This is a genomic window from Streptomyces ortus (assembly GCF_026341275.1).
In the GTDB taxonomy this organism is placed as follows: domain Bacteria; phylum Actinomycetota; class Actinomycetes; order Streptomycetales; family Streptomycetaceae; genus Streptomyces; species Streptomyces ortus.
This window is the reverse complement of the sequence record NZ_JAIFZO010000002.1, coordinates 194,032-306,859: the sequence shown is the minus strand read 5'-3', so window position 1 is coordinate 306,859 and position 112,828 is coordinate 194,032. Positions and strand designations below refer to the sequence as shown.

General features: G+C 71.3%; 112 protein-coding genes and 1 riboswitch (1 of these 113 cut by a window edge). Of the genes, 73 read left to right on the top strand and 39 right to left on the bottom strand.

Features of this window, described 5'->3' with window-relative positions; translation table 11 throughout:
• The first annotated feature begins 163 nt into the window (after positions 1–163).
• The 11 genes from K3769_RS41065 (at position 164) to K3769_RS04210 (ending at position 9,981) form a co-directional block, all read left to right on the top strand.
• Positions 164–1,108 carry an HNH endonuclease gene (locus K3769_RS41065; protein ID WP_372515137.1) on the top strand — a complete coding sequence of 315 codons (945 nt, stop codon included), beginning with the start codon at positions 164–166 and terminating at the stop codon, positions 1,106–1,108.
• A 222-nt stretch (positions 1,109–1,330) separates the two neighbouring features.
• Entirely contained in the window at positions 1,331–1,969 is a 639-nt protein-coding gene (locus K3769_RS04255; RefSeq protein WP_267025106.1) for a bifunctional DNA primase/polymerase, read from the top strand.
• 82 nt (positions 1,970–2,051) lie between these two features.
• On the top strand, positions 2,052–2,495 hold the full coding sequence (locus K3769_RS04250) for a phage terminase small subunit (protein ID WP_267025105.1): 444 nt from the start codon (positions 2,052–2,054) through the stop codon (positions 2,493–2,495).
• Between the two features lie 241 nt (positions 2,496–2,736).
• Positions 2,737–4,230 carry a terminase large subunit domain-containing protein gene (locus tag K3769_RS04245; protein WP_267025104.1) on the top strand — a complete coding sequence of 498 codons (1,494 nt, stop codon included), beginning with the start codon at positions 2,737–2,739 and terminating at the stop codon, positions 4,228–4,230.
• Complete coding sequence (locus tag K3769_RS04240) at positions 4,227–5,693, top strand: phage portal protein (protein ID WP_267025103.1); 1,467 nt, start codon at positions 4,227–4,229, stop codon at positions 5,691–5,693. Before K3769_RS04245 ends, K3769_RS04240 begins: the two co-directional genes overlap by 4 nt.
• Complete coding sequence (locus tag K3769_RS04235; protein ID WP_493660836.1) at positions 5,671–6,462, top strand: VG15 protein; 792 nt, start codon at positions 5,671–5,673, stop codon at positions 6,460–6,462. The genes K3769_RS04240 and K3769_RS04235 overlap by 23 nt, the downstream gene beginning before the upstream one ends.
• Before the next feature lie 75 nt (positions 6,463–6,537).
• On the top strand, positions 6,538–7,194 hold the full coding sequence (locus K3769_RS04230; protein ID WP_267025101.1) for an FKBP-type peptidyl-prolyl cis-trans isomerase: 657 nt from the start codon (positions 6,538–6,540) through the stop codon (positions 7,192–7,194).
• Between the two features lie 12 nt (positions 7,195–7,206).
• Positions 7,207–8,163, top strand: a complete 957-nt coding sequence (locus K3769_RS04225; protein ID WP_267025100.1) for a phage major capsid protein — start codon at positions 7,207–7,209, stop codon at positions 8,161–8,163.
• Between the two features lie 65 nt (positions 8,164–8,228).
• Entirely contained in the window at positions 8,229–9,197 is a 969-nt protein-coding gene (locus K3769_RS04220; protein WP_267025099.1) for a glycosyltransferase family 4 protein, read from the top strand.
• Between the two features lie 8 nt (positions 9,198–9,205).
• Positions 9,206–9,619: a hypothetical protein gene (locus K3769_RS04215; RefSeq protein ID WP_267025098.1), complete on the top strand. Its 414-nt coding sequence runs from the start codon at positions 9,206–9,208 to the stop codon at positions 9,617–9,619.
• Positions 9,619–9,981 carry a hypothetical protein gene (locus K3769_RS04210; protein ID WP_267025097.1) on the top strand — a complete coding sequence of 121 codons (363 nt, stop codon included), beginning with the start codon at positions 9,619–9,621 and terminating at the stop codon, positions 9,979–9,981. The genes K3769_RS04215 and K3769_RS04210 overlap by 1 nt, the downstream gene beginning before the upstream one ends.
• Here K3769_RS04210 and K3769_RS04205 read toward each other — a convergent pair.
• Positions 9,978–10,298, bottom strand: a complete 321-nt coding sequence (locus K3769_RS04205) for a DUF4429 domain-containing protein (protein WP_267025096.1) — start codon at positions 10,296–10,298, stop codon at positions 9,978–9,980. The two genes, K3769_RS04210 and K3769_RS04205, sit on opposite strands and share 4 nt — an antisense overlap.
• 35 nt (positions 10,299–10,333) lie before the next feature.
• Between K3769_RS04205 and K3769_RS04200 the strand changes: the two genes are divergently transcribed.
• From K3769_RS04200 to K3769_RS04120, 17 genes are all read left to right on the top strand, one after another.
• Positions 10,334–10,669: an HK97 gp10 family phage protein gene (locus K3769_RS04200; RefSeq protein ID WP_267025095.1), complete on the top strand. Its 336-nt coding sequence runs from the start codon at positions 10,334–10,336 to the stop codon at positions 10,667–10,669.
• On the top strand, positions 10,666–11,058 hold the full coding sequence (locus K3769_RS04195; protein ID WP_267025094.1) for a hypothetical protein: 393 nt from the start codon (positions 10,666–10,668) through the stop codon (positions 11,056–11,058). Before K3769_RS04200 ends, K3769_RS04195 begins: the two co-directional genes overlap by 4 nt.
• A gap of 55 nt (positions 11,059–11,113) precedes the next feature.
• Positions 11,114–11,716 carry a phage tail tube protein gene (locus tag K3769_RS04190; RefSeq protein ID WP_267025093.1) on the top strand — a complete coding sequence of 201 codons (603 nt, stop codon included), beginning with the start codon at positions 11,114–11,116 and terminating at the stop codon, positions 11,714–11,716.
• A gap of 90 nt (positions 11,717–11,806) precedes the next feature.
• The gene (locus tag K3769_RS04185) at positions 11,807–12,238 is read left to right on the top strand and encodes a hypothetical protein (protein ID WP_267025092.1); all 432 of its coding nucleotides are present in this window, start codon (positions 11,807–11,809) and stop codon (positions 12,236–12,238) included.
• Between the two features lie 65 nt (positions 12,239–12,303).
• Positions 12,304–12,654 (top strand): hypothetical protein, encoded by a 351-nt coding sequence (locus tag K3769_RS04180; RefSeq protein WP_267025091.1) that lies wholly within the window; start codon positions 12,304–12,306, stop codon positions 12,652–12,654.
• A gap of 21 nt (positions 12,655–12,675) precedes the next feature.
• The gene (locus K3769_RS04175; RefSeq protein ID WP_267025090.1) at positions 12,676–17,613 is read left to right on the top strand and encodes a hypothetical protein; all 4,938 of its coding nucleotides are present in this window, start codon (positions 12,676–12,678) and stop codon (positions 17,611–17,613) included.
• A 10-nt stretch (positions 17,614–17,623) separates the two neighbouring features.
• Complete coding sequence (locus K3769_RS04170) at positions 17,624–19,858, top strand: hypothetical protein (RefSeq protein ID WP_267025089.1); 2,235 nt, start codon at positions 17,624–17,626, stop codon at positions 19,856–19,858.
• Between the two features lie 4 nt (positions 19,859–19,862).
• Complete coding sequence (locus tag K3769_RS04165) at positions 19,863–20,954, top strand: DUF5047 domain-containing protein (RefSeq protein ID WP_267025088.1); 1,092 nt, start codon at positions 19,863–19,865, stop codon at positions 20,952–20,954.
• Positions 20,951–21,622 (top strand): hypothetical protein, encoded by a 672-nt coding sequence (locus tag K3769_RS04160; protein WP_267025087.1) that lies wholly within the window; start codon positions 20,951–20,953, stop codon positions 21,620–21,622. Before K3769_RS04165 ends, K3769_RS04160 begins: the two co-directional genes overlap by 4 nt.
• 10 nt (positions 21,623–21,632) lie before the next feature.
• Complete coding sequence (locus tag K3769_RS04155) at positions 21,633–21,839, top strand: hypothetical protein (RefSeq protein ID WP_267025086.1); 207 nt, start codon at positions 21,633–21,635, stop codon at positions 21,837–21,839.
• A gap of 44 nt (positions 21,840–21,883) precedes the next feature.
• Entirely contained in the window at positions 21,884–22,459 is a 576-nt protein-coding gene (locus K3769_RS04150; protein WP_267025085.1) for a hypothetical protein, read from the top strand.
• A gap of 9 nt (positions 22,460–22,468) precedes the next feature.
• Positions 22,469–22,900 (top strand): hypothetical protein, encoded by a 432-nt coding sequence (locus K3769_RS04145; RefSeq protein WP_267025084.1) that lies wholly within the window; start codon positions 22,469–22,471, stop codon positions 22,898–22,900.
• Positions 22,901–22,913: 13 nt separating this feature from the next.
• On the top strand, positions 22,914–23,852 hold the full coding sequence (locus K3769_RS04140) for a hypothetical protein (protein WP_267025083.1): 939 nt from the start codon (positions 22,914–22,916) through the stop codon (positions 23,850–23,852).
• Positions 23,853–23,854: 2 nt separating this feature from the next.
• Positions 23,855–24,061 (top strand): hypothetical protein, encoded by a 207-nt coding sequence (locus K3769_RS04135; RefSeq protein ID WP_267025082.1) that lies wholly within the window; start codon positions 23,855–23,857, stop codon positions 24,059–24,061.
• Complete coding sequence (locus K3769_RS04130; protein WP_267025081.1) at positions 24,061–24,510, top strand: hypothetical protein; 450 nt, start codon at positions 24,061–24,063, stop codon at positions 24,508–24,510. The genes K3769_RS04135 and K3769_RS04130 overlap by 1 nt, the downstream gene beginning before the upstream one ends.
• A complete protein-coding gene (locus tag K3769_RS04125) occupies positions 24,507–24,836 on the top strand; it encodes a hypothetical protein (RefSeq protein ID WP_267025080.1) in 330 nt (109 codons plus the stop codon). The genes K3769_RS04130 and K3769_RS04125 overlap by 4 nt, the downstream gene beginning before the upstream one ends.
• A 3-nt stretch (positions 24,837–24,839) precedes the next feature.
• Entirely contained in the window at positions 24,840–25,004 is a 165-nt protein-coding gene (locus K3769_RS04120) for a hypothetical protein (RefSeq protein WP_267025079.1), read from the top strand.
• Between the two features lie 59 nt (positions 25,005–25,063).
• On the opposite strand, the gene K3769_RS04115 is transcribed toward K3769_RS04120, so the two are convergent.
• On the bottom strand, positions 25,064–25,690 hold the full coding sequence (locus K3769_RS04115) for a hypothetical protein (RefSeq protein ID WP_267025078.1): 627 nt from the start codon (positions 25,688–25,690) through the stop codon (positions 25,064–25,066).
• Positions 25,691–25,942: 252 nt separating this feature from the next.
• Positions 25,943–26,428 (bottom strand): hypothetical protein, encoded by a 486-nt coding sequence (locus tag K3769_RS04110; RefSeq protein ID WP_267025077.1) that lies wholly within the window; start codon positions 26,426–26,428, stop codon positions 25,943–25,945.
• 117 nt (positions 26,429–26,545) lie between these two features.
• On the opposite strand from K3769_RS04110, the gene K3769_RS04105 reads away from it, so the two are divergent.
• From K3769_RS04105 to K3769_RS04085, 5 genes are all read left to right on the top strand, one after another.
• Positions 26,546–27,226 carry a hypothetical protein gene (locus K3769_RS04105; protein WP_267025076.1) on the top strand — a complete coding sequence of 227 codons (681 nt, stop codon included), beginning with the start codon at positions 26,546–26,548 and terminating at the stop codon, positions 27,224–27,226.
• On the top strand, positions 27,219–28,394 hold the full coding sequence (locus tag K3769_RS04100) for a tyrosine-type recombinase/integrase (RefSeq protein ID WP_267025075.1): 1,176 nt from the start codon (positions 27,219–27,221) through the stop codon (positions 28,392–28,394). The genes K3769_RS04105 and K3769_RS04100 overlap by 8 nt, the downstream gene beginning before the upstream one ends.
• On the top strand, positions 28,387–28,605 hold the full coding sequence (locus tag K3769_RS04095; RefSeq protein WP_267025074.1) for a hypothetical protein: 219 nt from the start codon (positions 28,387–28,389) through the stop codon (positions 28,603–28,605). The genes K3769_RS04100 and K3769_RS04095 overlap by 8 nt, the downstream gene beginning before the upstream one ends.
• 493 nt (positions 28,606–29,098) lie before the next feature.
• The gene (locus tag K3769_RS04090) at positions 29,099–29,536 is read left to right on the top strand and encodes a DUF6221 family protein (RefSeq protein ID WP_267025073.1); all 438 of its coding nucleotides are present in this window, start codon (positions 29,099–29,101) and stop codon (positions 29,534–29,536) included.
• Positions 29,533–29,805 (top strand): hypothetical protein, encoded by a 273-nt coding sequence (locus K3769_RS04085; protein ID WP_267025072.1) that lies wholly within the window; start codon positions 29,533–29,535, stop codon positions 29,803–29,805. The genes K3769_RS04090 and K3769_RS04085 overlap by 4 nt, the downstream gene beginning before the upstream one ends.
• Position 29,806: 1 nt before the next feature.
• Here K3769_RS04085 and K3769_RS04080 read toward each other — a convergent pair whose 3' ends face one another.
• Genes K3769_RS04080 through K3769_RS40860 form a run of 3 tightly spaced genes read right to left on the bottom strand, consistent with a single transcriptional unit; the run spans position 29,807 to position 30,535 of the window.
• Positions 29,807–30,043, bottom strand: a complete 237-nt coding sequence (locus K3769_RS04080) for a hypothetical protein (RefSeq protein ID WP_267025071.1) — start codon at positions 30,041–30,043, stop codon at positions 29,807–29,809.
• 18 nt (positions 30,044–30,061) lie between these two features.
• Positions 30,062–30,253, bottom strand: a complete 192-nt coding sequence (locus K3769_RS04075; RefSeq protein ID WP_267025070.1) for a hypothetical protein — start codon at positions 30,251–30,253, stop codon at positions 30,062–30,064.
• Positions 30,254–30,286: 33 nt separating this feature from the next.
• A complete protein-coding gene (locus K3769_RS40860; protein ID WP_267025069.1) occupies positions 30,287–30,535 on the bottom strand; it encodes a GntR family transcriptional regulator in 249 nt (82 codons plus the stop codon).
• 139 nt (positions 30,536–30,674) lie between these two features.
• Between K3769_RS40860 and K3769_RS04065 the strand changes: the two genes are divergently transcribed.
• The gene (locus tag K3769_RS04065) at positions 30,675–31,007 is read left to right on the top strand and encodes a DUF6415 family natural product biosynthesis protein (RefSeq protein ID WP_267025068.1); all 333 of its coding nucleotides are present in this window, start codon (positions 30,675–30,677) and stop codon (positions 31,005–31,007) included.
• A gap of 171 nt (positions 31,008–31,178) precedes the next feature.
• Here the strand turns inward: K3769_RS04065 and K3769_RS04060 are convergent, their stop codons facing one another.
• Together K3769_RS04060 and K3769_RS04055 are read right to left on the bottom strand one after the other, a co-directional pair.
• Positions 31,179–31,847: a GntR family transcriptional regulator gene (locus K3769_RS04060; protein ID WP_267025067.1), complete on the bottom strand. Its 669-nt coding sequence runs from the start codon at positions 31,845–31,847 to the stop codon at positions 31,179–31,181.
• A 424-nt stretch (positions 31,848–32,271) separates the two neighbouring features.
• Positions 32,272–33,147, bottom strand: coding sequence for an undecaprenyl-diphosphate phosphatase (locus K3769_RS04055; RefSeq protein WP_267025066.1), 876 nt, complete (start codon positions 33,145–33,147; stop codon positions 32,272–32,274).
• A gap of 307 nt (positions 33,148–33,454) precedes the next feature.
• Between K3769_RS04055 and K3769_RS04050 the strand changes: the two genes are divergently transcribed.
• The 3 genes from K3769_RS04050 to K3769_RS04040 are packed head-to-tail and all read left to right on the top strand — an operon-like array spanning position 33,455 to position 36,413.
• The gene (locus K3769_RS04050) at positions 33,455–34,723 is read left to right on the top strand and encodes a Gfo/Idh/MocA family protein (RefSeq protein WP_267025065.1); all 1,269 of its coding nucleotides are present in this window, start codon (positions 33,455–33,457) and stop codon (positions 34,721–34,723) included.
• On the top strand, positions 34,720–35,664 hold the full coding sequence (locus K3769_RS04045; protein WP_267025064.1) for a DUF6807 domain-containing protein: 945 nt from the start codon (positions 34,720–34,722) through the stop codon (positions 35,662–35,664). Before K3769_RS04050 ends, K3769_RS04045 begins: the two co-directional genes overlap by 4 nt.
• Positions 35,661–36,413, top strand: coding sequence for a cupin domain-containing protein (locus tag K3769_RS04040; protein ID WP_372514861.1), 753 nt, complete (start codon positions 35,661–35,663; stop codon positions 36,411–36,413). The genes K3769_RS04045 and K3769_RS04040 overlap by 4 nt, the downstream gene beginning before the upstream one ends.
• Before the next feature lie 90 nt (positions 36,414–36,503).
• Here the strand turns inward: K3769_RS04040 and K3769_RS04035 are convergent, their stop codons facing one another.
• Positions 36,504–37,277 carry a TVP38/TMEM64 family protein gene (locus K3769_RS04035; protein ID WP_267025063.1) on the bottom strand — a complete coding sequence of 258 codons (774 nt, stop codon included), beginning with the start codon at positions 37,275–37,277 and terminating at the stop codon, positions 36,504–36,506.
• A 37-nt stretch (positions 37,278–37,314) separates the two neighbouring features.
• Between K3769_RS04035 and K3769_RS04030 the strand changes: the two genes are divergently transcribed.
• The 3 genes from K3769_RS04030 to K3769_RS04020 all read left to right on the top strand — a co-directional run bounded on the left by K3769_RS04030 (position 37,315) and on the right by K3769_RS04020 (position 40,237).
• Entirely contained in the window at positions 37,315–37,788 is a 474-nt protein-coding gene (locus K3769_RS04030) for a DNA alkylation repair protein (protein WP_267025062.1), read from the top strand.
• 275 nt (positions 37,789–38,063) lie between these two features.
• Positions 38,064–39,233, top strand: a complete 1,170-nt coding sequence (gene tuf, locus K3769_RS04025) for an elongation factor Tu (RefSeq protein ID WP_267025061.1) — start codon at positions 38,064–38,066, stop codon at positions 39,231–39,233.
• Positions 39,234–39,391: 158 nt separating this feature from the next.
• The gene (locus tag K3769_RS04020; protein WP_267025060.1) at positions 39,392–40,237 is read left to right on the top strand and encodes a spermidine synthase; all 846 of its coding nucleotides are present in this window, start codon (positions 39,392–39,394) and stop codon (positions 40,235–40,237) included.
• 50 nt (positions 40,238–40,287) lie between these two features.
• Here the strand turns inward: K3769_RS04020 and K3769_RS04015 are convergent, their stop codons facing one another.
• Both K3769_RS04015 and K3769_RS04010 read right to left on the bottom strand, forming a co-directional pair.
• Positions 40,288–41,592, bottom strand: a complete 1,305-nt coding sequence (locus K3769_RS04015; RefSeq protein WP_267025059.1) for an MFS transporter — start codon at positions 41,590–41,592, stop codon at positions 40,288–40,290.
• A 154-nt stretch (positions 41,593–41,746) separates the two neighbouring features.
• Positions 41,747–42,787, bottom strand: a complete 1,041-nt coding sequence (locus K3769_RS04010) for a DUF8017 domain-containing protein (protein ID WP_267025058.1) — start codon at positions 42,785–42,787, stop codon at positions 41,747–41,749.
• Between the two features lie 143 nt (positions 42,788–42,930).
• On the opposite strand from K3769_RS04010, the gene K3769_RS04005 reads away from it, so the two are divergent.
• Together K3769_RS04005 and K3769_RS04000 are read left to right on the top strand one after the other, a co-directional pair.
• Positions 42,931–43,404: a DUF4442 domain-containing protein gene (locus K3769_RS04005; RefSeq protein WP_267031241.1), complete on the top strand. Its 474-nt coding sequence runs from the start codon at positions 42,931–42,933 to the stop codon at positions 43,402–43,404.
• Between the two features lie 147 nt (positions 43,405–43,551).
• The gene (locus K3769_RS04000) at positions 43,552–44,730 is read left to right on the top strand and encodes a phytanoyl-CoA dioxygenase family protein (protein ID WP_267025057.1); all 1,179 of its coding nucleotides are present in this window, start codon (positions 43,552–43,554) and stop codon (positions 44,728–44,730) included.
• 388 nt (positions 44,731–45,118) lie between these two features.
• Here K3769_RS04000 and K3769_RS03995 read toward each other — a convergent pair whose 3' ends face one another.
• From K3769_RS03995 to K3769_RS03980, 4 genes are read right to left on the bottom strand one after another with little or no spacing between them, the layout of a single operon-like run.
• On the bottom strand, positions 45,119–46,132 hold the full coding sequence (locus K3769_RS03995; protein WP_267025056.1) for a Gfo/Idh/MocA family protein: 1,014 nt from the start codon (positions 46,130–46,132) through the stop codon (positions 45,119–45,121).
• Positions 46,132–47,082 carry an ATP-binding cassette domain-containing protein gene (locus K3769_RS03990; RefSeq protein ID WP_267025055.1) on the bottom strand — a complete coding sequence of 317 codons (951 nt, stop codon included), beginning with the start codon at positions 47,080–47,082 and terminating at the stop codon, positions 46,132–46,134. The genes K3769_RS03995 and K3769_RS03990 overlap by 1 nt, the downstream gene beginning before the upstream one ends.
• Before the next feature lie 3 nt (positions 47,083–47,085).
• Positions 47,086–48,159 carry an ABC transporter permease gene (locus K3769_RS03985; protein WP_267025054.1) on the bottom strand — a complete coding sequence of 358 codons (1,074 nt, stop codon included), beginning with the start codon at positions 48,157–48,159 and terminating at the stop codon, positions 47,086–47,088.
• Positions 48,160–48,164: 5 nt separating this feature from the next.
• Positions 48,165–49,181, bottom strand: a complete 1,017-nt coding sequence (locus tag K3769_RS03980) for a sugar ABC transporter substrate-binding protein (protein WP_210891531.1) — start codon at positions 49,179–49,181, stop codon at positions 48,165–48,167.
• A gap of 246 nt (positions 49,182–49,427) precedes the next feature.
• On the opposite strand from K3769_RS03980, the gene iolC reads away from it, so the two are divergent.
• The 9 genes from iolC to K3769_RS03935 all read left to right on the top strand — a co-directional run bounded on the left by iolC (position 49,428) and on the right by K3769_RS03935 (position 62,686).
• The gene (iolC, locus tag K3769_RS03975) at positions 49,428–50,378 is read left to right on the top strand and encodes a 5-dehydro-2-deoxygluconokinase (RefSeq protein ID WP_267025053.1); all 951 of its coding nucleotides are present in this window, start codon (positions 49,428–49,430) and stop codon (positions 50,376–50,378) included.
• Between the two features lie 102 nt (positions 50,379–50,480).
• Complete coding sequence (locus K3769_RS03970; protein WP_267025052.1) at positions 50,481–51,359, top strand: Cgl0159 family (beta/alpha)8-fold protein; 879 nt, start codon at positions 50,481–50,483, stop codon at positions 51,357–51,359.
• 46 nt (positions 51,360–51,405) lie between these two features.
• Positions 51,406–52,281 (top strand): 5-deoxy-glucuronate isomerase, encoded by an 876-nt coding sequence (gene iolB / locus K3769_RS03965; RefSeq protein WP_267025051.1) that lies wholly within the window; start codon positions 51,406–51,408, stop codon positions 52,279–52,281.
• Between the two features lie 75 nt (positions 52,282–52,356).
• Positions 52,357–54,231, top strand: a complete 1,875-nt coding sequence (gene iolD, locus K3769_RS03960; RefSeq protein ID WP_267025050.1) for a 3D-(3,5/4)-trihydroxycyclohexane-1,2-dione acylhydrolase (decyclizing) — start codon at positions 52,357–52,359, stop codon at positions 54,229–54,231.
• A gap of 53 nt (positions 54,232–54,284) precedes the next feature.
• On the top strand, positions 54,285–55,781 hold the full coding sequence (locus tag K3769_RS03955; RefSeq protein ID WP_267025049.1) for a CoA-acylating methylmalonate-semialdehyde dehydrogenase: 1,497 nt from the start codon (positions 54,285–54,287) through the stop codon (positions 55,779–55,781).
• A 71-nt stretch (positions 55,782–55,852) separates the two neighbouring features.
• The gene (locus tag K3769_RS03950) at positions 55,853–56,635 is read left to right on the top strand and encodes a GntR family transcriptional regulator (RefSeq protein ID WP_267025048.1); all 783 of its coding nucleotides are present in this window, start codon (positions 55,853–55,855) and stop codon (positions 56,633–56,635) included.
• A gap of 114 nt (positions 56,636–56,749) precedes the next feature.
• Positions 56,750–59,230, top strand: a complete 2,481-nt coding sequence (locus K3769_RS03945; RefSeq protein WP_267025047.1) for a SpoIIE family protein phosphatase — start codon at positions 56,750–56,752, stop codon at positions 59,228–59,230.
• Between the two features lie 209 nt (positions 59,231–59,439).
• Positions 59,440–61,917 (top strand): beta-glucosidase family protein, encoded by a 2,478-nt coding sequence (locus K3769_RS03940; RefSeq protein WP_267025046.1) that lies wholly within the window; start codon positions 59,440–59,442, stop codon positions 61,915–61,917.
• Between the two features lie 112 nt (positions 61,918–62,029).
• The gene (locus K3769_RS03935; protein ID WP_267025045.1) at positions 62,030–62,686 is read left to right on the top strand and encodes a DedA family protein; all 657 of its coding nucleotides are present in this window, start codon (positions 62,030–62,032) and stop codon (positions 62,684–62,686) included.
• 294 nt (positions 62,687–62,980) lie between these two features.
• On the opposite strand, the gene K3769_RS03930 is transcribed toward K3769_RS03935, so the two are convergent.
• Positions 62,981–63,511, bottom strand: coding sequence for a gamma carbonic anhydrase family protein (locus K3769_RS03930; protein WP_267025044.1), 531 nt, complete (start codon positions 63,509–63,511; stop codon positions 62,981–62,983).
• Between the two features lie 1,026 nt (positions 63,512–64,537).
• Between K3769_RS03930 and K3769_RS03920 the strand changes: the two genes are divergently transcribed.
• On the top strand, positions 64,538–65,851 hold the full coding sequence (locus K3769_RS03920) for a diacylglycerol/lipid kinase family protein (RefSeq protein WP_267031240.1): 1,314 nt from the start codon (positions 64,538–64,540) through the stop codon (positions 65,849–65,851).
• Between the two features lie 25 nt (positions 65,852–65,876).
• Here K3769_RS03920 and K3769_RS03915 read toward each other — a convergent pair whose 3' ends face one another.
• Positions 65,877–66,335, bottom strand: coding sequence for a DUF7144 family membrane protein (locus K3769_RS03915; RefSeq protein ID WP_267025043.1), 459 nt, complete (start codon positions 66,333–66,335; stop codon positions 65,877–65,879).
• 196 nt (positions 66,336–66,531) lie between these two features.
• Here K3769_RS03915 and K3769_RS03910 point away from each other — a divergent pair, with 196 nt between their 5' ends.
• Together K3769_RS03910 and K3769_RS03905 are read left to right on the top strand one after the other, a co-directional pair.
• Positions 66,532–66,828: a DUF8691 family protein gene (locus tag K3769_RS03910; protein WP_267025042.1), complete on the top strand. Its 297-nt coding sequence runs from the start codon at positions 66,532–66,534 to the stop codon at positions 66,826–66,828.
• A gap of 111 nt (positions 66,829–66,939) precedes the next feature.
• Positions 66,940–67,422 (top strand): helix-turn-helix transcriptional regulator, encoded by a 483-nt coding sequence (locus K3769_RS03905; RefSeq protein ID WP_267025041.1) that lies wholly within the window; start codon positions 66,940–66,942, stop codon positions 67,420–67,422.
• 104 nt (positions 67,423–67,526) lie between these two features.
• Here K3769_RS03905 and K3769_RS03900 read toward each other — a convergent pair whose 3' ends face one another.
• From K3769_RS03900 to K3769_RS03890, 3 genes are all read right to left on the bottom strand, one after another.
• The gene (locus tag K3769_RS03900; RefSeq protein WP_267025040.1) at positions 67,527–70,316 is read right to left on the bottom strand and encodes a winged helix-turn-helix domain-containing protein; all 2,790 of its coding nucleotides are present in this window, start codon (positions 70,314–70,316) and stop codon (positions 67,527–67,529) included.
• A gap of 130 nt (positions 70,317–70,446) precedes the next feature.
• Entirely contained in the window at positions 70,447–70,926 is a 480-nt protein-coding gene (locus K3769_RS03895; protein ID WP_267025039.1) for a DUF1269 domain-containing protein, read from the bottom strand.
• The gene (locus K3769_RS03890) at positions 70,926–71,480 is read right to left on the bottom strand and encodes a DUF1269 domain-containing protein (protein ID WP_267025038.1); all 555 of its coding nucleotides are present in this window, start codon (positions 71,478–71,480) and stop codon (positions 70,926–70,928) included. The genes K3769_RS03895 and K3769_RS03890 overlap by 1 nt, the downstream gene beginning before the upstream one ends.
• A 176-nt stretch (positions 71,481–71,656) precedes the next feature.
• Here K3769_RS03890 and K3769_RS03885 point away from each other — a divergent pair, with 176 nt between their 5' ends.
• Both K3769_RS03885 and K3769_RS03880 read left to right on the top strand, forming a co-directional pair.
• Entirely contained in the window at positions 71,657–74,428 is a 2,772-nt protein-coding gene (locus K3769_RS03885) for an MGH1-like glycoside hydrolase domain-containing protein (protein ID WP_267025037.1), read from the top strand.
• Complete coding sequence (locus tag K3769_RS03880) at positions 74,425–75,924, top strand: alpha-amylase family protein (RefSeq protein WP_267025036.1); 1,500 nt, start codon at positions 74,425–74,427, stop codon at positions 75,922–75,924. The genes K3769_RS03885 and K3769_RS03880 overlap by 4 nt, the downstream gene beginning before the upstream one ends.
• Here the strand turns inward: K3769_RS03880 and K3769_RS03875 are convergent.
• Positions 75,915–77,657 carry a SulP family inorganic anion transporter gene (locus K3769_RS03875; protein ID WP_267025035.1) on the bottom strand — a complete coding sequence of 581 codons (1,743 nt, stop codon included), beginning with the start codon at positions 77,655–77,657 and terminating at the stop codon, positions 75,915–75,917. The two genes, K3769_RS03880 and K3769_RS03875, sit on opposite strands and share 10 nt — an antisense overlap.
• A gap of 143 nt (positions 77,658–77,800) precedes the next feature.
• Here K3769_RS03875 and K3769_RS03870 point away from each other — a divergent pair, with 143 nt between their 5' ends.
• Positions 77,801–79,198, top strand: a complete 1,398-nt coding sequence (locus tag K3769_RS03870; RefSeq protein WP_267031239.1) for an MFS transporter — start codon at positions 77,801–77,803, stop codon at positions 79,196–79,198.
• Between the two features lie 163 nt (positions 79,199–79,361).
• On the opposite strand, the gene K3769_RS03865 is transcribed toward K3769_RS03870, so the two are convergent.
• Together K3769_RS03865 and K3769_RS03860 are read right to left on the bottom strand one after the other, a co-directional pair.
• A complete protein-coding gene (locus K3769_RS03865) occupies positions 79,362–79,760 on the bottom strand; it encodes an RDD family protein (RefSeq protein WP_267025034.1) in 399 nt (132 codons plus the stop codon).
• 60 nt (positions 79,761–79,820) lie between these two features.
• On the bottom strand, positions 79,821–80,318 hold the full coding sequence (locus K3769_RS03860) for a hypothetical protein (RefSeq protein ID WP_267025033.1): 498 nt from the start codon (positions 80,316–80,318) through the stop codon (positions 79,821–79,823).
• Positions 80,319–80,449: 131 nt separating this feature from the next.
• Between K3769_RS03860 and K3769_RS03855 the strand changes: the two genes are divergently transcribed.
• From K3769_RS03855 to K3769_RS03845, 3 genes are all read left to right on the top strand, one after another.
• Positions 80,450–81,217, top strand: a complete 768-nt coding sequence (locus tag K3769_RS03855; protein ID WP_267025032.1) for an acyltransferase — start codon at positions 80,450–80,452, stop codon at positions 81,215–81,217.
• A gap of 274 nt (positions 81,218–81,491) precedes the next feature.
• Complete coding sequence (locus K3769_RS03850; RefSeq protein WP_267025031.1) at positions 81,492–82,064, top strand: helix-turn-helix domain-containing protein; 573 nt, start codon at positions 81,492–81,494, stop codon at positions 82,062–82,064.
• A gap of 90 nt (positions 82,065–82,154) precedes the next feature.
• Entirely contained in the window at positions 82,155–82,712 is a 558-nt protein-coding gene (locus tag K3769_RS03845; protein WP_267025030.1) for a YbaK/EbsC family protein, read from the top strand.
• Positions 82,713–82,716: 4 nt separating this feature from the next.
• Here the strand turns inward: K3769_RS03845 and K3769_RS03840 are convergent, their stop codons facing one another.
• The gene (locus tag K3769_RS03840) at positions 82,717–83,823 is read right to left on the bottom strand and encodes a cation diffusion facilitator family transporter (RefSeq protein WP_267025029.1); all 1,107 of its coding nucleotides are present in this window, start codon (positions 83,821–83,823) and stop codon (positions 82,717–82,719) included.
• 104 nt (positions 83,824–83,927) lie between these two features.
• Between K3769_RS03840 and K3769_RS03835 the strand changes: the two genes are divergently transcribed.
• The 3 genes from K3769_RS03835 (at position 83,928) to K3769_RS03825 (ending at position 86,353) form a co-directional block, all read left to right on the top strand.
• Positions 83,928–84,287: an ArsR/SmtB family transcription factor gene (locus K3769_RS03835; protein ID WP_267025028.1), complete on the top strand. Its 360-nt coding sequence runs from the start codon at positions 83,928–83,930 to the stop codon at positions 84,285–84,287.
• A gap of 191 nt (positions 84,288–84,478) precedes the next feature.
• Positions 84,479–85,276 (top strand): VOC family protein, encoded by a 798-nt coding sequence (locus K3769_RS03830; protein ID WP_267025027.1) that lies wholly within the window; start codon positions 84,479–84,481, stop codon positions 85,274–85,276.
• A 195-nt stretch (positions 85,277–85,471) separates the two neighbouring features.
• Positions 85,472–86,353 carry an MHYT domain-containing protein gene (locus tag K3769_RS03825; protein ID WP_267025026.1) on the top strand — a complete coding sequence of 294 codons (882 nt, stop codon included), beginning with the start codon at positions 85,472–85,474 and terminating at the stop codon, positions 86,351–86,353.
• Between the two features lie 71 nt (positions 86,354–86,424).
• On the opposite strand, the gene K3769_RS03820 is transcribed toward K3769_RS03825, so the two are convergent.
• Positions 86,425–86,832 carry a CoA-binding protein gene (locus K3769_RS03820; protein WP_267025025.1) on the bottom strand — a complete coding sequence of 136 codons (408 nt, stop codon included), beginning with the start codon at positions 86,830–86,832 and terminating at the stop codon, positions 86,425–86,427.
• 110 nt (positions 86,833–86,942) lie between these two features.
• A riboswitch (cobalamin riboswitch) is annotated at positions 86,943–87,129 on the top strand.
• 67 nt (positions 87,130–87,196) lie between these two features.
• Between K3769_RS03820 and K3769_RS03815 the strand changes: the two genes are divergently transcribed.
• From K3769_RS03815 to K3769_RS03790, 6 genes are all read left to right on the top strand, one after another.
• Positions 87,197–88,225 (top strand): ABC transporter substrate-binding protein, encoded by a 1,029-nt coding sequence (locus K3769_RS03815; protein ID WP_267025024.1) that lies wholly within the window; start codon positions 87,197–87,199, stop codon positions 88,223–88,225.
• Entirely contained in the window at positions 88,222–89,250 is a 1,029-nt protein-coding gene (locus tag K3769_RS03810) for a FecCD family ABC transporter permease (protein ID WP_267025023.1), read from the top strand. Before K3769_RS03815 ends, K3769_RS03810 begins: the two co-directional genes overlap by 4 nt.
• Positions 89,247–90,095 (top strand): ABC transporter ATP-binding protein, encoded by an 849-nt coding sequence (locus K3769_RS03805; protein WP_267025022.1) that lies wholly within the window; start codon positions 89,247–89,249, stop codon positions 90,093–90,095. The genes K3769_RS03810 and K3769_RS03805 overlap by 4 nt, the downstream gene beginning before the upstream one ends.
• Positions 90,096–90,141: 46 nt before the next feature.
• Positions 90,142–90,879 (top strand): hypothetical protein, encoded by a 738-nt coding sequence (locus K3769_RS03800; RefSeq protein ID WP_267025021.1) that lies wholly within the window; start codon positions 90,142–90,144, stop codon positions 90,877–90,879.
• Entirely contained in the window at positions 90,876–91,451 is a 576-nt protein-coding gene (locus tag K3769_RS03795) for a SixA phosphatase family protein (protein WP_267025020.1), read from the top strand. Before K3769_RS03800 ends, K3769_RS03795 begins: the two co-directional genes overlap by 4 nt.
• Before the next feature lie 72 nt (positions 91,452–91,523).
• Entirely contained in the window at positions 91,524–92,150 is a 627-nt protein-coding gene (locus K3769_RS03790; protein ID WP_267025019.1) for a YigZ family protein, read from the top strand.
• 45 nt (positions 92,151–92,195) lie between these two features.
• Here K3769_RS03790 and K3769_RS03785 read toward each other — a convergent pair whose 3' ends face one another.
• Together K3769_RS03785 and K3769_RS03780 are read right to left on the bottom strand one after the other, a co-directional pair.
• Positions 92,196–92,624 (bottom strand): FMN-binding protein, encoded by a 429-nt coding sequence (locus K3769_RS03785; RefSeq protein WP_267025018.1) that lies wholly within the window; start codon positions 92,622–92,624, stop codon positions 92,196–92,198.
• A gap of 11 nt (positions 92,625–92,635) precedes the next feature.
• On the bottom strand, positions 92,636–94,012 hold the full coding sequence (locus K3769_RS03780; RefSeq protein WP_267025017.1) for a ferredoxin reductase family protein: 1,377 nt from the start codon (positions 94,010–94,012) through the stop codon (positions 92,636–92,638).
• Positions 94,013–94,219: 207 nt separating this feature from the next.
• On the opposite strand from K3769_RS03780, the gene K3769_RS03775 reads away from it, so the two are divergent.
• From K3769_RS03775 to K3769_RS03765, 3 genes are all read left to right on the top strand, one after another.
• Positions 94,220–94,954, top strand: coding sequence for a response regulator transcription factor (locus K3769_RS03775; protein WP_267025016.1), 735 nt, complete (start codon positions 94,220–94,222; stop codon positions 94,952–94,954).
• On the top strand, positions 94,951–96,381 hold the full coding sequence (locus K3769_RS03770; RefSeq protein ID WP_267025015.1) for a sensor histidine kinase: 1,431 nt from the start codon (positions 94,951–94,953) through the stop codon (positions 96,379–96,381). Before K3769_RS03775 ends, K3769_RS03770 begins: the two co-directional genes overlap by 4 nt.
• Positions 96,382–96,515: 134 nt before the next feature.
• The gene (locus K3769_RS03765) at positions 96,516–96,938 is read left to right on the top strand and encodes an Hsp20/alpha crystallin family protein (protein WP_267025014.1); all 423 of its coding nucleotides are present in this window, start codon (positions 96,516–96,518) and stop codon (positions 96,936–96,938) included.
• Positions 96,939–97,061: 123 nt separating this feature from the next.
• Here the strand turns inward: K3769_RS03765 and hypE are convergent, their stop codons facing one another.
• The 12 genes from hypE to gap all read right to left on the bottom strand — a co-directional run bounded on the left by hypE (position 97,062) and on the right by gap (position 110,740).
• A complete protein-coding gene (gene hypE, locus K3769_RS03760) occupies positions 97,062–98,096 on the bottom strand; it encodes a hydrogenase expression/formation protein HypE (RefSeq protein WP_267025013.1) in 1,035 nt (344 codons plus the stop codon).
• Entirely contained in the window at positions 98,093–99,199 is a 1,107-nt protein-coding gene (hypD, locus tag K3769_RS03755; protein ID WP_267031238.1) for a hydrogenase formation protein HypD, read from the bottom strand. Before hypD ends, hypE begins: the two co-directional genes overlap by 4 nt.
• A gap of 98 nt (positions 99,200–99,297) precedes the next feature.
• The gene (locus K3769_RS03750; RefSeq protein WP_267025012.1) at positions 99,298–100,629 is read right to left on the bottom strand and encodes a Ni/Fe hydrogenase subunit alpha; all 1,332 of its coding nucleotides are present in this window, start codon (positions 100,627–100,629) and stop codon (positions 99,298–99,300) included.
• Positions 100,626–101,408: an NADH-quinone oxidoreductase subunit B family protein gene (locus K3769_RS03745; RefSeq protein WP_267025011.1), complete on the bottom strand. Its 783-nt coding sequence runs from the start codon at positions 101,406–101,408 to the stop codon at positions 100,626–100,628. Before K3769_RS03745 ends, K3769_RS03750 begins: the two co-directional genes overlap by 4 nt.
• 2 nt (positions 101,409–101,410) lie before the next feature.
• The gene (locus tag K3769_RS03740; RefSeq protein WP_267025010.1) at positions 101,411–102,229 is read right to left on the bottom strand and encodes an FAD/NAD(P)-binding protein; all 819 of its coding nucleotides are present in this window, start codon (positions 102,227–102,229) and stop codon (positions 101,411–101,413) included.
• A complete protein-coding gene (locus K3769_RS03735; protein ID WP_267025009.1) occupies positions 102,226–102,681 on the bottom strand; it encodes a Crp/Fnr family transcriptional regulator in 456 nt (151 codons plus the stop codon). The genes K3769_RS03740 and K3769_RS03735 overlap by 4 nt, the downstream gene beginning before the upstream one ends.
• Positions 102,678–103,862, bottom strand: a complete 1,185-nt coding sequence (locus K3769_RS03730) for a 4Fe-4S dicluster domain-containing protein (RefSeq protein ID WP_267025008.1) — start codon at positions 103,860–103,862, stop codon at positions 102,678–102,680. The genes K3769_RS03735 and K3769_RS03730 overlap by 4 nt, the downstream gene beginning before the upstream one ends.
• A gap of 152 nt (positions 103,863–104,014) precedes the next feature.
• The gene (locus K3769_RS03725) at positions 104,015–104,293 is read right to left on the bottom strand and encodes a HypC/HybG/HupF family hydrogenase formation chaperone (RefSeq protein ID WP_267031237.1); all 279 of its coding nucleotides are present in this window, start codon (positions 104,291–104,293) and stop codon (positions 104,015–104,017) included.
• 5 nt (positions 104,294–104,298) lie between these two features.
• Complete coding sequence (locus K3769_RS03720) at positions 104,299–106,671, bottom strand: carbamoyltransferase HypF (protein WP_267025007.1); 2,373 nt, start codon at positions 106,669–106,671, stop codon at positions 104,299–104,301.
• A complete protein-coding gene (locus tag K3769_RS03715) occupies positions 106,668–107,186 on the bottom strand; it encodes a hydrogenase maturation protease (protein ID WP_267025006.1) in 519 nt (172 codons plus the stop codon). The genes K3769_RS03720 and K3769_RS03715 overlap by 4 nt, the downstream gene beginning before the upstream one ends.
• A gap of 159 nt (positions 107,187–107,345) precedes the next feature.
• Complete coding sequence (locus K3769_RS03710) at positions 107,346–109,691, bottom strand: heavy metal translocating P-type ATPase (protein WP_267025005.1); 2,346 nt, start codon at positions 109,689–109,691, stop codon at positions 107,346–107,348.
• A 20-nt stretch (positions 109,692–109,711) separates the two neighbouring features.
• Positions 109,712–110,740: a type I glyceraldehyde-3-phosphate dehydrogenase gene (gene gap, locus K3769_RS03705; protein ID WP_267025004.1), complete on the bottom strand. Its 1,029-nt coding sequence runs from the start codon at positions 110,738–110,740 to the stop codon at positions 109,712–109,714.
• A 307-nt stretch (positions 110,741–111,047) separates the two neighbouring features.
• On the opposite strand from gap, the gene pflB reads away from it, so the two are divergent.
• Positions 111,048–112,828, top strand: partial view of a formate C-acetyltransferase gene (gene pflB / locus K3769_RS03700; RefSeq protein WP_267025003.1) — the 5' portion only. 499 nt of this gene lie beyond the right edge of the window; the window shows 1,781 of its 2,280 coding nt (coding positions 1–1,781); it begins with the start codon at positions 111,048–111,050; its stop codon lies beyond the right edge, outside the window.

Genomic DNA, 112,828 nt, shown 5'->3' with positions numbered 1-112,828 from the left:
GTGCATGGCCCGGATCCAAGGCCAACCGAGGCACCAAGGGTCGCCGTCGATGACCAACAAAGCCCCACGAAACGTCAGTTGAATTGCGACAATGGGATGAAGAAACCCCGGCGAGCGTTGGAGCGCTCCCGGGGCCGTGGCCAGCCTGAGCGAACAGGTCGACATGACACAGGCTATACGCCCCACCTTCATCAACTGCGCCCGCTGCGGCACCGAGAAGAAAGTCGGGCGAGGCGGACCCATTCCCGCGTACTGCTCGGCAGCATGCAGGAATGCGCTGAGCAACGAGCGGGCCCGCAAGGACGGCCGCTACGAACAGCGGCTCGTGAAGATGCGAGCAAGGGCAGCTGCCCAACGCGAGGCCGAAGCCCGCCCCTGCCCGTACTGCGGCAGCCCTATGACGAACCCGCGCCGCGTTCAATGCGGCGCCCCAGAGTGCAAGCGGCAATTCCGCAACGCACGCCAAGCCGAGTTCCAGAGGAAACACAAGGCTGAGCATGGCGTGTACTACAGCAGGCAGTACGACGGGGACCGGGTCAAGGCGTATCGGATCACCTGCATTCAGTGCGGGACAGAGGCAGTCGTGACCAAGCCGACGTCTCGATACTGCTCGCACTCATGCTGGTACAAGGCGAGCCATGCTCGGCACGCACAGGTAGAGCTGGCCTGGAAGCCGCTACTGCGAGCGCCACGCCTGGCAACCGTGATCCTCTTGCGTCCACTGCGACGACGCTGGTTCAGCGCGTGCTGTCCGATGTGCTCGACATGGTTCATCACAGACAACCCGCGAGACCGGAACTGCTCACGTCGATGCAGCAGGCGAGCAGCCAAGGACAGGCGTCGCGCCATGGAACGTGACGCCTTCGTTCAGCACGTCAGTCGACCAGACGTGTACGAGCGGGACCAGTGGACATGCCAGCTGTGCGGTGAGGCAGTACTGCGGGACGAGGTCGTTCCTCACCCTCAAGCGCCGACACTGGATCACATCATCGCGTTGTCGCGAGGTGGAACTCACGAACCCGCGAACGTCCAACTGGCTCACTTCTACTGCAATCTGATCAAGAACGACGGCGAGTGGGCAGACGTCGGTCGCCGGCCGGCCGCGTAGAGGTAGCTGCGCATGGGAGGGGTGGCACGGTACCCCCCTCCCCCCTTGATCCACTCCTCGGGCTGGTATAGCTCTCGACATCGCCCCCGGGTTTCCAAGGCTGCTGACCTGCGGTGATGGCGCACCGGTCTAGTCCACTCGGCTTGGCGGACCGTGTCGCAGGATGGTAACGATGCAGGTCAGGCCCCGATAGCCGTGACATTCGCTGGCTAGACTGGACGCATGACGTCGACCGCCGTGACCCGCCGCACCGAGTGCGAGCAGTGCGCTGGCCCGCTGCCGTTGATGGCGCGGGCCGATGCGCAGTACTGCGGTGCGACCTGCAGGAAGCGGGCGAGTCGATCACGGATCGCTGCCCGTCAGGCGCGGGTTTCTGCCGAGCGGCAGGCCCGTATCCCGGCCGAGTTGACGTCGCGTCCTCGCTGGGTGCGGCATAAGGACAAGGTGCCGCTCCGCGTCGATGGCCGTTTCGCCTCGGTGAAGGACCCGTCGTCCTGGTCGGACTACGCCGCGGCCACTGCGTCCCGCGCTGGCGACGGCGTCGGCTTCGTCCTCACGGCTGGCGACGGCATCGTGGTCATCGACCTGGACCATGCGGTCGAGGACGGCCAGATCCTGCCGTGGGCGCAGACGATCGCCGACCAGTTGCCGCCGACGTATATGGAGCGCGGCCGGTCCGGTACTGGCCTGCACCTGTGGTTCCGCGGTGCGGTCGAGCACGGCCGGCGTATCCGCCGCGGCGAGTTGGCGGTCGAGGTGTACTCGGACCGCCGCTACATGATCGTGGGTGACCGGGTTCCGGGTACGCCTCTCAGTCTTGCCGAGCTGCCTGACGCAGCCGGTTTGATCGCTTCGCTCTGACGCCCCGGCGGCGTCCTGCGGGGCGTCGTTGTTTCCTGCCCTACGCGCGCCCTGGTGGCGCGCTCTGACCCTGGAGGTCGTCATGGGCGTTCGTGGACCTATCGGTAAGCGCTCCGAGGAGCGCATGGGCCATCGCTCGAAGGAAGAGAAGGACGCGGTCACGAAGGCCCCTTCGGGGGCCCCGGACGGTCTGCCGGACCTGCCGGATCCGAGTCCGCTGTGGGATCCGATCGCAACGGACTGGTATCTGTCGCTGCGGGAGTCGGGGCAGGCGGCGTTCTATCAGCCGTCGGACTGGGCGGTTGCCCGGTACGCCGCGGAGCTGATGTCGCGGGTGCTGGACTGTTCGGAGCGCGGCCCGAACGGTCAGCTGGTGGCGGCCCTGAACTCGGTAATGTCGTCGCTCCTTACGACTGAGGGCGATCGTCGGCGGGCCCGCATGGAACTAGAACGGAAGCCTGCCAGCAAGCAGGCGCCGGCTTCGGTGACGGCGATCGCCGACTACCGCTCCTCGATCGGTGGCTGACGAGGAAGTCCCCGACGTCATCGCGCCCTTCACGCTCGGGCCGACGTGGAAGCGTGGCCCGGACGGCAAGTTCGTGCTGCCTGAGTACACGCTGGGCTGGCATGCTCTGGCATGGACGGCGACGTACCTGCAGCACTACGTCGGCAAGCCCTGGCGGTACACGGCCGAGCAAGCTCGCTTGACCCTGTGGTGGTACGCCATGGACCCGGTGACGAACCGGTTCCTGTGGCGGGACGGGGTCGTGCAGCGGCTGAAGGGCTGGGGAAAGGACCCGGTCGTCGGATCGTGGGGCGCCTTCGAGTTCGTGGGGCCGTGTCGGTTCGCCGAGGTCGCCGACGAGGGCAACGAGTGGGATGTCCCGCCTGGCCAGCCGCTGGGGCAGCAGCATCCTGCGGCGTGGGTGCAGATGGCGGCGGTGTCGCAGGACCAGACCCGCAACACGATGACGTTGTTCCCGGGGCTCTTCACGAAGCGTGCTCTGCAGGAATACCGGATCGACCTCGGCAAGGAGATCATCTACGCGGACAAGGGGCGGGCGCGGATCGAGGCGGTGACGTCGTCGCCGCGCGCTCTGGAGGGTGGCCGGCCGACGGCTACGTACCCGAACGAGACGCATCACTGGCTGGAGTCGAACTCGGGCCACGAGATGGCGGCCGTGATCGAGCGCAACGCAACAAAGTCGGCGGATGGCGCCAGCCGCACCCTGGCGATCACGAACGCGTTCGAGCCGGGCGAAGACTCGGTGGCCGAGCGGACCCGGGACGCCTATGAGGCAGCCGAGGCGGGCCGCGCCGCGGACACGGGACTCTTCTACGACTCGCTGGAGGCCCCGCCCGAGGCGAAGCTGACCGAGGCGTGGATCCGTCCAACGCTGGAAGTGGTCCGCGGGGATTCGACATGGCTGGACATTGAACGGTTGAAGGCGTCGATCCTGGACGTCCGCAACCCGGCGTCCCGGTCGCGCCGCTTCTGGTTCAACCAGATCACCGCTGCCGAGGACGCGTGGTTGGCCCGTTATGAGTGGGAGGCCTGCAAGCGCGAGGATCTGGCCCTGGCCGATGGCGACGAGGTCGTGCTGTTCTTCGACGGCTCCAAGTCGGATGACGCGACCGGGCTGTGCGCCTGCCGCATGTCGGACGGTCTGGTGTCGGCACTGGGCGTGTGGCAGAAGCCGGCGAACTGGCCGGCCCCGAGCACCCCGGGCTTCGTGCCCTACCGGGTTCCGCGGGATGACGTGCACGGCGTGATGAAGAACGCGTTCGCCCGCTTCAAGGTTCAGGCGTTCTTCGCGGACCCGGGCTCCGGCCAGGATGACGACGACGGCGAAATGTACTGGGACACGTACATCGATCTGTGGGGTCAGACGTGGGGCTCGAAGCTGGTCCTGCGTTCGGTGGCGTCGGGCGCGAAGGCGCACGCGGTGCGCTGGGACATGCGCGATCCGCGCAATCAGGAGACGTTCACGGAGGCCGTGAAGCGCACCCACGCGGACGTGCTGGAGCGGACCCTGATCCACGACGGGCACAAGGTGCTGCGCACGCACGTCATCAACGCCCGGCGGCGGACGAACCGGTGGGGGATCACGATCGGCAAGGAGCACCGTGAGTCTGCACGCAAGATCGACCTCGCGGTGTGCGCGATCGGCGCCCGAATGCTGCGCCGCATGATCCTCAACTCGCCGAAGCAGGCCAAGAAGAAGACTCCGGGCCGCGGGAGGGTGGTGGTGCTCCGATGACCGCCTACGCTCCTGAACTGCCGTTGACGTTCCTGTCGGACGACGAGCTCGCACTGATCAATCTGTTGCGGGCGGACATGCTGCGGGACCGGTGGGCGCTGCAGTTGCGGGACGCCTACTTCAACGGCGAGCAGCTGGTGCGCGACCTCGGCATTTCGATCCCGCCGCAGCTCAAGGGTCTGCATACGGTGATCGGCTGGCCGCGGGTCGGCGTCGAGTCCCTGGAGGAGCGCCTCGATCTGGAGGCGTTCCGGTGGGCCGACGGCTCTGACTCGACCGAGTTGAAGGAGATCGCCAACAGCAACGACCTGTTCGACGAGTCGAGCCTCGCCCATCTGGATGCGCTGGTGTACGGCCGCGAGTATCTGGCGGTCGGGTCCGGTGATCTCGACGGGGATGGCCCGCCGCTGATCTCGGCTGAGTCGCCGCTGGACATGACGCTGATGTGGGATGCCCGCCTGCGCATGGGTACGGCGGCGTTGCGGGAGTGCGCGGCGGACACGTACATCGAGTCCGGCCCCGACGAGCGGATGCTGGTCCTGTATCTGCCGGACCAGACGGTGATGTGCCTGCCGAACGCTTCCGGCGGCTGGGAGGTCGTCGACCGCGACATTCACCAGCTGGGCGTGGTGCCGGTGGTGCGGATGGCGAACCGGCAGCGCACCGCGGATCGGGTCGGCAAGTCGGAGATCACCCCCGAGGTCATGTCGATCACGGATGCGGCGTGCCGCCGGCTGATGGGCATGGAGGTGGCCGCCGAGTTCTTCGGCGCCCCGCAGCGCTACATCCTCGGCGCCTCCGAGTCCGCGTTCCAGGACGCGGAGGGCAATGCGCTGGACGCCTGGCAGACGTACATCGGCCGGATGCTCGGCCTGGAGCGCGACGAGAACGGTGACATCCCGACGGTCGGGCAGTTCCCTGCTCACGATCCGTCCGGCATGACGAAGATCATCGACTTGTACGCGCGGATCATGTCCAGCCAGTTCGGGCTTCCGCCGCACATGCTCGGCTACACCACCGACAACCCCGCTTCTGCTGATGCCATCCGGTCGACCGAAGCGAAGCTGGTGAAGCGCTCCGAGCGTCGCATCCGCCGCTTCGGCGCCGCCTGGCAGGACGCAATGCGCCTCGCCCTGTGGGTGCGCGACGGTGAGCCGCCGGACAAGGCGCGCCGCATCGAAACGGTGTGGCGCAACCCGGCAACCCCGACGGTGGCCGCCCAGGTGGATGCCACGGTCAAGCTGGTGCAGGCCGGGGTGCTGCCTGCCGACTCCGACGTCACGCTGGAGATGGCAGGGTTCACCGAAACCCAGCGGCAGCGCATCGCCGCGGACCGACGCCGCAGTGCCGGTCGGGCTGGCAGCAGCGCGCTGATGGACCGGCTCGCAGCACTGGACAGCGGAGACGCGGGCCGCAGCCCGGAGCCGTCGGAGGCCGACGTTGGCATCGACAACCTCCGATAGCTCGGCATCTTCCGGCCGCTGGCGGGCTGCACAACGCGGCCTCACCCGGCTCCTGCTGCGGGATTTACTCGTGCTGCGCCGACTGCTCGATCCAGGCCGTTTGCAGGCAACTGTGCCGCCGTGGATCGACGCGGTCACGGAGACGGTGGCCCGCTACTCGGAGACTTCGGCGACTCTGGCCGCGGACTTCTACGACGGGGAACGGGAGGCGGCAGGGGTGCCGGGCACATTCACGGTGCCGCTCGCGGACCCGCCGCCGGACGAGCAGGTGGACGCGTCGCTGCGCTGGGCCACGAAGGATCTGTGGCCACGCGAAGAGGCTGACGCCACCGTGGCGCAGCTGGAGCCGCTCGATGTTCGGCTCGAAGCAGCGATGGTCAAGGCGGACGCTGTGGCGCAGAAGCTGACTGCGGACGGCGGCCGGGAGACGCTTCGGCAGGCCGTGAAACAGGACAGGCAGGCGGTCGGCTACGCACGGGCTGCAGCGCTCGGCGCATGCGCCTTCTGTCGCCTCATGGCGTCCCGCGGGATGGTCTACAAGACTGCAGGAACTGCTGGCCAGGACGCTAATGAGCGTTTCAGTGGCGATGCGAGTGTGGCGAAATTCCACAACGATTGCCACTGTGCGATTGTCCCGGTTTTCAGGGGGCAGCGCTTCGAGTTGTCTCCGCACGCCGCCGAGTGGGACCGCCTGTACCGCGAGCTCGCGCAGGGCCACCCCGGCGATCAACTCCGCCTGTTCAGGCGGGCCATAGCTGAGCACGGCTAGTCCGCGCTCCGTTCGACGAGGTCGCCCTGGTGGCGGCCTTTCTCATTTCCACAGCCCCTGGAGGGCCGATTCGTCATGCCCGAAGAGACCGAGCAGGCCAGCGAGCAGCAGGAGTCCGGCACCGAGGAGACCGTCGAGGAGACGGGAACCGAGGAGGGCGGCACCGAGCGGCAGGGCGACGCCCAGGGGGCGGAGACCGGCAGCGAAGAGAAGCCGCTCGACCGGAAGAAGTTCGAGGCTGAGCTGCGCAAGAAGAACAGCGAGGCCGCGAACCTCCGCAAGCGCCTGAAGGAACTCGAACCGCTGGCGCAGAAGGCCAAGGAGTTCGAGGACGCGCAGAAGTCGGAGTCCGAACGCCTCAACGACCAACTGACCCGGGCGAACGAACAGATCGCCGCAACCCGCAAGAGCCTCGTTGAGGCTCGCGTGCAGGCCCTGGCCGGCACGCAGGCGGGGGAGCGTGCGGCGTTCACCGACCCGGAGGACGCGGTCGGCTCGCTGGACCTGACCTCGTACATCGACGAGTCGGGCTCGATCGACGAGACCGCCATTGAGGCGGATCTTCAGGCGCTGTTGGAGCGCAAGCCGCACTGGGCGCGAGTCCAGCCCCCGGAGGGCCCGCGGCGCCCGGCACCGGACCGCACTCAGGCGTCCGGCGCCAACAAGCAACGGACCCTCGACCCCGCGGATGAGTTCGCGGGGTTCGTCAATACGCGGCTCACGCGCCGCTGAAAGAGGTAAATCATGGCGGCCACGCCTCCCCTCAAGCTGTCCGACGTCAACGAGGCACTACTGCCCCGCACCCTCGCCGGGCCCATCTTCGAGAAGTCGGTCGAGGCGAGCGCGGTCATGGCGCTGGCACGCCCGGCGCCGCTCGCCCTCGATGCGACCACGTCGGTGCCGATCCCGATGGATGTGCCGACCGCCGACTGGGTCGGCCAGGCCGCGCGTAAGCCGCTGTCCAGCGGTGGCGTCGCCGTGAAGCAGATGCAGGCGAAGAAGGTCGCCGTGCTGATCCCGGTCTCCGAAGAGGTCGTCATGACCAACGCGGGCGGCCTGTGGACGCAGCTCCAGCGCGACCTGCCCACCGCGTTCGCGCGGGCCTTCGACCATGCGGCGATCCACGGCAAGACGATGAAGGGCGCGACCGGCCCGTTCGCCGACTACCTGGCGGCCACGGACAACGCGGTCGCTCTCGGTACGGCGCCGCGCAACGAGGGCGGCATCTGGGCCGACTTCGTCGACGGCATGGAGATGGTCGTCGATGGCGACTGGGACTACACCGGAACCGTCGCGGACCACCGGCTGAAGCCGAAGCTGCTGCGGGCGACGGACACGAACGGTCAGCCGATCCTCGTCGACACGCAGACACCGGGCACGGACATGGCGTCGGCGGGCACGCTGATCGGCGAGCCGCTCGCGTACTCGCGGTCGGTGTCGGGCAAGCAGCGCCGGCAGTCCGCGTCGGTGGACTCGGGTCTGCGCGCGATCGGCGGCGACTGGTCGCAGGCGGCCTACGGGATCGGCATGGACATCACCGTGCGGATCTCGAAGGAGGCCACATACATCGACGAGGACGGCGGCGTCCACTCGGCATTCCAGGAGAACCTGGTGCTGCTGCTGGCGGAGGCGTTCTACGGCTTCGTCATGGGCGACGAGGACGCGTTCGTCCGGTACACCGGCACGCCGAGCGGTTCCTGATGGCGAGGGCTGTCCCGGCTTCCGCGCCGGGCGGGGCAGCCAAGCCCCTGAAGATCGTGGCCCGCGTGCATGCCGCACCTCCCGAGCACAACGCGGGGGCGGAGCACATGCTCGTCTCCATGCTGCGCCCTTTGGTGGAGCGCGGGCACGACGTGTCGATGTGGCTGTCCCGGTACGGGAAGGCCAGCCGGGAGTACGAGTACCGGGGCATCAAGGTCGTGCCGTTGGCGTCGCGGCTGGACTTCCCGACCGCGGTCCGCAAGGCGGATGTGCTGCTTGCGCATCTGGAGACGGTGCCGTCGGCTTCGTCTCTGGCCCGCGGGTACGGAAAGCCGCTGGTGGTGGTCTGCCACAACACGCACCGGGCGACGTTCCGGGATGCGGCGGCGGGTGGGACTGCGCTGGCGGTCTACAACAGCCTGTGGATGGAGCGGGAGGCGGAACTCTTCTTCGCTGAGTACCCGAAGTCCGTTCGGCCCGAGTCGTCGCTGGTCGTGCGTCCGCCGGTGTTCGCCGGCGAGTACGCGACGAAGCCCGGCAGGGCGATCACGCTGGTCAACTGCAACCCGGAGAAGGGCGGCAAGGTCTTGAAGGTCTTGGCCGAGCGGATGCCGGATCAGCAGTTCCTGGCAGTGAAGGGCGCTTACGGCGAGCAGATCCTCCCGGACCTGCCGAACGTCGAGATCGTGGACCATGTGCGGGGCGAGGACATGCGGGAGCAGGTGTATGCCCGCACCCGCGTGCTGCTGATGCCGTCGTCCTACGAGTCGTGGGGCCGTGCCGGTTGCGAGGCGCTTGCGAGCGGTATCCCCGTGGTCGCGCACCCCACTCCGGGGCTGTGTGAGTCGCTGGGCGAGGCCGGGGTTTTCGTGGACCGGGCGGATGTCGCCGGCTACGAGGCGGTCCTGCGGAAGTTGATGACGGCTGCCGAGTACCGGCTGGCGTCGAAGCGGGCGAAGGCTCGAAGCGCCGAATTGGATCCGTCCGCTGATCTGGCGGCCTGGTGCAGTGCCGTGGAGTCCCTGACCCAGTAGGAGGCGTCGTGGCATTCACCCCGCCGACTGTCGAGCAGCTTGGCCTGTATCTCGGGCTGGGCGAGATCGACGGGAACCGGGCGGATCTGCTGATCGCGTCGGCGATCTCGCTGTGCCAGACGGTCGTGAAGCCGCTCCCTGAGGGCGCGGACGCGGTTGTTCTGTCGGTGGCGGGCCGCGCTTACGTGAATCCGCAGCAGGTGTCTTACGAGACGATCGGCCCGATGTCGGTGCAGCGGCCGTCAGGGTCGGGCGGCCTGTACCTGACCAAGAGCGACAAGTCGGCGCTGAAGTCCTTGGCGGGCCGCGGTGGCGCGTTCACGGTCGATCCGACGCCGACAACCGCGGATCCGTCTCCGACGTGGCCGATCGACGACGCCGGTTTCGCCGACGAGTTCGAACCGGGCTGGGGGTACGGCTGATGCCGGCCCCATACCCGTTCGGGGAGACGGTGCGGATCCTGCGCACCGGCAAGTCCCCGGGCCGCGGTCCTCGCGGTCAGCCGCTTCCGGGCCCGGACGAGTCATTCGACTTGCACGGCTGTGTGGTGACGCCGCGTGCGGAGACTCCGCAGGTGGGTGGGAGTCAGCAGCAGGAGCGGGACACGGTCATCGTCGGCTGGACCGTCTATGCGCCCGCGGGGCGCCCGATCCGGACGACAGACCGGGCGCGTATCCGCGGCGTGGATTGCGACATCACGGGCGAGCCCGGCGACTGGGGCCGCTCACCGTTCACCGGCACCCGCGGCGTCATCCAGTTTGCTGCGGACCGGGTGACCGGCTAGCTGCGGGCCTGCTCGACCGCGGCGACGAGATTCTCCGCAAGGTCGTTCGACTTCCGTGGGATCGACAGGCTGTGCGGGTCCTCGTATGGGGGCCTGCCCGCATGGAGGATGCCGCCTTTTTCGCCTGCGGCTTCGCTGCCGGGGAGCACGAACTGCACGTAGCCGTGCGTGAGCCGGGTGGCTGGCTTGTAGCGGGTGCCGGTGATGTCGGTGGCCCGGATCCGCACGGGTGCGGGTTTCGGTCCGACGGGCGTTTTCGCGATGGTGATCCATTCCCCGTCGAAGCTGATCGTGCCGAGTACGCCTTTGACGTCCACGCCGCCCCCTAGTTGCTCTTGGTTCTGGAGGGGATATGGCAGCACGTTTCAAGATGTCCCGCAAAGGTGTGGGGCAGATGCTGCGGATGCCGTCCATGCAGGCGGAGATGCTGCGCCGCGCCGAGGTCATCAAGGGCGTCGCCATCGGACTCTCCCCGGTGGATGCCGGGGGTCCGCACCCGGGCCACTACAAGGGGTCCTGGGAGGCCAGCAGTACAGCCCGGGGCGGCCGGAACCGCGACCGGGCAGTCGGCTACGTCCGCAACGGCGCCTACTACGCCCGCTGGGTGGAGTACAGCAACGGGCACCCGTCCGGGTCGGCGCACCACGTCCTGCTGCGGGCGGCCCTGATGGGCGGGCGCAACCAGTGACCGCGCTCGTCGACATCGAGCAGGAACTCATCACCCGCGCCACGGTCCGCTTCCCGGACGCGGTCGTCCGCGACGAGCTCGACAATAAGCTGCTCAGCGAGCTGCCGACGATCCAGATCACGCAGATCCCCGGCGGTGGCGACGACGGTCTGAAGTTGTCCCGGCCGATCGTCGACATCGACGTGTACGACGTCGACCGGGCCGCCGCCATCGCCTTGGCCAAGGACGTGCACGCCTGGGTGACCGGCGAGCTGCGCGGCACCAGCTCCGACACGGTCGTCATCGGCCGGACGGGCTGCCTGTCGCTGCCCGCGATCCGCCCCTACGAGAACACGTCGCTGCGTCGCGCTGGCGGTACCTACGAGTTCTTCTGCCATCCGGTCTCCTGACCGCTTCTGAGGCCCGCGCCGGTCCTTCATCACCCGCCCGTGCGCGGGCTCTTCCATGTCTGGAGACATCATGGTCAACATCACCCGCGCCGCGGATCTCGCTCTGGTGGGTGCGAACGGCGGCGGTTTCGTGGCTCCGGTGGGCACGGTCCGTCCCGCGTCGCCGCTGGCTCAGCCGGTCGCTCCTTGGGAGCCGCTGGGCGCCATCTCCGACGACGGCCTGACCTACGGTTTCGACGAGGACTCACAGGAGTTCACCCCGTGGGGGCTGACCTCTCCGTTCCGCACGCAAATCACCAAGTCGGTGCGGACGTTCGGGCTGACGGTGTGGGAGACGTCGCGGGTCGCCGTGCAGTCGCTGCAGTACCGGCTGGGTGCGGCGGACCTGGAGCCGAACGGCGACGGCCTGACCGAGTACGCGGAGACCGCGAGCCCGGTGCCGGACCGGCGCGCGTTCTGGTTCATCGTCATCGACGGCGACGCCTACAAGGGCTTCTACGTCCCCCAGGGCGAGATCAACGACCGCTCGGACGTCACGTTCAAGCAGGACGAGATGTCGGGCTACGAGTGGACGATCACGACCTACCCGGACGCCAACGGCAACACCGTGTACCACTGCGACAAGCTGCCGGTCACGCCCGCTTACACGGGCTCCTGAGCTGGTGGGCGGGCCGACTACCGTCGGCGCGGGCCCGGCCCGTCCACCTCTGCATTCTGCCCGCGCCGTTGAGAGAAGGAGGCCCGCGCCGTGGCCAGCACACCCCGCAAGACGACAGCCAGCAGCCGCAAGCCCCGCACCGCCGCCCGATCGGCTTCCCGGCCGCCGACGCGCGTCGGCGAGCCGGTCGAGGACTTCGACGAGCCCGAGGTCACCGAGGCCGACGCCCAGGAGGTCGAGGCTGTCGAGAACTTCGTGACCGGCGACCTGTGCGGCGAGGAAGTCCGCATGATCCCGCCCGGGGCGTGGCGGCAGTCGTGGCAGAACCTCCTGAACAACGGGCAGGTCGGTGCATTCATGGAGATCGTGCTGCACCCCGACGACCTTGAGGTGTTCACGGACGTCGACCCGACGAACGACGAGGTCGGCGACCTCATCAACGACGTGGCGCAGCGATCGGGTGAGAGCCTGGGGAAATCGCGTGGACCCGCTCCGTCGTCGAAGCGCACGCGGAGGCGGTAGAGGGCGACCTCGCCTACTACTACCCGCGGTCCGAGGACCAGATCGACGCCTTCCACCGCGGGGAGATGACGGCCCGACGGCTGCGGGTGCTGATCCAGCGCCTGCCGCCCGAGAGCGCGACGATGACCGCCATCCGCAATGCCATGACGGATGAGGAACTGGCGGAGCAGGCCGACAAGGGGCAGCCGGAGAAGGCGCCCTGGTCGCAGGCGGAGCAGCTGCTGGCTGTGATCGCTGACCGGGTTGCCGGGCTCACCTACGCCTATACGGCGGCGAACACGGAGAAGGGAAAGAAGAAGCCCACCGTGCCGGAGCCGATCCGCAGGCCGGGCGGCAAGCAGGCCAAACCGAAGCAGAAGCTCACCGCCGAGCAGGCCAACGTGCTGTTCGAAATGCTCAGGGAACGCCCGCTGTAGGGCGCCGGGAGGAGGCTCCCGGTGCCCGCTATCTCCGTCGGCTCGGTCGAAGTCGATGTCATCCCCAACGCTTCGGGGATTCTGGGGCGTCTGCAGTCTGCCCTGGTGCCGCCTGCGACGCAGGTCGGGGACGAGATTGGCCGGATCATCGGTCAGCGTCTCGCTGCGCACATCGCTCCGGCAGTGCGTGACGGCATCAACGACGGGGCGAAGGCAGCGAAGCCGGCGGCGACCCGGCAGGGCGCTGACACGGGTGGCGCTTTCGCCCGGTCGCTGCGGGCGAAGCTGCAAGAGGCGTTCCGCTCGATGCCGAAGCTGAACGTCAGCTTGTCGGATACGGGTGTCGATGCGGACCTCGCCCGGCTGCGGGCCCGCATGGAGGCCCTGTCGAACAAGACCGTCGGCATCGACATCGACGCTGCGACAGCCCGCGCACAGGCTGCGGACATCGAGGAGCGGCTGCGCCGTATCGGCGCCGCCCACCCGAACGTCGCAGTCCGCGCGGACACGGCCCGTGCGATCGCCTCACTGCAGGCGCTGCAGGCACAGATCGACGAGGTCACCGCCGACCCCGCACGCATCCGCGTGGAGACGGACGGCACATTCGGCCAGCGCCTGCGCGCCCAGGTGCAGGCCGCCGAAGCGTCCCTCCCGAACATCAACATCACAGCCGACTCGACGGACGTCGACGTCGAGATCGCCCGGCTGCGCGCCCAGCTGACGTCCCTGCGGGATGTCCGCATCGGCGTCGACATGGACGCGGCGACGGCGACCGCCCGTATCGATGCGATTCAGGCCCGCCTGCAGCGGCTCGCAGCCTCGGACGCCGACGTTGCGGTACGCGTTGATGCGAGCGCTGCTGCCGCCCAGTTGGCGACGATGCAGGCGCTCGTGAACCGGCTGGACGGCCAGACCGCGACGGTCAACGTGCGCGTGTCCGGCATGCAGCTGCTGGTGACGGCAGGTCTTGCACTTGGTCCGGCACTGATCCCAGTTCTGCCGGTGATCGCCGCCGGTCTGGGCGCGATCGCCGCGGCGGGTGTTGCCGCGGCGGCCGGTGTCGGTGCGGTCGGCCTGGTGGCCCTGCCTGCTCTGAAGGGCATCGGTACCGCACTGCAGGCACAGAAGGCTGCGCAGGATGCGGCGACGAACGCCACCTACCAGGGCGGCGCCGCATCAGGGCAGGGCGCGAAGCAGGCCTCGGCGGCGGCGGGCGCCCAGCAGTCGCTGGCGTCGGCGCACCGCAATGCGGCCCGGCAGATCGGCCAGGCCGAGCAGGCGGTCGGGGACGCGGTCCGCAACAGTGCGGAGGCGAACCGGCGCGCGACCGAGCAGGTCGTGCAGGCCAAGCGCGGCCTTGCGGACGCGGTGCAGCAGGCCGCCGATCAGCAGCGGGAGGCCGCAGAGCGCGTCATTGACGCGGAGGACTCCCTCGCGGACGCGCAGCGCACCGCCCGCCAAGCCCAGCAGGATTTGACGCAGGCCCGCCGCGACGCGAAAGCGGAACTGGCGGAGCTCGGCGACCGCCTCACGTCGGCACAGCTCTCCGAGCGGGACGCCACCCTGTCCGTGCAGGAGGCCCAGAACAGGCTGAACGCGGTCCGCGCCAAGGGCGCCGCCGCGGGCAGCCTGGAGCTTCAGCGCGCCCAGCTGGCCTACGAGCAGTCCGTTCAGCGGCTCAAGGAGCAGAAGGCCGAGACGAAGGGCCTCGCCGCGGAGAAGAAGGCCGCGGACAAGTCCGGCGTGGAGGGTTCGGCGACGGTCCGGGATGCGCAGGAGCGTCTCGCGGACGCCGACCGTGCGGTCACCGACCAGCAGAAGGAGCTGACGAAGGCCCGCGGTGAGCAGCAGCGGGCCGCCGTCAAGGGCGCCCAGGACATTGCCGATGCGCAGGCCCGGGTGGCGGAGTCGCAGCGCAATGTGACCCGCACGCAGGAAGACGGGGCCCGGTCGGTTGCCCGCGCGCAGGAGAGTCTGTCGGCTGCCCGGCAGTCGGCGGCGGAGTCGATCGCGTCGGCGCAGCGGCAGGTCGCGGCGTCGTCGATGTCGGCGGCCGGCGGTATGGATCAGGCTGCGATCGCGCAGGCCAAGTACCAGGCCGAGCTGGCGAAGCTCACCCCGTCGGCTCGGGACACGTTCAACGCGTTCATCGATCTGCGGAAGGTGTTCGGCGAGTGGTCGAAGTCGCTGCAGCCTGCAGTGATGCCGCTGTTCACGCGGGCCTTGGTCGGCTTGAAGAACGCCCTGCCGGGGTTGACGCCGCTGGTGAAGGGCGCGGCGGACGCCATCGGCGGTCTTCAGGACCGGGCGTCGCGCGGCTTCAAGAAGCCGTGGTGGAAGGAATTCAAGGCCGACCTCGACACATCGGTTGGTCCGGCGATCACCGGGCTGGGTGGCGCGTTCGGGAACGTGTTCAAGGGCATGGCCGGTGTGATCGGCGCTTTCCTGCCTCGGATGGACGACATCTCCGGGTCTATGCAGCGCATCACCGGCCGGTTCGCCGACTGGGGTCAGGGCCTGAAGGGGTCGCCGGAGTTCGAGCGGTTCCTGTCGTACAGCTCGGAGATGGCGCCCCGGCTCGGAGAGTTCCTGGGGAACATCGGCGGCGCACTGCTGTCGATCGGGCAGGCGCTGTCGCCGGTGTCCGGTCCGCTGCTGGCTCTGCTAGGCGGGGTCGCTGAGGCGATCGGCATCATCGCCGAGCATGCTCCGTGGCTGGTGCAGGGGATTTGGCTGGCGATCGTTGCGTGGCGGATCTGGACGATCGCGTTGTGGGCGTGGAACGCGGCGATGCTGGCGAACCCGATCACTCTGATCATCATCGGGATCGTCGCTCTGATCGCGGGCATCGTCTACGCCTATAACCGCTTCGGCTGGTTCCGGGCGGGCGTGCAGGCGGTGTGGAACTGGTTGAAGACGGCGACGCTGTGGCTGTGGAACGTCGTGCTGAAGCCGACGTTCACGGCGATCGGCAACGTCGTGATGTGGCTCTGGCAGACGATTATCAAGCCGTACATCGGCTTTATGATCACCTATTGGAAGCTCGTCGGCAGCGTGGTCATGTGGCTGTGGAACAACGCGATCAAGCCCGCGTTCAACTTCATCGCCGCAGCGGCAAAGATCCTGTTCACCGCTGTCGTTGTCATCGCCCTGCTGCCGCTCATCGCCATCTTCAAAATCGTGGCAGCGGTCGCAATGTGGCTGTGGAATGTGGCGATCAAGCCCGCCTTCGAGGGCATCGCCGCCCTCGCGATGTGGCTGTGGAACTCGGTGATCAAGCCCTACGTGGGCTTCATCATCAGCTACTGGAAGCTCGTCGCCAAGGTCGCGATGTGGCTGTGGAAGAACGCCATCGCTCCCGTCTTCGCAGGCATCGGCAACATCATCTCCTGGTGGTGGACGAACGTCGTCAAGCGGTACTTCGGCTACGTCCGGACCGCTCTCGGGGTGCTCGGTGACGTCTTCAAGTGGCTGTGGCAGAAGGCCGTCAAGCCGGTCTGGAACGGCATCTCCGCGGCCATCAGCAGCGTTTGGCGCAACGGCATCAAGCCGGTCTTCGACAGTCTGAAGGCGGCGGTCGGCAGGGTCGGGGACGCTTTCGAGTCGGCCCGCAAGGCAATCAAAACCGCGTGGGATCGACTGAAGAAGATCGCTCGCGAACCCGTTCAGTACATCGTGGACGTCGTCTACAACAACGGCATCCGCGGCGTCTGGAACAAGGTCGCGGGTGCCTTCGGGGCGAAGAAGCTCGACCGGTTCTCCTTCGCGTCGGGCGGCATCATGCCTGGCTACACGCCGGGCCGTGACGTCCACAAGTTCGTGTCTCCGACCGGCGGTGCACTCGAACTGTCGGGCGGCGAGGCCATCATGCGGCCCGAGTTCACCAAGGGTGTGGGCAGCGGTGCCGTCAACTGGCTCAACTCGGTTGCCTCTTCCCGGGGCGCGCAGGGCATCAAGGCGGCCTTGGCTCCGGTGCTCGGTGGCAACCCGGTCGGGTCGACGGACACGTCGCTGCGCTACGCGAAGGGCGGCATCACGCAGTCGTTCGCGGACGGCGGGATATTCGGCTGGATCGGCGGCGCCGCCAACAAGGTCGCCGGTGCGGGCTCCGCAGCCTGGAACAAGATCAAGGAGGGTGCGGACTGGCTCAAGGACACCCTCGCAGGATCCGTACAGGCGGGCCTGAAGAGTGTGGTCAACCCGCTGCTGAAGTCGTTCCCCGGCATGGATACCGGCTTCGGGAAGATGCTCCGCCGCATCCCGACAGCGATGATCTCCAAGTTGACCGGCTACTCGAAGGACGCCGACAAGAAGGGCGGCGGAGGCGGCCTCGGCGGCCCCCGCATTCAGGCGGCACTGAAGTGGGTGAAGACCCAGGCCGGACTCCCGTACCAGTGGGCGGGCAACGGCAACCCGTCGTGGGACTGCTCAGGTCTCACCTCTGCCGCAGAGTCCGTCCTCCGAGGCCAGAAGCCGCATCGCCGCTGGGCAACGATGGCATTCTCAGGAAAGACCGCCCCGCCCGGATGGGTCTATCACGGCAACTCGCCCTACAAGATCGGCATCACGAATGCTGGCGTCGGTCACACGGCAGGCACCCTCGGCAAGACGAACATCGAGTCCCGAGGTGGCGACGGTGTAGTCGTCGGCAGTCGCGCCCGCGGCTACAACGACCGCCTGTTCAACTCCTGGTACGGGTTCAAGCCGGGCACTTACGACTCCGGCGGCTACATCCCTCCCGGCCTCAACCTCGTCCACAACGGCACCGGGCGACCGGAGCCGGTGTTCACGACGGCGCAGGCCAACGCGCTGATGTCGATGGCAGGCAGGGACACGGCGCCCAGCCTCGGGGACCTGAAGGTGCTGGTACAGGTCGGCGACGAGCCGATCCACAGCATCGCCCGCGCGGAGATCCGCGACAGCCAGAACCGGCTCATCCAAATCCTCGACGCGAGCTGAGGAGGCCACCTTGGCGATCCCAGGAAACCTCCTCAGCCTCACCACCGAGTCCGTCGACCCCAACACCTCGGGGTGGACGGCCAAACTCAACTGCACGATCAATAAGGGGATCGGAGGACGCAACGGAGACGGATGCCTCTCCGTCAAATCCCTGGCCGCAGGGGAGATGCAGGCCCGCACCGTCTCCTCCTACCCCGTCACCGCAGGCACCGTCTACCAGACGTTCGCCGACGCGGCAGGTGTGGTCCCGGAGCGCATCGGCATCCGCTGGCTGAACATCAGCGGCACCGAGATCAGCATCACGTGGTCCCTGGCGACAATGGCGGCGGCGTCCGGCTGGCACCGTGTCGGCGTCGCCGGGGCTGCACCGGCTGGGGCCACACAGGCGCAGGTGCTGCTCGGCTCGACCGAGGTCGGCGTGAACGTCTCCCACTACTGGGAGAACGTCTACCTCGGGCTGCCGGTCCGCACGACCGGCAACCTGTTCGGCTTCGGCACCGAGTCCGCCGAAATCGACACCTCGTCGTGGGCGCCCGTCGTCAACGCATCGATCACCCGCCAGGTCCCGGTGGTCAGCTGGGCCGTCGACAACTACCTGGCCGGCGGGCACACGCTGGCATTGACGGCTATCGCGGCAGGCAACGCGTCGATCGTGTCCGTGGACCGGCCAGCTGTGACACCCGGCGTCGAATACCTGGCCTATGCCTACCTGCAGCCGCCGGTCCTGACGGCGACAGCATGGATTGAGCTGCGGTTCTACGATGCGGCCAGTAACCAGGTGGGTGCCATCCGGTCGACCCTGGCTGCACCGGGGACGGGCATGTACCGGCAGCGTGCGGCCATGGTCGCACCGTCGAATGCGGCGACATGCGGTGTCGCGTTCGGCCTGGATACGGCATCTGCGTCGCAGGTGCTGCGCCTGGAATCCGTCGTCGTCACGCAGGCTCCGCGATTCACCGCCGGGTCGATCATCACCTATGCGGCGTCGGCATTCGAGCAGTCCGGATCGGTCGGATGGACGACGGGTTCGGGTGTGGCGACGCTCGCCCGTACTACACCGTGGGGGGTCTCGTTTTTCGAGGGCGCCTACTCGCTGGCCATCACCTCGGCGACGGCGACTTCGTCGACGATCCGCTCCGGCCGCTTCGCAGCTCCCGACGCTGCAGGCCAGAACTTCCGTGCACAGGTGGTGGCCCACCCGGCGGCTGGATCCTGGACGAACACGACGGTCAAGATTCGCTGGTACGACGCCGCCAACACCGACCTGGGCGCGTCGACGGGCACGGCCTACAACCTCCCCGGCTCGTCCTGGTATGGGCTCAGCTCTGACGGCGTAGCCCCCGCGGGCACGACCCAGGCGGCCGTCGAAATGGTGGTTACGGCGACCGCCATCAACAGCGTCCTGCACATCGACCAGGTCTCGCTGTGGCAGGTGCTGCCGCTGACGTCGGTGGAGGCGGTCGACTCTGGCGGCTATGTGCAGCTCACGCTGCGGGAGCTGCCGCTCGACTATCTGGTGACGGTGTACCGGGAAGCGGCCGACGGGTCCCGCACACTGGTCCGCGGCCCGTCCGGGTTGATCGACAACCTGCCGGTCACCTCCGACCTGATGATCGTCGAGGACCATGAGGCGCCGCTCGGGGTGCCGGTCAGCTACCGCATCGAACTCCGCAGCAGCCCCGGCGCATCCGCGTCGAGCCGCTCATCGGCCCAGGTGACGGTGACGCTCGCCGATATCAACGAGGTCTGGATCAAGGATCCGGGAAACCCTCAGCGGAACCTGCGGGCCGTTGTACAGCGGGCCCCGGAGTGGCAGCGCCCCATCGAACAGGCCGTCCACCGGGTGCGGGGCCGCCGTAACGCCGTCGTCTTTTCCGGGGTGCGCGGCGGACTCGAAGGCGAACTCGCGATCTGGACCCGTTCCGACGAGGAACGCCGCGCACTTCATCTGCTGCTCGACTCCGGAAACACGCTGCTGTGGCAGGCCGTGCCGGGCATGGGCGTCGACGACATGTACGTCAACGTCGCAGGCGTTACGGAAACCCGCACCGGTGCTGCGGCACAGGACGCATGGCGGGCCTGGCAACTCCCGATGACGCAGGCGGACATGCCTGTCACGACCGGCATCAACGGTCCGGCGGGCCGCACCTGGCAGGATGTGGTCGCCGAGTTCGACACGTGCGCCGACCTGCTTGCCGTGTACGCAACCTGCGAAGACCTGCTCCTGGACCGCCGGACGGGGTGATGCGTTGTACCCCGTCTCGGGCCGGTTCCTGAAGCGCCTCGCCGAATCGCAGAACCCGATCACGCGAGTGCAGCTGTTCCTCAACGACGGCAGGGTCGTCGGCCTTGAGCACATTGGGGGCAGCGTCCCGGTGGACCGGGCGCAGGCGATTCGCCGCACCTGCACTGTCACGATCGCCGACCCGGCGCTCATCCCGCGCACCCCGCTCGACCAGCTCGCCACCTACGGAGCGCGGTTGCGGATCGAGCGCGGAGTCGACTACGGCGACGGCAGCACAGAGCTGGTGCCGCTCGGCGTGTTCCGCCTCGACAGTGTGGACGGCGACCTCTCCGAAGGGCCCGTCACCCTGCAGGGCAAAGACCTGTCCGCGATCGTCGCCGACGACAAACTCACCGAGCCGTACACGGCCACCGGCACCGTTGTCGGCGCGATCACCGCCCTCATCCAGCGCTCCATGCCGACCGCCGACGTCATCAGCCTCATCGTCGACGCGCCGATCGGATCCCGCACCTTCGACGTGGAGGCCGACCCGTGGGCCGGCTGCCAGGAGATCGCCGCCGCCGCAGGTGCGGAGGTGTACGCCAACGCCGACGGCGTGTTCGTCATCGCGACACTGCCGGAACTGCTGTCGGCCGACCCGGTGTGGGCGGTCGAGGCCACCGAGGGCGGCGTCTACCTGGCTGCGAAGCGCGCCATGAGCCTGGACGGCGTCCACAACGGAGTCCTCGCCCGCGGCGAGAACACGACCGACTCTGTCGCACCGGTGAGCTACCTCGCCACCGACAACGACCCGGGCAGCCCCACCTACTGGGGCGGCCCGTTCGGACGCCGCCCCGCGTTCTACAGCTCATCGACACTGATCTCCCTCGCCGCATGCACGCAGGCCGCGAACCTGCAACTCCTCAAGGAGAAAGCCCCGAACGCGTCCGGTGACATCACCGCCCTGCCCAACCCGGCACTGGAACCAGGTGACGTTTTCCGGGTCACGCACGAGGACGGCACCCGCGAACTCCACCAGGCCGCCGCGTTCACCGTCCCCCTCGACATCGGCGGCGACTTCCCGATCTCCACCGTCTCCGCCAAGGAGGACGCATGACCGACGCGTTCGAGCAGGCCTCGATGCGCAGGCTTGCCGCCTCACATAAACGCAAGACAGTCAGAGACGGCACCAGTGCGCCGGCGGTGCGGGGCGGAGACTGGCGACTCGCCACCGTCACGGCCGTCGGCACCGGCACGGTCACTGCGGACGGCATCCTCGCCCGCTGCATGGAGACCTACGCCAACCCGGCTGTCGGCGACCTGATCCGCATCGACCAGTCGAGCTCAGGCAACTGGGTCGCCATGGGCCGCCTCGCCGCTGCGAACGGGGTGGCGTGGACGACGCCGACACTCGGCACCGGCTACACGCAGGGCAACACGACGAGCACCGGCAACAACAACGGCGCGGTCCGCTACCGGCGCATCAACGTGCAGGGCACCTGGTTCATGGAGTGGGACGGCGGCGCCGACCGCGCCAACGGCGCGCAGACTGCCAACCTCCTGTCGGCGGTTCTCGCAGTCGGCCTGCGGCCTGTACGCAAGGCGAGTTTCGTGATCGCCCGCAACGCCACCTCGATCACCGGGGTTGCCGCCTCTACCAGCGTCGTCCACAGCCTGAAGCTCGACTTCAACCAGGACGGCACCGTCACCCTCATCTCCGCTACCGCAGGTGACGCCGAAACCAACTGGCTCTCCCTCAAGGGGATCCGCTACCCCCTCGACTGAAAGGCGCCGCATGGCCGCCACCTACGCGATCGTCGTCAACAACGGCGAATCGCGCCTCGAAGTGACCCTCATCGAAGGGGATTACTCGCCGGTGACAGACGCCGCAATGCCCACGCTGGTGTGGGCTCTGGCCCACGCGGTGGATGAGGTCGACCGCGCGGACACGATCACCGTCACCCGCACTTCCCCCGTTACCGCGGATGTGCCGGAGGTCTGATGCCCACTCCAGACGACTACGGGCAGGGCATCAGCCTCTGGTCCATGACCGACGCCCCCGACATTCCCTCCGCGATCCGATCCCTCGCAGCCGGCGTGATCCCCCGCGGAGTGCTGCGGTTCTCCTCGGCCACAACCCGCGGCGCCACGCTCATCAACGACCTCGCCCCCGTCGACGGCATGATGACGCTGCTGCAGGACGTGAAGCGGTTGGACGTGCGCCTCGACGGGGCGTGGGTTGCCGTGTCGGTGGGCGCCTCATCGTGGACCACCATCAGTCTCGCGTCGCCGTTCACGCAGAACGGCAACAGCAACGGCACGTTGCAGTACCGGCTGCTGAACATCTCCGGCGAGGAGTCCCTGCAACTGCGTGGCGCGATCGGCCGATCGTCGTGGCCGACCACACCGAACGGCTCCTACGTCATCAATTCGACGGCACTGCCAGCCGCGGTCCGGCCGCAGACTCTGCGCACCGTGCTGGTGCCGTGCTCGGACGTGGCATCGGACCGCATCGCGTTGAAGCTGGACGTGCAGACGGACGGCTACCTGCAAGTTTTCGGCACCGGGTCGACGGTGAAGCCGCCGTGGATTGGTTTCAACGGCGTCACCGTCAGCCTGTAAGGGGGAGTCGTGGCCACCGAATGCAAGCTGTACCGCGGGGAGAAGTCGCAGCTCATCCCACCGGAGACGTGGACGCTCGTCACCTACGAGAAGGTCATCGTCAACGACAGGACGATGGCGAAGTCGCTGTCGCTGATCGTCCCGAAAGTCGACGGCACGTTCTGGTGGGCCCGCAACCTGCGCTGGGCTGCCATCACGCTGCCCGACGGTGATCTGCGGCCCCGCCAGTTCATGTCTCGGTTCGTCCGGGACCCGCACGGCATCCGCGACGACACCGGAGCCGACGACCGCGCAGCCACGCCGGGCCGGTCGTGGCAGACCGTCGGCTGGCCGTTCGCCGGACAGGCCGGCATGCCGGTCGGCGTCGAGGTCTGGCACGACCACGATCAGCCCTGGCCGCTCGAACACGCCCAGTTCGCGGCCCTCACCTGGGACTACTAGAAAGGTCCGCGCCATGGCCAAGACGGGCCCGCAGCGCTACCCCGGAGCCTCCACCACCTACTGGTACGGCAGTGCATACCCGGGGTCGGCGATGGAAGCCAACGTCATCGTCTGGCATTCCACCGAAGGAACGTCCCTGCCCAGCTACGGCGGCGGCGCCTCGGCCCCGAACTTCACCGCCAAGCCGGACTTCGCCGCGAAGCGCCTCGTCTGGTACCAGCACTACGACTTCGACGTGTCCTCCCGCGCCCTCGTCAACAAGGCGGGCGGCGTGCAGACGAACACCCTCAACGCCTGCCAGGTCGAGATCGTCGGCACCTGCGACCCGGCCACCCACGCCAAGTGGACGAAGGCCGGCTACCAGCACCTCTACACCCCGGAGCTGCCCACCTGGGCGATCCGGGACCTGGCCGCCTTCGCGAAGTGGGCCAGCGCCAACCACGGCGTCCCCTTGTCGTCCGGGGTCACCTTCAAGGCATACCCGGGCAGCTACGGCGCCAACGGCGTCCGCATGACCGGCACCCAGTGGACCGCCTTCAAGGGGCACTGCGGACACCAGCACGTCCCCGAAAACGACCACGGCGATCCCGGCTCCATGCCCATCGCCGCCATCCTCGCCGCCGCCAAGAACGGCACCACCGCGCCCCAGGAGGACGACATGCCCACCGCCGCCGAGCTCGCGAAAGCCGTGCTCACCCTGGACGGGGTCATCTCCGTCCCCGGCGCCCCCGCCACCAACCCGACCTGGACGCTCTCCTCGGTCCAGACGGAAATCCTCAAGCGGCTCGACAAGGCCAACGCCGTCCTCGCCGCCCAGTCCGCCGCCATCGCGAAGCTCGCCACCCTCGCCGGCGAGGACGTCGACACTGCGGCCGTCGTTGCCGCGGTCCAGCAGGCCATCGCCGACGCCGTCATCAAGGTCGACGTCGACGTGAACACCAAGGAGTCCTGACCATGAGAATCGCCAGCATCGCCAAGTCACTCATCGCCGGTATCGCCGCCGGCAGCGCAGCCGCCGTGACCGCCGCACAGGACAACGTCATCACGACCGGGGAAGGTGTCACGATGGCGCTCGCAGTCCTCGGAGCGTGGGGCATCACCTACGCGGTACCCAACAAGCCGTCGAGCCCGTCGGCGCCGGCCGGGCCGCAGGGAGTCTGATGCGCCGCCGGGCGCCCGGCTGGTTCAGCGGGCACCTCGGCAACCGCGGCCCGTTCCTCATCTTCATGGGTGCCGGGAAAGTCTGCTTCGGCGCGAGCTTCATCTTCGACCCGCCACTGTCCACCGGCGGACTCGAACTGCTGCTGCGGTTCGCGCCGCTGCACTGCTGGGCATGGCTGTGGATCATCTGCGGTACGGCTGCGTTCTGCTCCGCCTGGCTGACGTTCGGGAGGGACGGATGGGGCTTCGTCGCCGCATCCGCGCCACCCACGTTTTGGGCGTTCGCCTACGGCTGGGCCGGTCTGGCGGACGGCTACACGCGCGGCCTGTGGTTGTTCGGCTGGTACATCACATCGCACTGTGGGGTGATTTGGTGCGCATCACGAGTCCCGCCTGATGCCGGATCACCCCGGAACCTCGGCCAGGCGGCTGAGGGGAGACCCGGGTGAACGGCGTCTGGGGAGTAGTCGGGGCGGCCATCAGCGTCGTCGGTGTGATCACGATGGGTTTCTTCACCTACCGGGGGACACGCACGGCGGCGCGCATCAACTCTGCGCCGAACGCCAAGCAGGTCGACCTGTCGGTGTTGCAGGCGTCAGTCGAACGGCTGAAGGAGGAGTGCAGCGATCTCCGCGCCGAGCAGACGCGCACCCGCGGCGTCCTGTGGTCGCTCAGCCGGTGGGCGCTCGTCCTACGCGACCAGGTCGTGGGGGCGAATGAGACGCCGCAGCCGCCGCCGCAGGACGTCGCAGACTTTTACCGAACTGGAGTGTGACCGATGCCTGAGGCGACCCCGCGCGCCCCGCGCCGTGACGACACCGCGGCGGACGCCGCCTCCCTGGAACGCATGGGCCGGATGGAACCGCAGCCGATCCCGGCGCCCAGCATTCAGCCGTTCCTCGAACCTGACCTGCCGCCCCCACCCGCCGACCCCGGCGAGTGAACGAGAACCGCCCCCGCCGCCGCCCTTCACGGGGTGGTGGCGGGGGCGGTTCTTCGTGTTCAGAACTCCAACTGCTTCTTCACCTCGGCGACGTTCGGCCCGGCGTCGGCGGCTGGCATCTTCCAGCGGAAGGCTTTTTCTTCGCCGTCGATGTAGATGAGGGTGCCGCCCTTTGCTTGCGCCGGTGTGAGGTCGAAGGCCTGCGACCGCCACTGGTAGCCGCCGGGCTGCACCGGGTCGGCGTTGTTATACTTGTCCATGACGACGTTGGCCGAGTTGCCGCTGTCGAATTCGATCATCTCTCCGTCGGGGGCCATCCACTTCCACCCGCCGCCGCTGATCGGCGCCGGCTCGTCGGCGGCGACCGCGGTCATGGCCTTGTCCTTCATGGTGACGACGGCGAACAGCCCGTTCGCCGCGGTCTCGCCGGCGGCTTCCTTCGCGTACACGACCGTGTCCGGGGTGATCTCCAGGACGCCGGTGCCGCCGTCGCCTGTCGTTTTCGCTGGTTCGCCGAGGTCGAGGGTCTGGGAGTCGTCGATGGTGCCGGGCTTTTCGCTGGCGGTGGGAACCGGCTCTGGTTTCGTGTCTCCGCTGTCGACCCCATCTCCGTCGCCGCCGCCCCCGCACCCAGTGAGTGCGGCCAGGAGCAGGGCGGCGGTGGCCGCGGTTGCGCGAACGCGCATATGTCCCCCCAGGGTTGATCTCGTCGGGACACCGTAGAACACAGCGGGCCCGGCCGTACCCGGCTGTCACCGAGCCGTGACGCGAACCGCCCCCGCCCTCTGCTTCGGCAGGGGAGCGGGGGCGGCTTCGTCGTACTCCGGGCTGAGCCGTCGGCCTGAGAAGCCCGCGCGCCGGACGGGTCCACGGTTCGGCGGGCGACACGGCGAGTGGATAGGAGGGCCGGAGCCGACGGGCACCGGCCCTCCGCCGCGCTAGCCGTGCCGCAGCGTGTACTTGGTGCCGTTGTCGTCGGCCAGCGCGGTCGCGGTGAAGATCCGCACCGCGCGCTCGCCACGCTCTTCGACCGCGTGCGGCTCGCCGGGCCTGAGGGCGAGCTGCGGCACAGACATCCGGTTGTACGGCAGACCCTCCCCGCCGAGAGCCGCCTCCAGGGAGAAGTTCCGCAGTGCGGCCGTGGGCGACAGGAGCGCTCCGAGCGCTTCCGCCACCCGCCGGGCTTCAGCCTCGCAACGCTGCGCCACCAGCCAAGCGCCGGGTCCGGTCTCGGTTAGCACCAGGTCGACGCTGACACACACCTCCGGGTCCGGGCCGCGCGTCAGCGGCTCCAGGTAGCCCTCGTAGGGGATCGCGTCGACGAGGAGGCGCGGTTCGATGCCGGGCAGTGGGGCGATCTCGATCTTCTCGCCGCCCATCACGAGATCGATCCACTTGATGGTCACGGGCACGGCGGTCGTCATGACGCGAGGGTAGCGCGGGGCACTGACGGGAGACCGGCCCTCAACGGTGGTAGCGCATAACGTTCCCTTATGCGCTAGAATTTGAGGATGGTTCAGAGCCCGGACGACCGTGATGGAATGCTCCGCTACGACCAACTCGCCAGCCGCGTGTACAGCGAGCGGCGAATGCCGGAAGGCACCCGAGACCTGATACTCGCCCTGGGATGGGTGACGCTTCGGGACCCCCGCCGCCATGATCCGACCGTCACGACGTGGCAGCGGACTCGCGAAGTGCTGAACGCCGACAACAAGCGCATGTGGCAACTCGTCGCCGCCGACGCCCCTCGCTACGAACCGGACTGGGAATCCGGCCCTCACGGATGTAGGGCCCCGATGGTTCGCGTCGACCGCCTCTGCGGCAAGTCCACGTCTCTGGGCTTCGCCGAGTTCGATCCACTGACGGGCTGGCTGACTCACTGGGGTTTCTGCTCACGCCCCCGGTGCAGGGAGTACGCCAAGCCGATCCTGGAACGAGCTGAGGGCAGCAAGTCCCGTGCGCCGGAAGCAATCCCAAACACGGGTGGCCTCCTGCCGCTATTCTTCGCGTGGAACTGGGAGGCCAAATACCACAAGGCGGCCGAGCTGATCCACACCATCCACGGATGGGTGCCGCCCTCCTATGGCCTGTCAGCTGACGAGTGGCCCGAGGTGCCCGGCCAGGAGAAGCCGAAGGCGTTCCCGAAACTGCGCCTGGTTGCCTCTGACGGCGAGGTCATCGCCCGACAGGGGCCGACTCTCGTAGGGGCGGATCGTGTCTGACCCTGCAAACCTCCCACAGCAGTCCGCCGGGCAGTCGATTGCGCTGCCCGGCTCGGACCTGTTCGAGGAAGTCCGCCGCAAGCTCGTCGACGACCTCGGCATGGTCCAGGTCGACCGGCGCGGCCAGGAACGCATCTACCGGCCGCGAGCCGAACTCCTCGCCGAAGCCGTCACCCCCGAGACGTTCGTCATGGTCATGGACTGGCTGTCGAGCACGAGACGCGGCAGCCTCCAGACGAAGCGCGGCTACGTCGACGACATCCGCCGCGTCTGGGGCACCTACGCGCAGGAACTCGGGCACGAGCGGTTCACCCTCGGCTGCTTCACCGCCGACCACATCCGGACCTGGCGCCTCCGTATGGAAGGGCGCGGGAACCCGCCAACGACGATCGCCCGCTACCTGAACGCGCTCTCCTCGCTTCACAGCTACGCGGCGACCAAGACCGACCTTCCTCGGAACCCCGTCACGCAAGACGACCGGCCCAAGGTCGACAAGGGCAACACCTCCCGCAGCACCCCGGTACTCGAAGTGGAAGAAGTGCAGCGAGTCGCCGCCCAGGCAGAGACCCCCCTCGATCTCTTGGTCGTATCTCTCCTCTACACCCTCGCCGGCCGCGTCTCCGAGATGTGCACTGCCGACGTCACCGACCGCATCGAACGAGGACGCCGCTCCTACCTCGACGTCACCAGGAAGGAATACAAGGAGCGCATCCTGCCCCTCCCGGTGACGGTCGCCGAGATGCTCGACGAGCACACCGCGCACCGCAGCGAAGGCCCACTACTCCTCGACCGGGAAGGCCAGCGCCTCGACCGCCACGACGTCGCCCGCCTGCTAACTAGGCTCGGCCGCAAGGCCCGCGTCCTCACCTGCCCCAAGATCGACGGCCCAGAGAGGCACACCTTCACCAAATGCAAGGTCTGCCGAAGGCTCACCCCGCACGTCCTCCGGGCCAGCCGCATCACGCACATGCTCGACGACCACGTCGATCTCGCCGAAGTCCAAGCTTTCGCCGACCACGACAACCCCGCCACCACCGTCGGCTACTGGAAGCGCCGCAACAAGGGGCTACGCAACGCGGCCCACGTCGACGCAGCGGAAGCCGTGTTCGCCGATATCGTCCCCAAGTTCCGGCGGGACGCTCGACCAGGCTGGAGTGCGAATGACTGATCGAGAGGGGGCCCAGCTCTGCGGCAAGCCCACGAAGCGTGGCGCGGTATGCAGGCAGTACCGAGCCACGCTGGAGTGGTTCGGCCCCAAAGCCGACGGCTGCTTCACGCACATGGGCGACGCCGGCAGGGCAGTCCTGGAGAGGCGAAAAGCCAGCGACCAGGAAGGCTGGGAACGATGGCTCGCCAGCGAACCCGCCTGCTGGTCTTAGCCGATGGACCGACGCAGCCAGCGAGGACATCGGGCTGTAGTGGTCCGTCTCATGCCAGACTGTCCCCAGACCCGTCGTGCGAACCCCCGTCGCGACGGGTCTCTGGCATTCTGGCGGCATGGAGATGCTGACGCGTGCGGGCCGTGTCTACTGGCGGTGGAGTGAGCGGGCTTGGCTGTTCATTCGTCGCGGAGCAGTGCCTCTTCTGGCGCTGATCGCTGCCGCGTCTGTCGCCGCATGGGTGGCTGGGGTGCAGACGGGTGATCTCGCTCTGATGTGGGCGCCCGCCGTCTACTCGTGGCTCCTACTGCTTGGGTTCACTCTCGCCCGGCGATAGCGTTTGAAGAGAGCCCGTAGTTTTTCATGCCCGCATCATCGCTGTCGGTGCCGCGCGTTACGGTGGTGGTTCACACATCGATAGCTGATCGGGTGTGCTGCTGAGGCCCCGCCGGAGTGATGCCCGCGCGGGGCACTCGACTTTGGAGGGGCGTCGGTGGACGGGCTGGTGAAGTGGCTGGGTGAGCAGCTCGACGAGGACTTCGAGGCTGTTCGGCTACTCCTCGGTGTCAACGCGATGGCGGCCTACCGTCGCGGGGAGCCTGTGCCGCGTTGGGTGCCAAGCCCGGAGGGTGACGCGGGCGTCTGGGACACCGCTGGCACGCCACGAGTGAAGTTCGTGTGGGCGCGGGAGCGGGATCACATCATTCGCCACGATCCGGCCCGGGTGCTGCGCGAGATCGAAGCGAAGCGGCAGCTCATCCACGAGCATGCGGACGTGAACGACGGCTCGTGCGGCACGTGCGTCGACGGCGCCTGGGGTTACCCGACGCACGGCGGGAGCAGCCCTCAACGCTACCCGTGCAAGACGCTGCGCCTGCTCGCCCTGCCCTACGCGGACCGGCCGGGCTACGACGAGTCGTGGCGCCCGTGATCCGCCGTCTGCTGCGCACACTCGCCCTGGCCGCCCGCACGCGCCGCCCGGCCCACGGCGGGATGCCGCCGCCGCGCCGTCCCGGCCCGGACACCCGGCTGGCGGTCCTGTCGCCCGGCCGCCCGATCACGGACCCGGACGAGGCGGAAGCGCTCGGGATGACCGCCGACGCCCGGCGGATGCGGGAACGCGGAAGCGCGCCGTCGGAAGCGGAGGGGCGGTTCCCGCCCGGCTTCATCGACCACATCAACCAGAGCAGGCGGCCTTGAGTCAGCGGTTGTCGTAGCCGCGCTCGGCGAGGTAGCCGGCAGCGTCCTCGTTCTCGGTGAGCCACACTCCGCAGACCCGGTAGGGCTGGACGGCATCCTTGGTCTGCAACTCAGCAACGGCGACGATGTCGCGGGCGCAGTTGGCGCGGCCGTGCGGTGTACAGATCCAGTCGCCCTCTTGAGGCTTCGGCGAGTCGAGCCGGATCAGGCTGATGATCGAGGACTCCATGCGGGTCATGGCGCGAGGGTAGACCCGCTACGCCGCCTCAACGACGTCCCTGCGTTCCACGTCCCGGAGTGCGGCGAGGAGCCGGTGGTATTCGTCCCGCTGCTCCGCTGTCAGCCCCACCGAGGGGTGGCCGCGCCCGCCGATCCACAGCGCGCGGATCGCCTCGTTCAGCTCCGCGGCAGACCGCGCGGGACCCGGGGCCGGGGGAGTGGGGGGCATGGCGATCAGTCTAGGCGGCGCCACTGTCAGTGGTCAGCCTTCCATGGGCGGCTCGTCGGCGACGAACGTGCCGATGCCAACCTCCCCGCGTGCGAGACCGTCGTCCTGGAGCTTCTTGTACACCTTCTGCACGGTGGACGAGGCGATCGAAAACTCTGCCGAGAGTTCCACAACCGAGGGAAGTTTCGACCGGGCCGGATAGGTGCCGTCGGCGATGCGGGCGGCAACGATCGCCGCGACTTGTCGCCAGATAGACCGGGTCCGGTCAAGATCAACGCTCACTATTCGACCGTAGGTACCCGCAGTACACCGCGCGACCGCAGTACCCTTCGGTCCACCGCGGTATACCGTGAAATTGCACGAGACCCCCGCGACCGCGTGAACGGCCCGGGGGCGCGGCCGACGAACTGGAGCCGTCGACATGGATCAGACTACGGATCAGGCAGCAAGAGACCAGACCCTCGACGCGCTCATCGAGGAAGCCGTCGGCGCGCGCCAGATGCTGCCGCCCTACGAACGCTGCATCCAGCTCAACCAGGCCCTGCGCGCCGCCATCGGCGACCTGTACCTGCGCGCCCAGGAGGAACTCGGCCGGCTGCCGGAGCACGGCCGGGAGTGGCACAAGGTCCGCAACGCCCTCGACGACACCGACAGTGTTCTCGCGGACGGTCTCGGCCACGGTCTGCTGTCGGCGGCGATACATCTGGGCGCGCTCGCCCGGCAGGCCCGCGCGCTCGAAGCCCAAGTCCGCTGACTCCAGGCTGCCGCCCTGGATCCTGCTGGCGGTCGGGTTATCGGGTTACTGGCAGGAACGTTTGGCCACGGCTTGACCTGCGGTTACAGAAACATGCCGGGCGCACACATTCCACACAGATATATGCAGACGGTGGCTGTTGCTCGCGCACCGCATGCTGTTGACTCGAAGTCAACGAACCGGCCTAGACCCCGCCGGACGCCAGGAAGTCGGAAGCTGCCGCACGGGTCCGAGGCGAATCAGCCAGCGGTCCATGGGCAGAATCAAATCGGCAGTCTCCAGGGGGCGACCATGCGGGTCGAAGCGAGTGCGCACCACGCGAAACGCGACAGTGTCCACCAGCAGCCCCAACGCATGCGCTTGCCCCTCCGTCAGAGCAACCGAGCCGAGTTCCGCAGCGAACGAAGCGTGCGGCTCGCGCCGGCCCCGCCACCACGACGTGATGAGCATCGCCGACCGGCCTCCCGGGTCCAGGCACTCCACCGTCTCGCGCTGAAGAGTCGCACCCACATGGACGCCAAGGCGGGCGGCCAGCTCTTCCGTGGCGGCCCGCGGGCGGGTGTCGGTGGTCTCGCTGGAGAATGGCCAGTCGGCGTCTGCGTCGGTGAGGGTGCGCATAGCAGGAGGGTGCGCCACATATACTCGCTTGCGTTCCTCGCCGTCGAGGATTCCCGTCCGCCGCAGCAGGTCGTAGGCGAGGCGAACGGTTTGTGGGTTCACGCCGAGTTCGGCAGCTAGCTCGGCACGCGAAGGCAGGTCTTGGCCCGGCCGCCATTCCCCGGCGGCGATGCGGCGCATGATGTCGGCGGCGATACGCCGGTAGCGCGCATCCTCTGCCATCCAGACCCCTGCCAACGATCATGACGTGAGGTCTGAAGCTACGAGGCGGCCCTGATGCTGGATATATCCAGAGAGGGTCATCGGCGGGCGACTTGACAGCAGGCGCAGAGATTCCGGTATCCGCGGCCTTCAGGTGGCTACAGATGCCGGGAATGGGGAGATCGCGAGTTACCCACTCGCAAGCATCCCTTCGCAAGCGGTCGGCGCCTACATATTGGCGCCGACCAAGAAGCCGCCCTCCGGACCGCCAAGCCCACCTCCCAAGTGGGCGGTCCGGAGGGCGGTGTTCGATTCTCTCGCGGCCAGTGGGAGAACGATGGGAGAAGTCGGCCGCAAAACGCTCCAATCGACTACGTGTTACTGCCCTTTCTAGCACTTAACTGCGCGCAACGCGGCACTCAGGAACGCGCATTATTCAGGCCCGTCAGCCCGAAGACTCCGCCGCGTGCGGGCTCAGCGCACCCATGCTGACCAGCACGATGATCAGGATGCCGAGCGCGATGCGGTAGTAGACGAACGGCATGAAGCTCTTCGTCGTGATGAACTTCATGAACCACGCGATGACCGCGTAACCCACCACGAAGGCGATGACCGTCGCGAAGATCGTGGGGCCCCACGAGACATGGCCGCCCTCGGCGGCGTCCTTCAGTTCGAACACGCCGGAGGCGAGCACCGCGGGGACGGCCAGCAGGAACGAGTAACGGGCCGCGGCCTCGCGGGTGTATCCCATGAGGAGGCCGCCGCTGATGGTGGCGCCGGAGCGGGACACGCCCGGGACGAGGGCCATCGCCTGGCAGAAGCCGTAGATCAGGCCGTCCTTCACGCTCAGGTCCTTGAGCGACTTGCGCTCGACCGCGGCCCGGTGCTTCCCGCCGGACTCGTCACGTGCCGCGAGCCGGTCGGCCACGCCCAGGACGATGCCCATCACGATCAGCGTGGTCGCGGTGACGCGCAGATCGCGGAACGGGCCCTCGATCTGGTCCTTGAGGGTGAGACCCAGGACGCCGATCGGGATCGAGCCGACGATGACGAGCCAGCCCATCTGGGCGTCGTGGTCGCTGCGCATCGCCTTGTTGACGAGCGAGCGGGACCAGGCCGAGACGATCCGCGCGATGTCCTTGCGGAAGTAGATCAGCACCGCGATCTCCGTGCCGATCTGCGTGATCGCCGTGAAGGCCGCTCCCGGGTCCTCCCAGCCGGCGAACGCCGCGGTGAGCCGCAGGTGCGCGCTGGAGGAGATGGGCAGGAACTCGGTCAGCCCCTGGACGAGTCCGAGGATGAGGGATTCAAACCAAGACATGAAGTTACGTGATCCAAGTGCTGATGGCGGGAGCGCAGCGAATGGGCGGACGGACGTGCCCTGTTGCGGTCTGCGGTGATCAGGCGCGTCCGGGGCAGCGTAGCGCCCCCGGGTGACGGTACGACGACAGGGCCTCCCCGGAGACGGTCGTACGAGGTGACGGGGGTGTTGACCCGCGACGATGCGCCGCTTACGTTTCCGCGAGGGGTGAAAGCGCTTGCTGTCACGGGTCCGCCCCGTGGTCGCCGTGACGGGCAGGCGTCCGCCAGATCCGCTGTCACGTTCCGATGGAGTGCTGATCCCGTCCATGCGCACTGCCCGCGACGCCATCACCAGCAAGACGACCGAGCACACCGAGTCCGAGGCCGCCGCGGAGGAGAGCACGGGCCACCGGAACGCCCCGCTCGACGGCCGCCGCATCCGGGCCGCCGTCATCGGCACCGGAGCCATCGCCTCCGGCAGCCATCTGCCCGCGCTCGCCGCCCTCGCCGCAGAGGGCGAGGTGGAGGTCGTCGCCGCCGTCGACATCGACGCCGAGGCCGTGCGGCGCTTCTGCGCGGACGGCGGTGTCCCGAACGGCTACACCGATCTCGACCGGATGCTCGCGGAACAGCGCCCGGACCTCGTCGCCGTCTGCACCCCGCCGACCCTGCACCGCGAGCAGACCGTCACCGCGCTGCGGGCCGGTGCCTGGGTGTGGTGCGAGAAACCGCCCGTGCCGTCCCTCGCCGACTTCGACGCCGTGCAGGCCCAGGAGGGTGCCGACGGCGGCCCCTACGCCTCCATCGTCTTTCAGCACCGCTTCGGCTCGGGCGCGCGGCACGTACGCCGCCTGATCGCCGACGGGGCCATGGGGCGGCCCCTCGTGGCCCACTGCCAGACCACGTGGTACCGCGACGCCGCCTACTACGCCGTGCCCTGGCGCGGAAAGTGGGAGACCGAGGGCGGCGGCCCCGCCATGGGCCACGGCATCCACCAGATGGACCTCCTGCTGGATCTGCTCGGACCCTGGAGCGAGGTGCGGGCCATGGCCGGACGTCTGGTGCACGACGTGCAGACGGAGGATGTCTCCACCGCCCTCGTGCGCTTCGGGAGCGGCGCCCTCGCGACCGTGGTGAACAGTGTCCTCAGCCCGGACGAGGTCAGCCGTATCCGGATCGACTGCGAGCACGCGACGGTCGAGCTGACCCATCTCTACGGGCACGGCAACGACAACTGGCGGATCACCCCGGCGCCGGACGCGCGGCCCGGGGACATGGCGGCGTGGCAGGACTTCGGCGCGGACGTGCCCAGTTCGCACCTGGCCCAGTTGCGCGAACTGGTCGCGAGCATGCGCGCGGGGGAGCGACCGCGCAGCAGCGGCGCGGACGGGCGCACCAGCCTCGAACTGATCACCGCGCTCTACAAGTCGGCGTTCACGGATGCGACCGTCCACGCCGGTGAGATCGGCCCCGGCGACCCCTACTACACGGCCCTGCACGGCGGCGCGCCCGGCTGGGCTCCCGCCACGCCCGCGACACCTGCCATACCCGCGACGCCCGCCACACCCGCCACGCACGAGGAGGCATCGGCATGACCGCACCAGGCGGCCTGCGCATCGTCCACGCCCACGGTGACCGCATCACGGTCACCGAACCCACCTCCGGCGTGGAGCTGTTCAGCTATGTGTACGGTCCGGAGGCGGCCTGGGAGGCCCCGAAGCCGTATCTGCATCCGCTCAGGACACTCGCGGGCAACGTTGTCACGGACTACCGGCCCAACGACCACCGCTGGCACAAGGGCCTGCAGATGACCGCCTCGCATCTGTCCGGGGCGAACCTGTGGGGCGGCAACACCTATGTGCACGGGGAGGGGTATCTCGAACTCCCGGAGCGGGTGGGCTCGATGGCGCACGTCGCGTTCGACCGGGTCGAGGCGGACAGCGCCGGCCGGGGCGGCGCTGTCATCGCCGAGCGGCTCACCTGGCATCCGTACGACGGCTCGCTCTGGGCGGAGGAGGAGCGCCGCGTGGAGGTGCGCGACGTGGACCCGGCGTCCGGCTCGTGGGCGCTGACCTGGACGAGCTCCGTCACCAACCGCCGGGACGAACCGTTGCGGTTCGGCAGTCCCACGACCGCCGGGCGGGAGCTGGCCGGCTACACCGGCCTGTTCTGGCGCGGTCCCCGCGGCTTCCGGGACGGGCGGATCATCGGCCCCGACGGGGAGGGGCCGGGCCTGATGGGGCAGCAGGGGCCGTGGCTCGCGTACTCCGCCGAGCACGATGCCGCCGACGGGCACGCCACACTCGTCTTCGCGCACGCCCCGGAGAACGATCACACGGGCGAGGGCGGTGCCCACCCCGCCCACTGGTTCGTGCGCAACGAGCCCTTCGCGGCCGTCGCGCCCTCCTTCGCCTTCTTCGACGAGCTGGAACTCGCACCGGGCGACACGCTCACCCGCCGCTACCGCGTCGTCGTCGCCGACGGCGTCTGGGAGCGCGAGGAGATCGCCAAGTACCTGGCGGAGCACCCGTGGTGAGCGCGGCCGAGGACTCCGAGGGGCTGCCGGGAGGCTTCGGGGGCCTGCCCGGCGGGGTGGCCGTCTCACATCTCTCGGTGTACGACTGGCCCGCCTACGACGGGGTGTGCGGCGGCACTCCCCACCTGCATCTGACCTGTTCGGAGGCGTACGTCGTCACCGGCGGGCGGGGCGCGGTGCAGACCCTGACCACCTCCGGGTACGAGGTCACGCCGCTCGCGCCGGGCACGGTGGCCTGGTTCACGCCCGGCACGATCCACCGGCTCGTCAACGAGGACGACCTGCGCATCACCGTCCTCATGCAGAACAGCGGGCTCCCGGAGGCGGGCGACGCGGTGCTCACGCTGCCGCCGGAGTACCTGACCGACCCGAAGACGTACGCCGCCGCGACCGTGATCCCGGCGGACGCGCCCGAGGCGGAGAAGGAGAGGATCGCCCGTGCCCGGCGCGACCTCGCCCTGGAGGGCTACCGCGCGCTGCGCGAGGCGGCCGGGCCCGAGCCCCTCGCCGCGTTCCACCGGGCCGCCGCGGCCCTCGTACGGCCGCGGCTCGCGGAGTGGCGTGAGCGGTGGCGGCGCGGTGCGCAGGCGGCTGCCGCCGCCACGGGTGCACAGCTCGAACGGCTGGAGCGGGGGGACGTGTCCCACCTGGCCGCCGCGGCCGTACGGGCCGAGCAGCCCTCGGCGTACGGGAAGTTCGGGATGTGCGGGCGGCTGGACGTGTACCCGGACGTGTACCCGGGGGAGTAGGCGCCCCGGTCCGCCGTGTGCGCAGACCGCCGCAGACCCCGGCGGGGCCTTGCTGGGCCACACCCGACGGCGTGGCCCGGCGACTCCGCGTCAGTGGGCCCGCAGGTGGTGGCGTTTGCGCCAGGCCACTATCGCTCCCGCCAGGGCGGGGAGGGCGATGAAGGCCATCGCGATCAGGAACGCCGGGGACGTCGGCGCGGAGGCGCGGGCGCCCGCCACGGCGTACGCGGCGGTGTTCGGGATCGAGCCGAGCCCCGTCGCGAGGAGGAAGGGGAGATAGCCCATCCGGGACACGGACGCGCAGTAGTTCGCGGCCCAGAACGGCACGCCGGGGAACAGCCGCGCGGCCAGCATCGAGCGGAACCCGTGCCGGCTGAGCTGCCCGTCGGCCGCCTTCAGCCAGCGACCGCGCAGCAGGGGCCGCAGCGCGTCCTGCCCGAGCATCCGGCCGAGCCCGAAGGCGATCCCGGCGCCGAGGACCGTACCGGCGAGCGCGGCCCCGAGGCCCAGCTGCGAGCCGAACAGGGCACCCGCGCCGAGGTTGAGGATCGGCCGGGGCACGAACGCCACCGTGCACAGTCCGTACGCGACCGCGAAGACCAGGGCCGCCGCGGCTCCGGTCAGCTGGGGTGGCCAGCCGTCGGCGAGCAGTCTCTGTGGCTCGAACAGCAGTACCGTCCCGGCGGCCGACAGCAGCAGCGCGACCAGCAGGGAGAGCCGGGCCCACGGCGAGAACAGTGCTCTCGTGACGCGGGAGGCCGGGCCTGTCGGCGCGGCGGTGAACTCGACGGGGACGAGTTCTGTTGCGGGGAGCGGGGGAGTGACCGTGGCGGTGCCCCCAGAGCGGGTGGTGGCATCGAGCATCCGGTGACACTAACTGACCCATGTGTGTGTTCGCCGTATGGTTCGTCTCACGGCCGTCACAGCTTCCGGAACGCCGGATGGCCTTTTCGGGCCGCCGCGCGGCCTTCTCGCGGACACCTTGCCGGTGCGGCCGACCGTCTCCCACCCCGCCGCGGCCGATCCGGAACGGACCGCGACGGCCCGCGCGTACCCGCGGGACATCGTCCCTTTCCTCGGCCTGACCACGTCTGATCGCCGCGCGCGCTCCCGGACGGTGCCGCGGGGAACTCCCGTGCCGGACGAGGCCGACCGCACGGCGGTGGTGCCGGGCTGTCGGCGGCTGCCGGAGCGCGATTACCAGTACTTCGCGGTCGACCACCCGCGCCGGCATGTGAGGCGTCTCTCGTCCGGATTCCCGCCTGGGGCACGTCATCTCGTCCCGACGGCCCCTCGGTGGGACACCGTCGACCAGCTCGCCGCGGCCGACGCGACACTGCGGACGGACATGGACGCCTGGGCCCGTGAGCGCTGAAAACCATTCGACGCGGCCCGTCCCGTCAGCGATGATCGCCTCATGTTCCGGTACGCCTTCCCTCATGCGGCATCCGCGGTCGCGGATGCCACGAAGGCTGCCGTCCTCATCACCGTGGCCGCCGCGGCAGGCGCCCGAAGCTGACCCTTCCCGGATCGTCCGGCGGACCCCGCAGGGGGAGGGTCGGCAGGACCTCGGGGTCCCCGTTCCGGCCGTATCGACGCCGGGACCGTCGCTCAGCTCCGCTGACATCGAAGAGGCTTCGAGGTATCGCCATGCCCAAGACGGCTTACGTGCGCACCAAACCGCATCTGAACATCGGCACCATGGGTCATGTCGACCACGGCAAGACCACCCTGACCGCCGCCATCACCAAGGTCCTCGCCGAGCGCGGCTCCGGCACCTACGTACCGTTCGACCGGATCGACCGGGCGCCGGAGGAGGCCGCGCGCGGCATCACCATCAACATCGCGCACGTCGAGTACGAGACCGACACCCGGCACTACGCCCACGTGGACATGCCGGGTCACGCCGACTACGTGAAGAACATGGTCACGGGCGCCGCCCAGCTCGACGGGGCGATCCTCGTCGTCTCCGCGCTCGACGGGATCATGCCCCAGACCGCCGAACACGTGCTGCTCGCCCGGCAGGTGGGCGTCGACCACATCGTCGTCGCCCTCAACAAGGCGGACGCGGGCGAGGAGGAACTGACCGACCTCGTGGAGCTGGAGGTCCGCGAACTGCTGACCTCGCACGGGTACGGAGGCGACTCCGTACCGGTCGTACGGGTCTCCGGACTCAGGGCGCTGGAGGGCGACCCCCGGTGGACCGAGGCGATCGGCGCGCTGCTGGACGCCGTCGACACGTACGTACCCATGCCCGAGCGGTATGTGGACGCGCCGTTCCTGCTGCCGGTGGAGAACGTGCTCACCATCACCGGGCGCGGCACGGTCGTCACGGGGGCCGTCGAGCGCGGCACGATCAGGGTGGGCGACCGCGTCGAAGTGCTCGGCGCCGCCGTGGACACGGTGGTCACCGGGCTGGAGACGTTCGGCAAGCCCATGGCGGAGGCGCAGGCCGGCGACAGCGTGGCGCTGCTCCTGCGCGGCGTCCCGCGCGACGCCGTGCGCCGCGGTCACGTCGTCGCGGCGCCCGGCAGCGTCGTTCCCGGTCGGCGTTTCTCGGCGCGGGTGTACGTCCTGTCGGCGGGCGAGGGCGGCCGGACGACGCCGGTGGCCACCGGTTATCGGCCGCAGTTCTACCTCCGCACCGCGGACGTCGTCGGCGACGTCGACCTCGGAGCGGGCGCGGTCGCGCGGCCCGGTGACACCGTCACGATGACGGTCGTGCTGGGGCGGGAGGTGCCGCTGGAGCCGGGCCTGGGCTTCGCGATCCGCGAGGGCGGCCGTACGGTCGGCGCCGGCACGGTGACCGCCGTCGGCTGACCTGTCCGGCCCCGGCTCGCGGCCGGGCGGGTGCCCGCCTCCGTACGCCACGGAGGCGGGCACCCGTGCGTCAGTGCCCGAGGGGCGTCGGTGGGTGACCCGGGGCCGGGCGCGAAAGAGCCGGGTCCCGGAGCGGCCGTACGGGCACAATGGGTGGCGTGGACGAGCCGATACCCGTGACCAGGACCGTGGATCACGGGACCGCCAAACTGATGCCGGACATCGACCGGAAGCGGGCCTGGCTGCTGACGGTCGACGGGGCGCCCCAGTCGTACGTCGACCTCGACGAGCCGACGTACCTGGAGTTCGAGTACGCGCGACGGCTCGGGCACGTCCTCGACACGGTCGCGCAGCCGGGGCTCCCGCTGGACGCGCTGCACCTGGGCGGCGGCGCGCTCACCCTGCCCCGCTATCTCGCCGCGACCCGGCCGGGGTCCCGGCAGGACGTGGTGGAGGCAGACAGCGGGCTCCTGGACCTCGTCGTCGAACTGCTGCCCGTCCCCGCCGACGCGGGCATCGCGCTGCACGGCGCGGACGCCCGGGCCTGGCTCGAAAACGCACCCGCCGCCTCGGCCGACGTCCTGATCGCCGACGTCTTCGGCGGCTCCCGGGTACCGGCGCACCTGACCTCGGTGGCGTACGCGCGGGAGACGGCGCGTGTCCTGCGGGGCGACGGCGTGTACCTGGCCAACCTCGCCGACGCCTCGCCCTTCGCCTTCCTGCGCTCCCAGCTCGCGACGTTCTCCACCGTGTTCGAGGAACTGGCGCTGATCGCCGAGCCGGGCGTGCTGCGCGGGCGCCGCTTCGGGAACGCGGTGCTCGTCGCCTCGCACCGGCCGCTCGACACCGCCGCCCTCATGCGCCGCACGGCCTCCGACGCCTTTCCGGCGCGCGTCGAACACGGGGACACGCTGCGGGTCTTCGTCGGGGACGCGCAGCCCGTGCGGGACGAGGACGCGGTCCCGTCGCCTGAGCCGCCGAGCGGGGCGTTCAGCGTCGGCTGAGGGCTGAGGGCTGAAAAGCAGAGCGCTGACGGCTGGGGGCGGGGCCGGGCTCAGGGGGAGGGTGTTCGGCTCCGCGAGTGGGTGGGCTCGCTCTTCGACGGGATCCCCTGCGTCACTTCCTTCGAGCGTCGCGTGAGGTTGCGTACGTCGGGCACGAAGAGCACCGCGGCCGTCACCACGACGACCAGGACCGCGCAGCCCCACAGGGCCGCCGGACGGCCGAAGACGGACTCGGCCGGGCCCGCGAGGGCGGTGGCGAGCGGCACCATGGCGATCGAGCCGAACCAGTCGTACGCCGAGACGCGGGAGAGCTTGTCCTCCGGGATCTCCTGGTGCAGCGCGGTCATCCAGGAGACGCCGAACACCTCGATGGCGACGCCGGTCACGAACATCACCGCGCACAGGGCGCCGACCGGGATCGGGACGGCGAGCGCGGCGGACGGCAGGGCCAGCGGGAACACGCAGAGCGTGCCGGCGAGGAGCAGCCTGCGGGGTTTCCAGCGCATCATCAGCAGCGCGCCGCCGACGGTGCCCGCCCCGAACGCGCCGAGGGCCAGGCCCCAGGGACCGGCACCCCCGAGGCTGTCCCGGGCGACCAGGGGGCCGTACACCGCCTCGGCGGCGCCGACGACGGCGACAACGACCGAGAACTGGGCGACGATCGCCCACAGCCAGGGCCGCCCGACGACCTCCCGCCAGCCGTCACGGAGGTCGGTGAGCAGACCGGTGCCCTTCACGCGGGGCGGTATGTGGCCGACGTCGAGGAAGGCCCGCAGGGCGCCCGCCACCGCGAAGGCCAGCGCGTCCACGGCGAGTACCCAGCCCGGCCCGACCAGCGCGACCATGACACCGCCGAGGGCGGCGCCGCCGAGGCCCGCGCCATGCATCGCGAGGCGGAACACGGCGAAGGCGCGGTTGGCCTGTCCGCCGCTGACGGAGGAGAGCAGCATGCCCTCGGCTGCCGGGGCGAAGAACGCCTGGCCGGTGCCGCCGAGCGCCGTGAGGAGCATCATCTGCCAGAGCTGGGGCTCGCCGGCGAGCACGAGGGCCGCGAAGGCCGCCTGGGAGAGGCAGTTGAGGGTGTTGGCCGCGACCATCACGTGGTGCCGGGGCAGCCGGTCCGCGACCGCGCCGCCGATCAGCAGGAAGAGGACCAGGGGCAGGGTGCGGGCCGCCGCCACCAGGCCCACGTCGCCGCCGTCGCCGCCCTCGTCCAGGACGGCGAACGCCGCCGCGATCAACGCGCCCTGGCTGCCCAGGTTCGTCACGACCGCGGCGGCGGTCAGCAGGGTGTAGTTGCGGCCCGCCCAGGAGGGGCGGCCCAGGACGGTGGAGGGCTCGGCGGCGGGTTTCACCAGGCGACTATCCCCGCCGACGGGCCGACTTGCCAAACGGATTGCCGGCCTGTTCCGGACCGGTGGCGGCTTCTCACCGCCGCGCCCCGCCGAGCCGCGCCCCACGGGCCCCGCCGCGCGCTCCGGCGGCAGGGCGAATGGTTTCTGCGCGGCCTCAGCTGTCCGTCGGGGCGTCCTTGGTGAGACGCACCGTGCTCAGGATCTTCTGGACGGTCGCGTCGGGGATCTCGTCGTCGACACCCTGGGCGCCGAACAGGTTCCAGGTGACGTAGTCGCCCGCGCCGTTCTTGAACGCGAAGGTGATGGCCTTGCCTTCGCTGTCACACTTCCCCTTCTGCGGCGTGTTGCTGGAGTGCGCGTTGGCGACGCTGCCCTTGAGGCCCGACTTCGTCGTGTAGGGCTTCGCCTTGTCCCACTTCACGCTCTTCTTGTCGGGCTGCGTGTAGCCACCGAAGATCCACCACGGTACGCGGGTCTCGGCGGCCTCGGACGCGTCCTTGGCGCCGTTCTCGCCGCGCGTTCCGGCGGTGACCAGCGCCGTGTCCTCCTCGCGGCCGTCCTTGTCGCTGTCCGTGGTGCACCACTTGGACTTGAGGTAGGCGGGGGCGGTGACCGTGGTGCGGTCGGTCTTGCCCTTCTCCTCCCACTCGAAGCCGACGCTCGTGTCGGTGCTCTCGATCTCCCACTCGGCCGGCACGTCGAACATCGTGCCGAAACGCGGGTTGATGACGACCTTCCAGCCCGCGACCGTCGGCTTCTCGACGTCCGTGCCGCGCGGGTTGTCCTCGTCGGCGGACGCGGACCCGCTCGGGTCCTTGGGCGCGCTCGACGTCGGCGGCTTCGTCTTGCCGCCCTTGTCGCCGCCGGCCTCGTCGTCCTTGTCGCCGCCCAGGACCAGCACGCCCGTGACACCCGCCGCGACGACGACGGCCGCGGCGGCCACGATCGCGACGATCTTCGTCCTGTTCCTGCCGCCGCCCCCCTCCGGAGGCTGAGGCGCGCCGGGCGCGGTCCAGCCGGGCTGCCCCGGCTGCGCGTACGGGTTCTGCGACTGAGGTCCGCTCGCGTACCCGGACTGCTGATATCCGGGCTGCTGATACGGATTCGGCTGCTGGTACCCCGGCTGCTGGTACGGGTTCTGGTTCTGGTCCTGCGGGTTCTGCTCGCCCCCGGGCGGCTGATTTCCTGGCCACATGGCCCGTAACACTAGTGCCGCACGGGACACGGTTGGGTCACTGCCTCTCATCAGGCGCGTACCGGATCATGCCCGGGACCGGGGGCGGGAGCTGTTCAAGATTCGCTACTCGTGGGTAACGTGCGGGCATGAGCGCAGATCAGATGTCTATCGGCGAGATGCTCGCCGCCACCGTGCCGATGGTCCGGACCCTGAAGCTGGAGTACCTCGAAACCACTCCGGAGAGGGCCGTGCTCGCGCTGCCCGACCAGAGCGAGTACCACAATCACGTGGGCGGGCCCCACGCCGGGGCGATGTTCACGCTGGGGGAGTCGGCGAGCGGGGCGGTCGTGCTGGCCGCGTTCGGGGACCAGCTCGCGCGGGCCGTGCCGCTGCCGGTGACCGCGGAGATCGCGTTCAGGAAGCTGGCCAGGGGGCCGGTCACCGCGACCGCCACCCTGGGGCGGCCCGCCGCCGACGTCGTCGCCGAACTCGACGCCGGTCGGCGTCCGGAGTTCCCGGTGACCGTCGCCATCCGGCGGGAGGACGGCGCCGTCACCGGTGAGATGACGGTCGTCTGGACGCTGCGCCCCAACGCGCTTCCCGACGCGCTTCCCGACGTGCTTCCCAACGGCTGAGGTCGTACTCGCTCTCCCTGAAGGGTTTTTGATGGGTCTGTGACGATTGCTTGAGGGGTGTGGCGTCATGAGAATGACAGCGACGCGTCGCCGCGACGCCGAACGGTTCGCCGCGATCTCCGCAAGGACCACCCCGAAAGGACGACGATGTCCAGCACCCTTTCAGGACCCCGCACCTGGCTGACCGTGCACGACTGCGACCTCGACGGGTTCCGTGCACTGGTCGAGCGGGACACCGACCCGGCCGCGTACCCGTACGCCGCCGCCGTCGAGCGGAACGTCCTGCTGTACGACGGCGAGAGCCTGCGCGCCGAGGTGCGGACGGCCGAGGGTCGCCGGAACGTCCAGACGGAACTCGTCCGGGCGCTCGCCGAGGGGCCCGGCATCGTGGTGTTCAAGGGCGCCTTCCCCGACCGCGGGGTCCTCGACCGGATGACCGGGGTCTTCGACGCCCTGATCGCCGAACAGCGCGCCTCGGGAAACGTGGCGGGCGACCACTTCGCGAAGCCGGGCGCGAACGACCGGGTCTGGAACGCGTTGGAGAAGGCGGGCCTGCGGGACCCGGAGGCGTTCGCCGACTACTACGCCAACGACCTCCTCGCGCTGGTGTCGGCCGCCTGGCTCGGGCCCGGCTACCAGGTCACCTCACAGGTCAACGTCGTGAATCCGGGTGGCGCCGCGCAGACCGTGCACCGCGACTACCACCTGGGCTTCCTGAGCAACGAGGCCGCCGCCGGGTACCCCGCGCATGTGCACCGCCTCTCGCCCGCGCTGACGCTGCAGGGGGCCGTCGCCCACTGCGACATGCCCGTCGAGTCCGGGCCGACCATGTATCTGCCGCACTCGCAGAAGTACGAGCCGGGGTATCTGGCCTGGCGGCTGCCGGAGTTCCACGAGTACTTCGAGGCGCACCAGGTGCAGTTGCCGCTGGCGGCGGGGGACGCGGTGTTCTTCAACCCCGCGCTCTTCCATGCCGCCGGGCGCAACACGTCGGCGGACATCCGGCGGACGGCCAATCTGCTGCAGGTGTCCTCCGCGTTCGGGCGGGCGATGGAGGGTGTCGACCGGGAGGCGCTGTCGAACGCGGTCTATCCGGTGCTGCTCGCTCGGGCCGCGGCGGGGGTGGGGTGGGAGTGGCTGGAGGCGGTGGTGGCGGCCAGTGCGGAGGGGTATGCCTTTCCGACCGACCTGGACTCCGATCCGCCGGTGGGTGGGCTGGCACCGGCGTCTCAGGCGGATGTTGTGCGGCGTGGGGTGCGGGAGGGGTGGGGGGTGGGGCGGTTGCGGGACGCTTTGCGGGAAGCCGGTGAGCGGCGGTCCAGCTGACGGGGGGGGGTGGTTGGGCGGGGTTCTTCGGGCGCGGGTGCGCGGTGGCTGGGTCGCGCAGTTCCCCGCGCCCCTGCAAGACCGCGCCGTTCCCCGCGCCCCCGGAGGGCAAAGCATGCGCCGTTCGCCGCGGCCCCAAGGACTAAAAGATTGCGCCGTTCCCCGCGCCCCTTGAGGGGGTGAAGGGTTGCGTTGTTCCCTGCGGTCCCGAGGGGGGAAAGATTGCGCCGTTCCCCGCGCCCCTTGAGGGGGTGAAGGGTTGCGTTGTTCCCTGCGGCTCCGAGGGGGAAGAGATTGCGCCGTTCCCCGCGCCCCTAGGTGGGATGGGGCGTAGTCCCTTCCCGGGGGGTGCGCGGGGGCTGCGCGGGCAGCCCTCGCCGGGTCGGAGTCAGGTGTAGAACGGGGGGCGGTCCGCGAGGGATACCTCTACTCGACCGCCCTCCCTCTGCGCGCGGACCCCCGCCTCGCAGACCGCTGCCGTGGCGTAGCCGTCCCAGGCGCTGGGCCCCGTCACCTCGCCGCGGCGCGTGGCGTCCACCCACGCCTGCATCTGCCGGTCGTACGCGTCCTCGAAGCGCTCCGTGAAGTCCTGGGCGATGGTGCCGCCCCAGCGGCCCGCCATGTTGGTGACCAGGGAGTGCCCGTCACCGATACGGGCCGTGCCGCGCTCGCACACCACCTCGGCCTGCACCTGGTAGCCGAAACCGCAGTTGACGTTGATCTCGACGTCCACGATCGCGCCGCCGGCGGTCTCGAAGAGGACCAGCTGCGGATCCTGAAGCCCCTCGGGCGCGTTGCCCGACGGCGTCGGCTTCAGCACCGTGACCGCGGTGATCTCGTGGCCGAGCAGCCAGCGGGTGATGTCCATCTCGTGCACGACGGAGTCGTTGATGAGCATCTCGGTGGTGAAGCCGGGCGGCGTCGCCACGTTGCGGTGCCGGTTGTGCAGCATCAGCGGCCGGCCCAACTGGCCGGTCTCCAGCAGTGACTTGAGCTTCACGTACTCGGCGTCGTACCGGCGCATGAAGCCCACCTGCACCCTGCGGTGCCCGAGCCGCTGCTCGGCTTCGAGGACGCGCAGCGCCGAGGCCGAGCCGGGCGTGAGCGGCTTCTCGCACAGGACCGGCAGGTCGTGCTCGAACGCGGCGAGCAGGGCCGCCTCGTGGGCGGGACCAGGCGAGGCGATCAGTACGGCGTCGACACCGTCCGCGGCCATCGCCGCGGCCGGATCGGTGTGCGCGGAGCAGCCCTCGATGCCGTCGGCGATCCGCTTGACCCGTTCCGCGTCGACGTCCACGACGGCGGCCACCCGCGCCCCGCTGGTCACCTCGTGGAGCCGGCGCACATGGTCGGCCCCCATCCTGCCGGTGCCGATGACGGCCACCCCCAGCTCGCTCGCCATCAGGACTTCCCCTTCGACGCCGCGAGGGAGGCCTGGAGGTCCTGCTCCTCGGGGAGCCCGTCGACGTCCACGCCCCGTACCTGGGCCAGTTCGTGCTTGAGGGCGGCGAGTTCGGCGCCCCCGGCCATGTGGTTGGTGAGCTCTTCGAGGGTGACGTCCGCGCGGGACGCGGAGAGTTCCATCGTGCCCAGCCGCAGGACGCTGAAGTGGTCGCCGACCATGTACGCGTGGTGCGGGTTGTGGGTGATGAAGATGACGCCCAGACCCCGGTCGCGGGCGGCGGCGATGTACTTGAGCACGACGCCGGACTGCTTGACGCCGAGCGCCGCGGTCGGCTCGTCCAGGATGAGGACGCGGGCGCCGAAGTAGACGGCGCGGGCGATGGCCACGGACTGGCGCTGGCCGCCGGAAAGGGTGCCGATGGGCTGGTCGAGGTCGTCCAGGACGATGCCCATGGCCCGCAGTTCGGTGTCCGCGGTCCGCTTCATCGCCGCGATGTCCAGGCGGCGGATCGGCCAGGGGCCCTTCGTCAGCTCGGAGCCGAGGAAGAAGTTCCGCCACACCGGCATCAGCGGCACGGTGGCCAGGTCCTGGTAGACGGTGGCGATGCCCTTGTCGAGGGCCTCGCGCGGGGTGCTCAGGTGCACCGCCTGGCCGTCGATCAGGAACTCGCCCTCGGTGTGCTGGTGCAACCCGGAGATGATCTTGATGAGTGTCGACTTGCCGGCGCCGTTGTCGCCGAGGACGCAGGTGACCTGGCCCGGGTGGACGGACAGGTCCACGCCGTGCAGGGCGCGGACGTTGCCGTACGCCTTGCCCGCCCCGCGCAGCCGCACGATCGGCTGGGCGTCCTCGGGCACGGCCCTGGGCGCGTCCTGGACAGCGGTGGCGTCGTCGCCGGAGCCTGAGCCGGAGTGCGCGCCGGAGCTGGAGGTGGTGTTGTCGGTCATGGGTTACCTCCGGGTTGCCTGGCGGCGGACCCACAGATTGACGAGGGCGGCGAGCAGGAGCATGACGCCGAGGAAGGCCTTGAACCAGTCGGGGTTCCAGTTGGCGTAGACGATGCCCTGGGAGACCATGCCGAAGATGAACGCGCCGATGACGGCGCCGATCGCGGAGCCGTAGCCGCCGGTGAGCAGGCAGCCGCCGATGACCGCGGCGATGATGTACAGGAACTCGTTGCCGACGCCCTCGCCGGACTGGACGGTGTTGAACGAGAACAGGATGTGCATGCCGACGAACCAGGCACCGGCGCCGACGCCCATGAACAGGGCGATCTTGGTGAAGGTGACCGGCACGCCGACCGCGCGGGCGCTCTCCTGGCTGCCACCGGTGGCGAAGATCCAGTTGCCGAACTTGGTGCGCAGCAGCAGCCAGGTCGCGGCGGCGGCGAGGATCAGCCAGTAGAAGACGGTGATCTTGACGTCGACCCCGCCGATGCCTATCTCCGAGGCGAAGATCTTCTTGGCCTGGTCGAAGCCGTCCATGTCGCTGATGGAGTCGGTGGCGACGTTGCCGGTGAAGAGCTTGGTGATGGCGAGGTTGGCGCCCTGGAGGATCAGGAACGAGCCCAGCGTGATCAGGAACGACGGCAGTCCGGTGCGTACCAGCATGTAGCCGTTGAACGCGCCGATCGCCAGCGACACCACGAGGGCGACGAGGACGCCGGTCCACACGTTCATGGACAGCTGGAAGCTCCACATGCTCGCCGTGAGCGCGGCGGTGGTCACGGCCACACCGGCGGAGAGGTCGAACTCGCCGCCGATCATCAGCAGGGCCACCGGCAGGGCCATGATGCCCATCACGGAGGCCTCGTAGAGCACGTTGGCCAGCGAACTCGCCTCGCGGAAGGGGGAGGCGACCGCGAAGAAGAAGATGTAGACGGCGATCGCCGCGATGAGGGCGCCGATCTCCGGTCGGGCCGCCAGGCGGCGGGCCAGGGACCGCTCCGAGGTCCGGCCGTCCTTGGGGGCGGCCGGCGAAGCCGGCGGCGAGGAGCTCGCCGCCGGTGCCGTTGCCTGGGTCATGGGTGTCACCGAGTACCCTTCGAGGCGAACTTGGCTATGTCGTCCACGTTGTCCTTGTCGACGAACGCCGGGCCGGTGAGCACGGGCTCCTGGCCGCCTCCGCTGAAGTTGCCGTTGGTCTTGTAGAGCCACAGGGAGTCCACCGACAGGTAGCCCTGAAGGTAGGGCTGCTGGTCGACGGCGAACTCGATGTCGCCGCCCTTGACGGCGTCGACCATCTCCTTGTTCAGGTCGAAGGTCGCCACCTTCGCCTTGCTGCCCGCGTCGTCCACGGACTGCACGGCGGTCAGCGCGAACGGGGCGCCGAGCGTGACCACGTAGTCGATCGACGTGTCCTGCTTGAGCTTGGCGTTGATCGTCGACTTCACGGACGGCATGTTCGTGCCGTTCACGTTGAGGGTCGTGGTCTTGCCCTTGAAGGTCTTCTTCACGCCGGCGCAGCGGGCCTCCAGCGAGACACTGCCCTGCTCGTGGATGACGCAGATGTTGTTCTTGGCGCCGAGTGCGTTGAGCTTCTCGCCGAAGGCCTCACCGGCGACGAACTCGTCCTGGCCGAAGTAGGACAGGAGCCCCTGCTCCTTCCAGTCGTCGATGCCTCCGTTGAGGCCGACGACGGGGATGCCGGCCTTCTCGGCCTTGGCGACGACGTCCTTCATGGCGTCGGGCTTGGAGAGGGTGACCGCGATGCCGTCGACCTTCTGGTCGATCGCGTTCTGGACGAGGTTGGCCTGCTTGGCCGAGTCCGGGTTGTTCGAGTAGACCAGCTCGACGTTGTCCTTGGCGGCGGCGGTCTCCGCCCCCTTGCGGACGAGGTCCCAGAAGGTGTCACCCGCAGCCGCGTGGGTGATCATCGCGATCTTCATGCGCGGGGTGTCGGCCTTGCCGGCCGACGCGTTGCCCGAGTCCTCCTCGGCCTTCTTGCCACCCGAGTCGCTGGAGCAACCGGTGACCATCAGGGCCGCCGCGGCGGCCGCGGCGACGAGGGCGATTCTGCGGGAACGGGGGCGAGACGTGCGGTCCATCTTTCCGGCACCTCACTGTGCGACAGGGGAGAGAAAGTTTAAAAACTCGGCAGTTCTGTTGGGAGGGGATGTAAGTCCCTCATATGCCCCGCTGTCAATACTTTGTTAAGACATCATTTCACGGTGACGTGAGAATGTAAGTACAAAGTCTTGACATGGCTCGGCCCCCGGTCTTACACCTAGGACACACCGGTCCCCCGTATCCCGCACCCCCACAAGACGGCATCCCCACGAGGAGCGACGCGTATGAGCGAGTCATTCGACCTGATCACCATGGGTCGTCTCGGGGTCGACCTCTACCCTCTGCAGACCGGCGTGCCGCTCGCCCGCGTCGAGACGTTCGGCAAGTTCCTCGGCGGATCGGCGGCCAACGTGGCGGTCGCCGCGGCACGCCTCGGGCGCACCACGGCGATCGTCAGCCGTACCGGCGATGATCCCTTCGGAGCCTATCTCCACCAGGCTCTCAAGGAATTCGGGGTCGACGACCGCTGGGTCACCCCTGTCGAGGAGTACCCGACACCGGTCACGTTCTGCGAGATCTTCCCGCCCGACGACTTCCCGCTGTACTTCTACCGGCAGCCCAAGGCGCCCGACCTGGTGATCCACACCGACGAGCTGGACTTCTTCGCGCTCCGGGCGGCGAAGATCTTCTGGATCACCGGCACCGGACTGAGCGAGGAGCCCAGCCGCTCGGCCACCCTCGCCGCCCTCAAGGCCCGCGACAAGTCCGGCACCACGGTCTTCGACCTCGACTGGCGCCCCATGTTCTGGCAGGACCCCGACGAGGCCCGTCCGTACTACACCGAGGCCCTGCGGCACGCCACGGTCGCCGTCGGCAACCTCGACGAGTGCGAGATCGCCACCGGCGTCCGCGAACCACGGGCCTGCGCCGACGCCCTGCTCGAAGCCGGTGTGGAACTGGCCGTCGTCAAGCAGGGCCCCAAGGGCGTCCTCGCCGTCCACCGCGACGGCACCACCGCCGAGGTGCCGCCCGTACCCGTCGAGGTGGTCAACGGCCTCGGCGCGGGCGACGCGTTCGGCGGCTCGCTCTGTCACGGCCTGCTGGCCGGCTGGGAACTGGAGAAGACCATGCGGTACGCCAACGCGGCCGGCGCGCTGGTCGCCTCCCGCCTCGCCTGCTCCTCCGCGATGCCGACCGCCGCCGAGGTCGAGGAACTCGTCACGTCGCGCGACTGAGGTCACGTGACCCGACGTCGCGCGGCTGAGGTCACGTCACCGAACGTCACGCGGCTGAAGATCCCGCGACCGACCCCGCACCACCCCGAACGGAGCCAGACCTTGAGCATCACCATCCCCGACCTCGTCAGGGTGCGTGTCCAGCACCCCGAGGCCGTGGCCGAAGCGGCTGCCCGCCGCGCCCGGCGGCCCCTCGTCGGCGACAGCGGTCGCCTCATGATCGTGGCCGCCGACCACCCGGCCCGCGGTTCGCTCGGCGTCGGCGACCGCAGGCTGGCCATGGCCAACCGCGCCGACCTGCTGGAGCGCCTGTGCGTCGCGCTGTCCCGGCCGGGCGTGGACGGGGTGCTCGCCACCGCCGACATCCTGGACGACCTCCTGCTGCTCGGCGCGCTGGAGAACAAGGTCGTCATGGGCTCCATGAACCGCGGCGGCCTGGCCGGCGCGTCCTTCGAGATGGACGACCGCTTCACCGGCCACCGCGCCGAGGACATCGAACGGCTGAACTTCGACGCGGGCAAACTGCTGCTGCGCATCGACTACGACGACCCCGGCTCGCTGACCACGCTGGAGTCCACCGCCCGCGCGATCGACGCCATGGCCGCGCGCCGGCTGCCCGTGTTCGTCGAGCCGTTCATCTCCCGCCGCGTCGGGGGAAAGGTCGGCAACGACCTCTCCGCCGAGGCCGTCACCCGCTCCATCGCCATCGCCTCCGGCCTGGGCGGCACCTCCGCCTACACCTGGCTGAAACTGCCCGTCACCAGCGACCCGGACGACATGGCCGCCGCCCTGGAGACCTCCACCCTGCCCGCCGTCCTGCTCGGCGGCGAGGTCGGCGGGGACCAGGAGGGCGCGTACGAGAAGTGGCGCAAGTGCCTGCGGCTGCCCACCGTCCAGGGTCTGGTCGTCGGCCGCTCCCTGCTCTATCCCGCCGAGGGCACCGTGGAGACCGCCGTGGACACCGCGGTCGGCCTGCTCTGACCGGAGACCAGCCCGCTCTGACCGGACACCGGAAGGATCACACCTCATGACCAGCGCACATCACCTGCCCGCGGGCAAGGCCGCGAGTGGGCCGTACGCCGTGGACGTGACGCCAGAGAGCGCGGGCTGGGACCACTCCAGCCTCCGGGTCCTCGAACTGCCCCCGGGCGGGACGCACCTGTTCACCGCGGGGGACAGCGAGTGGATCGTCACCTCGCTGGGCGGCGCCTGCACGGTCGCCGTCACCGACGACTTCGGCCAGGACGAGTTCGAGATGCGGGGCCGGGCCGACGTGTTCAGCGGCGTCAGCGACTTCGTGTACGTGCCCAGGGACGCGACCGCCGCCCTCACCTGCCACGAGGGCGGCCGGTTCGCCCTCACCGGAGCCCGCTGCGAACGTCGCCTGCCCGCCCGCTACGGGCCCGCAGAATCCGTGCCCGTCGAACTGCGCGGCAGCGGCAACTGCTCCCGGAAGGTGCACAACTTCGGCGCGGCCGGCGTCTTCGAGTGCGACAAGCTCATCGCGGTCGAGGTGATCACCCCGGGCGGCAACTGGTCCTCGTATCCGCCGCACAAGCACGACGAGAACCGGCCGGGCGAGGAGTCCGAGCTGGAGGAGATCTACTACTTCGAGATCGCCGACCACGAGGGCACCCCCGGCCTCGGCTACCAGCGCGTCTCGCCGTCGGGCCACGGCAGCGGCACGGACGTGCTCGCCGAGGTGCGCGGCGGGGACGTCGTCCTGATCCCGGACGGCTGGCACGGCCCCTCGATCGCCGCACCCGGCCACGACATGTACTACCTGAACGTCATGGCGGGCCCCGGCGCCGACCGGGCCTGGCTGATCTGCGACCACCCCGACCACGCCTGGATCCGCGACACCTGGCCGGACCAGCCCGTCGACCCCCGGCTGACCCCGTGACCCCCACCGCCCCCGTCCCGGGCCGCCGCCCCGCCTCCACCTCCGCCTCCGCCTCCGCGAACCAGTGAGGAACCGATGAGCCGCTCCACCCTCCGTCTGACCGTCGCCCAGGCACTGGTGCGCTTCCTGGCCGCGCAGTACACCGAGCGCGACGGTGTGCGGCGCCGGCTGATCGCCGGTACCTGGGGGATCTTCGGCCACGGCAACGTGGCAGGCCTCGGCCAAGCCCTCCTGGAGGCCGGCGAGGAGACCATGCCCTTCCACCAGGGCCGTAACGAACAGGCCATGGTGCACGCCGCCGTCGGCTACGCCCGCCAGCTCGACCGGCTCTCCGCCCAGGCCGTCACCACCTCCATCGGCCCCGGCGCCACCAACCTCGTCACCGGCGCCGCCCTCGCCACGATCAACCGCCTGCCCGTGCTGCTCCTGCCCGGCGACTACTTCGCGACCCGCGCCGCCGACCCGCTGCTCCAGCAGCTGGAGCACCCGGTCGAGGCCGACCTGTCCGTCAACGACACCCTGCGTCCGGTCTCCCGCTACTTCGACCGCGTCCACCGCCCCGAGGCGCTGATCCCCTCCGCCCTCAACGCGATGCGGGTGCTCGCCGATCCCGTCGACACCGGCGCCGTCACCCTCGCCCTGCCGCAGGACGTGCAGGCCGAGGCGTACGACTGGCCCGCGGAGTTCTTCGCCGACCGGGTCTGGCACGTGCGCCGCCCGGCGCCCGAACCGGCCGAGCTGGCCGCCGCGGCGGAGGCCGTGCGCGGCTCCCGGCGCCCCCTGATCGTCGCGGGCGGCGGTGTCCACCACAGCGAGGCCGAGCAGGCCCTCAAGGCGTTCGCCGAGGCCACCGGCATCCCGGTCGCCTCCACCCAGGCGGGCAAGGGCTCGCTGCGGTACGACCACCCGGCGGACGTCGGCGGCATCGGCCACACCGGCACCGCCGTCGCCGACGACCTGGCCCGCACCGCCGACCTGGTCATCGGTGTCGGCACCCGCTACTCGGACTTCACCACCGCCTCCGCCACGCTCTTCCAGGAACCTGGCGTGCGGTTCGTGAACCTCAACGTCGCCGCCTTCGACGCGCACAAGCTCAGCGCCCGCACCCTGGTCGCGGATGCCCGCGCGGGTCTCGAAGCCCTCACCGAGGCGCTCGCCGGCCACCGCGTCGACGAGGCGTACGAGGCCGAGTACCGGGCGGGCAAGGAGCGCTGGGAGCAGGTCGTCGACTCCGTCTACCGGGCCGACGACGAGCACGCCGTGCCCACCCAGACACAGGTCCTCGGCGCCCTGGACGCCGTGGTCGGCGACGACGACGTGGTCATCAACGCGGCCGGCTCGCTCCCCGGCGACCTGCACAAACTGTGGCGAGCCCGCAGCCCGCGCCAGTACCACCTGGAGTACGGCTACTCCTGCATGGGCTACGAGATCCCGGCCGGCATCGGCGTCCAGCAGGCCGCCCCGGGCACGCCCGTCTGGTCGCTGGTCGGCGACGGCACGTACCTCATGATGCCGACCGAGATCGTCACGGCCGTCCAGGAGGGGCTGCCGGTCAACCTGGTGCTCCTCCAGAACCACGGGTACGCGTCCATCGGCGGGCTCTCCGAGTCGGTGGGCGCCGAGCGCTTCGGCACCGCCTACCGCTATCGGTCCCCGGACGGCGGCTTCACCGGCGATCCGCTGCCGGTCGACCTGGCCGCCAACGCCGCGAGCCTCGGCATGGACGTCCTGCGCGCCAAGACCGTGGGCGAACTGCGGAACGCGCTGGCCACCGCCCGCGCGTCCGACCGGCCCACCTGCGTCTACGTGGAGACCGACCCGACGCCCACCTCGCCGGGCGCCGAGGCCTGGTGGGACGTACCGGTCGCCGAGGTCTCCTCGCGTGAGGCCGCGACCAGTGCCCGTACGGCGTACGAGCGCCAGGTCGCCGACCGCCGCCGCCACCTCTGATCCCGCCCGCTCCCGCTTGCCCCGCCCAGCTCACGACTAAGGACCGGCACCGCATGAAGAACATCGACCACTGGATCGGCGGGAAGCCCGTCGCGGGTACCTCCGACCGCTTCGGACCCGTGTACGACCCGGCCACGGGCGCCCAGGAGAAGCAGGTTCCCTTCGCCTCCGTGGACGAGGTGGACGCCGCCGTCGCCTCCGCGAAGGCCGCCTTCGAGAGCTGGGGCACCGCCTCGCTCGCCAAGCGCACCTCGATCCTCTTCAAGTACCGCGAACTGCTCGACGCGCACCGCGACGAGATCGCCGAACTGATCACCGCCGAGCACGGCAAGGTGCACTCCGACGCGCTCGGCGAGGTCGCCCGGGGCATGGAGATCGTCGAACTCGCCTGCTCCATCCCGCAGTTGCTCAAGGGCGAGCTGTCCACCCAGGTCTCCACCCGGGTCGACGTGGCCGCGATCCGCCAGCCCCTCGGCGTCGTCGCGGGCATCACCCCGTTCAACTTCCCGGCCATGGTGCCGATGTGGATGTTCCCGCTCGCCATCGCGTGCGGCAACACGTTCGTTCTCAAGCCGAGCGAGAAGGACCCCTCCGCCTCCTGCCGGCTGGCCGAGCTGGCCTCCGAAGCCGGGCTGCCGGACGGCGTGCTCAACGTCGTGCACGGCGACAAGGCGGCCGTCGACCGGCTCCTGGAGCACCCGGACATCACCGCCGTCTCCTTCGTCGGCTCGACGCCCATCGCCAAGTACATCCAGATCAAGGGCATCGAGCACGGCAAGCGCGTCCAGGCCCTCGGCGGCGCCAAGAACCACATGCTGGTCCTGCCCGACGCCGACCTGGACTTCGCCGCAGACCAGGCCATCAGCGCCGCCTACGGCTCGGCAGGCGAGCGCTGCATGGCCGTCTCCGTCGTCGTCGCGGTCGGCGACACCGGCGACGAACTCGTCGAGAAGATCGCCGAGCGGGCCAAGGGCCTGAGGATCGGCCCCGGCAGCGACCCGGCCTCCGAGATGGGCCCGCTCATCACCCGCGAGCACCGCGACAAGGTCGCCTCGTACGTCGCGGGCGCCGCCGCCCAGGGTGCCGAGGTCGTCGTGGACGGCACCGGCTTCACCGTGCCCGGCCACGAGGACGGCTTCTTCCTCGGCGTCTCGCTCCTCGACCGGGTCCCGGTCACCGCGGACGCCTACCGGGACGAGATCTTCGGCCCGGTGCTGTGCGTGGTCCGCGCCGGGACCTACGACGAGGGCATCGCGCTGATCAACGCCTCCCGCTGGGGCAACGGCACCGCGATCTTCACCCGGGACGGCGGCGCCGCCCGCCGCTTCCAGCTGGAGGTCCAGGCCGGCATGGTCGGCGTCAACGTGCCGATCCCCGTCCCCGTCGGCTACCACTCCTTCGGCGGCTGGAAGGACTCCCTCTTCGGCGGCCACCACATCTACGGCAACGACGGCGTCGCCTTCTACACCCAGGGCAAGGTCATCACCACCCGTTGGCCCGACCCGGCCGACAGCGGAGGCATCAACCTCGGCTTCCCGAGCCACTCCTGACGCTCCGTCAGAGCTGCCCGCGCACGTACATCCGAAGGCCCGCGCACGTACATCCGCAGGAAGGGGCACGAGTGGCAGAGACCGGAACCACACGTCCGGCCACCGCCGGGGCCTTCGACCGGCTGGAGGTCGCCCTGGACCGGGGCAGCCCGATCCCGCTCTACTACCAGCTCGCCCAGCAACTGGAGTCGGCGATCGAGCTCGGGGCGCTCGCCCCGGGCGACCTGCTGGGCAACGAGGTGGACATCGCCGCCCGCCTCGGCCTGTCCCGGCCCACCGTCCGCCAGGCGATCCAGTCCCTGGTGGACAAGGGCCTGCTGGTACGCCGCAGGGGCATCGGCACCCAGGTGGTGCACAGCCAGGTCAGACGCTCACTGGAACTGAGCAGCCTGTACGACGACCTGGCCGCCGCCGGGCAGAGCCCCGCCACCCGGGTGCTGCGCAACGAGATCGAGTCGGCCTCGGCGGAGGTCGCCGCGGCCCTCGGCATCCCCGAGGGCCGGGACGTCATCGTGCTCGAACGGCTGCGCACCACCCACGGCGAACCCGTGGCCCACCTGCGCAACCACCTGCCCGCCACCCTCCTCGACCTGGACACCGCGAGACTGGAGGCGACCGGCCTCTACCGGCTGATGAAGGCCGCGGGCATCACCCTGCACAGCGCCCACCAGACCGTGGGCGCCCGCAGCGCCACCCCGGAGGAGGGCGCACTGCTCGGCGAGCCCGCGGGCGCCGCCCTGCTCACCATGCGGCGCACGGCCTACGACGACACCGGGCGGGCCGTGGAGTACGGGACCCACGTCTACCGGGCGGCCCGCTACACCTTCGACTTCCAGCTGCTGGTCCGCCCCTGATCGGGTGCGTTCGCCGGGCTCACCGCCCCGGGGCGGCGGTACGTTGGGCCCGTGCGGCGCGGGTGCACCGGGCACGACGCGGGAAGACCACTCCCAGCGACGGAGAGGGTCAGGGTGTCGACGAGCGAGAAGAGCGGCGTGGCGGCGCGCCGGTTCGACGTGGCGGACGCCGCGGTGGTGCTGCTGGACGCCCGTCTGACGGTGTCCGGCTGGACCGCGGACGCCGAGCGGCTGTTCGGCCACCGCGGCGCCGAGGCCGTGGGCCGTCCTGTCGCGGACCTGCTGATGCCCCAGGACGCCGCCCGCCTGCCCGAGCTGGCCCGCCGGTGCGTGCGGGACGGCCGCTGGACCGGGCTCCTCGCGGTGCGCCACCGGGACGGCCATCCGGTCGTCGCCACCGTACGGGTGCTGCCCGCCGTGGAGTCCGCGGACGGCCCGCCCCGCTGGGTGGCCCTGGCCGCGGACACCGCGGGCACCCCGGGCTGGGGCATGAGCCGCGGGGTGCTGGAGCGGATGGCCGCCCACTCGCCGATCGGCATCGCCATCGTCGACACCGACCTGCGCTTCGTCTGGTCGAACGCCGCCCTGGAGCAGTTCGGCGGCGGACCCGGCCGCGAGCGCATCGGCAAACGGCTCGCGGACATACAGCCCGGGCTGGACGCCGCCGCCCTCGAAAGGGTGATGCGGCAGGTCCTGGAGAGCGGCGAGAGCGTGGCGGGCTACGAACACGCCGGCACGGTCCGCTCGGCACCGCACCGGGAGACCGCCCACGCCATGTCCTTCACCCGGCTCGACGACGACCGGGGCATCCCGCTCGGCGTGTACTACACCGTCGTGGACGTCACCGAGCGCTACCGGGCCCGCGCGCGCCTGACCCTCCTGGACCGGGCGGGCAAGAGCATCGGCCGGACCCTGGACGTCACCCGGACCGCCCAGGAACTGGCCGACCTCGCGGTACCGGGGCTCGCCGACCTCGTCACCGTCGACCTGCTGGAGACCGTCCTCGACGGCGGTGAGCCGGCGCCCGGACCGACGGGCGGGCCCCTGGACGGCCCGGACGCCGTGCCGCTGCGCCGGGCCGGCCACCGCTCGGCCGACGAGGAGGCCCCGGGGGACTCCGCCGGGATCGGCCGGGTGGCCCGGTACCGCGCCGACGCGCCCCCGATCACCGCGCTGACCGGCGGCAGGTCCTGGATCGAGGAACGCCTCGACCCACTGGCCGGGGCGTGGACCGCCGACCCCTCCCAGGACGGGGTCGCCGCCCTGCCCGGACCTGGACCGCACACCGCGATGATCGTGCCCGTCCGGGCCCGCGGCACCACGCTCGGCATCACCACGTTCTTCCGCGGCCGACGCGAGGAGCCCTTCGACCAGGACGACCTGAGCCTCGCCGAGGAGTTCGTGGCCCGCGCCGCCCTGTGCCTCGACAACGCCCGCCGCTACACCCGCGAACGCGACGCGGCGCTGGTCCTGCAGCGCCACCTGCTGCCGCACCGGCTGCCCGAACAGGACGCGATGGAGGTCGCCGCCTGCTACCGGCCGGCCGACGAACTGACGGGCCTCGGCGGGGACTGGTTCGACGTCATCCCGCTGTCGGGCGCCCGGGTCGCGCTCGTGGTGGGCGACGTCGTCGGGCACGGCATCGAGGCCGCCGCCGCCATGGGCCGGCTGCGCGCCGCCGTCCAGACCCTCGCCGACCTGGACCTGCCGCCCGAGGAGGTGCTGGCCCACCTGGACGACCTGGTCGACCGGGCCGGACAGGAGGACGATCCCGGGACGGCACCGCGCGCCGACGGCGTCCGCGCGAAGGGCGCCAGCTGCCTGTACGCCGTGTACGACCCGGTCGGCGGCCGGCTGTCGATGGCCGCCGCGGGCCACGGGCTGCCCGCCGTCGTCGCCCCGGACGGCACGGTGGACTTCCCCGAGCTGCCGCCGGGGCCCGAACTGGGCGTCGGCGGACCGCCCTTCGAGTCCGTCGAGCTGCGGCTCGCGGAAGGCAGTGTGCTCGCCCTGTGCACCGACGGGCTGCTCGCCGCCGAGGGGCCCGCGGACCGGCGCGACGCCGCCGCCGACCGGGAGCGGCTGCGCCAGGTGCTCGAACGGCGGGCCCCGGACCTGGACGACCGCGTCCGGGCCGTGGTCGACGCCCTGGTCCCCGCGCGCCCGCCGGACGACGTGGTGCTGCTGCTGGCCCGGGCCCGCCGGCTGCCGGCGGACCGGACGGTGTCCTGGGAGCTGCCCGGTGACCCGGCCTCGGTCGCAGAGGTCCGCAAGCGCACCTCGCGCCAGCTGTGCGACTGGGGTCTCGACGAGCTGACCTTCACGACCGAACTGGTCGTCAGCGAGCTGTTCACCAACGCGATCCGGCACGCGGAGGGCCCCATCAGGCTGCGGCTGATCCTGTCGAGGACCCTGGTCTGCGAGGTGTGGGACGCCAGCCCCACGGCCCCGCACCTGCGCCATCCGAAGACGACCGACGAGGGCGGTCGCGGGCTCTTCCTGGTCTCCCGGTGCACCCAGCGCTGGGGGACCCGCTACACCCAGGACGGCAAGATCATCTGGACGGAGCAGTCCTTGGCGGGCCCGTCGTTCTGATCGGCCGGCCGGCCGGCCTTCCGGCCTGCGTGCTGCACCGGCGTGCTGATCCGGCCGGTGCGGTCATATTTTCTGCCGTGACGGTGGTGCCTAACGGCCCGTCACGTCCCTTTTGTCGCATAGTGCGTCCGGAGGGCGAACCAGCACGGCCGCCCGCGCGCCCCGCGGTTCACCTCCTCGTGCCCGCACCCAACGAGGAGTGACGCCTCATGTCCCACCCCGTCTCCCGTCGGCCGGTGTCCCGCCGGTCCGCCCTGCGCCTGCTGGGCGGCGCGACCGCCGTGGCCCTCGCCGCGACCACCGGCGGCCCCGCGCCGGCCCGGGCGTCCGTACGGGAGCCGGCCGCGGGCCCCCGCGTCGAGAGTCTGCTCAACCGGCTCACCCTGGACGAGAAGATCTCCCTGCTGCACGGCGCCACCGACCCGAAGGCCCTGGGGCAGGCCGGCTACGTACCCGGCGTTGCCCGGCTCGGCATCCCGCCCCTGCGCCTCGCCGACGGCCCCGCCGGAGTCCGCGTCAAGCAGCGCGCCACCGCCCTGCCCGCACCCGTCCTGCTCGCCTCCGCCTTCGACCCGGACCTCGCCCGCCGCTACGGCCGGGTCATCGGCCACGAGGGCCGCGCGCTGGGCCAGGACGTGCTGCTCTCCCCGATGGTCAACCTCGTCCGCACCCCGTACGCGGGCCGCAACTTCGAGACCTTCAGCGAGGACCCGCTGCTCTCCGCCGACCTCGTCGCCGAGGAGATCAAGGGCATCCAGAGCCAGGGCCTCATCGCGACCGTCAAGCACTACGCGATGAACAACCAGGAGAAGGACCGCGAGACCGTCGACGTCCGGGTCGACGAGCAGACCCTCAACGAGGTCGAACTGCGCGGCTTCGAGGCCGCCGTCGGCGCCGGTGCCCGCGCCGCCATGGGCGCCTACAACAAGGTCAACGGCGTCTACGCCTGCGAGAACGCGGAACTCCTCACCGGCGTCCTGCGCGACCGGTGGGGCTTCGAGGGCTGGGTGATGACCGACTGGTACGCCGCCCACAGCACCGTCGCCTCGCTCACCGCGGGCCTCGACATGGAGATGCCGAACAGCAGGTACTTCGGGGCCGCCCTCAAGAAGGCGGTCCAGGACGGCAGCGTCTCCGAGGAGTACGTCGACCGCTCCGTACGCCGGATCCTCACCGCGATGGACGACTTCGGCCTGCTCGACGGCAGCGCCCCCGCCCGCCCGCGCCGGGACCCGGCGGCGGGCGCGGCCGTCGCCCTGGAGGTCGCCAAGGCGGGCGCCACCCTCCTGCACAACAAGAGCGGCGCCCTGCCCCTGACCGGCGAGGCCGCCCGCAGCATCGCCGTCGTCGGCCCCACCGGCTCCCTGCCGTTCGTCAGCGGCGGCGGCAGCGCCCATGTTGTCCCCGACCACGCCGACAGCCCGCTGGAAGCCATCAGGTCGCGGGCGGGCAAGGACGCCCGGATCTCGTACGCACTCGGCGAGGACCTCTTCGGCAAACCCCTGCCGGAGAACGCCCTGTCGGCGGGCATCACCCCCGAGGCGCAGCGGATCGCCGCCGGGAAGACCTGGACGTACGAGGGGACACTCACCGTCGAGGACGCCGACGAGTGGACGTTCGTCATCCATTACTCCGGTACGCGGCCCAGGGTGCTCCTGGACGGGACGGAACTCTTCCCCGTGGTGGCCGGGCTCGCCGAGCAGTTCGCGGGCGGACTGGTGTCGGCAGCCCCCGACGGCCTCGCGGTACGGCGCAAGACGCTCGACCTCGGCCCCGGCAGGCACCGGATCGAGATCACCGCGAAGGGCGGGGAGACGGGGCAGACGTTCCGTCTGCGGCGCGTCACCGGCGCGACCCGCGCCCAGGACGTGGCCGAGGCCGTACGGGCCGCGTCCGCCGCGCACAGCGTCGTCCTCTTCGCCTACGAGGACGCCACCGAGAACCAGGACCGCACGACCCTCGCCCTCCCCGGCCACCAGCCGGGCCTGATCGAGGCGGTGACCGCGGCGAACCCGCGCACCACCGTCGTCCTCAACACCTCGTCCTCGACCGCGATGCCCTGGCTGGAGCGGACCGCCGCCGTGCTGCAGATGTACTACCCGGGCCAGGAGGGGGCGGCGGCCACCGCGGCCGTCCTGTTCGGGGACTGCGACCCCGGCGGACGGCTCACCCAGTCCTTCCCGGCCGACGACGACAGCCACCCGGTCGCCGGCGAACCGCGCCGCTACCCCGGCGTGAGCGGCGTCGAGGAGTACTCCGAGGGCATCCACGCCGGCTACCGCTGGTACGACGCCAAGGGCGTACGGCCGCTGTTCCCGTTCGGGCACGGACTCTCGTACACCTCCTTCGCCTACGAGGACCTGGCGGTGGAGCGGACCGGGGACGGGCTGGACGTCGCCTTCACCGTGCGCAACACCGGGCGGCGGGCCGGCGTCGACATCCCGCAGGTCTACGTCGGCCCCTCGCCGCGGCTCCGGCTCGACCAGGCGGCGCGCGTACTGAGCGGTTACCGACGTCTGACGCTCAAGGCGGGGGAGTCGCGCAGGGTCACCGTGCGCGTCGACGAGCGCACGCTGTCCTCGTGGGACCCGGGCCGGTCCGGCTGGGTGCTCGGCGGCGGGCGGCGGACGGTATGGATCGGGGCCTCGTCCCGTGACCTGCGGTTGCGCACGACGGTGGCCGTATGAGGTCCCGACGGGCCGTCGGACAGGGGGCGTGAACCGGTAGGCTTCCCGGCGTGCGCGCGACCGAGCGCACGCCGGGCCCGGCCCGGACCGCGGTGATCGGGAGGAACCGGCGTTGCACGTCCAGGAATGGCTAGAGACGGTGCCTGCGGTCAGCATCTACGCGCTGGTGGGTCTGGTCATCGGCCTGGAGAGCCTGGGCATTCCGCTGCCGGGCGAGATCATCCTCGTCTCCTCGGCGCTGCTCGCCTCCCAGCACGGTGACATCAACCCCGTGATCCTCGGCGCCTGCGCGACGGCCGGCGCGATCATCGGGGACTCCATCGGCTACGCCATCGGCCGCAAGGGCGGGCGACCGCTGCTGGCCTGGCTCGGCGCGAAGTTCCCCAAGCACTTCGGCGAGGGCCATATCGCCACCGCCGAGCGGTCCTTCGAGAAGTGGGGCATGTGGGCGGTCTTCTTCGGCCGCTTCATCGCCCTGCTGCGTATCTTCGCGGGCCCGCTCGCGGGTGTGCTGCGCATGCCGTACTGGAAGTTCCTGATCGCCAACGTCCTCGGCGGCATCATCTGGGCGGGCGGCACCACGGCGGTCATCTACTACGTCGGCGTGGTCGCCGAATCCTGGCTCAAGCGCTTCTCCTGGCTGGGCCTGGTCCTCGCCGTCCTCATCGGCGCGGCCTCCATGCTGATCATGAAGCGCAAGGCGAAGAGGATGACGGCGGAAACGGACACCGAGACGACTCCGTCGGAACCGGTCCCGGCAACGGACTGAGCCGCCTGCGAAACAGGCGGGCGCAGCCAGGCCTCTTCGGCTTTGGGGGCGCGGGGAAAGGCGCACCGAGCCACGACGGCGCTCCCAGGGGCGCGGGGAACTGCGCGGCCGGCGGCAGCAGCCCCGCACCGGCCAACCGGTCCAGCAAGAGGCGCTCTCAGGGGCGCGGGGAACTGCGCGCCCGGCGGCAGCGGACCCGCACCGGCCAACCGGCCCAGCAAGAGCCGCTCTCAGGGGCGCGGGGAACTGCGCGCCCGGCGGCAGCAGCCCCGCACCCCCCAATCGGCCCCCGGCCTACCCCTCGTGGGCGTCCCGGTGCGCCTTCGCCAGTTCCACGTAGAACACGCCGTTCAGGGAGACCCCCTCCCGCTCCTCCGCGCTCAGCTCCCGCTTCACCTTCGCGGGAACGCCCGCGACCAGGGACCCGGGCGGCACCCGCATCCCCTGCGGCACCAACGCCTGCGCCGCGACGAGCGACCCCGCCCCGATCACCGCCCCGTTGAGGATCGTCGCCCCCATCCCCACCAGGCAGTCGTCCTCGACGACCGCCCCGTGCACCACGGCGTTGTGCCCGATGGACACCCGCTCCCCGATGCTGATCGGGAAACCCGGGTCGACGTGGAGCGTGCAGTTGTCCTGGACGTTGCTGTCGGCGCCGATCACGATCGGACCGCAGTCCGCGCGCAGCACCGCGCCGTACCAGACGCTCGCGCCCGGCCGCAGCGTGACGTCCCCGATGACCACGGACGTGGGCGCCACGAACGCCTCCGGGTCCAGCTGCGGGTCCTTGCCGCCGATCCCCATGACCAGCGCCTCGTGCGTCATCACCGTCTCCTCGTCGTCGGTACACCGGCACGGTAGGCGATGGACCGCCGGCCCGGCCTCCCGGGTCCGTGTCACCCGCCCCGGGCGAGGCGCGGCGGCCCGGCGGGGAAGAAGGTGACGTGCCGACAGGTTTCCGGGGGCCGGGAGGGCACGGGCATGGTGTTCACGAGGCTCGCCCGGACGGTGACGGGCCGGATCGGGGGCCCCGTCGGCCGACAGCTCGTCAGTGTGAGCATCCTGGACATGGCCACCCGTCTCGCCGCGCAGGCCTTCCTCGCCGCGCTGCCGATGCTCTTCGCCATCGCGTCCTTCACCCCGCCCGCGATCCGCCGGGAACTGGTGAGCACGCTCCGCGCCCAGCTGGGCACCAAGGGGCCGGTCCTGACCCAGGTGGACCAGGTCTACCGGGGCGGCTCCGAGTCGCTGGAGACCTGGGGCGCGGTCGGGGTGCTGGTGGCGCTCCTGTCCGCGACCGCCTTCAGCCGTGCCCTGCAGAGGCTGTGCGAGCGCGCCTGGCACCTGCCGCGTTCCGGACTGCGCACCGTGGTGTGGCGCTGGGGCGTGTGGCTCCTGGTCTGGGTCGTCGTGCTGGTGGCCCAGGGGACGCTGCGCGACGGGTTCGGCGCCGGGGCCGCCCTGGGGTTCCCCCTCCAGACGATCGCCGCGGTCCTCATGTGGTGGTGGACGCAGCATCTGCTCCTCGCCGGGCGGGTGGCCTGGCTGCCGCTGCTGCCGGGCGCCCTGCTCACCGGGGTCGGTGTCGTCCTGTACTCCGCCGTGTCCGGGCTCTGGCTGCCCCGTTCACTGGAGCTGAGCGTCGGGCGGTACGGGCCGCTCGGCTCCGTCTTCACGGTGCTGTCCTGGCTCATCTTCTTCTTCGCGATCGTCGCCGGCGGGATCGCCATCGGGTACGTGCTCGCCCACGACGCCCTCCTCAGCCCCTGGCTGGGACTGACCGGACCGGCGAAGGACGGATCCCCTCCCGGGGGTGATGCGCCCTCCCAGAGCACGAACGATCATCACGCCATGGAACCCACTACACGGGGGCAGCGGTGGTCGGCGCGCGGAGCGCTGGCGGCGGCAGCGGCGGCGGTACTGGTGCTGGGCGTGTTCGCGGGACTGCGGACCATCGCCCTGCTGGCGGTGGGACTGACCGGACTGGCGGTCACGGCGGCGGCCCTCTGGTGGGTGCTCACGCGGCGGAGCGTGTGGCGGCTGCTCGCCGCGGTGCTGGCCGTCGCCGCACCCGTGTGGATCGTCGTCGCGTACACCCGGGCCCACCTGGCGTGGGTCGTCGCCGTGGCCGGGGCGCTGCTGATGGTCGCGGTCGGCGCGGGCCGCAGAGCCCTCGTCGGCGCCGCCGGACCGGGACGGATGCCGGAGCACCCCGCCCCGCGGGTCCGGCACCCCGTGCTGATCATGAATCCGCGCTCGGGCGGCGGCAAGGTGGAGCGGTTCGCGCTGCGGGAGAAGGCCGAGGCGCTGGGCGCGAAGGTCCTCCTCCTGGAGGGGCCGGGCGACACCGACGTGGCCGAACTGGCGCGCAAGGCCGCGACCGAGGGCGCCGATCTCCTCGGCGTCGCGGGCGGGGACGGCACGCAGGCACTGGTCGCCGACGTCGCCGCCTCGCTCGACCTTCCCTTCCTGGTGGTGCCGGCCGGCACCCGCAACCACTTCGCGCTCGACCTCGGCCTCGACCGCGAGGACCCGGCGAAGGCGCTCGACGCGCTGACCGACGGAGTGCTGGTCCGCGTAGACCTGGGCCGCGCGGCCGGCCACCCCTTCGTGAACAACGTGTCGTTCGGGGCGTACGCCGAGGTGGTGCAGAGCCCGGCCTACCGAGACGGCAAGACCCGTACGACCCTGGAACTCCTCCCCGACCTGCTCGTGGGCCATCGCGGTGCGCGTCTCGCCGCCCGGGCCGGTGAGGCGGACTTCGAGGCACCGCAGGCGCTGCTGGTGAGCAACAACCCCTACGGGACGGGCGACATCGCGGGGCTCGGCCGCCGGGCCCGGCTCGACGGCGGCGAGCTGGGGGTCGTCGGGGTCGACGTGGCCGGCGCCGCCCAGGCCGCCGGACTCCTGCGCGGACGCCGGGCCGGCGGTCTGACCCGGGTCACCGCGCGGGAGGTGGTCGTCGACGCCGACCGGAGCGGATCGGTCGGCGTCGACGGAGAGGCACTGAACCTGAGCGTCCCCGTGCGCTGCGAGGCGCTGCCGGGTGCGCTGCGTGTCCTGGTGCCGCGCGAGCGTCCGGGGACGCGCCTGCCGCTGCCGCGGCTCGACTGGCCCCGGATCGCCCGGCTGGCCCTGCCGTCGGCCCGCCACCGCGCACGGTGAGCGGCCCCGGACGGACGAAATGCGGCTACGGCGCCCCGTAGACCTTGTGGGCCTGTGCGTGGCCGTAGCTGGCCAGGGACCAGATCACCAGCACGTCGAACGCGATGATGATGATCGACCAGATCGGGTAGTACGGGGTGAAGAAGAAGTTCTCCATCGCGCTCAGCGCGGCGACCGTGATGCCGACGACGCGCGCCCACGTCTTGCCCTTGAAGACGGTGAAGGCGGCGGCCAGGATGACGAGCCCGGAGAACAGGTGGACCCAGCCCCACACATTGATGTTGAGGTCGTACGGGTAGTCGTTGGCCCGGGTGTAGAAGTTGTCCTCCATCAACGCGCCCATGCCGACGAACACCTGGTACGCGCCCACGATGGCCATCATGCAGACGGCGAAGACGACCCCGCCGACCATCAGGGGCTTGATCCGGGGTCCCTGCGGGGGTGGGCCCTGCCGGGTCTGCCCTGCCGAAGTCTGCTCAGCCATGTCGGGTACCTCCTTGTCGGGGACAGGAGCATCCCGCCGCTCCAGGAGACCGAGCTTCACCCGCTGTGGATGAGTGTCCTGACCGTGCGGGTACCGAAGCGGGCCGCCGCCGTCACCCCCGCTGTGTGATGTGCAGACGGCCCGGCCCGGGAGAATGGTGAGGTGACCCGGCCCCGGGCAGCGGAGGTGGCGCGGCATGGGAACGGCGGAGGAACGCCCTGGACCCGAGCGGGGCGAGGCGCGGCCCGTGGGCGGGGACTTCGAGATCCGTATCAAGGGCAGGGTCTCCCAGGCCTTCCGCTCCGCCTTCGCCGAGCTGACGGTCACGGTCAGTCCGCCGGAGACCGTCCTGCACGGTGCCCGGCTCGACCAGGCGGCTCTGTACGGGATCCTGGACCGCATCCAGGCCCTCGGACTGGAACTGGTCGAAGTGCGCCGATTGCCCGAGGGACGCGGTCCCGGTGAGGACCCCGCTTCCCCCGACACGTCGTAGACACGGTGCGACATCGGGGTGAATTGGCCCTAAGTACCCTTCCCGTCCCAAGATCCAGCTCCCACGGTGGCTGTGTACCGCCTTCCGCCCACCGCTGAGGAGGTGAGTCACATGTCCACCGTGCTGAACGCCGAACGGAGAGGTAGGCAAGCGCACTTCGAAGGGCCGGACTTCGAGCGGGTCTCCGTGCTCCAGGGCCGGTTACGGGCCCTGGACCGGGCCGCCGAGGACGCGGACACCGTGGTGGCGGCCTGTCTGGTCTGGGTCGCCGACGCGCTCATGGACATCGCCGCCGAGTCGGGCGACCCGCACAGTACGAACATGCTCCTGGACGAGGCGTCGGCCGCGCTGGCCGCCGTGCCTCCCGCCGACCCCGGACGCCCGGACCTCGCGACACCGGTCGGCCTCCTGACGGAACGTGAGCACGCGGTGCTCGTCAGGCTTCAGGAGGACGCGCCGCTCCGGCAGATCGGCGCGGAGCTCTTCGTCTCGCACAACACGGTGAAAAGCCATGTGCGGGCCGTCTACCGCAAACTCAGGGTGTCCTCGCGTACGGACGCGGTCGCCCGCGCGAGGCAGCTGGGGCTCCTCTGAGCGGACGCGGCCTCTCGCCGCACAGCGGTTCTCGCCTCACGGCAGTTCTCATCCCACGGCGATCCACGCCGCACGGCAAGCCACGCCTCACGGCGATGCTCGTCTCACAGCAGTTCCAGCTCGCGGGCTCGCCGTACCGCGGCCGAACGCCTGGTCACGGCGAGCTTGCGGTAGACGCTCTTGAGGTGCGTCTTCACCGTGTTGACCGACACGTACAGCTCGTCGGCGATCTCCTCCGTCGTCATCATCTGCGCGAGATGACGCAGCACATCGCGTTCGCGTGCGCTGAGCGACTCGACCGGGGGCCGGTCGTCCCGCGGCCGTGGCTCCGGCGTGCCGGGCACCGGCCGGAGCCGGCGGGCACGTGCCTCGCCGAGCGTGGCGGCGCACGCGTGTCTGACCGACTGCCGCAGCCCCTCGGCGAGCCAGCCGTCCGCCGTGAGGTCGGGGATGGTGTCCAGGGCCTCGGGACGCGCCGTGCCGGTCTCCACGGCGGACACGAGTTTGGCGACGAGGGAGCCGACGCCCGTCACGAAGGGGTCGGGCACCTGGCGCAGCGTGGTGTGCGCCCGGGAGAGCTCGCCGCGGGCCCGCTGCGCGTCGAGGCGGGTGAGGCCGATCCAGGCCCGTACGACGTGCAGCACGGACAGGGAGGGATCCGGCTCCGACGAGGCCTGCGACACGGGGTGCCGGGCGTGCCCGGCGAACTGGTCCGCGGCCCGGAACCGTCCGCGCAGCACCTCGAGCAGGGCCAGTTCGGAGAGGCAGTCCCGGCGCAGGACGCCGTTCTCGGCGGCGCAGGCTGCCTTGAGGGCCGTGGTCAGGGACGTCTCGGCCGCCTTGAGGTCGCCCTCCCGCAGTTCGGCGCGGCCACGGACCGACAGGGTCAGCGCCACCAGTTCCGGCCGGTCCTCCAGCAGGCCGCGCGGCAGCCGGGTGAAGAGCCGTTCGGCTTCCGCGGCGGCGGTTCTGGCCGCCGTGAGGTGCCGGGGGCGGTCCCTCGCCATCCGGATCACGGAGTGCGCCAGCCGGCACCGGGCGATCCGGTCGGTGGCGTCCCCGGGCAGGTCACCGATCAGCCGGTCGGCCAGTGCGAGGTGCCGTGTGCAGGCCGGTCCGTCGCCCCGGGCGAGCGCCGCGGCGGAGGTGACGAGCGCGGACTCCGGCCCCAGGGCCTCCCGGGACGCCGCCGTGGAGTCCGCGGGCGGCGTCCGTGTCAGCAGTTCGCCCGGCAGGCGGGTGCTCGTCAGGGCGAGAACCTGCCCGATCGCCAGCTGATGCACGACGAGACGGTCGGCGTAGCCGAGGTCGTCGGCGGCCAGGGCGTGGCGTACGGCCTCGGCCAGGAGCCCGTGCTCGCCGAGCCATTCGGCCGCGCGGGCGTGCAGGGCGGGCACGAGGTCCGGTGCCTCGTGGCGCAGTCGCACCCGCAGTACGTCGCCGAACATCCGGTGGCACCGGTACCAGCCGTGGCCGGTGTGCTGCAGGAACGAGCTCTGCGCGACCAGGGCGGCGAAGTGACGGCCGGCCTCCTGCCCCGCGACCTGGGTGGCCAGCTCGGCGTTCAGATGGTCCAGCACGCTGGTCGTCAGCAGGAGCCGGCGCATCGCCGGGGGCTGGCCGTCCAGGACCTCCTCGACGAGGTAGCTGACGATCGCCTCGTCCTCGCCGGCGAAGCGTGCGACGAAGCGCTCCGGATGGGGATGCCTCTGCATGGACATGGCCGCCAGCCGCAGGCCGGCGGCCCAGCCGTCCGCCCGCTCGCGCAGGGTCTTCACCACCGGGCGGGGCACCTCGACGCCGTGCTGTGCCAGCAGTGCCGCCGTCTCGCGGTCGTCGAAGGCGAGGTCGCCGGTGCGCAGTTCGGTGAGGTCGCCGGCCAGCCGGTAGCGGTGAAGGTGAAGGGGCGGGTCCCTGCGCGAGACGACGACCAGCCGCAGCGCGGGGGTGGCGTGCCGGAGCAGCCGGACCATGCCCTCGGCGACCGGTGAGCCGCTCTCCGGCTGGAAGTCGTCCAGTACGAGGACGACGGGCTCCTGACGGGCGGCGAGTCCGGCCGCGAGGGCGGCCACGAGAAGGGGCTGTCCGGCCGCGGCGGTGCCGGGTGGTCCGGCGGCGGCCGGAAACGCGTGCGGTTCGAGGCCGTCGGCGGCGGCTGCGCGGGTGAGGGGCGGGCCGTCGAGACCGTTCGCGTCCGGGGACGCGACCGCCGGCCCGCCCCCGGTCCGGCCACCGTACGGCCCCGCCGCCGACGCGACCTCCGCGCCTGGCACGCCGCCCCCGTAGCCCCCTGTGCCTGGCGCCGTGCGGCCCTGGCCGACGACGGCGCGGACTCCCGCGCCCTGGTCCGTACGGCCCTGGTCGGCGGTTTCGTAGCGCCCCGTGTCCAGGAGCGAACCGTCCTGGCCCGTGGCGCCCGTGGCAGCCTGGAGTACGGCGTCCTGGGGTGTGCCGTTCTGGGCGGTCGCGGTGTACAGGGTCGTGCCGCCGTCGTCGTCGGTGGTGGGGCCGTACAGGTCCGGGGGCCGTGGTGTCGGAGGCGGGGGGAGTGTCGGTAGGTCCACCGAGGCTTCTCGCAGCGCCGCAAGCACTCGGGGCCAGAAGACGTCCGGCTGTTCCTCCGCCCCGTCGCAGGTGACCCACGCCACCGGCCCCGGCGCACGCCGGGTGTGTGCCCACTCCACCGCGAGAGCCGACTTGCCCGCCCCCACCGGCCCCACGACCACCGTCAACGGCCCCAGCACGCCCAGCGAGAGGCGGTCCGTCAGACGGGGGCGGGGGACCAGCCACGTCGGCAGCGGCGGTACACCGGGAGGCGACAGGCGGGGCGCCCGGGTCGAGGGGGGTTTGACAGAGCTGTCCGGCGGGCGCCGTCGTTCCGTCCGCTCGTCCATCGACGATACCTCGCTCCCAGCGCAGTGGACGTCCGCCAGACGAGAGTGTGGCCCGCACCGGGAAGCCGCGGACCGGTGCGGGCCACATCTCACCCGGGTGAACTTCGGCCGGGCGGTTCGGAGGTCGTCGCTACCGCAGGGCGGCGACCAGCTCCTCCTCGCGCTCCTTCGTCAGCGACGTACGCAGCACGGTGGGACCGAACGGACGCAGCGCCTCACGCACCCGGTCGGGCGTCGAACGGCGGACGAGCGCGAAGACGGCGGCCCGGCCCGGTTCCAGCGTGCCCGCGATCTCCTTGATGAACGCGTCGTTGATCCCCACGTCCGTGAGCTTCCCGGCGAGCGCGCCCGTGCCCGCGCCGACCGCCGCACCGAACACCGGCATCAGGAACAGCAGGCCGAAGAGCGTGCCCCACAGGGCACCCCCGGCGGCCCCGTGCGCGGTGGGGCTGAAGGACTGCCGGACGTGGATCTTGCCGTCCGGGGTCCGCCAGGCGAGCGCCGCGTCCTCCAGGTCGAGAAGTTCCTGCTTGGACAGGTCCTTCGAGAGGCGCAGTACGGATTCGGCCTTCTCCTTGTCGGAGAAACCGAGCACGACGAGATCGGTCATCAGGACCTCCTGGTGTCCCGGCCGGATGCCCGGCCCTTACGGTTCTGTTCCGAGGCCGCCTCGTCCAGTCGCGCGACGGCTTCGGTGATTTCCACGACGACCAGGCCGAGGGACTCCTCCGTGAGGAAGCCCTCCGCGACGGGCACGCCGCCCGCGTCGCGGATCGCCGCCCTCAGCTCCCTGGCCCAGGTGTGTTCCAGCAGGACGAAGCCGGCGGCGGTCCCCGGGGACAGCTGACCCGCCAGGCCCAGGATGTCGTCCGGGGCGAGGCCGAAGGCGTTCCCCTCGGCCAGCGACGGGAACTCCGCCTCCGCGCCCTCCAGCACGTCGCGCGAGATGCCGAGCAGCGCGGCGACGGTCTGGCCCATGCCCTCGGCCTGGTAGTCGAGCGTGACGAGACTTCCGTCGGCCTCCTTCTGTACGAAGAGCAGGTCCAGCAAGCGGACTTGGCCGCTGCGGTCGAGCGCCACGAGCTCGTCGATGATCCTGCCCTCGAACTTCGCGTCGGGTCCGAACTCGACCGTCAGCAGTTGCACAGGTCCGATCCTGACCATGACCGCTCCTTTCGATGTGGTCCGCCTCCATCCAGCCGTCTTCCGGACCGGTGCGCGTCACCCGCCACAGGTGAGGGGCCGGCCTGGACAGGGCCTCACCCGTGGCAGGTGAGGCCCTGTCGGGACGGGCCGGACAGACTGACGCAGCCCCGGTAGGCCTGTCACAGGGAGCCAGGATGAGTGAGCGGACGAGCGGCGAGCGGATCGGTCCGACCGGGGACGACGGAGGCCGATGGCGCCGGTGGGGTCCCTACCTGAGTGAGCGTCAGTGGGGCACCGTCCGGGAGGACTACAGCGACGGCGGCGACGCGTGGTCGTACTTCCCGCACGACCACGCGCGCTCCCGCGCCTACCGGTGGGGTGAGGACGGACTGGGCGGCATCTGCGACGAGAAGCAGCGGCTGTGCCTGGCACTCGCCCTGTGGAACGGCCGCGACCCGATCCTCAAGGAACGCGCCTTCGGCCTCACCAACGGCGAGGGCAACCACGGCGAGGACGTCAAGGAGTACTACTTCTATCTGGACAGCACGCCGAGCCACTCCTACATGAAGTACCTGTACAAGTACCCGCAGGCCGAGTTCCCGTACAACGACCTGGTGGCCGTCAACCGCGAACGCGGTCGCGACGAGTACGAGTACGAACTCCTCGACACCGGGGTCTTCGACGAGAGCCGCTACTTCGACGTGACGGTGGAGTACGCCAAGGCGTCGTCGGACGACGTACTGGCCCGCGTCACCGTCGCCAACCGCGGTCCCGACGAGGCGACGCTGCACGTCCTGCCGACCCTCTGGTTCCGCAACACCTGGTCGTGGCAGAACGGCGACGGTGACCCGAAACCGCGGATGAGCGCGGTCGACGGCCCGCCCGGCACGGCGACGATCCGCGCCGAGCACCCGCGACTCGGCAGCTACGACTGCCGGTTCGGGGCGGGAGCACCCCTGCTGTTCACGGAGAACGAGACGAACGCCGAGCGGCTCTTCGGCCTGCCCAACTCCTCCCCGTACGTCAAGGACGGCATCGGCAGGTACGTGGTGGACGGTGAGCGCGACGCCGTCAACCCGGCGCGGGAGGGCACCAAGGCGGCGGCGCACCACACGCTCACCGTCCCCGCGGGCGGTGCCACGACCTTGCGCCTGAGGATCGCGCCCACGGACGCGCAGCCCTCCGACTCCAGCGGTCCCGACTCCAGAGGTGCCGGCTCCAGAGGTGCCGGCTCCAGCGGTGTCGGCTCCGGCGGTTTCGACGTCCGCGGTTTCGAGGCCGTGTTCGAGGACCGGATCGCCGAAGCCGACGCCTTCTACCGCGAGCTGACTCCCGAGGGCGCCGACGAGGACCGGGCCCGGGTGCAGCGGCAGGCGCTCGCCGGGATGCTCTGGTCGAAGCAGTACTACCTGTTCGACCTGGAGACCTGGCTGGCCGAACACGGCCTGAACCCGTGGAGCATGCCGCGGCCCGGGGTGCGCAACCGCGAGTGGTTCCACATGGTCAGCGACGACATCGTGTCCATGCCCGACAAGTGGGAGTACCCCTGGTTCGCCGCCTGGGACCTGGCGTTCCACACCGTGGCCCTCGCGACCGTGGACGTCCGCTTCGCCAAGGAACAGCTCGAACTGCTCCTCAAGGACACCTTCCTGCACCCCAACGGCCAGATCCCGGCCTACGAGTGGAACTTCGCCGACGTCAACCCGCCGGTGCACGCCTGGGCCGCGTACTTCGTCTATCTGATGGAGGAGCGCACCACGGGGCGTGCCGACCGCGCGTTCCTGGAGCGCGTCTTCCAGAAGCTCCTGACGAACTTCACCTGGTGGGTGAACCGCAAGGACCCGGACGACCGCAACGTCTTCGAGGGCGGTTTCCTCGGCCTCGACAACATCGGCGTCTTCGACCGCAGCGCGCCCCTGCCCACCGGCGGCCGGCTCGAACAGGCCGACGGCACCGCGTGGATGGCCCTGTACTGCCAGGCGATGCTGCAGATCGCCGTGGAACTCGTCGAGCACAATGAGGCGTACGAGGACCTGGTCCTGAAGTTCTTCGAGCACTACCTGTGGATCGCCGCGTCCATGGACCGGGTCGGCGACCTCGGGGACGAACTCTGGGACGAGGAGGACGGGTTCTACTACGACGTCCTGCGGCTGCCCGACGGACAGGCCGTGCGGCTCAAGGTCCGCTCCATGGTCGGACTGCTCCCGCTCTGCGCGGCCACCGTCTTCCGGCCGGCCCAGCTGGCCAGGGTGTCGGGCATCGGCGACCGGCTGCGCCGCTTCGCGGACCGCCACCCCTCGCTCTCGGTGACGCTCACCTCCGTACAGGCGGGTATGGCCGGCGGCCCCCGGCTGCTGTCCGTGGTCGACGAGAAGAAACTGTTCAGGGTGCTCTCCTACCTCCTGTCCGAGGAGGAGTTCCTCAGCCCGTACGGCATCAGGTCCCTCTCCCGCCACCACGCCGAACACCCCTACCGCTTCTGGGTGCGCGGCGAGGAGTACCGGGTCGGCTATCTGCCCGCGGAGTCGGACACGGGGATGTTCGGCGGCAACAGCAACTGGCGCGGGCCCGTGTGGTTCCCGATGAACGCCCTCGTCGTACGGGCCCTGCTCAATCTGTACGGCTTCTACGGCGACGACCTCACCGTGGAGTGTCCGACCGGGTCCGGCGTCCGGATGACCCTCTTCGAGGTCGCCCAGGAGATCTCCGAGCGGCTCACCCGGCTCTTCCTGCGTGGCGAGGACGGACGCAGGCCCGTCCACGGAGGCCAGCGGATCCTCCAGGACGACCCGCACTGGCGGGACCTGATCTCGTTCTACGAGTACTTCCACGGCGACAACGGCGCCGGGATGGGCGCGTCCCACCAGACCGGCTGGACAGGTCTGGTCGCCACACTGATGACGGTCTTCGGCACGCTCACCCCGAACGACTTCCTGACCGACCGCGCCAAGAAGGGCACACCATGAGCGCGATCCCGGCACAACCCGTCGTCCACGAGGTCAACACCCGGGTCTGGCTCCGCGAGATCCAGCGGCGGACCGGCCGCGCCGGGGGACTGGGCGACGTCCCCAAGGACGCGTGGGACGAGGTCACCCCGCACGGCATCGACGCCGTATGGCTCATGGGCGTGTGGGAGCGCAGCCCGCGGGGCCGGGACATCGCGCTGCGGGACCCGTCCCTGCGCGCCGCGTTCACCCGGGCCGTGCCCGACCTCCACGAGGACGAGATCGCCGGATCGCCGTACTGCGTCCGCCGCTACGAGGTCGACGCGGACCTCGGCGGGAGCGCCGGACTCGCCGCCGCGCGCGCCGAACTGGCGAGCAGGGGCATCGGACTGCTCCTCGACCACGTGCCCAACCACGTGGCGCCGGACAGCCCCTGGACGACCGCGCACCCGGAGTACTTCGTCCGGGGGAGCGAGGAGGAACTGCGCCAGGACCCGGCGGCCTACCTCGCGGTGGAGGGCCAGGTCCTCGCCCGTGGCCGGGACCCCTTCTTCTCGCCCTGGGCGGACGTGGTGCAGCTCAACGCCTTCGCACCCGCCCTGCGCGCGGCCACCACGGACGTCCTCATCCGGATCGGCGACCTGTGCGACGGGGTCCGCTGCGACATGGCCATGCTGATGATGAACGACGTCTTCGCCCGGACCTGGGGCGAGCGCGCGGGCGAGCGTCCGGCGGAGGACTTCTGGCCCACCGTCATGTCCGCGGTACGGCGCGCGCATCCCGGCATGATCTTCGCCGCCGAGGCGTACTGGGACCTCGAATGGGACCTGCAGCGGCAGGGCTTCGACTTCTGCTACGACAAACGGCTCTACGACCGCCTGCTGCACGAGAGCCCCGAGTCCGTCCGCGGGCACCTCACGGCGGACGACACCTACCAGCGCAAACTCGTACGGTTCCTGGAGAACCACGACGAGCCACGGGCCGCGTCCACCATGGACCCGGCGAAGGAACGGGCCGCGTCCGTCATGATCGCCACGCTGCCCGGGGCGACCCTGTGGCACGAGGGCCAGTTCACCGGGCGCCGCGTCCAACTGCCGGTCTTCCTGGACCGACGGCCGGACGAGACGCCGGACCTCGCGCTGCGCGCCTTCCACGAGCGGCTGCTCGGCGCGGTCCACCGGAGCGGGATGCGCACCGGACAGTGGCGGCTCCTCGACTGCGAGGGCTGGCCCGACAACTCCTCCCACCGCGATCTGCTCGCCTGGGGCTGGTCGGGCGGGGCGGGCCGCTTCCTGACGGTGGCCAACCTCTCCGGACATCGCGCCCAGGCGAGGATCCGGCTGCCGTGGCCCGAACTCGGCCCCGACGAGTGGACGTTGAGCAGTCTGCTCGACGCCGCCCGGTACCCGCGCTCCGGCGCCGAACTGACCGGTCCCGGCCTCTTCGTCGATCTGGACGCCTGGGACACGCACGTCCTCTCGGTCGGCTCGGCCGACGAGGCGGGCGCTCAGTCCTGAGAGGGCGGCGGCCGGTCCGTCGCCGCCCAGCGTGCACCGGTCTTCTCCCGGTAGGCGGCGACGGCGGCCTCGATGGTGGGGAAGAAGTGCTCCGGATCGATGGTGCGCGTGAGTTCGTACTGCTCGATCTTGCGCCGCACCGGATCCTTGAGCTCGGCGAACACCAGGCTGATGCCCCGCTCGTTGAGCGCCTCGTCCAGCTCCTCCAGTTCGTCGGCTGCCGTGGTGTCCACGTCGGTCACCGGCTCGGCCGCGATCAGCACCCAGACGGGCTGCGGTTCGCCGAGGGCCAGCCGCGTCACCTCGTTGCGGAAGGCCTTGGCGTTGGCGAAGAACAGCGGGCCGTCGAAGCGGTGGATCACCAGACCGGGCAGGTGCTCGGCCTGCGGGTACGAGCGGACGTCGTGGTAGCCCTCAAGCCCCGGCACCCGGCCCAGGACGGTGTTGTACGGCCACCAGGCGCGCCGGAAGACATTGAGGATGGACAGGCCGACGGCGACCGCGATCCCGGGCAGCACACCGAGCAGGGCGACCCCCAGGAAGGCCGCGATCGTCAGCAGGAACTCCGTCTTGCGCTGACGCCACAGCCGTACCGTCCCCGGCAGGTCGGCCAGCGACACCGACGCCGTGATCACGACCGCGGCCAGCGCGGGCTGGGGCAGGTTGCGGAACAGCCCGGGAAGCAGCACCAGCATGAGCACGATCAGGCCGGCCCCGACCACCCCGGTGATCTGGCTCCGGGCGCCCGCCCGTTCGGCCACGGCCGTCCGTGAGCCGCTCGTGCTGACGGGAAAGCCCTGGAACAGACCGGCCGCCACGTTCGCCGCGCCGATCGCGGTCATCTCCTCGTTGCCGCGGATCTCCTGCCCGGTGCGGGTGGCGAACGCCGAGGCGTTGGAGATGGTGTCGGCGAGCGAGACGAGCGCGATGCCCAGCGCGCCGACGAAGAGCGGGCCGAGGTCGTCCCAGCGGATGTCCGGCCAGGTCAGCGGCGGAAAGCCGCGGGGCAGTTCGCCCACCAGGCCGACCCCGTGCCGGTCCAGGTCGAAGAGCGAGGTCGCGGCGATCGCCAGCAGCACCATGACGAGGACCGCCGGCACCTTCGGCAGCCAGTGCTGCAGGACCAGGATCAGCACGATTCCCGTGCCGCCCACCGCCACGGCGGCCGGGACCGCCTTCCCGTCGGCCAGCCCCTGGACGAAGTCACCGACCTCGGCGAGCAGCCCGTCGGCGTCCGTCTTGAACCCGAACAGCTTCGGCAGCTGCCCGATCAGGATGGTGAGGGCCAGGCCGTTCATGTAGCCGATCATGGTGGGCTTGGAGATGAGGTCGGCGATGAAGCCGAGCTTGGCCACCCCCGCCAGGATCGTGATCGCCCCGACCATGAGCGCGAGCATCGAGGCGAGCGCCACGGCACGGGTGCTGTCCCCTCCGGCGACGATCAGGGGCAGCACGGTGGCGGCGATCATCGGGCCCAGCGAGGAGTCCGGGCCGAGCACCAGGATCCGTGACGGGCCGAACACGGCGTAGGCGAGCAGACAGAGCACGGACGTGTACAGGCCGGTGATGGCCGGCAGCCCCGCCAGTTCGGCGTACGCCATGCCCTGCGGTACGAGCAGCGTCGTGAGGACGACGCCCGCGACGACGTCCTTGACCAGCCACTCCCGCCGGTAGGCCAGGAGTGTGCGCAGGCCGGGCGGGACGCTCGCAGCGCTTTTCCTGTCACCTGGCATCGCGGCCCCTCCGCCCCGGTCCCCTCGACCATCGACATTTACCCCGCGGCGCACGAACCCGTCGTCACCTCGCAAGGGTGATGACGGGCGATCAGCCGCCCCGGACGATATCGGCATCCGAGCGTTCGGGAGCCGACATGGCGATGACACCGAAACCCCCCGGAGCGGGGTCCCCGGCCCAGACGTCGCGCCCCGCGCGACGCGTCCTGGCCCCGCTCGCGCTCGCCCAGTTCATCTGCAGCTACGCCGGCTCCAACATGAACGTCATGATCAACGACATCAGCGAGGACCTGGACACCACCGTCCAGGGCGTGCAGACCGTCATCACGGTCTTCCTGCTGACGATGGCTGCGCTGATGATCCCGGGCGGCAAGCTGACCGACCGCTACGGCCGCAAACGCTGCTTCCTCGTCGGCCTCACCGTCTACGGGGTGGGAGCCGTGCTCAGCGCACTCGCTCCGGGCCTGGGGGTCCTCGGCCTCGGCTACTCGATCCTCCAGGGAATCGGCACGGCCCTGCTCATCCCGCCCGTCTACATCCTCACCACGCTCCTGTTCCCCGACGTGACCTCCCGGGCCCGCGCGTTCGGGACCGTCATGGCGCTGGGCGGGATCGGCGCCGCCGCCGGGCCGCTGATCGGGGGGCTCATCACCTCGGCGATCGGCTGGCGGGCCGCCTTCGTCTTCCAGGCGGTGGTGGTCGCACTGATCATCGTGCTGAGCCGCCACGTCAAGGACCCCCTGCCACCGGAGCCGGACCGGCACTTCGACACCGGCGGAGCCGTCCTGTCCGCGGTGGGCCTGGTCCTCGTCGTCATGGGCATCCTGGCCGCCGACGACAACGGCTGGCTGATGGCGGGCCTGCTGGTGCTCGGCGCGCTCGTCCTGGTGTGGCTCTTCCGCTGGGTGCGCGCGAAGGAACGGTCCGGGCGGGAACCGTTGTTCTCGACGAGCCTGTTCCACGACCGTACGTCCAACCTCGGGCTCGTCACCCAGCACGCCCAGTGGCTGATGCTGATGGGGGTGTCGTTCGTGGTGGCCGCGTATCTGCAGGTGGTGCGCGGGTACGACGCGATAGAGACCGGGGCGATCTTCACCGCGGCCACCCTCGGCATCCTCACGGCCTCGCTCGCCGCCGAGCGTCTGGTGAAGCGGTGGGCGCAGCGGACGCTCATCGTCGTGGGCTTCTGCGTCACGATCTGCGGGATCGCTCTGCTCATCGTGCTGGCCTCCGGCTCGCCGAGCGTCTGGGCTTTCACCCCCGGTCTGCTCCTCATCGGCCTCGGGCTCGGCGTGATGCTCACCCCGTCGGTCAACGTCGTCCAGTCGAGCTTCGGTGAGGAGCGGCAGGGCGAGATCTCGGGGCTGTCCCGCAGTGTGTCGAACCTCGGCTCGTCGCTCGGCACGGCGATCGCCGGCACGATCCTGGTCGCCGACCCCGCGGCCGGGCCGTACGCCGTGTCGCTGGGCGTACTGGCCTTCGTGGGCCTGGGCGGACTCGGCGCCGCGGCCCTGCTGCCCCGGCAGCCGACCGGCCCGTAGACACGCTCGTACCGGGCCGTAGACCCTCTTACCGGACTACCGGACTACCGGACTACCGGACTGCCGGACTGCCGGACTGCCGGACTGCCGGACTGCCGGACTGCCGGACTGCCGGACTGCCGGACTGCCGGACTACCGGTCCTCGGACCCTCGTACGGGTCCGTCACCTGCCGTGGTGGCGGACTGCGGTGGCGAGGACGAGGTCATGGACCGACGCACGGTGCCCGCTCACCGGAATCCACAGCAGCCCCAGGGGGAACACCAGGCACAGCGCGGCGCGTGAGAGGGCGCGGAGGACGCCCAGCGGCCGGCCCGAGCGGGCGGTGACGCGCAGGCCCAGCAGCCGGTCGCCCACGGTGCTGCCGGTCATCACCCAGCTGCCGGCGAGGTAGAGCACGGCGATGGTCCAGCCGCACAGCCCGGAGAGCCAGGCCGGCGGGTCGGGCAGCCGGAACGGCGGTCCGGTGACGACCAGCCGCAGGGCACCGGCCCCGAGCCGCGCGGCGAGTCCGAGCCCGGCGACCACGAACGCGTCGACCAGGCTCGCCAGGGTGCGTGACACGAGTCCTGCGGCCTCCTCCGGCGGGCCCGCAGCCCGCTCCGCCCCCGTCATGGTGCCCCGTCACCGAGCCTGCTCGCGGGACGGGCCGGCCACCGAAACGGGACCCTGACCCTGTTCCTGTCCTTGGTCCTGCCCCCGTTCCTGATCCGTGTCGGGTCTGCGCAGGAGGCGGTCGGCGATGCGGTCCACCATCCGGTCGGCCCGCATGCTCCGGGCCCGGAGCCCGCGGACGGTCTCGTCGGCCAGTCCGCCCCCGGTGTCGCGGACGATCCGGCCGAGGTCGATCTCCTCCAGCACGTCCTTGGTGAGGACGGCCAGATCGATACGGGCGAGCACGGCGTCGAGATCCAGCCGGGACGCGATCAGGTCGACGTCGACGCGCTCGGCGACCCGGTTCACGTCCACGCGGGACACGAGCTCGTCCAGGTCCAGCCGGTCGACGACCGCGGCCGTCAGCCCGCGGATCAGCGCGTCGGTGGCGTCGGCGGCGGCCCCCACGGCGAACCGCGCGAGGCGTTCCGCGGTGTCGAAGGGATGAAGAACGCGGTGCCAGGTCATGGTGACAGCGCACCTCCGACGGGGTGCGGGCGCATCATCCGCTGCGGGTGAACCGCAGGTCGACGGCGGTGGGGCGAAGATCACAGGCCGGCGAACTCTTGGGCGGACGGGACGCTGAGTACGGTGTGCGGGTGCCCAAGAGCAGGAACACGTTCTCGTCCCGGCGGAGCCGCCTCGTCCAGCGGGCCGTCCATGCGGGCTGGGCCTGGGTGCAGCGGACCGGCGCGGTGACGGCCGAGCGGCCGGGACGGCTGCGGTTCGGCGCGATGGGCGCGGGCACCAGGCTGGCCTTCCCGCAGGGCACGGTGTTCGGCGAGCCGTGGATCCACCTGGGCGACCACTGCATCATCGGCGAACAGGTCACGCTGACCGCCGGGTTGATGCCGGATCTCGACCTCGGCGCCGAGCCCATACTGCGGGTCGGCAACGGTGTCGTCCTGGGGCGCGGCAGCCATGTCATCGCCGACACGACGGTCACGATCGGCAGCGACTGCTACTTCGGGCCGTATGTGTACGTGACGTCCACGAACCACTCGTACGACGATCCGCAGGTGCCCATCGGCAAGCAGTGGCCGCGGATGGAGCCGGTGGAGATCGGCCCCGGCTGCTGGATCGGCACCGGGGCGGTGATTCTGCCGGGGGCGCGCATCGGACGGAACGTGGTGGTGGCGGCCGGAGCGGTGGTACGCGGGGTGGTTCCCGACCACGCGGTGGTGGCCGGGGCGCCGGCCCGCGTGGTCCGCAGCTGGACCCCGGCCGAAGGCTGGCAGCCCCCGCTGCGCACCCCGGCCCCGACCCCGATCCCCGACGACATCACCCCGGAACAACTGCTGGCCCTGGCCGAACTGGACGCGAAGAGCCTCGAAGCCCTGAGAGCGACGGAGAACGCCCACGAGTAAGGGGCGCGGGGAACTGCGCACGCCGGCCCCGACGTGCCCGCGCCCATCGACGGGCCTGTGGTGTGGCCCCGTAAGGGGCGCGGGGAACTGCGCACGCCGGCCCCGACGTGCCCGCGCCCATCGACGGGCCTGAGGTGTGGCCCCGTAAGGGGCGGGGGAACTGCGCACCCCCGCCCCGGCGCGCCCGCACCCCAGTACAGTTCGGTGGACAATCCGGTGCACCCCACCGCAGTTCAGTTCACCAGACTCTGTCATCCATGATATTGGACGGAATGTGTCGGACCTCGACCTCCTGACCCAGTCACTGGCGCGCAACGTCAAGCGATGGCGCACCGAGCGCGGCTTCACCCTCGACGCCCTCGCCGCCCGCGCCGGGGTCAGCCGCGGCATGCTCATCCAGATCGAGCAGGCCCGCACCAACCCCAGCCTCGGCACCGTCGTCAAGATCGGCGACGCGCTCGGCATCAGCGTCACCACCCTGCTCGACTACGAGCAGGGCCCGAAGGTCCGGATCGTCCCGGCGGAGCAGGCCGTACGGCTCTGGCACACCGACGCAGGCAGCTACAACCGGCTCCTCGCGGGCACCGAGGCACCCGGCCCGCTGGAGATGTGGGACTGGCGGCTGATGCCGGGCGAGGGCAGCCCCTCGGACCCGCACCCCACGGGCACGGTCGAACTCCTCCACGTCACGAAGGGCGAACTGGCGCTCACCGTCGACGGCACGGAGTACCGCGTCCCGGCCGGTTCCAGCGCCTCCTTCGAGGCCAACACCCCCCACACGTACGCCAACGCGGGAGACGTACCCGCGGAGATGATCATGGCGGTGTCGGTCCCCGGCGTGCACTGAGGCGCTGCACCGACGCCCTGCGCGGACCCCCCCGGAAGGGGTGGCCGAGGCACTGGGCGGGGCCGTTCGCGCGGCTGTTAGCGTGCCGTCATGCGCGCACCCATCGGACACTTCGACGACGTCTCGCCCGCCACCGAACGCCTCGACGTGCTGACCCGCCCGGTCGCCGACGCCGTACGCGACTGGCACGGCGGCGTCCCCGCCGAGCAGATCGTGTACGTCGACACCGAGCCCGAATGGGCCGACACCGCCACGTTCCTCGAACACTACGGTCCGGAACTCCTGGACAGGTCGGCGAACTGCGTGGTCGTCGCCGGCAAGCGCGGCGGGGAGACCACGCTCGCCGCCTGCGTGGTGCTGTCCGCCACCCGCGTCGACGTGAACGGCGTGGTCCGGCGGCAACTCGGCGCACGCAAGGCGTCGTTCGCGTCGATGGACACGGCGACCGGTGAGACCGGCATGGAGTACGGCGGCATCACCCCGGTCGGACTGCCCGCACACTGGCCGGTGTTGGTGGACTCGGCCGTCGTCGACCTGCCGTACGTGCTGGTGGGCAGCGGCCGGCGGCGCGGAAAGCTGATCCTGCCCGGCAAGGCCTTCGCCGAGCTGCCGAACGCCGTGGTCCTGGAGGGGCTCGGGAACGCCTGACCGCTCAGGCCGGCCCCGGCGCATGGTGGGCCAGCGCCAGGTGGGGGTCCGGCTCGCCCGGCGCGGGCGACGGGTCGGCGTGCACCAGGGCCGCGGTGAGCCCCGGTACGGCGTGCAGGAGGGCGTGTTCGGCCGCGACCGCCACCCGGTGGGCCGCGCGGACGCTGGACTCCCCGTCGACGACCACGGCCACCTCGGCGCGCAGCCGGTGGCCGATCCAGCGCAGCCGCAGTTCGCCGACCCCGCGCACGCCCGGCACCTCCCTCAACGCCCGCTCGGCCGCGTCGAGCAGGGCCGGGTCGACCGCGTCCATGACCCGGCGGAACACCTCGCGCGCGGCGTCCCGCAGCACCAGCAGCAGGGCCGCCGTGATCACCAGTCCGACCACCGGGTCCTCGAGCTGCCAGCCGATCGCCGCGCCGCCCGCGCCCAGCAGCACGGCGAGCGAGGTGAAGCCGTCCGTCCGCGCGTGGAGCCCGTCCGCGACCAGCGCCGCCGAGCCGATCGCGCGGCCGACGCGGATGCGGTAGCGGGCCACCCACTCGTTGCCCGCGAAGCCGATGACGGCCGCGGCGGCGACCACCGGCAGCCGCTCGACGGGGTGCGGATCGAGCAGCCGGTCGATCGCCGTCCAGCCCGCGAAGACCGCGGAGGCCGCGATCGTCAGCACGATCACGAGTCCCGCCAGGTCCTCGGCGCGGCCGTATCCGTACGTGAACCGGCGGTCGGCCGCCCGCCGCCCCAGCACGAAGGCGATGCCGAGCGGTACGGCCGTGAGCGCGTCCGCCGCGTTGTGCACGGTGTCGCCCAGCAGCGCCACCGAGCCGGAGAGGGCGACGACGACCGCCTGGACCGCGGCGGTCGCGCCGAGGACGGCCAGCGAGATCCAGAGCGTACGGATACCGCGGGCGGACGACTCCAGGGCGGGGTCGACCTTGTCGCCGCTCGTGTGGGAGTGCGGGGTGAGGAGGTGGGCCAACCGGTGCCGGAGCCCGCGCTCCGGCCGGGACGGACCCCCGGAGCGGCGCCCGTGCTCGTGCCCATGTGGATGCCTGTGCCCATGGTCATGCCCGTGTTCTCCGTCGTGCCCGACGCCGTGCTCGGTGCTCACCAGGTCCCCTTTCCGGGATGCCCCTGCGGATGTCCGTGCGTCTGTCCCGGCGGATGTCCGTGAACGAGGTGGACTCGACCGCCTAACCGAGCCATTATGTGCGTATGAGCGCACGCATGCACCTGTCACCTGCGCACGATGAGCATCCGCGTACACCGGGCGAGGAGCAGTTCGCCCTCGCCGCCGAACTTCTCGCCCTCCTGGGTGATCGCACCCGTCTCGTCCTGCTGCACGCCCTGGCCGAGGGCGGGGCGGACGTCACGACCCTCACGGAGCGGTGCGGGGCCGCCCGCCCGGCGGTCAGCCAGCACCTGGCGAGGCTGCGGCTCGCGGGGCTCGTCAACACACGCAAGGAGGGCCGCCGGATGATCTATTCGCTGCGGGACGGGCATCTGCGGCGCGTCGTGGACGAGGCGCTGAATCTGGCCGACCACCGGCTGAGCGACAGGCCGGCGCACGATTGAGGGGTCCTGGGCACCGGTTTGTTTCGGGTGGGGGCGCCGGGTACTCGGGGCGTGGGACCCCGCTCGCCTCCGGGCGAAGGAGGCGCGAGAGGGGGATGCTGAGGAAGACGGCACCGCGGCCCGGCCCGTGCTTCCGACCGCTGTCGGGTGTCCGTCCCCTCCCCTCGGTACGACTCAGGAACGGTACTGCCATGAACAGCGACGCAAGTGTCCGCAGCGACGTCGTCTCCAGCCACTCGGTCGCGGGAGCCCCGTGCTGGGTCAGTCTCACGGCGCGCGACCAGCAGGCCGCCGAGGACTTCTACCAGGCGGTGCTCGGGTGGCGGTTCCGGACGACCGCGCTGATGGACCGGTTCCGGATCGCCTACGCGGACGGGGTGCCGGTCGCGGGCGTCGCGGCCGTGGCCACGACGTGGCAGATGGCGGTCGCCTGGACCCCTTACTTCGCGGTGGACAGCGCCGACGAGGCGGTGGCCCGGGGCCAGGAGCGCGGCGGTACGGCGGCGGTCGGCCCCATCGGCTTCCCGCCCGGCCGGGCGGCCCTGCTGGCGGACCGCGACGGAGCGGTCTTCGGCATCTGGGAGGGCCAGCTCGTCGCCGGCTGGGAGACCTGGCGCCGGGCCGCCCCCGCCTTCCTGCGCCTGCACACGCGCAACGCCTTCGACGCCGCGATGTTCTACGGCGAGGTGCTGGAGTGGGCGACCTCGCGGCCCGGCTGCTGCGAGGTGCACTACGACGGTGACGAGGTCGTCCTGCGCAGCGACGGCGACGTGGTGGCCCGTATCCACTCCGGCGCGGTGGAGGCCGCCCCCGATCCCACGATCCGGCCCCACTGGCAGGTCCACTTCGCGGTCACGGACGTCGAGGCCTGTGTCGACGCGGCGCTGAAGCACGGCGGTACGGTCCGGGACGGCGCGACCACCACGGAGGCGGTGCTGAGGGATCCCGACGGGGCCCAGTTCACGGTGACGTCGAAACCGCAGGCCTGAGGAGGCGGGCGGAGCGGCCGGTAACGGGCCGCACCACCGGAATAACCGCCTCCGGCTCGAAGAAGCCTATGTGTGACCGGAATTGACCGACATGGAATTCCGTTGGCTGCGATTGCACGAAACCCCTTGCTGACGGTCCGTCATGGCGCGTACATGTGTCCCCGCAACAGTCGTATTCCGGGGGGATGTTGGCATATGCAGGGCACGGTCGACGGATTCAGCTATGGAATGATCACGCCGCTCACGGCCTATGTCATGGCCTGTCTGGGGGCCGCCCTGGGCCTGCGCTGCATCACCCGGTCCCTGCGCGACGACCGGTCCTGGAGACCGGGCTGGCTCGCGCTCGGGGCGGCGTCGATCGGCTGCGGCATCTGGACGATGCACTTCATCGCCATGATCGGATTCCAGGTCGAGGAGAGCCGCATCCACTACGACACCGGCCTGACGATCCTCAGCCTCGCGGTGGCGATCGCGGTGGTCGGTCTCGGCGTCCTCGCCGTCGGCTGTCGCGGCGCGAACACGGCGACCCTGCTCGTCGCGGGCACGTTCACCGGCCTCGGGGTCGCGGCCATGCACTACATAGGCATGGCCGCCATCCGGCTCAACGGCGACCTGCGCTACGAGGTCCGTACCGTCGCGCTCTCCGTCCTGATCGCCGTCGTCGCCGCGACCGCCGCGCTGTGGGCGGCGGTCGCCATCCGCGGCTTTCTGACCAGCCTGGCGGCCGGCCTGGTCATGGGCGTCGCCGTGACCGGGATGCACTACACGGGCATGGCGGCCGTCAGTGTGCATCTGCACGTCGCGGTAGGCACACCGGACTCGGGAGACCCGGCCCACTCGCTGCTGCTGCCGATGCTCATCGGCCCGGTCCTCTTCCTGGCGCTCGCGGGGGTGGTGGTGATGTTCGACCCGATGCTGGTCCTCGGGGACGGCGACTGGAACCGGGCCGCGTCCCGCCGCCGCACACCCGCCCCGAACACGCAGCCGCCCACCTGGTCCGGCTCGGCGTTCGACGCACGGCCGGGGACGGACCGGCGCGGGTACGGGCCCGGGACCCCGGGGCGCCGCGACAGCTGAACGCGACCGCCGTTCCGGCCCGACTTTCCCGACCCCGCCGGCCCGCGGCCGGAGCCGTCCGCCCCGCCGGTTCAGCCCAGGCGGGGGATCTCGATCGCCGGGCAGCGGTCCATGACCATGTCGAGGCCGGCCGCGCGGGTGCGGTCGTACGCGGCCTCGTCCAGCACGCCGAGCTGGAACCAGACGGCCTTGGCGCCGATGGCCACGGCCTCGTCGGCGACCGGGCCCGCCAGGTCGCTGTTGACGAACACGTCGACCACGTCCACCTCGAAGGGGATGTCCGCCAGGGAGGCGTACCCCTTCTCCCCGTGGACCGTCTCGGCCTTCGGGTGGACGGGGACCACGCGCTTGCCGAAGCGCTGGAGCACCTCCGCCACGCCGTACGCGGCACGCCGTTCGTTCGACGACAGGCCCACGACGGCCCAGGTGTCGCCGCTCTCGGTGAGGATCTTGCGGATCGTTGCCGGGTCGCCGTACACGATGGACCTCCTGCGGATACGAGTGTGCTTCTCGCGCCGGACAACAGCGGGCGGGGCACGCTGATTCCCGCCGCCCGGCTCCCCGCGCCGCAAAGGCGCGGAAACCGTCGTGATAGCTTGCGCAGGCCAGTCGAACCCATGTACGTGGGTCAGGGAATCCGGTGGGAATCCGGAGCTGACGCGCAGCGGTGAGGGTGACGGGCGGGGCATCGGCCACTGGATCGGATCGACGGTCCGGGAAGGCGCCTCGTCCGGGTGAACCCGAGTCCGAAGACCTGCTGGCGGCCTCCGCGGTCCCGAGACGGCGGGGGAGCACCGTACGACCGGGCTCCGCGTTCGAGCCCTCGACGTCTGAGGAACTTCCGTGCCCATCGCACGCCCCGCCCGCCCTGTCGCCCTGCTCGTTTCCGGGATCGTCCTGCTGACCGGCTGCGGCGGCGCCGACTCGCCGGCCGGCGGCGGGACCTCCGCGGCGGCCGTCACCCTGGACAACTGCGGCCACACCGTCCGCGTGGAGTCCCCGCCGCGCAAGGCCGTCTCCCTGAACCAGGGCACCACCGAGATCCTGTTCTCGCTGGGCCTCGCCGACCGGATGGCCGGCACCGCCACCTGGACCGATCCGGTGATGAAGGGCCTGGAGAAGGCGGACGCGAAGGTCAAGCGGATCGCCGACAACAACCCGTCCTTCGAACGGGTGCTGGACGCCGATCCCGACTTCGTCGCCGCCTCGTTCGTGTCCACGCTCGGCAAGGGAGGCGTCGCCACCCGCGAGCAGTTCGAGAAGCTCGGCGTACCCGCGTACGTCTCGCCCTCCGACTGCGCGGGCAAGGACAACACCGGAGACGGCGACGGCGCCCGCGAGAAGGCCCTCGGCATCGACGCGATCTACGGCGAGATACGTGACCTGGCCGAGGTGTTCGGCGTCGAGGAGCGGGGCGAGAAGCTGGTCGCCGAGCTCCGGCAGCGCATGAAGAGGGCCACCGCCGGCATCGACGCCTCGGACGTCTCCCTCCTGTACTGGTTCGCCAACTCCGAGTCGCCCTACATGGCGGGCTGCTGCGGCGCCCCCGGCATCATCACGCGGGCGTTCGGCGCGCAGAACGTCTTCGACGACACCCATGAGGAATGGCCCCAGATCAACTGGGAGACGGTCGCCGACCGCGACCCCGACGTCCTCGTCATCGGCGACCTGACCCGCAAGTCGCAGACCGCCGAGTCCGCGAGGAAGAAGATCGAGTTCCTGGAGTCCGACCCCGTCACCAAAAACATGACGGCCGTGAAGAAGAAGCGGTACGTGCTGCTCAGCGGGCAGGCCATGAACCCGACCATCCGTACCGTCGAGGGCGTCGAACAAGTAGCCGCCGCCCTGCGGGAGTTCGGGCTCACGGGGTGACCCGCCGGGGCATACGGCCGCGCGTGGGCCCGCTCTGCGCGGCAGGCGCGGCCCTGCTCGTCGCCTCGGTCGCTCTCGCCATCACCATCGGCCCCGCGGACATCGGCGTCACCGACGTCTGGTCCGTGGTCGCCTCCCACCTCGGCTGGGGGAGTACGGGGCTGAGCCCCATCCGGGAGGGGATCGTCTGGCAGCTGCGGCTGCCGCGCACCCTGCTGGCCGCCGTCTGCGGAGCCGGGCTCGCCGTGTGCGGCGCGGTGATGCAGTCCCTGCTGCGCAATCCGCTCGCGGACCCCTTCGTCCTCGGGGTGTCCTCGGGCGCCTCGACCGGCGCGGTCGTCGTGGTCGTCCTCGGCGCCGGCGGCGGCCTGGTGTCGGTCTCGGCGGGCGCCTTCCTCGGAGCACTGCTGTCGTTCGGACTCGTCCTGCTGCTCAGCCACACCCTCGGCGGGACGACGGACCGCGTGGTGCTGAGCGGCGTCGCCGCGATGCAGCTCTTCTCCGCGCTGACCTCCTTCGTCGTGCTGACCGCCGCCGACGCCGAGACCACCCGCGGTGTGCTGTTCTGGCTGCTCGGCTCGCTCGGCGGGGTCGGCTGGACGGACGTCTGGGTCTGCCTCGCGGTCCTGGCGGTCGCGCTCGTGGTGTGCCTGGCGTACGCGCGCACGCTGGACGCGTTCGCCTTCGGCCAGGACTCCGCCGCGACCCTCGGGGTGTCGGTGGCCCGCACCCGGCTGGTGCTGCTGTGCGTGACGGCGCTCCTGACGGCCGCGCTCGTCAGCTCGGCGGGCGCGATCGGCTTCGTCGGACTCGTCCTGCCGCACGCCGCCCGTGCGCTGGTGGGCTCCGGCCACGCCCGGCTGCTGCCGGTCGCCGCCCTCGCCGGGGCGGTGTTCCTGGTGTGGGTGGACACCCTGGCCCGTACCGTCCTCGACCCCCAGGAAGTGCCCGTCGGCGTGGTCACCTCACTCATCGGCGTACCGGTCTTCGTGCTGGTGCTGTACCGGACGCGGAGGACACGATGACGACCGAGCGCGTCGAGACGGCCGCCACGGCCGAGGTCGGACTCCGGGCCGGTCGGGTCACCCGCACCGTCGACGGACGCGTCATCCTGGACGGCGTCAGCATCAGCCCCGCCCCCGGCACCACCGTCGGCCTCCTCGGGCCCAACGGTTCCGGCAAGTCCACCCTCCTGCGCCTGCTCTCCGGCGTCCTCACCCCGGCCTCGGGCGTGGTCACCCTCGACGGCAGCCCGCTCGGCGAACTGGGCCGCCGCGACATCGCCCGCCGTATCGCCGTGGTCGAACAACAGGCCGACACCCAGGTCGAGCTGAACGTCCTGGACGTCGTACGCCTCGGCCGCACCCCGCACCGCCGCGCCTGGACACCCCCGTCACCGGCCGACGAGGAGGCCGTACGGGACGCGCTGGCCCGCACCGGGCTCGCCGACCGGGCCCACCAGTCCTGGCACACCCTCTCCGGCGGCGAACGCCAACGCGTCCAGATCGCCCGCGCGCTCGCCCAGGAACCCCGCGAACTCCTCCTGGACGAACCGACCAACCACCTCGACATCCAGCACCAGCTCGACCTGCTGAACCTCGTCACCTCACTGCCCCTCACCAGCGTCGTCGCGCTGCACGACCTCAACCTCGCGGCGATGTACTGCGACCGGCTCGTCGTCCTGCGCGAGGGCCGCGTGGTGGCCGCCGGCACACCGGGCGACGTGCTCACCGAGGACCTCGTCGCCGAGGTGTACGGCGTACGGACCGCCATCACCCGCGACGGCTCCGGCGGCCGTCCGCACGTGCGTTTCCTGGGCACCATGAGCCGCCCCGCACCCCGGGAATCCGCACACACGTGTCCGGAATGATGTCGGCATCCCTGCGCGCGGCCCCTCGCACGCCTACGCTCGGCCCGTGCTGCGTATCACCGACGCCCGAACAGGCGACCCCGTCACCGCCACCCCGGCCCGCCGGGGCCTGACCCGCGTCGAGGCGCGCGTCGAGCGCCCCGACGCCACCGGCCTGCGCGTGCTCCTGACCGCCGACGTCCTCGTACGGGCCCTGGAGATCGGCGGGACACCCGTGTGGACCGTGCTGACCGGCACGGAGGACCGCGCCGAACTGCGGGCCCGGGCCAGGGCACTGGGCATCCGGCCCTTCGAGGACGAACGGGACGGCGGCCCCGGCCCCGGCCTCGGGGAGGCCCAGGTGCTGCGGGTGTGCGCCCGGACCGACGAACCGGCGGGCGGGCTGTGCGTCGAGGTCGCCCCGGCCGACATCGAGAACGGCGTGGCGCTGGACGACGGGAGCGCCACCGCCCTGCGCCTCGCCCTGCTCGCCCGCCCCCGGGGCACGGAACTACGGCTCGACGCGGCCGATCTCGCGGACGCCGAGAAGCAGTTGAAGCACTGGCGGGGCGCCGTCGCGGGCTGGGCCACCCGGCCGTCCGGGCCCATCCCCGACCCCGTACGCGATCAGCTGCGTGCCGCCTGGGAGGACGACCTCGACGTGCCCGCCGTCCTGGGCGTGCTGCGGAAGGTGGAGACGTCGGGAACCGTGCCGGACGGGGCCCGCTTCGAGACGTACGCCTACGCGGACCGGCTGCTCGGGCTTGAGCTGACCCGGGACATCGGCCGCGGGACACCGGCGTGATCGCGCGCGCCGGAGCGGGACCGCTGCGCCGGCTGGTCGTGCTGCGGCATGCCAAGTCCGCCTGGCCGGACGGCGTCCCCGACCACGAGCGCCCGCTCGCCGCGCGCGGGCGCCGGGACGCCCCGGCCGCCGGCCGCGCCCTCGCCGACGCCGACTGCCTGCCGGACCTCGCGCTCTGCTCCACGGCCGTACGCGCCCGGCAGACCTGGGAACTGGCCGCCGCCGAGTGGGGCACACCCCCTCCGGTACGTCACGACGCCAGGCTGTACGCGGCCGATGTGCCCGAACTGCTCGACGCGGTGCGCGAGGCCCCGGCGGAGGCCGAGACCCTGCTGCTGGTCGGACACAACCCCGGCCTGGAGGAACTGGTCCTCACCCTCGCGGGCGACGGCCTAGACACCGCGCTGGACGACGTCCGTACGAAGTTCCCGACGTCGGCGATCGCGATCCTCGCCTGGCACGGTCCCCGCTGGGCGTCCCTGGGCCCCGGCGCGGCCCTGCTCACGGACATGATCGTGGCGCGCGGCAAGAAGGCACGCGGCGACAAGGGGCATCACGGCCGGGGCCGATAGACGGGCGGCGCCCCCCACCGGACCACCGACCGCCGGTCGCACGCGTGTGCGCGGCCCGCATACGCTGGCCGGATGCAGGACGAGTACCGCACCGTGGCCCGCGCAGGGGTGCACGAGACCGAGATCAACCGCTCCCGCTTCCTCTGCGCGCTGGCACCGGCGGCCACCGAGCGGGACGCCCAGGACTTCGTCGCGGCCGTCCGCAAGGAGCACGCGGACGCGTCGCACCACTGCTTCGCGTACGTCATCGGCGCGGACGCCGCCGTCCAGCGGGCGAGCGACGACGGTGAACCGGGCGGCACCGCGGGCGTCCCGATGCTCCAGATGCTGCTGCGCCGCGACATGCGGTACGTCGTCGCCGTCGTCACCCGCTACTACGGAGGCGTCAAACTCGGCGCGGGCGGACTCATCCGGGCCTACGGCGGTGCGGTGGGCGAGGCGCTGGACACCGTCGGCACCCTCACCCGCAGACGCTTCCGCCTCGCGACTGTGACCGTCGACCACCAGCGGGCGGGCAAGGTGCAGAACGATCTGCGCTCCACCGGCCGTGCGGTCCGTGACGTCCGCTACGGGGAGGCCGTCACCATCGAGATCGGCCTGCCGGACGCGGAGGTCGAGGCCTTCCGGAGCTGGCTGGCCGACAGCACGGCGGGTACGGCGGGGTTCGAACTGGGCGGCGAGGCGTACGGGGACGCCTGAGCCGCACACCGCGCCGGTACGGGAGTGGCAGCCGGTGACCGGATGTCAGGCATGGGCCCGGTCCAGGGCGCTCTGGAGAGACTGGACGTAGCCCTGACTGGTGTAACTGGCTCCCGACACGGCGTCGATGTGCGCGCTCTGGGCCGCGACGGCCTCCTGGTTGAGCCGGGGCAGCGCGTACGAGGAGATCTGCCGGTCGTGCCCGTTGGCGTCCGGGGACCTGAGCACCTTGACCGTCGTGATCTTCCCGCCGGAGAGCGTGACGGCCACCTGCACGGTTCCGTACTGCGTGGCGACCGGGTCCCCGGTGTACGTGCCCGTCCCGGCCGTCGTCCCCGGTGAGGCGCCGGCGGGCGGGTTGGCGACGGCGGGGGGAGGCGCGCCGCCGGGGACGGGCAGCTGGTGCGGTTTGAGCGAGAGCAAGGCGATGACGAGGGCGCTGATCCCGCTGGTGGCGAGGACGGCTCGGCGCATGACGGTTCTCCTCAGAACGCGAAGGACTCGTGGTGGATGCGCCGGCCCGGCACTCCGGCGTCGCGCAGGGCCCGCACCGCCGCCCGTGTCATGCCGGGCGGGCCGCAGAGGTAGACGTCGTGCCCGGCCAGATCCGGGACCAGAGTGCTCAGGCCCCGCGCGGTCAGGGGGGAGGAGTACCCGGCCGGCTCGTCGACGACGTAGTGCACGGTCGCCCGCCGGCGAGCGGCTATCGCGTCGAGTTCGGCGCGCAGGGCGAGGTCGTGGGCGGTACGCGCCCGGTAGACGAGCGTGACCTGGCCCGGCAGCGTCTCGAAGAGGGCGCGCAGCGGGGTGATGCCGACACCTCCGGCCAGGAGCAGGACCTTCGCGCCCTTGCGACGGTCCGCGGTGAAGGCTCCGTAGGGCCCTTCGGCCCATACCCGTGTGCCGGGTGCCAGCCGCGCCAGCGCCGCGCTGTGGCTGCCCGCGGCCTTGACCGTGATGCGCAGGTGGCCGGGCGTCGCGGGGGCCGAGAGGGAGTAGGGGTTCGCGGTCCACCACAGCCCGCGGGCCAGGAACCGCCAGCGCAGGAACTGCCCCGGCTCGCCTCCCAGTTCGTCCAGGTGCTTCCCGGTGAGGTGCACGGAGACCACACCCGGTGCCTCGGGGTGGACCGCGGCGACCCGCACACGGTGGCGCAGTCCACGTCGCAGGGGCGCCAGGAACCGGTACCGGACGACCAGCGCGGCGACGCCGAGGAACAGCGCGTACCAGGCCGCGCGCGCCACCCGGTTGCCGACGAAGTCGGCCCCGGTGGCGAGCTGGTGGCCGAAGGTCAGGAACACCGCGAGATAGGTGGCGAAGTGCAGGTAGTGCCAGGTCTCGTAGCTCATCCGGCGGCGGGCCGCGCGGGCCGAGAGGACCCCTGTCGCGAGGAACAGCAGGAAACCGGCCGTGCCCTTGAGGAGGTCGGGGTAGTGCAGGACGAGCGTGGAGGTCTGGCTCACCACGTCCGTACGGGCGGTCAGCGAGTACCCCCAGATGATCAGCAGGGTGTGCGCGAGGGCCAGGGACACGGTGCAGCGGCCACCGAGCGCGTGCCAGCGGGCGAGGCGGTCGCTGCCGACCGTGTGGTCGAGGAGCGGGACCCGGGCCATCAGCGCGAGGAGGACCGCGCAGGCGTAGCCGGCCAGGAGGCCGGTGATCCGGCCCGCGCCGGTCAGCCACTCCGCCGGGCCGGCCACCGACGTCGTGTCGTGCCACCACAGGGCCAGCACCGCGGCGGCGCCGGCCCAGATCACCAGCTGAGCCAGTAAGGGCACGACACCGCGGCGCGGGCGCCGGTGCCGTACTCCGCCACTCGCCGGCCCGGTACTCGCACTCGTGCGGGCATACGTGGTGGGCATGGGGTTCCTCCGAACAGAAGTCGTCACGGCGAACAGGAATCGCTCCGGCGAGCAGGACTCGCTCCGCTGTCGGCGCCCAGCCTCACAGCGCAACCTCTGTGAACCTTCTGAACAAGCACCGTCGGCCGTCCCCAGCTTCGATTCAGAGGGAACTCAGAGACTCCGCTCACCCCGCCGGGACCCGCGGCGGGGGATGCTGGAAGAACCATGAACGAGCAGCGCGCCACCTCTCCCGCCAGACGCCTGGACGGAGACCCCGTACGGGTCCTCGTCGTGGACGACGAACCCGACGTCACCGAGGTGCTGGCCGGTGTCATGACCGGCGAGGGCTGGCAGGTCCGCACCGCCGCCGACGGCGCGAGCGCGCTCGCGGCGGCCCGCGACTTCCACCCCGACGCGGTGGTCCTGGACTGGATGCTGCCCGACATGGACGGACTGCGGGTCCTGCGCGCCCTCAGACGCGCGGAGCCCACCCTGTGCGTGCTGTTCCTGACCGCCCGCGACGCCGTCGAGGACCGTATCGCCGGCATCACCGCCGGCGGCGACGACTACGTCACCAAGCCCTACAGCCTGGAGGAGGTACTGGCCAGGCTGCGCGGACTGCTCCGCAGGGCCGGCATGACGGCCGGGGCGGACACGGACGGACTCACCGTCGGAGACCTCACCATGAACGAGGAGGCCAGGGAGGTGCGGCGGGGCGGAACTCCGGTCGACCTGTCCCGGACCGAGTTCGAACTCCTGCGCTTCCTGATGCGCAACCCGCGCCGGGTCCTGTCCAAGGAGCAGATCCTCGACCGCGTGTGGGCCTACGACTTCGGCGGACGCGCCCATGTCGTCGAGCTCTACATCAGCTATCTGCGCAAGAAGATCGACGCGGGCCGTACCCCGATGATCCACACCGTGCGCGGCGTCGGCTACGTCCTCAAGCCGGGACCGCGGTGAACCGCCTGCGTCCGCGCACCCTGCGCGGCCAGCTCACCGCCGGACTCGTGGTCCTGCTCGCCGCCGCCTGCCTCGCCGTCGGCGTCACCACCGCCCTCGCCCTGCGCGGCTTCCTGATGGGACGACTGGACGAGCAGCTCATCGCCTCCGGCGGCCGGTTCGCGGCCAGCCTGGAACACGAGGCGGAGCCCGACGCCGACAACGGGCCCGACACCCGCGGCCAGTCCGAGAACACGTTCGGCGCACGCCTCCTGAACGGCGACGTCACCCGGGCCGCCGTCATCGACGACGCCACCGACCGCCCGCTGCGGCTCACCGCCGAGGACCGCCGCACGCTGGCCGACGTTCCCGTTGCGGACGGTGCGGGGCACAGCGTCCACCTCTCCGCCTTCCGGCACGGATACCGCGTCACGGCCGTCCGGGGCGACGACGGGGACGTCCTCGTCACCGGTCTGCCCCTGCATCCGGTGGAGGAGACCGTGCACCGCCTCGAAGCCGTCGAGGCGGCGCTGTTCGGCGCCGCGCTCGTGGGCACCGGGTTCGCCGCGGCCCTGTGGGTGCGGATCTCCCTGCGGCCCCTGCACCGGGTCACCGCCCGCGCGGCGGAGGTGGCCCGACTGCCTCTCGCGGGCGGGGAGATCGTGATGCCGCGGCCCCTCCCCGACGCCGATCCGCGGACCGAGGTCGGGCAGGTCGCCGGCGCCCTCAACCACATGCTCGGCCACGTCGAGGACGCCCTCCTGCGACGCCAGGCCGGAGAGGAACGCGTGCGGCACTTCGCCGCGGACGCCAGCCACGAACTGCGCACCCCCGTCGCCAACGTCCGCGGCCACGCCGAACTCGCCCTGCGCCACGACGGTCCGGTCCCCGCCGAGGTACGCCACGCGCTGGAACGCATCGGCAGCGAGTCCCGGCGTATGACCCGCCTCGTCGACGACCTGCTCCTGCTGGCCCGCCTGGACGCGGGACGTCCGCTCGCCCACGAACCGGTCGACCTGACCCTGCTGATCCTGGACGCGACGGACGACGCGCGCGCCGCGGGCCCCGGACACCACTGGGTCCTGGACCTTCCCGAGGAGCCCGTCAGGATCACCGGGGACGTCCACCGGCTCCAGCAGGCCATCGGCAACGTCCTCGCCAACGCCCGTACCCACACGCCCCCCGGCACCGAGGTGACCGTCACGCTCTCCACCGGCCCGGCCGGCGTCCACGTCGAGGTGAGCGACAACGGCCCGGGCATCCCGGACGAGTTGCAGGCCGAGGTCTTCGGCCGTTTCGTCCGTGCCGACCGGGCCCGCTCCCGCAGCACGGGAAGCACCGGTCTGGGCCTGGCCATCGTCCGCGCGGTCGTCACCGCGCACGGCGGGACCGCCACCGTCACCAGCCGTCCCGGCCGCACCGCTTTCCGCCTCACGCTCCCCGCCTGACCCGCCGGCGTCCGGGCAGGGGCCGACGGGACCTTCTGCGGGGCCGGTCGGCCCGCGCGCGTGGGTCCTGCCCGCAGGACGCTGGAAGCGGAGGAGGACGACAGAGCGTACGAGTGAGGGAAAGGAAGGATGACATGAGCGGCATGATGGAGCGGTTGCCGGGCTGGCCGCCGCTGCCCGAGCTGTTCGGCTGGATCGAGACCGGTTTCCCCGGTGTGCACGCGGCACAGGGACTGCACGGCATTCGCATCGAGGAGCGTCTGACCGACGGCACGTACGTCCTGTGTGCCGAGCTCCCCGGCATCGACCCCGCCAAGGACGTCGAGATCAGCGTGACGGAGAACGTCCTGACGCTGCGCGCCGAGCGCGGCGACGAGACGACCGACAAGCACCACACGGAGTTCCGGTACGGCACGTTCGCCCGTGCGGTCCGGCTTCCGGCCGGGGCCCGGGGCGACGACGCCACCGCCACGTACAAGGACGGAGTGCTGACGGTCACGGTCCCGGTCCCGGAGACGAAGACGGGTACGCGGACCATCCCCGTGCGACAGGCCTGACCGCACCGCGCGTCCGGCGTCGTACATCCCCTGCGCGGCCGGTCCCCCCTTCCGGCCGCGCAGGCCGTCGTCCCAAGCACGGCATCCACGTCGACGCCGCGCACACCGTGCGGCGGACGCCGCTCAGCAGATGCGGGGGAGTTGCTCCCCGAGGGGCATGTCCAGCACGCGCCGGGCGCCGACGAGGGTACGCAGGAGCACTCGTCCGGCAGGGCCGGCCGGCAGGACCTCGCCGATCCGCACGGCGTCCGCGCCCTCGGGGACGGAGCGCATGGCGGCCAGGGCGTCGAGGGCCGCCGCGGGGGAGACGAACGCCACCAGACAGCCCTCGTTGGCGACGGTCAACGGGTCCAGGCCGAGCAGGTCGCAGGCCGACGCGACGGGCACGGGCACCGGGACCGCGCCCTCCTCGATCTCCAGGGCGACGGAGGCGTCCCGCGCGATCTCGTTGAGAGCCGCCGCGAGCCCGCCGCGGGTCGGGTCGCGCAGGGTGTGGACGTCCGGGCCCAGCGGCGCCAGGGCGCGCACGATCCGGTGCAGGGGCCGGCTGTCGGAGGCGATCTCGCTGTCGAAACCGAGGCCTTCGCGGGTGGACAGTACGGCGGTGCCGTGCAGGGCGACGGGTCCCGAGAGCAGGATCGTGTCACCCGGCCGGGCGAGGGCGGCGGACGGCCGCAGTGCCTTGTCCAGGCGCCCCACCCCGGTGGTGTTGATGAAGATCTTGTCGGCGGCGCCCCGGCCCACGACCTTGGTGTCGCCGGTCACGACGGGCACCCCGGCGGCGCGGGCGGCCTTACCCAACGACCGCAGCACGGAGTGCAGTTCGGACAGGGGAAGGCCCTCCTCGACGATGAGCGCCACGGACAGGGCGAGGGGCTGGGCCCCGCGCATCGCGAGATCGTTGACCGTGCCGTGGACGGCGAGGGAACCGATGTCGCCGCCGGGGAAGAACAGCGGGCTGACCACGAAGCTGTCGGTACTCATCACCAGGTCCGGGTGGCCGGGGAGGAGGGCGGCGTCCTCCAGCGGGCCCGGCTGGCCCTCCAGCGCGGGCAGGACGAGGGTGTCGAGGAGTTCGGCGGTGAGACGTCCTCCGGCGCCGTGACCGAGCAGCACGCGCTCGTCCTCGTGGCGCGGGGCGGGGCACTCGATGTTCATGGCGTGTCCTGGAGGTCTGCGGTGCGTCCGGCGGCGTGGAAGGCGGCGCAGGTGCCCTCGGTGGACACCATGGGCGCGCCGAGCGGATGGCGAGGGGTGCACCGAGTGCCGTAGGCCGTGCAGTCGGTGGGCAGCCTGGCGCCGGTGAGGACGGCGCCCGCTATGCATGCGGGGTCCTCGGTCGGCCGCAGATCGCCGACGTCGAAGCGGCGGGCGGCGTCGAACCGCGCGTACGCGTCGGTCAGTTCGAGTCCGCTGTCCGGCAGGGGCCCGATGCCGCGCCAGGGCCGGTCGCCGACCCGGAAGACCTCGTAGATCGCCTTGCGGGCCTCGGTGTTGCCGGAGCGCCGAACGGCCCGCGCGTACTGGTTCTCCACCTCGTGGCGCCCCGTCTCCAGCTGCCGCACCGCCATGAGGATGCCCTCCAACAGGTCGAGGGGTTCGAAGCCGGTGACGACGATCGGCACCCGGTGGCGGGCGGCGATCGGCTCGTACTCCTCCCAGCCCATGACCGCGCAGACGTGCCCCGCCGCCAGGAAGGCCTGCACCTCGCAGTCGGGATCGTCGAGGAGGGCGGTCATGGCGGGCGGTACGAGGACGTGGCTGACCAGGACCGAGAAGTTGGTCAGGCCCAGGCGGGCGGCGTGCAGGACCGCCATGGCGTTGGCCGGGGCCGTGGTCTCGAATCCGACGGCCAGGAACACCACTTCACGGTCGGGCGACTCCCGCGCGATACGGACCGCGTCCATCGGGGTGTACACGACGCGGACGTCGGCGCCGCGCGCCCGCAGCGCCAGCAGATCGGTGGACGAGCCCGGCACCCTGAGCATGTCGCCGAAGCTGGTGAAGACCACCCCGGGCCGGCCCGCGATGCTCATGGCCCGGTCGAGGGTCTCCAGCGGGGTGACGCACACCGGGCAGCCGGGCCCGTGGATCATCCGGATCCCCGCGGGCAGCAGCTCGTCGATGCCCTGCCGGACCAGGGTGTGGGTCTGTCCGCCGCACACCTCCATGATGCGCCAGGGCGCGGTCGCGGTGGCCCGCAGCTCGGCGAGGAGCCGGCGGGCGAGCGCGGGGTCGCGGTACTCGTCCAGGTACCTCACGGTGTCCCGCTCCGGGCGGCGGTGTCCGCGGGTCGGCACCGGATGTCGACGACTCCTTCGAGGTGTGTGCTGCCGTGCATGGTCTCCTCCTCGGGAGGTCAGCCGCGGTCGACGGTCAGGTCGAGGAAGTGGGTCGCGCAGGAGATGCACGGGTCGTGGTTGCGGATGGCCCGCTCGCACAGGTGCGTCAGCGCGTGGTCGTCCAGGGCCCCTTCGGCCAGGGCGGCCTCGGCGAGGCGGCGCAGGTCCTCCTCGATGGCGCCCTGGTTCTGCGCGGTGGGCGGCACGAGCACGGCGTCGGTGACCGTGCCGTCGGCGTCCAGCGCGTAGCGGTGGTAGAGCAGACCGCGCGGCGCCTCGGTCGCACCGTGGCCCACGCCCGCGCGGGGCGGCACGTCGGCGAACGCCCGCGCCGGCCGCTCGTACCCGTCGATGATCCGCAGTGCCTCGTCGACGGCGTACACCACCTCGACCGCGCGGACGAGGATCGAGCGGAAGGGGTTGCGGCACTCGACGCCCTCGCGCGGGTCGCCGAGTCCGGCCTCGCGCGCCGCCTGGAGCGCGGTCGGGGAAAGACGCCGGCCGCTGACGGCGAAGCGGGCGAGCGGGCCGGTGAGGTGGCGTCGGCCGTCGAGCCGGGAGTGCAGCGCGGTGGAGTGCGGCAGGTGCTCCTCGCGGACGTGGTCCGAGAAGGTGCTCAGAGGGAACGCGGTGGTGGTCCCGTCGGGGCGCAGCACCGTCGGCACCCCGCCCTCGACGGCGTACGTGTCCGGGGCGGCCAGCGCGAAGAGGTCGGCGTCGATCCGCGCGTCGGGGAAGTCGAAGCCGGCGACCCAGCGCACGGTCTCCCAGGCGTCGTCGGCGGCGCGGCGCAGCTGTTCCGCCAGCGGCCGGAGGGCGGTGGGATCCGGCGCCCGGTGGAAGCCCCCCACCCGCACGTTGACGGGGTGGATGGCCCGCCCGCCGAGGAGTTCGAGGATCGCGTTGCCCGCCTGTTTCAGGCGCAGGCCCCGCTCCACGTGGGCGCGATGGGTGCGGGCGAGGTCGACGGCGCCGTCACGGCCGAGGAAGTCGGGGGCGTGCAGGAGGTAGATGTGCAGAGCCTGGCTCTCGATCCACTCGCCGCAGTACAACAGCCTGCGAAGGTCGCGGACGGACCGGTCCACGGTGACTCCGCAGGCGTCCTCGATCGCCGCGCAGGCGCTCAGCTGGTAGGCCACCGGGCAGATTCCGCACACCCGGGCGGTGATGTCGGGCGGCTCGGTGTGCGCCCGCCCGCGCAGGAACGCCTCGAAGAAGCGCGGCGGTTCGTAGATCCGCAGCCGGGCCTCCTCGACGGCCGTGCCGCGTACCTTCAGGTGGAGGGCGCCCTCGCCCTCCACGCGGGACAGTGAACCGACGCGCAGCACGCGTGATCCCCGGTGTGTCACGTCTCCTCCTTGATGCCCGCGAACGCCGCGGCGTTGAAGGTGCGCAGGAAGCGCCGGGTGTCGCGGTCGTCCATGCCGTCCCGGCGCAGCAGCGGGATCAGCGCGGGCAGGTTCACCGAGCCGGACGGGCCGAAGCAGCCGTAGCAGCCGCGTCCGTACGCCGGGCAGATCGCCCCGCAGCCGGCGTGGGTGACCGGGCCCAGGCAGGGCGTGCCGTGGGCGACGGTGACGCAGACCGTGCCGCGCCGCTTGCACTCGAAGCACACGCTGTGGTTCGGCACGTCGGGTTTGCGGCCGGTCAGGAACGCGGTGACGACCTCCAGGAGCTGCCGTCGGTCGATCGGACAGCCGCGCAGCTCGAAGTCGACGTCCACATGGGCCGCCACCGGGGTCGAGGTGGCCAGCGTGTCGATGTAGTCGGGGCGGGCGTACACGGTCCGGGTGAACTCCTCCACGTCGGCGAAGTTCCTCAGTGCCTGGACGCCTCCCGCGGTGGCGCACGCCCCGATGGTGACCAGGAAGCGGGACTGCGCGCGGATCTCCTGTATCCGTTGTGCGTCGGCGGCCGTGGTGACCGATCCCTCCACGAGGGTGAGGTCGTACGGGCCCGGCCGCACCCGGCTCGACGCCTCCAGGAAGTGGGCGATCTCCACCTTCCCGGCCAGCGTGAGGAGTTCGTCCTCGCAGTCGAGGAGCGTGAGCTGGCAGCCGTCGCAGGAGGCCAGCTTGAAGACGGCGAGGGTGGGCACCCGCGCGGCGGACGGAGCGGATCCGGTCATCGTCACAACTCCCTTACGAGCAGCAGGGATTCCGCGCGGTCCCAGCCGATGACCGGCCCGTCCCGGCACACCAGGACGCCGCCCAGCTGGCAGTGGCCGCAGGTCGCGGTGGCACAGCGCATGTTGCGTTCGAGGGAGACCCGTATCCGGTCGGCGGGCAGACCCCGGTGGACCAGGTCCCGGGCGGTGGCGCGGATCATCACCTCGGGCCCGCAGACGTAGGCCGTGGTGTTCGGCGGATCGAACGCGGCGTCGTTGAGAAGGGTGGTGACGACGCCGACGTGGCCGCTCCAGCCGGGGGAGGGGCGGTCGACGGTGACGGCGCAGCGCAGCGGCTCGTGGGCGGCGGCCCAGGCGCGCAGCTGCCCGGCGTAGAGGAGATCCTCCGGGGTGCGGGCACCGACCAGCAGGTGCAGTCGCCCGTACGTGCCGGGGGCGGCCAGCGCTTCGAGCAGCAGCGGTCGCAGCGGAGCGAGGCCGATGCCGCCCGCGATGACGACGACGTCCCCTCCTGCCGCCCGCTCCAGCTCCCAGCCGGTGCCGAACGGCCCGCGCAGCCCGACCTGGACCCCCGGTCCGAGACGGCACAGCGCCGCCGAGACCGCACCGACACTACGGATCGTGTGGACGATCGTACGGCGGTCGACACGGGACACGGAGACGGGGATCTCCCCGACCCCGGGGGCGTAGACCATGGCGAACCGGCCGGGCGCGAACGGCGGAAGGACCTCCTGGCCCGCGGGGGCGAGCGTGAGGGTGACCGTGTCGGCCGTCTCGCGGACGGTCCGGACCACCTCGTAGGGGACGGGCACACCGGTCATGACCCACCGCCGCCGGAGGGGCCGTACAGGTCGAGCAGCCGGGTGCGGGTCGCGTGCAGCCGGTGGGCGAGCACCTGGCCGACCCAGACCGCGACCGCGCGGCCCAGCACGGGATCCTGCGAGCACAGTGCGCGGACCGCCACCGCGTCGTACTCCCACGCCTGCACCGGATGCAGGGCCTTGGCGCCCAGCTGCCACACATGGGGCGCGAAGTGCCAGGACCAGCCGACCAGTTCGCCGTGGCCCAGTGACTCGATGACGGGAGCGCGGCGGCCGGGCACATGGAGGTCGAGGGCGACGATGCCGGTGCGCACGACCCAGAACCGGTCGGCCCGCCCACCCTCCTCGAAGAGACGTGCGCCGGCGTCGAAGGATGTCTCACGGGCCAGCTGGATCAGCCGCTCCCGGTACGCGGCCGGCAGGGCCGCGACGATGGTCGGAGGAGAGTTCATGGCCGGCTCTCCCGAGGGTCGTCCGGTCGTTCCTCGTCCTCGCGGCCGTTCAGCCGGGCCGCCAGTTCGTCGTGGAGTGCCGTGGCCTCCACCGTGATGTCGATGCCGACCGGGCACCACGCGACGCAGCGCCCGCAGCCCACGCAGCCGGAGCTGTCGAACTGGTCGTACCAGGTGGACAGCTTGTGGGTGAGCCACTGCCGGTAGCGGCTGCGCGGGGAGGAACGCACCGGTCCGCCGTGCAGATACGAGAAGTCCAGGTCGAAGCACGAGTCCCAGTGCTGCCACCGCTCGGCGTGGTCGCCCGTGAGGTCGGTGACCTCCTCCGTGGTGGTGCAGAAGCAAGTGGGGCACACCATGGTGCAGTTGCCGCAGGTCAGACAGCGCTCGGCGACGTCGTCCCAGCGCTCGGCCGTCAGGCTCGCGCCCATCAGCGCGCGCAGGTCCACCGGTGGCATGGCCCGGCCCATCCGGTCCCGGGCCGCATCCACCGCGCCGCGGGCCGCCGTCCGCGTCCCGGTGTCGGCCGGACGGTGCGGGACCAGCGCGAGCACCTCCGCGCCCGCCTCGCTGCCGGTGCGGACGAGGAAGCGGTGCCCGGCCTCGTCCGCGACCTCGGTCAGCGCTAGATCGAAGCCGGCTTCGGCCGCCGGACCGCCGCCCATCGAGACACAGAAGCAGGTCGCCCCGGGCTCGGTGCACTCGGCGGCTATGAGGAAGGCTCCCCGCCGCCGTTCCCCGTAGCCGCTGTCCTCGTAGTGGCCGCCGGTCAGGACCCGGTCCTGGACGGCGATGGCGCGCAGGTCGCAGGGGCGCACCCCCAGGAAGGCGTACGACGGCCGTTCCCTGCGCTCCTCGGTGACGCTCAGAGCGCCGTCGGCGCTGCGGTCGGCGCTCCACAGCTTCTCGCGTTGCGGGTGCAGGAACGACTTCCAGGACTGCGGGCCCGTGGTGTGCGCGAAGGCCGTGCCGTCCTCGCGGGGTACGAGACGGTACTGGCCCGCCTCGACCCGGGTGCCCCAGCCGAAGGGCAACTCGTCGGCCGAGGCCAGCTCGGAGAGCACCACGGCGCCGTCCCGGACGGTGGGGCCGACGACCGTGCGGCCCTGGGCGGCCAGGACCTTGACCAGCGCGTCCAGTCCGTTCCTGTCCAGGACGGCTGCTGCGGGACTGCCTGACATGGGGTCCCTTCCGGTGGTCGTGGGGGAGCGGTCGGTCCCAGCGTGGGTGTGCGACGGGTGGTGCCGCCACGGGCCACCCGGGCCCGGATGAGGGCCGTTCGGCCCGCGCCACCCCCCCACCCTTCGGGCCGGTCAGGCACCGCCTCGTGGCCTCACCTCGGCGATTCGCCCACGCCCGGCAGGGGTTCACCGATCTCGCCCTCCACCGCGTCGGCCATCGCCCGCAGCACGTCGAGTGTGCGCAAGGCCTCCGCCTCGTCCACCTCGGTGATGGCGAAACCGACATGCACGATGACGTACGTCCCCACGTCCGCCCGGGGGGTGTAGGCGAGGCACACCTCGCGGCGTACGCCGCCGAAGTCGACCGTGCCCATCCGCAGACCGGTGCTTTCGTGGACGTCGAGGATCCGGCCGGGTATGCCCAGGCACATCGCGGTCACCTCTCCTTCGCCTGTCGGGCCAGGCGGGCGGAGGCCACCGCCGCCTGGCCGTAGCTGATGCCGCCGTCGTTGACGGGGACGGTCCGGCCGGTCAGGACCCGCAGGCCCCGGTCGCGGAGCAGGCGGCCCACGTCGGCCAGCAGCCGGCGGTTCTGGAAGCAGCCGCCGCCCAGGCACACGGTGCGCGGGGCGCCCGCGGCGAGGGCGCGCTCGACGAGGGCGGTGGTGGCCTCGGCGACCGCGGTGTGGAAGGCGGCGGCGAGCAGGGGCACCGCGACCCCGTCAGCGAGGCCCTGGAGCAGGGCGGACAGGGTGGGCGAGGGGTCGTACACGCCCAGTCCGTTCACCCGCACCACCCGCCAGGGGAGCGCGTCGGCCCGCAGGACACCGGCGGCGTTCTCGAGGGCCACGGCTGCCTCGCCCTCGTACGACACCGTGTCGCACAGACCGAGCAGACTCGCCGCGGCGTCGAACAGGCGTCCCGCGCTGGACGCCTGCGGGCAGTTCACCCCGCGCTCCACCAGGGTCCGGACGACGCGTACCTCACGTGCGTCCAGACGGTCCGTGAAGGGCCGGGTGAGCCATGGCGGGGGCCTGGGCACGCCGAGCGGTTCCGCCCCGTACAGGTAGCCGAGCGCCATCCGGGCCGGGTGCCGCACGGCGGCCTCCCCGCCGGGCAGCGGCGCCCGGGCGAAGCGGCCCGCACGACGGTAGCCGGTCAGGCCGGCGATCAGGATCTCGCCGCCCCACAGGGTGCCGTCGTCACCGAGGCCGAGGCCGTCGTAGGCGATCCCGAGGAAGGGACCGGTCAGTCCGTGCTCGGCCGCCACCGCGGCGACGTGCGCGTGGTGGTGCTGTACGGCGAAGTGGTGTTCGGCGTCCTGGGCCAGCGCCCACCGCGTGGACAGATAGCCCGGGTGCAGGTCGTGGGCGACGGCGCGGGGCGCGATCCCGGTGAGACGGGTGAGCTCCGCGTACGCGTGGTGGAAGGCGTCGTACGTGGCCGCGTCCGCCAAGTCGCCGGTGTGCGGCCCGACATGGGCCCGCCCCCGCCGGGCCAGGGTGAAGGTGTGCTTGAGCTGCGCCCCGGCGGCCACCAGCGGAACATCGGCCGCCACCGGAACCGCGAGGGGCGCCGGAGCGTAGCCACGGGCCCGCCGCAGCATCAGCACACCGCCGCGTGCGGTCTGCACCACGGAGTCGTCGTAGCGGGCGCGGATCGGACGGTCATGGGTCAGGAAGCCGTCCGCGACCGTTGCGAGGGTCCGCCGGGCCTCGGCGTCGTCGGTGACGATCGGCTCGTCGGCGATGTTGCCGCTGGTGACGACGAGCGGCCGGGCCAGCTCGCGCAGGAGGAGGTGGTGCAGGCCGGTGGTGGGCAGGAACAACCCCGTCCGGCGGACGCCGGGGTGCACACCGGGGGCGAGGCCGTCGGCGAGGGCCGCCGGGCCGCGACCCCGCCCGGCGCCTCCGGCCGCCGGGCGGGGCCCCGGCCGCCGCGGCTGCCGTGCGGTGAGCAGCACCACGGGCCGCTGCGGCGAGATCAGCACGTCCCGCTCCGTGCCGTTGACGTGCGCCAGCCGCCGGGCGGACGCGAGATCGGGCACCATCACGGCGAACGGCTTCACGGGCCTGCGCTTGCGCCGCCGCAACTCGGCCACCGCCGCCGGATCGGTGGCGTCGCACATCAGTTGGTAGCCGCCGAGTCCCTTGACCGCGACGATGCCGCCGTCCGCGACGGTCCTCACCGCGGCGAGGAGCGCCTCCTCCCCCGTCAGGCCGTCCCAGGCGAGGCGGGGGCCGCAGCGGGGACACGCGAGCGGCTCGGCGTGAAAGCGCCGGTCGGCCGGATCCGCGTACTCGGCGCCGCACGAGGCGCACATCGGGAAGTGGCGCATCGTGGTGCGCTCACGGTCGTACGGCAGATCCGTGATCACCGTGGCCCGTGGCCCGCAGTCGGCGCAGTTGACGAAGGGGTACCGGTAGCGGCGGTCGGCCGGGTCGAACAGCTCCCGCAGACAGGCCTCGCAGGTGGCGGCGTCCGGCGGCACCTCCCGCTCCGCGGCGGCCCGGTCCGCGCGGCTCGCCCGGACGGTGAACCCGCCACCGACCGGTGCGGTCGCCGCGGGCGCGGCCCGTACGTGGACGCGGTCCACGGCGGCCAGGGGCGGTGCCTTGGCGCGGATCTCCACGACCAGTTCGCGCAGGGCGTCCGGACGGCCGCGGACGGTCAGCGCGACATGCCCGTCGACGTTGCGCACCCATCCTTCGAGGCCGAGAGCGTTCGCCGTCCGGTGCACGAACGGCCGGAAACCCACGCCCTGGACCCGGCCGAAGACCTCGATGTGCTGGGTGATCGGCTCGCTCATGAGGCGTCCCGCGGGCGAGCGGGCGCGGTGTCCGCGCCATGCCGTTCGATCTCGTTCTCGACCTCCTGCACGAGGACGCCCACCTGCGCCTCGACCTCCGAGGACAGCCCCGTGCCGAAGGTCGCGTCCGCTCCCTCGACGGCGTACACCACGAGACGGCCGGGCAGCCGGCCGAGGACCGAGGACAGCTCGACGGCCTCCCCGAGCCCCAGACCGTGCGAACTCGTCGCTCCCGCCGGCGCCTGCCCTGTGCCGTCCAGGACGAGCCGGTGGACACGGCCGGGGCGGGACGGCTCGTTGCGGGCGGCGTCGACGACCACGGCGAGTTCGGCGCCCTCCCACAGACCGAGGAGCCGGCCCGGGTCGCCGTCGCAGGTCTCCAGCACCGTCCCGGACGGCAGACGGTGTTCGGCGCCGCGTCCTCTGAGTCGTTCGATCACGGCCCACCCCACTCCGTCGTCGTGCCGGAACTCGTTTCCGACGCCGATCACGACGATCCGGGCGGCCACGGTCATCTCCGCGCTCCCTCCTTCGCAGTCGTGCGACGAGCCTCGCCCCGGCGGTCGTGGGACGGCAGGGGCCGAAGGTCCCCGGCGGGGGCCGGACCGTCCCTCCTCTCCCACCGGCCCGGTCGGTGGCGCGTTGCGAGGGAGAGGCGCGCGGGCGGGAGCGGATCAGGGCGCGAGGGAGAAGTAGTTCTCCTCCTCCTGGGCGAAGTGCAGCCGCAGTACCGTGTGCAGCCCGTAGAGACTGGCGCGCAGGTCGTCCAACTGCTCCGCCTGCGGACCGCCGTCGCCGTCGGCCATGGCCAGGTGCGTGGCCACGCGCCGAGCTAGGCGCTCGATCTCCGTGTGGGCCCGGCTCATCGTGGCGGTCGCCTCGGGGCCGCCCAGCGCGGGAGCGAGCGCCGGGTAGAGCTGGTGCTCCTCGGCGTACTCGTGCGGCAGCAGCCGGTCGCTGAGCAGGCGGTGCGCTTCGCCCACGGCGGCCAACGCCTCCGGGCCCGCGCCGGCGCCGAGCCGGTCGGCGGCGTCGCGTACCGCGTCGAGCACCTCCCTCAGATCGTCGTGCTCGGCGGCGAAGCGGTGGATGAGCGCCTCCACGTCGGGTGCGAGGACGATCCGCTCGGTCGCGTCCGCACGCAGTGCGCGCAGCGCGTTCAGGATGACCGCGACGTCGATCCCCTCCTGGAGCAGGGCACCGGCCGTCGGCGGCAGCAGGCCGAACGCGGCTGCCGCCATCGCGAGGAGCGACAGCACCATGCCGCCGAGCGCGCTCTGCACCGCGATGCGCCGGGAGCGTACGGCGATGGCGACGGCGTCGGCGAGACGGTCCACGCGGTCGGTCGTCACCACGACGTCGGCCGCCTCGGACGAGGCCGTCGAGCCCCGGGCGCCCAGCGCGACGCCGACGTGTGCGGCGGCCAGTGCGGGAGCGTCGTTGACGCCGTCGCCCACCATCACCGTGATGCCCCGGGCCCGTTCGGCGCGTACCGCGGCGACCTTGTCGGCGGGGCCGAGTCCGGCGTGCACGGCGTCGAGGCCGAGGACCGCGGCGGTCTCCCGAGCCGGTTCGGCACGGTCCCCGGTCAGCATGACGACGCGCTCGATGCCCGCCGCCCGCAGGCGCCGCAGCGTCCGGGGCGCGTCGTGCCGCAGCGGGTCCCGCAGCAGGACGGCTCCGGCGAGCCGTCCGTCGACGGTGAGCCAGGCGACGGCCGCCCCGTCGAGCACGGCACGGTTCTCGGCCGCCCGCGCCCAGTCCGGCCGATCGGCCGAGGGCAGGAGGCGGCCGACGAACAGCCGGTGCCCGTCCACGGTGCCGGTGGCGCCCAGGCCGGGTTCCTCGGTCACGTGCGTGGGCAACGACAGCCGCAGTCCTCGCTCGCGGGCGGTGTCCACGATGGCGCGGGCCAGGACGTGCGGGGAGAACTGGTCCAGTGAGGCGGCGGACCGCAGCACGTCCGCCGGTTTCCGGCCCGGCGCGGCGGCCACGTCTAGGACGCGCGGACGGCCGCAGGTGAGGGTTCCGGTCTTGTCCAGCAGCAGGGTGCGCGCCCGGCCCAGGCTCTCCAGAGCCGCTCCGTCGCGGATCACCACGCCGTGGCGGGCGGCCCGGGACAACCCGGAGACGATCGCGACCGGTGCGGCGAGGAGCAGGGGACACGGAGTGGCGACCACCAGGACCGCCACCGCTCGCACGGCCGAACCGCTCAGGAGCCAGGCGAGGGCCGCCGCCGCGAGGGACAGGGGCAGGAACCAGGCCGCGTAGCGGTCGGCCAGGCGGACCACGGGAGCGGACTCCGCTCCGGCCTGCCGGGCCAGGCGCACGATCCCGGCGTAGGTGCTGTCCCGCTCGGTCGCCGTGGCCCGCAGGTCGAAGGCGCCACCGGCGTTCACCGTGCCGCTGCGCACCCGCGTACCCGGCTCGCGCTCGACGGTCAGGGGCTCACCGGTCAGCACCGACTCGTCCAGGACGGCCGTCGCGCCGACCACCTCGCCGTCGACGGGGAGCACTTCGCCGGGCCCCACCACCAGCAGGTCACCCGCCCCGACCCGCGCCGTGGGCACGGTGCGCACTTCGTCACCCGACTTGAGGCGGGCTTCGTGCGGGGCGTGCTCCAGCAGAGCGCGCAGGTCGTGGGAGGCGCGCCGCCGGGCCGCGGCCTCAAGGGTCCGCCCCGTGGCCAGCATCAGCGCGATCAGCGCGCCGGCGAGGTACTCGCCCACCGCCAGGGTGCCGCCGAGCGCCAGCACCGCGATCAGATCGACTCCTCCTTCGCCGCGTCCGAGGGCCGACAGCACCCAGGCGACGGCCGGCACGACGGCCGCGGCGGTACCCGCGGCCCAGCACCAGTCGCCGACGTTCCGCGCCCCGCCGAGCCAGGCGGCACCGCCGGCGACCAGGGCCACCGCCGTGACGACGAGAAGTACCGACGCGAACCGTGCCGACGCGAGCCGCGGACGCGTCACCGCGGTGAGCGCACGTCGGAGGGGACTCCGCCGGGCGAAGCACTTCATGGCATTCCCCGCCCCGTCCCTCAGCTTCCGGGGAGCCGGGCCGCGACGTACTCGGTGAGGTCGAGCAGCCGGTTGGTGTAGCCCCACTCGTTGTCGTACCAGCCGAAGACCTTCACCAGGTCGCCGTGCACCTGGGTGAGCGGTGCGTCGAAGACGCAGGAGGCGGGGTCGCCGATCACGTCGCGGGAGACGATCGGGGCGTCGGAGACCCGCAGTATCCCGTGCAGCGGACCGTCGGCGGCCTCGCGGAAGGCGGTGTTGACCTCCTCGACGGAGACGGCACGGTCGAGCACCAGGGTCAGGTCGGTGAGGGAACCGTCCTCCACGGGGACGCGGACCGCCAACCCGTCGAGCGTGCCAGCGAGTTCGGGAAGCACGAGTCCGACGGCGCGGGCGGCTCCCGTACTGGTGGGGATGATGTTGACGGCCGCGGTACGGCCACGGCGCGGGTCCTTGTGCGGGCCGTCGAGGACGACCTGGTCGTTGGTGTAGCCGTGGATCGTGGTCATCAGGCCCTTGTCGATGCCGAAGGCGTCGTCGAGGACCTTGACCATCGGGGCGACACAGTTGGTCGTGCAGGAGGCGTTCGACACGACGTGGTCGCTGTCCGGGTCGTACGTGGCCTCGTTGACGCCCATCACGACGGTGGCGTCGACGTTCTTGCCGGGCACCGACAGCAGCACCTTGCGGGCGCCGCCCTTCAGGTGCAGTCCGGCGTCCTCGCGGGTACGGAAGCGGCCGGTCGCCTCGATGACCACGTCCACACCCAGGTCGCCCCACGCCAGGGCCGCCGGATCGCGTTCGGCCGTCACCGCGACGCGGTGCCCGTCGACCGTGATCGACGTGTCGTCGTGGGCGACGGTACGGCGCAGCCTGCCGTAGGTGGAGTCGAACTCCAGCAGATGGGCGAGGGCCGCCGGGGAGGTGATGTCGTTGACCGCGACCACCTCGACGGCCGTGCCGCTTCCGGTCTCGGCCCGCTCCAGGACGCAGCGCAGGTAGTTGCGTCCGATGCGTCCGAAGCCGTTGATTCCTACCCGCACGGTCATCTTTTCGTCCTTCCGGTCGGCGTCGTCCTGCGTGCACGGTCAGCCTCGCGTCCACGAGCCCGGCCGGCATGGGCCGTCCGGGGGCCGACAGGGGGACGTTCGGCCCGCAGGGACGGCCCGGGGAGCGCGAGGAAGGGGCGAACGGCCCGGCGTCGCGGGAGGACCGGCCCCTCGCGCGGGGCCTGACGGCGCGTCGGGCGCCACCCGACGGCCCTGTCCGTGCCGTCGCGCGGGGACGAACATCGTGGATGAAGGTGTGTCCGCGAGATCAGCGCGGACGGTATGGCCCACGGACACGGAGGCAGTGATGACGGCGGTGGTCCCGACCGAGGTGACAGCATCCCCGGAATCCCCGGAATCCCCGGACGCCTGGCGCGGCTTCGCGGCCGGACGCTGGCGCGAGCGCATAGACGTACGTGACTTCATCCAGGCCACCTACACGCCGTACGAGGGCGACGCGGCCTTCCTGACCGGCCCGACCGAACGCACCCTGGCCGTCTGGCACAAGGTCGCCGCACTGTTCCCGGAGGAGCGGCGCAGGGGCGTCCTGGACGTGGATCCCGGTACGCCGTCCACCATCACCTCGCACCGGACGGGTTACATCGACCGAACCCGCGAACTGATCGTCGGCCTGCAGACCGACGCTCCGCTGCGGCGGGCGATCATGCCCAACGGCGGACTGCGCATGGTGCAGAGCAGTCTGAAGGCGTACGGCTACCAGGCCGACCCGTTCGTCACCCGGGTCTTCGGGACGTACCGCAAGACCCACAACGACGGTGTCTTCGACGCCTACACGCCCGAGATGCGGGCCGCCCGCAAGGCGGGCATCATCACCGGCCTGCCCGACGCCTACGGCCGCGGCCGGATCATCGGGGACTACCGGCGGGTGGCGCTGTACGGCACGGCCCGCCTGACCGAGGCCAAGAAGGCCGAGCGCGCCCTGCTGGACGACGCACCGTCCACCTCGGACGTCATCCGGGACCGCGAGGAACTGGCGGAGCAGATACGGGCGTTGGGTGAACTGGCGGAAATGGCCGCCACCTACGGCTGCGATGTGACCCGCCCGGCCGCCACCGCCCACGAGGCCGTGCAGTGGCTCTACCTCGGCTTCCTGGCCGCGGTGAAGGAGCAGAACGGCGCCGCGATGTCGCTGGGCCGCACCTCCACGTTCCTGGACGTCTTCCTCCAACGGGACCTGGAGGACGGTCTGATCGACGAGGAACGGGCCCAGGAGCTGATCGACGACTTCGTCATCAAACTGCGCATCGTACGGTTCCTGCGCACCCCGGAGTACGACGCGCTGTTCTCCGGCGACCCGACCTGGGTGACCGAGACGATCGGCGGCATCGGTGTCGACGGGCGGCCACTGGTCACTCGTACGTCCTTCCGCTTCCTGCAGACGCTGTACAACCTCGGGCCGGCTCCGGAACCCAACCTGACCGTGCTCTGGTCGCCCCGGCTGCCCGCCGGATTCAAGGAGTTCTGCGCGCGGGTCTCGATCGACACCAGCGCCGTCCAGTACGAGTCCGACGAGCTGACGCGACCGCGCACCGGCGACGACACCGCGATCGCCTGCTGTGTCTCGGCGATGGCGGTCGGCAGGCAGATGCAGTTCTTCGGCGCACGCGTCAACCTCGCCAAGGCGCTGCTGTACGCCATCAACGGCGGCCGGGACGAGGTGACCGGGGAACAGGTCGCGCCCGAGGCTCCCGCGCTGACCGGAGAGTACCTGGAGTACAGGCAGTTGTCGGCGGCGTACGACCGGATGCTGGACTGGCTGGCGGGCGTCTACGTCAACACGTTGAACGTCATTCACTTCATGCACGACAAGTACGCATACGAGCGCGTCGAGATGGCCCTGCACGACCACCCGGTGCACCGCTTCATGGCCTGCGGCATCGCCGGCCTGTCCGTCGTCACCGACAGCCTGTCCGCCGTCAGGTACGGCCGGGTCAAGGTGATCCGCGACGCCACCGGGCTGGCCGTCGACTACGAGACCGAGGGCGACTGGCCGGCCTACGGCAACAACGACGACCGCGCCGACGCCATGGCCGTCGCACTGGTGGAGTCGTTCATGGCCAAGGTGCG

Bases quoted from the DNA above. Each gene is read 5' to 3' on its own strand.
- K3769_RS41065 (WP_372515137.1), top strand. From the start codon at position 164: ATGACACAGGCTATACGCCCCACCTTCATCAACTGCGCCCGCTGCGGC.
- K3769_RS04255 (WP_267025106.1), top strand. From the start codon at position 1,331: ATGACGTCGACCGCCGTGACCCGCCGCACCGAGTGCGAGCAGTGCGCT.
- K3769_RS04250 (WP_267025105.1), top strand. From the start codon at position 2,052: ATGGGCGTTCGTGGACCTATCGGTAAGCGCTCCGAGGAGCGCATGGGC.
- K3769_RS04240 (WP_267025103.1), top strand. From the start codon at position 4,227: ATGACCGCCTACGCTCCTGAACTGCCGTTGACGTTCCTGTCGGACGAC.
- K3769_RS04230 (WP_267025101.1), top strand. From the start codon at position 6,538: ATGCCCGAAGAGACCGAGCAGGCCAGCGAGCAGCAGGAGTCCGGCACC.
- K3769_RS04225 (WP_267025100.1), top strand. From the start codon at position 7,207: ATGGCGGCCACGCCTCCCCTCAAGCTGTCCGACGTCAACGAGGCACTA.
- K3769_RS04210 (WP_267025097.1), top strand. From the start codon at position 9,619: ATGCCGGCCCCATACCCGTTCGGGGAGACGGTGCGGATCCTGCGCACC.
- K3769_RS04200 (WP_267025095.1), top strand. From the start codon at position 10,334: ATGGCAGCACGTTTCAAGATGTCCCGCAAAGGTGTGGGGCAGATGCTG.
- K3769_RS04190 (WP_267025093.1), top strand. From the start codon at position 11,114: ATGTCTGGAGACATCATGGTCAACATCACCCGCGCCGCGGATCTCGCT.
- K3769_RS04180 (WP_267025091.1), top strand. From the start codon at position 12,304: ATGACGGCCCGACGGCTGCGGGTGCTGATCCAGCGCCTGCCGCCCGAG.
- K3769_RS04160 (WP_267025087.1), top strand. From the start codon at position 20,951: ATGACCGACGCGTTCGAGCAGGCCTCGATGCGCAGGCTTGCCGCCTCA.
- K3769_RS04155 (WP_267025086.1), top strand. From the start codon at position 21,633: ATGGCCGCCACCTACGCGATCGTCGTCAACAACGGCGAATCGCGCCTC.
- K3769_RS04150 (WP_267025085.1), top strand. From the start codon at position 21,884: ATGACCGACGCCCCCGACATTCCCTCCGCGATCCGATCCCTCGCAGCC.
- K3769_RS04140 (WP_267025083.1), top strand. From the start codon at position 22,914: ATGGCCAAGACGGGCCCGCAGCGCTACCCCGGAGCCTCCACCACCTAC.
- K3769_RS04135 (WP_267025082.1), top strand. From the start codon at position 23,855: ATGAGAATCGCCAGCATCGCCAAGTCACTCATCGCCGGTATCGCCGCC.
- K3769_RS04130 (WP_267025081.1), top strand. From the start codon at position 24,061: ATGCGCCGCCGGGCGCCCGGCTGGTTCAGCGGGCACCTCGGCAACCGC.
- K3769_RS04120 (WP_267025079.1), top strand. From the start codon at position 24,840: ATGCCTGAGGCGACCCCGCGCGCCCCGCGCCGTGACGACACCGCGGCG.
- K3769_RS04115 (WP_267025078.1), bottom strand. From the start codon at position 25,690: ATGCGCGTTCGCGCAACCGCGGCCACCGCCGCCCTGCTCCTGGCCGCA.
- K3769_RS04110 (WP_267025077.1), bottom strand. From the start codon at position 26,428: ATGACGACCGCCGTGCCCGTGACCATCAAGTGGATCGATCTCGTGATG.
- K3769_RS04105 (WP_267025076.1), top strand. From the start codon at position 26,546: ATGCTCCGCTACGACCAACTCGCCAGCCGCGTGTACAGCGAGCGGCGA.
- K3769_RS04095 (WP_267025074.1), top strand. From the start codon at position 28,387: ATGACTGATCGAGAGGGGGCCCAGCTCTGCGGCAAGCCCACGAAGCGT.
- K3769_RS04080 (WP_267025071.1), bottom strand. From the start codon at position 30,043: ATGACCCGCATGGAGTCCTCGATCATCAGCCTGATCCGGCTCGACTCG.
- K3769_RS04075 (WP_267025070.1), bottom strand. From the start codon at position 30,253: ATGCCCCCCACTCCCCCGGCCCCGGGTCCCGCGCGGTCTGCCGCGGAG.
- K3769_RS04065 (WP_267025068.1), top strand. From the start codon at position 30,675: ATGGATCAGACTACGGATCAGGCAGCAAGAGACCAGACCCTCGACGCG.
- K3769_RS04060 (WP_267025067.1), bottom strand. From the start codon at position 31,847: ATGGCAGAGGATGCGCGCTACCGGCGTATCGCCGCCGACATCATGCGC.
- K3769_RS04055 (WP_267025066.1), bottom strand. From the start codon at position 33,147: ATGTCTTGGTTTGAATCCCTCATCCTCGGACTCGTCCAGGGGCTGACC.
- K3769_RS04050 (WP_267025065.1), top strand. From the start codon at position 33,455: ATGCGCACTGCCCGCGACGCCATCACCAGCAAGACGACCGAGCACACC.
- K3769_RS04045 (WP_267025064.1), top strand. From the start codon at position 34,720: ATGACCGCACCAGGCGGCCTGCGCATCGTCCACGCCCACGGTGACCGC.
- K3769_RS04035 (WP_267025063.1), bottom strand. From the start codon at position 37,277: ATGCTCGATGCCACCACCCGCTCTGGGGGCACCGCCACGGTCACTCCC.
- K3769_RS04030 (WP_267025062.1), top strand. From the start codon at position 37,315: ATGGTTCGTCTCACGGCCGTCACAGCTTCCGGAACGCCGGATGGCCTT.
- tuf (WP_267025061.1), top strand. From the start codon at position 38,064: ATGCCCAAGACGGCTTACGTGCGCACCAAACCGCATCTGAACATCGGC.
- K3769_RS04010 (WP_267025058.1), bottom strand. From the start codon at position 42,787: ATGTGGCCAGGAAATCAGCCGCCCGGGGGCGAGCAGAACCCGCAGGAC.
- K3769_RS04005 (WP_267031241.1), top strand. From the start codon at position 42,931: ATGTCTATCGGCGAGATGCTCGCCGCCACCGTGCCGATGGTCCGGACC.
- K3769_RS04000 (WP_267025057.1), top strand. From the start codon at position 43,552: ATGTCCAGCACCCTTTCAGGACCCCGCACCTGGCTGACCGTGCACGAC.
- K3769_RS03995 (WP_267025056.1), bottom strand. From the start codon at position 46,132: ATGGCGAGCGAGCTGGGGGTGGCCGTCATCGGCACCGGCAGGATGGGG.
- K3769_RS03990 (WP_267025055.1), bottom strand. From the start codon at position 47,082: ATGACCGACAACACCACCTCCAGCTCCGGCGCGCACTCCGGCTCAGGC.
- K3769_RS03985 (WP_267025054.1), bottom strand. From the start codon at position 48,159: ATGACCCAGGCAACGGCACCGGCGGCGAGCTCCTCGCCGCCGGCTTCG.
- K3769_RS03980 (WP_210891531.1), bottom strand. From the start codon at position 49,181: ATGGACCGCACGTCTCGCCCCCGTTCCCGCAGAATCGCCCTCGTCGCC.
- iolC (WP_267025053.1), top strand. From the start codon at position 49,428: ATGAGCGAGTCATTCGACCTGATCACCATGGGTCGTCTCGGGGTCGAC.
- iolB (WP_267025051.1), top strand. From the start codon at position 51,406: ATGACCAGCGCACATCACCTGCCCGCGGGCAAGGCCGCGAGTGGGCCG.
- iolD (WP_267025050.1), top strand. From the start codon at position 52,357: ATGAGCCGCTCCACCCTCCGTCTGACCGTCGCCCAGGCACTGGTGCGC.
- K3769_RS03955 (WP_267025049.1), top strand. From the start codon at position 54,285: ATGAAGAACATCGACCACTGGATCGGCGGGAAGCCCGTCGCGGGTACC.
- K3769_RS03940 (WP_267025046.1), top strand. From the start codon at position 59,440: ATGTCCCACCCCGTCTCCCGTCGGCCGGTGTCCCGCCGGTCCGCCCTG.
- K3769_RS03930 (WP_267025044.1), bottom strand. From the start codon at position 63,511: ATGACGCACGAGGCGCTGGTCATGGGGATCGGCGGCAAGGACCCGCAG.
- K3769_RS03920 (WP_267031240.1), top strand. From the start codon at position 64,538: ATGGAACCCACTACACGGGGGCAGCGGTGGTCGGCGCGCGGAGCGCTG.
- K3769_RS03915 (WP_267025043.1), bottom strand. From the start codon at position 66,335: ATGGCTGAGCAGACTTCGGCAGGGCAGACCCGGCAGGGCCCACCCCCG.
- K3769_RS03910 (WP_267025042.1), top strand. From the start codon at position 66,532: ATGGGAACGGCGGAGGAACGCCCTGGACCCGAGCGGGGCGAGGCGCGG.
- K3769_RS03905 (WP_267025041.1), top strand. From the start codon at position 66,940: ATGTCCACCGTGCTGAACGCCGAACGGAGAGGTAGGCAAGCGCACTTC.
- K3769_RS03900 (WP_267025040.1), bottom strand. From the start codon at position 70,316: ATGGACGAGCGGACGGAACGACGGCGCCCGCCGGACAGCTCTGTCAAA.
- K3769_RS03895 (WP_267025039.1), bottom strand. From the start codon at position 70,926: ATGACCGATCTCGTCGTGCTCGGTTTCTCCGACAAGGAGAAGGCCGAA.
- K3769_RS03890 (WP_267025038.1), bottom strand. From the start codon at position 71,480: ATGGTCAGGATCGGACCTGTGCAACTGCTGACGGTCGAGTTCGGACCC.
- K3769_RS03885 (WP_267025037.1), top strand. From the start codon at position 71,657: ATGAGTGAGCGGACGAGCGGCGAGCGGATCGGTCCGACCGGGGACGAC.
- K3769_RS03880 (WP_267025036.1), top strand. From the start codon at position 74,425: ATGAGCGCGATCCCGGCACAACCCGTCGTCCACGAGGTCAACACCCGG.
- K3769_RS03875 (WP_267025035.1), bottom strand. From the start codon at position 77,657: ATGCCAGGTGACAGGAAAAGCGCTGCGAGCGTCCCGCCCGGCCTGCGC.
- K3769_RS03870 (WP_267031239.1), top strand. From the start codon at position 77,801: ATGACACCGAAACCCCCCGGAGCGGGGTCCCCGGCCCAGACGTCGCGC.
- K3769_RS03860 (WP_267025033.1), bottom strand. From the start codon at position 80,318: ATGACCTGGCACCGCGTTCTTCATCCCTTCGACACCGCGGAACGCCTC.
- K3769_RS03845 (WP_267025030.1), top strand. From the start codon at position 82,155: ATGCGCGCACCCATCGGACACTTCGACGACGTCTCGCCCGCCACCGAA.
- K3769_RS03835 (WP_267025028.1), top strand. From the start codon at position 83,928: ATGAGCGCACGCATGCACCTGTCACCTGCGCACGATGAGCATCCGCGT.
- K3769_RS03830 (WP_267025027.1), top strand. From the start codon at position 84,479: ATGAACAGCGACGCAAGTGTCCGCAGCGACGTCGTCTCCAGCCACTCG.
- K3769_RS03825 (WP_267025026.1), top strand. From the start codon at position 85,472: ATGCAGGGCACGGTCGACGGATTCAGCTATGGAATGATCACGCCGCTC.
- K3769_RS03805 (WP_267025022.1), top strand. From the start codon at position 89,247: ATGACGACCGAGCGCGTCGAGACGGCCGCCACGGCCGAGGTCGGACTC.
- K3769_RS03790 (WP_267025019.1), top strand. From the start codon at position 91,524: ATGCAGGACGAGTACCGCACCGTGGCCCGCGCAGGGGTGCACGAGACC.
- K3769_RS03785 (WP_267025018.1), bottom strand. From the start codon at position 92,624: ATGCGCCGAGCCGTCCTCGCCACCAGCGGGATCAGCGCCCTCGTCATC.
- K3769_RS03780 (WP_267025017.1), bottom strand. From the start codon at position 94,012: ATGCCCACCACGTATGCCCGCACGAGTGCGAGTACCGGGCCGGCGAGT.
- K3769_RS03775 (WP_267025016.1), top strand. From the start codon at position 94,220: ATGAACGAGCAGCGCGCCACCTCTCCCGCCAGACGCCTGGACGGAGAC.
- K3769_RS03765 (WP_267025014.1), top strand. From the start codon at position 96,516: ATGAGCGGCATGATGGAGCGGTTGCCGGGCTGGCCGCCGCTGCCCGAG.
- hypE (WP_267025013.1), bottom strand. From the start codon at position 98,096: ATGAACATCGAGTGCCCCGCCCCGCGCCACGAGGACGAGCGCGTGCTG.
- K3769_RS03745 (WP_267025011.1), bottom strand. From the start codon at position 101,408: ATGACCGGATCCGCTCCGTCCGCCGCGCGGGTGCCCACCCTCGCCGTC.
- K3769_RS03740 (WP_267025010.1), bottom strand. From the start codon at position 102,229: ATGACCGGTGTGCCCGTCCCCTACGAGGTGGTCCGGACCGTCCGCGAG.
- K3769_RS03735 (WP_267025009.1), bottom strand. From the start codon at position 102,681: ATGAACTCTCCTCCGACCATCGTCGCGGCCCTGCCGGCCGCGTACCGG.
- K3769_RS03730 (WP_267025008.1), bottom strand. From the start codon at position 103,862: ATGTCAGGCAGTCCCGCAGCAGCCGTCCTGGACAGGAACGGACTGGAC.
- K3769_RS03725 (WP_267031237.1), bottom strand. From the start codon at position 104,293: ATGTGCCTGGGCATACCCGGCCGGATCCTCGACGTCCACGAAAGCACC.
- K3769_RS03720 (WP_267025007.1), bottom strand. From the start codon at position 106,671: ATGAGCGAGCCGATCACCCAGCACATCGAGGTCTTCGGCCGGGTCCAG.
- K3769_RS03715 (WP_267025006.1), bottom strand. From the start codon at position 107,186: ATGACCGTGGCCGCCCGGATCGTCGTGATCGGCGTCGGAAACGAGTTC.
- K3769_RS03710 (WP_267025005.1), bottom strand. From the start codon at position 109,691: ATGAAGTGCTTCGCCCGGCGGAGTCCCCTCCGACGTGCGCTCACCGCG.
- gap (WP_267025004.1), bottom strand. From the start codon at position 110,740: ATGACCGTGCGGGTAGGAATCAACGGCTTCGGACGCATCGGACGCAAC.